Source organism: Afifella sp. JA880 (assembly GCF_025379905.1).
Taxonomy (GTDB): Bacteria; Pseudomonadota; Alphaproteobacteria; order Rhizobiales; family Afifellaceae; genus Afifella; species Afifella aestuarii.
This window is the reverse complement of record NZ_JAOANH010000003.1, coordinates 338182-450520: the sequence shown is the minus strand read 5'-3', so window position 1 is coordinate 450520 and position 112339 is coordinate 338182. Positions and strand designations below refer to the sequence as shown.

The 112339-nt window shown below is 64.5% G+C and carries 100 protein-coding genes, 3 tRNA genes and 1 pseudogene (2 of these 104 running past the window's edge); 46 read left to right on the top strand and 58 right to left on the bottom strand.

Annotated elements, in window-relative coordinates; genetic code table 11:
• The 3 genes in view from cobI to cobM are tightly spaced (each overlapping or abutting the next) and all read left to right on the top strand, a layout consistent with a single transcriptional unit that may run on beyond the window.
• Positions 1–283, top strand: the 3' end of a protein-coding gene (gene cobI, locus NYQ83_RS15145; RefSeq protein ID WP_261215659.1) for a precorrin-2 C(20)-methyltransferase. The gene continues 410 nt to the left of window position 1, outside the view; 283 of the gene's 693 nt are visible here — the last part of the coding sequence; its start codon lies off the left edge, out of view; the stop codon is at positions 281–283.
• On the top strand, positions 280–2103 hold the full coding sequence (gene cobJ / locus NYQ83_RS15140) for a precorrin-3B C(17)-methyltransferase (RefSeq protein WP_261215658.1): 1824 nt from the start codon (positions 280–282) through the stop codon (positions 2101–2103). The genes cobI and cobJ overlap by 4 nt, the downstream gene beginning before the upstream one ends.
• Entirely contained in the window at positions 2100–2894 is a 795-nt protein-coding gene (gene cobM, locus NYQ83_RS15135; protein WP_261215657.1) for a precorrin-4 C(11)-methyltransferase, read from the top strand. Before cobJ ends, cobM begins: the two co-directional genes overlap by 4 nt.
• 11 nt (positions 2895–2905) lie before the next feature.
• Here cobM and NYQ83_RS15130 read toward each other — a convergent pair whose 3' ends face one another.
• The gene (locus NYQ83_RS15130; protein ID WP_261215656.1) at positions 2906–4210 is read right to left on the bottom strand and encodes a cobyrinate a,c-diamide synthase; all 1305 of its coding nucleotides are present in this window, start codon (positions 4208–4210) and stop codon (positions 2906–2908) included.
• The gene (gene cobA, locus NYQ83_RS15125; protein ID WP_092813011.1) at positions 4207–5079 is read right to left on the bottom strand and encodes a uroporphyrinogen-III C-methyltransferase; all 873 of its coding nucleotides are present in this window, start codon (positions 5077–5079) and stop codon (positions 4207–4209) included. The genes NYQ83_RS15130 and cobA overlap by 4 nt, the downstream gene beginning before the upstream one ends.
• Positions 5080–5220: 141 nt before the next feature.
• On the opposite strand from cobA, the gene NYQ83_RS15120 reads away from it, so the two are divergent.
• Positions 5221–5988 (top strand): cobalt-precorrin-6A reductase, encoded by a 768-nt coding sequence (locus NYQ83_RS15120; protein ID WP_261215655.1) that lies wholly within the window; start codon positions 5221–5223, stop codon positions 5986–5988.
• On the opposite strand, the gene NYQ83_RS15115 is transcribed toward NYQ83_RS15120, so the two are convergent.
• The 4 genes from NYQ83_RS15115 to NYQ83_RS15100 form a co-directional block, all read right to left on the bottom strand.
• Entirely contained in the window at positions 5913–6743 is an 831-nt protein-coding gene (locus NYQ83_RS15115; RefSeq protein ID WP_261215654.1) for a glutamine amidotransferase, read from the bottom strand. The two genes, NYQ83_RS15120 and NYQ83_RS15115, sit on opposite strands and share 76 nt — an antisense overlap.
• Before the next feature lie 4 nt (positions 6744–6747).
• The gene (locus NYQ83_RS15110) at positions 6748–7215 is read right to left on the bottom strand and encodes a TerB family tellurite resistance protein (RefSeq protein WP_128290552.1); all 468 of its coding nucleotides are present in this window, start codon (positions 7213–7215) and stop codon (positions 6748–6750) included.
• A 95-nt stretch (positions 7216–7310) separates the two neighbouring features.
• Positions 7311–10781, bottom strand: coding sequence for an ATP-binding protein (locus tag NYQ83_RS15105; protein WP_261215653.1), 3471 nt, complete (start codon positions 10779–10781; stop codon positions 7311–7313).
• Entirely contained in the window at positions 10771–12030 is a 1260-nt protein-coding gene (locus NYQ83_RS15100) for an exonuclease SbcCD subunit D (RefSeq protein ID WP_261215651.1), read from the bottom strand. The genes NYQ83_RS15105 and NYQ83_RS15100 overlap by 11 nt, the downstream gene beginning before the upstream one ends.
• 194 nt (positions 12031–12224) lie before the next feature.
• On the opposite strand from NYQ83_RS15100, the gene NYQ83_RS15095 reads away from it, so the two are divergent.
• Positions 12225–12785, top strand: coding sequence for a DUF3320 domain-containing protein (locus NYQ83_RS15095; RefSeq protein ID WP_261215649.1), 561 nt, complete (start codon positions 12225–12227; stop codon positions 12783–12785).
• A 32-nt stretch (positions 12786–12817) separates the two neighbouring features.
• Here the strand turns inward: NYQ83_RS15095 and NYQ83_RS15090 are convergent, their stop codons facing one another.
• From NYQ83_RS15090 to hemC, 6 genes are all read right to left on the bottom strand, one after another.
• The gene (locus NYQ83_RS15090) at positions 12818–13921 is read right to left on the bottom strand and encodes a PGN_0703 family putative restriction endonuclease (RefSeq protein WP_261215648.1); all 1104 of its coding nucleotides are present in this window, start codon (positions 13919–13921) and stop codon (positions 12818–12820) included.
• Positions 13911–13986 (bottom strand) — tRNA-Thr (locus NYQ83_RS15085). Before NYQ83_RS15085 ends, NYQ83_RS15090 begins: the two co-directional genes overlap by 11 nt.
• A 155-nt stretch (positions 13987–14141) precedes the next feature.
• A complete protein-coding gene (locus tag NYQ83_RS15080) occupies positions 14142–16445 on the bottom strand; it encodes a heme biosynthesis HemY N-terminal domain-containing protein (RefSeq protein WP_261215647.1) in 2304 nt (767 codons plus the stop codon).
• Between the two features lie 9 nt (positions 16446–16454).
• Positions 16455–18461: a hypothetical protein gene (locus tag NYQ83_RS15075; RefSeq protein WP_261215645.1), complete on the bottom strand. Its 2007-nt coding sequence runs from the start codon at positions 18459–18461 to the stop codon at positions 16455–16457.
• Positions 18462–18560: 99 nt separating this feature from the next.
• Positions 18561–19295: a uroporphyrinogen-III synthase gene (locus NYQ83_RS15070; protein WP_261215644.1), complete on the bottom strand. Its 735-nt coding sequence runs from the start codon at positions 19293–19295 to the stop codon at positions 18561–18563.
• Positions 19295–20221, bottom strand: a complete 927-nt coding sequence (gene hemC / locus NYQ83_RS15065; protein ID WP_205649796.1) for a hydroxymethylbilane synthase — start codon at positions 20219–20221, stop codon at positions 19295–19297. The genes NYQ83_RS15070 and hemC overlap by 1 nt, the downstream gene beginning before the upstream one ends.
• Positions 20222–20284: 63 nt before the next feature.
• Here hemC and tsaD point away from each other — a divergent pair, with 63 nt between their 5' ends.
• From tsaD to NYQ83_RS15025, 8 genes are all read left to right on the top strand, one after another.
• Positions 20285–21379 carry a tRNA (adenosine(37)-N6)-threonylcarbamoyltransferase complex transferase subunit TsaD gene (gene tsaD, locus NYQ83_RS15060; RefSeq protein WP_261215641.1) on the top strand — a complete coding sequence of 365 codons (1095 nt, stop codon included), beginning with the start codon at positions 20285–20287 and terminating at the stop codon, positions 21377–21379.
• Complete coding sequence (locus tag NYQ83_RS15055) at positions 21379–22383, top strand: NAD(P)H-dependent glycerol-3-phosphate dehydrogenase (RefSeq protein ID WP_261215639.1); 1005 nt, start codon at positions 21379–21381, stop codon at positions 22381–22383. The genes tsaD and NYQ83_RS15055 overlap by 1 nt, the downstream gene beginning before the upstream one ends.
• A gap of 42 nt (positions 22384–22425) precedes the next feature.
• Positions 22426–22863, top strand: a complete 438-nt coding sequence (locus NYQ83_RS15050) for an EVE domain-containing protein (RefSeq protein ID WP_261215637.1) — start codon at positions 22426–22428, stop codon at positions 22861–22863.
• A gap of 66 nt (positions 22864–22929) precedes the next feature.
• Entirely contained in the window at positions 22930–23346 is a 417-nt protein-coding gene (locus NYQ83_RS15045) for a DUF1761 domain-containing protein (protein ID WP_128290564.1), read from the top strand.
• Positions 23347–23382: 36 nt separating this feature from the next.
• Positions 23383–23796, top strand: coding sequence for a DUF1761 domain-containing protein (locus tag NYQ83_RS15040; RefSeq protein ID WP_261215636.1), 414 nt, complete (start codon positions 23383–23385; stop codon positions 23794–23796).
• A 147-nt stretch (positions 23797–23943) separates the two neighbouring features.
• Complete coding sequence (acs, locus tag NYQ83_RS15035; RefSeq protein ID WP_261215635.1) at positions 23944–25902, top strand: acetate--CoA ligase; 1959 nt, start codon at positions 23944–23946, stop codon at positions 25900–25902.
• 160 nt (positions 25903–26062) lie between these two features.
• Positions 26063–26569, top strand: coding sequence for a L,D-transpeptidase (locus NYQ83_RS15030; RefSeq protein ID WP_261215634.1), 507 nt, complete (start codon positions 26063–26065; stop codon positions 26567–26569).
• Between the two features lie 204 nt (positions 26570–26773).
• Complete coding sequence (locus tag NYQ83_RS15025; protein ID WP_261215633.1) at positions 26774–31684, top strand: NAD-glutamate dehydrogenase; 4911 nt, start codon at positions 26774–26776, stop codon at positions 31682–31684.
• On the opposite strand, the gene purH is transcribed toward NYQ83_RS15025, so the two are convergent.
• The 4 genes from purH to htpX form a co-directional block, all read right to left on the bottom strand.
• A complete protein-coding gene (gene purH / locus NYQ83_RS15020; protein WP_261215632.1) occupies positions 31656–33260 on the bottom strand; it encodes a bifunctional phosphoribosylaminoimidazolecarboxamide formyltransferase/IMP cyclohydrolase in 1605 nt (534 codons plus the stop codon). The genes NYQ83_RS15025 and purH overlap by 29 nt on opposite strands.
• Positions 33261–33312: 52 nt before the next feature.
• Positions 33313–34737 (bottom strand): heparinase II/III family protein, encoded by a 1425-nt coding sequence (locus NYQ83_RS15015; RefSeq protein ID WP_261215631.1) that lies wholly within the window; start codon positions 34735–34737, stop codon positions 33313–33315.
• A 330-nt stretch (positions 34738–35067) separates the two neighbouring features.
• Complete coding sequence (locus NYQ83_RS15010) at positions 35068–36540, bottom strand: RsmB/NOP family class I SAM-dependent RNA methyltransferase (RefSeq protein WP_261215630.1); 1473 nt, start codon at positions 36538–36540, stop codon at positions 35068–35070.
• Between the two features lie 270 nt (positions 36541–36810).
• The gene (gene htpX, locus NYQ83_RS15005) at positions 36811–37812 is read right to left on the bottom strand and encodes a zinc metalloprotease HtpX (protein WP_261215629.1); all 1002 of its coding nucleotides are present in this window, start codon (positions 37810–37812) and stop codon (positions 36811–36813) included.
• A gap of 422 nt (positions 37813–38234) precedes the next feature.
• Between htpX and NYQ83_RS15000 the strand changes: the two genes are divergently transcribed.
• Together NYQ83_RS15000 and NYQ83_RS14995 are read left to right on the top strand one after the other, a co-directional pair.
• Positions 38235–40298, top strand: coding sequence for a methyl-accepting chemotaxis protein (locus tag NYQ83_RS15000; protein WP_261215627.1), 2064 nt, complete (start codon positions 38235–38237; stop codon positions 40296–40298).
• 100 nt (positions 40299–40398) lie between these two features.
• Entirely contained in the window at positions 40399–40659 is a 261-nt protein-coding gene (locus NYQ83_RS14995; RefSeq protein ID WP_409977010.1) for a DUF1674 domain-containing protein, read from the top strand.
• A gap of 293 nt (positions 40660–40952) precedes the next feature.
• Here the strand turns inward: NYQ83_RS14995 and NYQ83_RS14990 are convergent, their stop codons facing one another.
• The gene (locus NYQ83_RS14990; RefSeq protein ID WP_261215625.1) at positions 40953–41570 is read right to left on the bottom strand and encodes a DUF3800 domain-containing protein; all 618 of its coding nucleotides are present in this window, start codon (positions 41568–41570) and stop codon (positions 40953–40955) included.
• 250 nt (positions 41571–41820) lie between these two features.
• Here NYQ83_RS14990 and NYQ83_RS14985 point away from each other — a divergent pair, with 250 nt between their 5' ends.
• A complete protein-coding gene (locus NYQ83_RS14985) occupies positions 41821–42279 on the top strand; it encodes a thermonuclease family protein (RefSeq protein ID WP_261215624.1) in 459 nt (152 codons plus the stop codon).
• Positions 42280–42348: 69 nt separating this feature from the next.
• On the opposite strand, the gene NYQ83_RS14980 is transcribed toward NYQ83_RS14985, so the two are convergent.
• The 7 genes and pseudogenes from NYQ83_RS14980 to NYQ83_RS14950 form a co-directional block, all read right to left on the bottom strand.
• A complete protein-coding gene (locus NYQ83_RS14980) occupies positions 42349–43041 on the bottom strand; it encodes a TPM domain-containing protein (RefSeq protein WP_261215622.1) in 693 nt (230 codons plus the stop codon).
• Between the two features lie 9 nt (positions 43042–43050).
• Positions 43051–43794 carry a TPM domain-containing protein gene (locus NYQ83_RS14975; RefSeq protein WP_261215621.1) on the bottom strand — a complete coding sequence of 248 codons (744 nt, stop codon included), beginning with the start codon at positions 43792–43794 and terminating at the stop codon, positions 43051–43053.
• 126 nt (positions 43795–43920) lie between these two features.
• A pseudogene (locus NYQ83_RS14970) lies at positions 43921–44508 on the bottom strand (LemA family protein); the annotation flags it as partial.
• 124 nt (positions 44509–44632) lie between these two features.
• On the bottom strand, positions 44633–45040 hold the full coding sequence (locus NYQ83_RS14965) for a hypothetical protein (protein ID WP_234630163.1): 408 nt from the start codon (positions 45038–45040) through the stop codon (positions 44633–44635).
• Between the two features lie 11 nt (positions 45041–45051).
• The gene (gene rlmN, locus NYQ83_RS14960) at positions 45052–46299 is read right to left on the bottom strand and encodes a 23S rRNA (adenine(2503)-C(2))-methyltransferase RlmN (RefSeq protein ID WP_261216201.1); all 1248 of its coding nucleotides are present in this window, start codon (positions 46297–46299) and stop codon (positions 45052–45054) included.
• Positions 46300–46402: 103 nt separating this feature from the next.
• The gene (locus NYQ83_RS14955) at positions 46403–46900 is read right to left on the bottom strand and encodes an invasion associated locus B family protein (protein WP_261215618.1); all 498 of its coding nucleotides are present in this window, start codon (positions 46898–46900) and stop codon (positions 46403–46405) included.
• A 212-nt stretch (positions 46901–47112) separates the two neighbouring features.
• Positions 47113–47490 (bottom strand): YkvA family protein, encoded by a 378-nt coding sequence (locus tag NYQ83_RS14950; RefSeq protein ID WP_261215617.1) that lies wholly within the window; start codon positions 47488–47490, stop codon positions 47113–47115.
• Positions 47491–47617: 127 nt separating this feature from the next.
• On the opposite strand from NYQ83_RS14950, the gene NYQ83_RS14945 reads away from it, so the two are divergent.
• Positions 47618–48403 carry an SDR family NAD(P)-dependent oxidoreductase gene (locus NYQ83_RS14945; RefSeq protein ID WP_092813117.1) on the top strand — a complete coding sequence of 262 codons (786 nt, stop codon included), beginning with the start codon at positions 47618–47620 and terminating at the stop codon, positions 48401–48403.
• 24 nt (positions 48404–48427) lie between these two features.
• Here the strand turns inward: NYQ83_RS14945 and NYQ83_RS14940 are convergent, their stop codons facing one another.
• The 9 genes from NYQ83_RS14940 to NYQ83_RS14900 form a co-directional block, all read right to left on the bottom strand.
• On the bottom strand, positions 48428–48730 hold the full coding sequence (locus tag NYQ83_RS14940) for a hypothetical protein (RefSeq protein WP_261215615.1): 303 nt from the start codon (positions 48728–48730) through the stop codon (positions 48428–48430).
• A 340-nt stretch (positions 48731–49070) separates the two neighbouring features.
• The gene (sdhA, locus tag NYQ83_RS14935) at positions 49071–50918 is read right to left on the bottom strand and encodes a succinate dehydrogenase flavoprotein subunit (RefSeq protein ID WP_409977009.1); all 1848 of its coding nucleotides are present in this window, start codon (positions 50916–50918) and stop codon (positions 49071–49073) included.
• A gap of 1 nt (position 50919) precedes the next feature.
• A complete protein-coding gene (gene sdhD / locus NYQ83_RS14930) occupies positions 50920–51294 on the bottom strand; it encodes a succinate dehydrogenase, hydrophobic membrane anchor protein (RefSeq protein WP_261215613.1) in 375 nt (124 codons plus the stop codon).
• A 12-nt stretch (positions 51295–51306) separates the two neighbouring features.
• The gene (gene sdhC, locus NYQ83_RS14925; RefSeq protein WP_128290586.1) at positions 51307–51702 is read right to left on the bottom strand and encodes a succinate dehydrogenase, cytochrome b556 subunit; all 396 of its coding nucleotides are present in this window, start codon (positions 51700–51702) and stop codon (positions 51307–51309) included.
• A 163-nt stretch (positions 51703–51865) separates the two neighbouring features.
• Complete coding sequence (locus NYQ83_RS14920) at positions 51866–52084, bottom strand: DUF1737 domain-containing protein (RefSeq protein ID WP_128290587.1); 219 nt, start codon at positions 52082–52084, stop codon at positions 51866–51868.
• On the bottom strand, positions 52081–52950 hold the full coding sequence (locus NYQ83_RS14915; RefSeq protein WP_261215608.1) for an HpcH/HpaI aldolase/citrate lyase family protein: 870 nt from the start codon (positions 52948–52950) through the stop codon (positions 52081–52083). Before NYQ83_RS14915 ends, NYQ83_RS14920 begins: the two co-directional genes overlap by 4 nt.
• A gap of 101 nt (positions 52951–53051) precedes the next feature.
• Positions 53052–53933: a 3-hydroxybutyryl-CoA dehydrogenase gene (locus NYQ83_RS14910; protein WP_261215607.1), complete on the bottom strand. Its 882-nt coding sequence runs from the start codon at positions 53931–53933 to the stop codon at positions 53052–53054.
• A 150-nt stretch (positions 53934–54083) separates the two neighbouring features.
• Positions 54084–55028 (bottom strand): electron transfer flavoprotein subunit alpha/FixB family protein, encoded by a 945-nt coding sequence (locus NYQ83_RS14905; RefSeq protein WP_261215606.1) that lies wholly within the window; start codon positions 55026–55028, stop codon positions 54084–54086.
• Between the two features lie 11 nt (positions 55029–55039).
• Complete coding sequence (locus tag NYQ83_RS14900) at positions 55040–55789, bottom strand: electron transfer flavoprotein subunit beta/FixA family protein (protein WP_261215605.1); 750 nt, start codon at positions 55787–55789, stop codon at positions 55040–55042.
• 177 nt (positions 55790–55966) lie between these two features.
• On the opposite strand from NYQ83_RS14900, the gene msrA reads away from it, so the two are divergent.
• On the top strand, positions 55967–56638 hold the full coding sequence (msrA, locus tag NYQ83_RS14895) for a peptide-methionine (S)-S-oxide reductase MsrA (RefSeq protein ID WP_128290592.1): 672 nt from the start codon (positions 55967–55969) through the stop codon (positions 56636–56638).
• A gap of 62 nt (positions 56639–56700) precedes the next feature.
• On the opposite strand, the gene NYQ83_RS14890 is transcribed toward msrA, so the two are convergent.
• Entirely contained in the window at positions 56701–57039 is a 339-nt protein-coding gene (locus NYQ83_RS14890; protein ID WP_261215604.1) for a YnfA family protein, read from the bottom strand.
• A gap of 262 nt (positions 57040–57301) precedes the next feature.
• On the opposite strand from NYQ83_RS14890, the gene NYQ83_RS14885 reads away from it, so the two are divergent.
• Both NYQ83_RS14885 and NYQ83_RS14880 read left to right on the top strand, forming a co-directional pair.
• Positions 57302–57496 (top strand): antitoxin VbhA family protein, encoded by a 195-nt coding sequence (locus NYQ83_RS14885; RefSeq protein WP_128290594.1) that lies wholly within the window; start codon positions 57302–57304, stop codon positions 57494–57496.
• A gap of 75 nt (positions 57497–57571) precedes the next feature.
• Entirely contained in the window at positions 57572–58492 is a 921-nt protein-coding gene (locus tag NYQ83_RS14880; protein ID WP_261215603.1) for a Fic/DOC family protein, read from the top strand.
• A 34-nt stretch (positions 58493–58526) separates the two neighbouring features.
• Here the strand turns inward: NYQ83_RS14880 and NYQ83_RS14875 are convergent, their stop codons facing one another.
• The 5 genes from NYQ83_RS14875 to NYQ83_RS14855 form a co-directional block, all read right to left on the bottom strand.
• Entirely contained in the window at positions 58527–59225 is a 699-nt protein-coding gene (locus tag NYQ83_RS14875; RefSeq protein WP_261215602.1) for a rhomboid family intramembrane serine protease, read from the bottom strand.
• 70 nt (positions 59226–59295) lie between these two features.
• The gene (locus NYQ83_RS14870) at positions 59296–59889 is read right to left on the bottom strand and encodes a cob(I)yrinic acid a,c-diamide adenosyltransferase (RefSeq protein ID WP_261215601.1); all 594 of its coding nucleotides are present in this window, start codon (positions 59887–59889) and stop codon (positions 59296–59298) included.
• Positions 59890–60086: 197 nt separating this feature from the next.
• Positions 60087–60695 (bottom strand): acyloxyacyl hydrolase, encoded by a 609-nt coding sequence (locus NYQ83_RS14865; protein ID WP_261215600.1) that lies wholly within the window; start codon positions 60693–60695, stop codon positions 60087–60089.
• A gap of 146 nt (positions 60696–60841) precedes the next feature.
• Positions 60842–61021, bottom strand: coding sequence for a twin transmembrane helix small protein (locus NYQ83_RS14860; protein WP_092813172.1), 180 nt, complete (start codon positions 61019–61021; stop codon positions 60842–60844).
• A 97-nt stretch (positions 61022–61118) separates the two neighbouring features.
• Positions 61119–61958 (bottom strand): SDR family NAD(P)-dependent oxidoreductase, encoded by an 840-nt coding sequence (locus tag NYQ83_RS14855; RefSeq protein WP_261215599.1) that lies wholly within the window; start codon positions 61956–61958, stop codon positions 61119–61121.
• Positions 61959–62174: 216 nt separating this feature from the next.
• Between NYQ83_RS14855 and NYQ83_RS14850 the strand changes: the two genes are divergently transcribed.
• Complete coding sequence (locus NYQ83_RS14850; RefSeq protein WP_261215598.1) at positions 62175–63131, top strand: AEC family transporter; 957 nt, start codon at positions 62175–62177, stop codon at positions 63129–63131.
• Between the two features lie 18 nt (positions 63132–63149).
• Here NYQ83_RS14850 and gluQRS read toward each other — a convergent pair whose 3' ends face one another.
• Together gluQRS and NYQ83_RS14840 are read right to left on the bottom strand one after the other, a co-directional pair.
• Entirely contained in the window at positions 63150–64058 is a 909-nt protein-coding gene (gene gluQRS, locus NYQ83_RS14845) for a tRNA glutamyl-Q(34) synthetase GluQRS (protein WP_261215597.1), read from the bottom strand.
• Positions 64042–64962, bottom strand: a complete 921-nt coding sequence (locus tag NYQ83_RS14840; protein WP_261215596.1) for a DMT family transporter — start codon at positions 64960–64962, stop codon at positions 64042–64044. Before NYQ83_RS14840 ends, gluQRS begins: the two co-directional genes overlap by 17 nt.
• A 172-nt stretch (positions 64963–65134) precedes the next feature.
• Between NYQ83_RS14840 and NYQ83_RS14835 the strand changes: the two genes are divergently transcribed.
• Both NYQ83_RS14835 and NYQ83_RS14830 read left to right on the top strand, forming a co-directional pair.
• Positions 65135–65929 (top strand): creatininase family protein, encoded by a 795-nt coding sequence (locus NYQ83_RS14835; protein ID WP_261215595.1) that lies wholly within the window; start codon positions 65135–65137, stop codon positions 65927–65929.
• 117 nt (positions 65930–66046) lie between these two features.
• Positions 66047–67000: an NAD(P)/FAD-dependent oxidoreductase gene (locus tag NYQ83_RS14830; RefSeq protein ID WP_164879513.1), complete on the top strand. Its 954-nt coding sequence runs from the start codon at positions 66047–66049 to the stop codon at positions 66998–67000.
• Positions 67001–67075: 75 nt separating this feature from the next.
• Here NYQ83_RS14830 and NYQ83_RS14825 read toward each other — a convergent pair whose 3' ends face one another.
• Entirely contained in the window at positions 67076–68155 is a 1080-nt protein-coding gene (locus tag NYQ83_RS14825) for a Leu/Phe/Val dehydrogenase (RefSeq protein WP_261215594.1), read from the bottom strand.
• 230 nt (positions 68156–68385) lie between these two features.
• Here NYQ83_RS14825 and NYQ83_RS14820 point away from each other — a divergent pair, with 230 nt between their 5' ends.
• Both NYQ83_RS14820 and NYQ83_RS14815 read left to right on the top strand, forming a co-directional pair.
• A complete protein-coding gene (locus tag NYQ83_RS14820; RefSeq protein ID WP_261215593.1) occupies positions 68386–69036 on the top strand; it encodes a DUF1007 family protein in 651 nt (216 codons plus the stop codon).
• Positions 69027–70133 (top strand): nickel/cobalt transporter, encoded by a 1107-nt coding sequence (locus NYQ83_RS14815; RefSeq protein WP_261215592.1) that lies wholly within the window; start codon positions 69027–69029, stop codon positions 70131–70133. The genes NYQ83_RS14820 and NYQ83_RS14815 overlap by 10 nt, the downstream gene beginning before the upstream one ends.
• Before the next feature lie 18 nt (positions 70134–70151).
• Here the strand turns inward: NYQ83_RS14815 and NYQ83_RS14810 are convergent, their stop codons facing one another.
• Positions 70152–70931: a gamma-glutamyl-gamma-aminobutyrate hydrolase family protein gene (locus NYQ83_RS14810; protein WP_261215591.1), complete on the bottom strand. Its 780-nt coding sequence runs from the start codon at positions 70929–70931 to the stop codon at positions 70152–70154.
• A gap of 180 nt (positions 70932–71111) precedes the next feature.
• On the opposite strand from NYQ83_RS14810, the gene NYQ83_RS14805 reads away from it, so the two are divergent.
• The 6 genes from NYQ83_RS14805 to NYQ83_RS14780 all read left to right on the top strand — a co-directional run bounded on the left by NYQ83_RS14805 (position 71112) and on the right by NYQ83_RS14780 (position 77421).
• Complete coding sequence (locus NYQ83_RS14805) at positions 71112–72203, top strand: TRAP transporter substrate-binding protein (protein ID WP_128290610.1); 1092 nt, start codon at positions 71112–71114, stop codon at positions 72201–72203.
• A 160-nt stretch (positions 72204–72363) separates the two neighbouring features.
• Complete coding sequence (locus NYQ83_RS14800) at positions 72364–72906, top strand: TRAP transporter small permease subunit (RefSeq protein WP_205649797.1); 543 nt, start codon at positions 72364–72366, stop codon at positions 72904–72906.
• 51 nt (positions 72907–72957) lie between these two features.
• Complete coding sequence (locus NYQ83_RS14795) at positions 72958–74574, top strand: TRAP transporter large permease subunit (RefSeq protein WP_261215590.1); 1617 nt, start codon at positions 72958–72960, stop codon at positions 74572–74574.
• 26 nt (positions 74575–74600) lie between these two features.
• Complete coding sequence (locus NYQ83_RS14790) at positions 74601–75377, top strand: SDR family NAD(P)-dependent oxidoreductase (protein WP_261215589.1); 777 nt, start codon at positions 74601–74603, stop codon at positions 75375–75377.
• A gap of 71 nt (positions 75378–75448) precedes the next feature.
• Positions 75449–75637 carry a DUF3008 family protein gene (locus NYQ83_RS14785; RefSeq protein WP_261215588.1) on the top strand — a complete coding sequence of 63 codons (189 nt, stop codon included), beginning with the start codon at positions 75449–75451 and terminating at the stop codon, positions 75635–75637.
• A gap of 248 nt (positions 75638–75885) precedes the next feature.
• A complete protein-coding gene (locus tag NYQ83_RS14780) occupies positions 75886–77421 on the top strand; it encodes a putative bifunctional diguanylate cyclase/phosphodiesterase (protein WP_261215587.1) in 1536 nt (511 codons plus the stop codon).
• Between the two features lie 75 nt (positions 77422–77496).
• Here NYQ83_RS14780 and NYQ83_RS14775 read toward each other — a convergent pair whose 3' ends face one another.
• Complete coding sequence (locus tag NYQ83_RS14775) at positions 77497–77724, bottom strand: hypothetical protein (RefSeq protein ID WP_128290615.1); 228 nt, start codon at positions 77722–77724, stop codon at positions 77497–77499.
• A 468-nt stretch (positions 77725–78192) separates the two neighbouring features.
• Here NYQ83_RS14775 and NYQ83_RS14770 point away from each other — a divergent pair, with 468 nt between their 5' ends.
• Positions 78193–79491, top strand: a complete 1299-nt coding sequence (locus NYQ83_RS14770; RefSeq protein ID WP_261215586.1) for a glycosyltransferase family 87 protein — start codon at positions 78193–78195, stop codon at positions 79489–79491.
• 16 nt (positions 79492–79507) lie between these two features.
• Here NYQ83_RS14770 and NYQ83_RS14765 read toward each other — a convergent pair.
• Together NYQ83_RS14765 and cpdR are read right to left on the bottom strand one after the other, a co-directional pair.
• A tRNA-Val gene (locus NYQ83_RS14765) sits at positions 79508–79582 on the bottom strand.
• Between the two features lie 135 nt (positions 79583–79717).
• Positions 79718–80080 (bottom strand): cell cycle two-component system response regulator CpdR, encoded by a 363-nt coding sequence (cpdR, locus tag NYQ83_RS14760; RefSeq protein ID WP_092813218.1) that lies wholly within the window; start codon positions 80078–80080, stop codon positions 79718–79720.
• A 152-nt stretch (positions 80081–80232) separates the two neighbouring features.
• Between cpdR and NYQ83_RS14755 the strand changes: the two genes are divergently transcribed.
• A complete protein-coding gene (locus NYQ83_RS14755) occupies positions 80233–81129 on the top strand; it encodes an N-formylglutamate amidohydrolase (protein ID WP_261215585.1) in 897 nt (298 codons plus the stop codon).
• A gap of 330 nt (positions 81130–81459) precedes the next feature.
• Positions 81460–82245, top strand: a complete 786-nt coding sequence (hisN, locus tag NYQ83_RS14750; RefSeq protein ID WP_261215584.1) for a histidinol-phosphatase — start codon at positions 81460–81462, stop codon at positions 82243–82245.
• On the opposite strand, the gene NYQ83_RS14745 is transcribed toward hisN, so the two are convergent.
• Entirely contained in the window at positions 82211–83203 is a 993-nt protein-coding gene (locus NYQ83_RS14745; protein WP_261215583.1) for an alpha/beta fold hydrolase, read from the bottom strand. The two genes, hisN and NYQ83_RS14745, sit on opposite strands and share 35 nt — an antisense overlap.
• Positions 83204–83397: 194 nt before the next feature.
• A complete protein-coding gene (locus tag NYQ83_RS14740; protein ID WP_261215581.1) occupies positions 83398–83817 on the bottom strand; it encodes a hypothetical protein in 420 nt (139 codons plus the stop codon).
• A 283-nt stretch (positions 83818–84100) separates the two neighbouring features.
• Between NYQ83_RS14740 and NYQ83_RS14735 the strand changes: the two genes are divergently transcribed.
• Positions 84101–84583, top strand: coding sequence for an Hsp20 family protein (locus NYQ83_RS14735; RefSeq protein WP_128290620.1), 483 nt, complete (start codon positions 84101–84103; stop codon positions 84581–84583).
• A gap of 115 nt (positions 84584–84698) precedes the next feature.
• On the opposite strand, the gene NYQ83_RS14730 is transcribed toward NYQ83_RS14735, so the two are convergent.
• Positions 84699–85763, bottom strand: a complete 1065-nt coding sequence (locus tag NYQ83_RS14730; RefSeq protein ID WP_261215579.1) for a threonine aldolase family protein — start codon at positions 85761–85763, stop codon at positions 84699–84701.
• Positions 85764–86582: 819 nt separating this feature from the next.
• Between NYQ83_RS14730 and gltB the strand changes: the two genes are divergently transcribed.
• Both gltB and NYQ83_RS14720 read left to right on the top strand, forming a co-directional pair.
• Positions 86583–91310, top strand: a complete 4728-nt coding sequence (gene gltB / locus NYQ83_RS14725; RefSeq protein ID WP_261216199.1) for a glutamate synthase large subunit — start codon at positions 86583–86585, stop codon at positions 91308–91310.
• Between the two features lie 247 nt (positions 91311–91557).
• Positions 91558–92997 (top strand): glutamate synthase subunit beta, encoded by a 1440-nt coding sequence (locus tag NYQ83_RS14720; protein ID WP_261215578.1) that lies wholly within the window; start codon positions 91558–91560, stop codon positions 92995–92997.
• A gap of 74 nt (positions 92998–93071) precedes the next feature.
• Here NYQ83_RS14720 and NYQ83_RS14715 read toward each other — a convergent pair whose 3' ends face one another.
• Entirely contained in the window at positions 93072–94526 is a 1455-nt protein-coding gene (locus NYQ83_RS14715) for a DUF459 domain-containing protein (RefSeq protein ID WP_261215577.1), read from the bottom strand.
• A gap of 255 nt (positions 94527–94781) precedes the next feature.
• Positions 94782–95768: a UDP-glucose 4-epimerase GalE gene (galE, locus tag NYQ83_RS14710; protein WP_261215575.1), complete on the bottom strand. Its 987-nt coding sequence runs from the start codon at positions 95766–95768 to the stop codon at positions 94782–94784.
• Between the two features lie 148 nt (positions 95769–95916).
• Between galE and galU the strand changes: the two genes are divergently transcribed.
• Together galU and NYQ83_RS14700 are read left to right on the top strand one after the other, a co-directional pair.
• Entirely contained in the window at positions 95917–96813 is an 897-nt protein-coding gene (gene galU / locus NYQ83_RS14705) for a UTP--glucose-1-phosphate uridylyltransferase GalU (protein WP_261215574.1), read from the top strand.
• 220 nt (positions 96814–97033) lie between these two features.
• Positions 97034–97930, top strand: coding sequence for a LysR family transcriptional regulator (locus NYQ83_RS14700; RefSeq protein WP_261215573.1), 897 nt, complete (start codon positions 97034–97036; stop codon positions 97928–97930).
• Here the strand turns inward: NYQ83_RS14700 and NYQ83_RS14695 are convergent.
• The 4 genes from NYQ83_RS14695 to NYQ83_RS14680 all read right to left on the bottom strand — a co-directional run bounded on the left by NYQ83_RS14695 (position 97912) and on the right by NYQ83_RS14680 (position 101953).
• A complete protein-coding gene (locus NYQ83_RS14695; RefSeq protein WP_128290628.1) occupies positions 97912–98427 on the bottom strand; it encodes a phenolic acid decarboxylase in 516 nt (171 codons plus the stop codon). The genes NYQ83_RS14700 and NYQ83_RS14695 overlap by 19 nt on opposite strands.
• 334 nt (positions 98428–98761) lie before the next feature.
• A complete protein-coding gene (locus NYQ83_RS14690) occupies positions 98762–100333 on the bottom strand; it encodes an outer membrane beta-barrel protein (RefSeq protein ID WP_261215572.1) in 1572 nt (523 codons plus the stop codon).
• Between the two features lie 124 nt (positions 100334–100457).
• A complete protein-coding gene (locus NYQ83_RS14685) occupies positions 100458–100922 on the bottom strand; it encodes an NfeD family protein (RefSeq protein WP_261215570.1) in 465 nt (154 codons plus the stop codon).
• Positions 100919–101953 carry an SPFH domain-containing protein gene (locus tag NYQ83_RS14680; protein WP_128290631.1) on the bottom strand — a complete coding sequence of 345 codons (1035 nt, stop codon included), beginning with the start codon at positions 101951–101953 and terminating at the stop codon, positions 100919–100921. The genes NYQ83_RS14685 and NYQ83_RS14680 overlap by 4 nt, the downstream gene beginning before the upstream one ends.
• Positions 101954–102291: 338 nt before the next feature.
• Between NYQ83_RS14680 and NYQ83_RS14675 the strand changes: the two genes are divergently transcribed.
• The gene (locus tag NYQ83_RS14675) at positions 102292–102726 is read left to right on the top strand and encodes an antitoxin Xre/MbcA/ParS toxin-binding domain-containing protein (protein WP_261215567.1); all 435 of its coding nucleotides are present in this window, start codon (positions 102292–102294) and stop codon (positions 102724–102726) included.
• Positions 102726–103187 carry an RES family NAD+ phosphorylase gene (locus NYQ83_RS14670; protein WP_261215566.1) on the top strand — a complete coding sequence of 154 codons (462 nt, stop codon included), beginning with the start codon at positions 102726–102728 and terminating at the stop codon, positions 103185–103187. Before NYQ83_RS14675 ends, NYQ83_RS14670 begins: the two co-directional genes overlap by 1 nt.
• Positions 103188–103310: 123 nt before the next feature.
• Here NYQ83_RS14670 and hemH read toward each other — a convergent pair whose 3' ends face one another.
• Positions 103311–104339 carry a ferrochelatase gene (hemH, locus tag NYQ83_RS14665; RefSeq protein WP_261216198.1) on the bottom strand — a complete coding sequence of 343 codons (1029 nt, stop codon included), beginning with the start codon at positions 104337–104339 and terminating at the stop codon, positions 103311–103313.
• A gap of 241 nt (positions 104340–104580) precedes the next feature.
• On the opposite strand from hemH, the gene NYQ83_RS14660 reads away from it, so the two are divergent.
• The 3 genes from NYQ83_RS14660 to NYQ83_RS14650 all read left to right on the top strand — a co-directional run bounded on the left by NYQ83_RS14660 (position 104581) and on the right by NYQ83_RS14650 (position 107057).
• Positions 104581–106134 (top strand): bifunctional metallophosphatase/5'-nucleotidase, encoded by a 1554-nt coding sequence (locus NYQ83_RS14660; RefSeq protein WP_261215565.1) that lies wholly within the window; start codon positions 104581–104583, stop codon positions 106132–106134.
• 108 nt (positions 106135–106242) lie between these two features.
• Positions 106243–106318 (top strand) — tRNA-Ala (locus tag NYQ83_RS14655).
• A gap of 124 nt (positions 106319–106442) precedes the next feature.
• The gene (locus NYQ83_RS14650) at positions 106443–107057 is read left to right on the top strand and encodes a hypothetical protein (RefSeq protein ID WP_261216197.1); all 615 of its coding nucleotides are present in this window, start codon (positions 106443–106445) and stop codon (positions 107055–107057) included.
• A 137-nt stretch (positions 107058–107194) separates the two neighbouring features.
• Here NYQ83_RS14650 and NYQ83_RS17845 read toward each other — a convergent pair whose 3' ends face one another.
• The gene (locus NYQ83_RS17845; protein WP_409977008.1) at positions 107195–107566 is read right to left on the bottom strand and encodes a Rap1a/Tai family immunity protein; all 372 of its coding nucleotides are present in this window, start codon (positions 107564–107566) and stop codon (positions 107195–107197) included.
• Between the two features lie 150 nt (positions 107567–107716).
• Entirely contained in the window at positions 107717–110134 is a 2418-nt protein-coding gene (locus tag NYQ83_RS14645) for a membrane-bound PQQ-dependent dehydrogenase, glucose/quinate/shikimate family (RefSeq protein WP_261215564.1), read from the bottom strand.
• 162 nt (positions 110135–110296) lie between these two features.
• Here NYQ83_RS14645 and NYQ83_RS14640 point away from each other — a divergent pair, with 162 nt between their 5' ends.
• Positions 110297–111388 carry a glycosyltransferase gene (locus NYQ83_RS14640; protein WP_261215563.1) on the top strand — a complete coding sequence of 364 codons (1092 nt, stop codon included), beginning with the start codon at positions 110297–110299 and terminating at the stop codon, positions 111386–111388.
• 489 nt (positions 111389–111877) lie between these two features.
• A protein-coding gene (locus tag NYQ83_RS14635) for a GntR family transcriptional regulator (protein WP_261215561.1) crosses the window boundary here: on the top strand, positions 111878–112339 show its 5' end (the start). Its footprint extends 564 nt past the window's final position; only the first 462 of its 1026 coding nucleotides appear in the window; its start codon is at positions 111878–111880; the stop codon falls past the right edge of the window.

The window sequence follows — 112339 nt, the reverse complement described above, 5'->3', positions numbered from 1 at the left end:
GCCCCTGACACGGCGCACGGGTACGCTCAATGTCTTTCCGGCGACGCTCGACCCGGCGACGCTCAAGGCGCGCCTCGGTGAAAGCGAAGCGGCGGCGATCCTGAAAGTCGGCCGTCATCTGCCGCAGCTCAAGGAGCTCATCGCCGATCTCGGGCGGCTCGACGAAGCCGTCTACGTCTCGCATGCGAGCCTGCCGCAACAAAAAGTGGTGCCGCTTGCCGAGCTCGAAGCCGACGAGGCGCCTTATTTCTCGATGATCCTGATTGCGAAGGTTGAACGATGACGCCCGTCTTTCTCGCTTTGACTGAACGGGGCCTTGTGACCGCGAACAGGTTGCGGGAAGCGATTGGGGGCGACGTCCACGCCCTGAAGAAGGCCGTGGAAAGCGGTGCTGCTCCTGCCAATTGTGTCTTCGAGGATACGGGGGCGCATTGCCGGATGCTGTTCCAGGCCGGTCGGCCGATCGTCGGTATCTGTGCGGCCGGTATCCTGGTGCGCGTCCTTTCCCCGCTTCTCTCCGATAAGCGCAGCGAGCCGGCCGTCCTCGCTCTTTCCGAGGATGGTCGCACCGTGGTGCCGCTTCTCGGCGGTCATCACGGCGCCAACGGTCTGGCGCGGCAGATTGCGGCCAAGCTCTCGGGCTTCGCCGCCATCACCACGGCGGGCGATACCCGCTTCGGCATCGCGCTCGACGAGCCCCCGCACGGCTTTGCCCTCGCCAATCCGGAAGACGCCAAAGATGTGATGTCGGCGTTTCTCGCTGGTGCGACGGTGGAGCTTGAAGGCGATCTGCCTTGGATCGAGGAAAGTGCGCTGCCGCGCGGAGCCGACAGCTCCGTGAAGCTCGTCGCCACGACCGAAGACCGCAAGGGCGATGCGCAGACGCTCGTCTATCACCCGAAGGCGCTCGCGATCGGGGTCGGCTGCGAACGAGGCGCCGACACGGAAGAGGTGATGACCCTCGTCCAGGAAACGCTCTCAGAAGCCGGGCTCTCTCTGCATTCGGTCGCCTGCCTCGTCTCGCTCGATCTGAAGGCCGACGAGACGGCGATCCTGGAAACGGCCAAGATGCTCGGCGTGCCGGCGCGCTTCTTCCCCGCTGCGCGCCTCGAGGACGAAACACCGCGCCTCGACAATCCTTCCGAGGCGGTCTTCCGCGAAGTCGGCACGCATGGGGTCGCCGAAGCGGCAGCCCTCGCCGCCGTCGGACCCGAAGGGCTTCTCGTCGTCGCCAAGAAGAAGAGCGCGCGTGCCACCTGTGCCATCGCCGAGGCGCCAGCGCCGATCGAGACGGCGTCCGTCGGGCGTGCCCGCGGCAAGCTCGCGGTCGTCGGCATCGGGCCGGGTGACGCGGAATGGCGGACGCCACAGGCGGATGCGCTCATCGCCGGTGCCGATACGGTCATCGGCTATTCCTACTATCTGGACCTCATCGGCCCTCATATCACCGATAAGGTCCGCATCGATTCGCCGCTCGGCGAAGAGCGGGACCGTTGCCAGAAGGCGCTCGAACTCGCGGCCGAAGGCCGCTCGGTCGCTCTCATCTGCTCCGGCGATCCGGGCATCTATGCGATGGCCACGCTCGTTTGCGAGGTCTTGGAAGGTGCTGCTCCCGCTTCCGCAGTGAAGCGTGTCGAGCTCGTCTTGGCGCCAGGCATTTCAGCCTTCCAGGCTGCGGCCTCGCGCCTCGGTGCGCCGATGGGCCACGATTTCTGCCTCATCTCGCTGTCCGATCTTCTGACGCCGTGGGAGACCATCCGCTCGCGTGTCGAGGCAGCGGCTCAGGGCGATTTCGTCGTCGCCTTCTACAATCCGGTGTCGCAGCGCCGGCGGCATCAGCTTGCCGATTCCCGCGAGATCTTTCTCGCCCATCGTCCGGCGGAGACGCCGGTGGTGATTGCCCGGCTTCTCGGGCGGGAGGGTGAGCGATTGCATTTCACCACTCTTGGCGAATTGTCCGTCGACGACGTCGACATGATGAGCCTCGTCGTCGTCGGATCGTCGACGAGCCGAACCTTCACAGCAGGCGGACGCGAATTCCTTTTCACGCCGCGCGACTACCACCGCAAAGTTCAGGCCCCCGAAAAGGAGACGACAGCGTGACCAGTCTCGACAACAAACCCACTGGCAAGGTGCATTTCATCGGTGCGGGGCCAGGCGCGCCGGACCTCATCACCGTGCGCGGACTGAAGCTCATCGAAAGCTGCCCGGTCTGTCTTTATGCCGGCTCTCTCGTTCCGGAAGCGATCGTCGCCGCCGCGCCGAAGGATGCCCTCGTGCGCGATACGGCGCCGATGGCGCTCGACGAGATCCTCGCCGTGATGGAAGAGGCTTGCCGCAAGGGACAGGACGTCGCCCGCGTTCATTCCGGCGACCCCTCGCTTTACGGGGCCATCGCCGAACAGATCCGGCGGCTGAAAGAGCTCGGCATCGCCTATGACGTGACGCCGGGGGTTCCCGCCTTTGCTGCCGCCGCGGCAGCTCTCGGACAGGAGCTCACGATTCCCGAGGTGAGCCAGTCGGTCGTCATCACGCGGACCGCCATGCAATCGTCGAAGATGCCGCAGGGCGAAAATCTTGTTGCCTTCGCCAAGACCGGTGCGACTTTGGCGGTGCATCTTTCGGTGCGCAATCTTCTCGCGATCGAGCGTGATCTGACGCCGGTCGTCGGTGCCGATTGCCCCGTCATCGTCGCTTATCGCGTCGGCTGGCCGGATGAGGATTTCATCTGCACCGATCTCGCCAATGTGCGTGAGAAGGTGCGCGAGAAGAAGCTTACTCGCACCGCGCTCATCTTCATCGGCCGGGCGCTCGATGCGGATGAATTCCGCGACAGTGCGCTTTACGACGCGTCGCATTCCCACATCCTTCGTGCCGCCACGCGCGACGCTTGAGGCCCCGCGCCTTACGCGGCGCGGTCGATCACATGCAGGAAGGAGCCCGATACGCTGCCGCGGCTGAGGCCAACCTCGCCAAGCGGCGTATCGGCAGCATCCCGGCTGTCGAAGAGGCGCTCCGCCGGGCCTTCGCTTACGATGCTGGCGTAGTGGAACTCATGTCCGCCGAGGGGGCCTGCGAAGGGCCTGCCGGCAAGCGGCGTCAGCCGGCGGTAGCCGAGATGGAGACGCCGCGCGGCGAAACTCGTCACGAGCGGCAGAAGCCCAAGCATTTCGTGCCGTTCGCCTTCGGCGTCGATCAAAGCGTCGCCGAGCGTCATGAATCCCCCGCACTCGCCATAGACGAGCTGGCCTTTCGACGCCGCGTTGCGCATGGCACGATTGAAGGTCGTGGCCGCGGCGAGCTTTCCTGCATAAAGCTCCGGATATCCGCCAGGCAAAAAGATCGCACCCGCATCGTCTGCCGGCGCCTCGTCGGCGAGCGGCGAAAAAGTGGTGATCTCCGCACCAGCGGCGCGCCAGTCCTCAAGCCAATGGGGATAGGCGAAGCGGAAGGCGACGTCGTCCGCGAGGGCGATTTTTTGGGCGAGAGGGGGAAGGGTCGCGGCGTTCTCGTGGGTTTCGCCGAGCGGTTCGGCCGCCTGGACAAGGGCGTCGACGTCGACATGTTTCTCGATCAGCTCCGCCGATGCCTCAATGACGGCATCGAGCGTCTGATGCTCCTCCGCCTGGACAAGCCCCAGATGCCGTGACGGCAATGCCAGTCGCTCATCGCGCTGCACGATTCCGATCAGCGGCACGGATGCACGCGCAAAGCCTTCCTGGATCAGACCCTGGTGGCGCTCGGAACCGGCGCGGTTGACGATCGCGCCTGCAAGCGAAAAACCGTCGGCCAGTCGCGCGAAGCCCTCCGCCACGGCCGCCGTCGATTGCGACATGCCGTTGGCTGCGACGACGAGGAAGGTCGGAAGCGCAAGGTGAGCGGCGAGGCTCGCGGTCGAACCGAGACCGTTCGCACCGCCGTCGTAGAGCCCCATCACGCCTTCGACGACGAGAAGGTCCGCACCTTCCGCCTGACGGGCGGCAAGTGCGCGAAGCCGCTCCGGCCGCATGGCGAAGGGATCGAGATTGATCGCCGGCGCGCCCGAGGCCGCTTCCAAAAAGCGCGGGTCGATGTAATCGGGCCCGCATTTGGCGGCCTTCACTTTCAGACCGCGTCGGATCAGGGCGCGGATGAGGCCTGCCGTCAGAACCGTCTTGCCGGAGTGGCTGGAGCCTCCGGCGATAAGAAATGCCTTCGGCCCGCTCTTCATGCGGCGCCACCGGCCTCCTTGGCGTAGAGATCGAGGCCGGTGCCGAGAGGGTCCGGATCGAGCTTACGGCCTTGCAGCGCCCCGAGCCAATCGAGGCCTTTGCGTAGTTTCACCACTTCGCCGAGAACGACGAGTGCCGGCGGCTCCATCTTGGCCGCAGCGCAATCCTCCGCCGCGCGGCCAAGCACGGTTTCCAGAACGCGCTGGCGTGATGTCGTGGCTTCGGAGACGATCGCGACAGCCTCGTCGGGACCGCGACCCGCCGCCATCAGCGCGTCGGCGATGCCGGCCAGGTGCTTGATCGCCATATACATGACGATCACCGGCGAGGCCTTGGCGAGGGCTTGCCAGTCGATCGAGGAGGGGGTGAGGCCCGTCTGATCATGGCCGGTGAGGAAGGTCACGACATGGTTGATGTCGCGGTGCGTGGAGGGAAAGCCCGCATAGGCGAGCCCACCGACGCCGGCCGTCACGCCCGGCACGATGCGGAAGGGGATGTTGTGGGCAACGAGCGTCAGAGCTTCCTCGCCGCCGCGCCCGAAGATCAAGGGGTCGCCGCCTTTCAGACGACAGACGCGCTTGCCGGCACGGGCGAGCTCGACGAGATGCAGCGAGATATCGCGCTGCTTGGCCGAGGGCTTGCCGCCGCGTTTGCCGGCATATTCGATGACGGCGCCCTGGCGCGCATATTTCAGCACGGAGGAATCGACGAGCGCGTCGTAGATGACATGATCGGTCTGGGCGAGGGCGTTGGCAGCGTGCAACGTCATCAGACCGGGGTCGCCCGGACCGGCGCCGACGAGCCAGACATGGCCGGGTTCGAACTGGGGCAGGTCCGCAAAGAGGGGGGAGGGGGGCAGAGCGTCCATGTCGCTCTTTTTGCAGGAGGAAAACGGCAAGACAAGTGCCTTCGCGGGCTTGCCTGTGCTGCATTCAAGGCGTTTTGATCACAGCACAATCTGGCGGCGCGTTTCGGTCTATCGGTACACGCGGGAAGCAATGGAGAGCTCATGGCCAAGGTGATGATCCTCGGCGGTACGGCGGAGGCCGGAGAACTGGCGGCGCGGCTTGCGGGAGACACCCGTCTCGACACCGTCACCTCGCTTGCCGGGCTGACGCGTCTGCCTCAGGCGGTGGCCGGCAATGTCCGCCGCGGTGGCTTTGGCGGGCCTGATGGGCTCGCCCAGGCTCTGCGAGAGGGCGGTTATGACGCACTCGTCGATGCGACGCATCCTTTTGCCGCACGCATCGCGCAGCACGCCAAAGAGGCAGCCGAAATGGCGCAGGTGCCGCGCATCAAACTCGTGCGCCCTGGTTTCGAACGCCGGCCGGAGGACCATTTCATCGAGGTTGTCGATATGGCGGGGGCCGCGGCCTCGATTCCGCAGGGCGCGCGTGTCTTTCTCGCCGCGGGTCGCCGTGAAATCCGGGCTTTTGCGGCGCGCCAGGATCTGTGGTGCCTGATGCGCATGATCGAACCGCCGGTGGCCGGGGAGGAGTTTCCGCGCGGCGAGGTCATTTTGGGTCGCCCGCCCAACGATCCGCAGGCCGAGATTGCGCTCTTCAAGGAACACGGGATCGAATGGATCGTGTCGAAAGATTCAGGTGGCCGTGCAAGCGCCAAGATCGAGGCGGCGCGCCTTTTGGGCCTGCCCGTGGTGCTGGTCCGCCGACCGAAACCGCCGGAGGGGCCAATGGCGACTCAGCTTGAAGCGATCCTCGACTGGCTGGAGACGACGCTCTTTGCTGCGGTCGATGCGCCGGCCTCTCCAGCCTGAGCGCTCCGCGCACGTCCGTCGCGCGCGATCCAGCTATCCAAAAAGCCGTCGAGCCACCGGCGCACGGGCGGATCGTAGCGGAACCATTTTGCCATATGGTCGGGCCTCGGCCGCGCGCCCGGCAGATTCATGCGCTCGGCGCCGCGCACGGTCCAGCGGCAGGCCATTGCATAGGTGAGTTCGGAGTGGAATTGCACGCCGAAAGCGGCTGGACCGAGTGAGAACGCCTGGTTTTGAAACAGTTCTCCACGCGCCAGCAGCGTCGCGCCTGTCGGCAGGTCGAAGCCTTCCCGGTGCCATTGATAGACATGGCTCGGCCAGTCCATCATCGCGGCCCCTTCAGGCGTCGCGTCGAGCCGGTAGAAGCCGATCTCCGCGCAACCTTCGCAATGGCTTTTGACCTCGCCGCCCAATGTCTTCACCAGCATCTGGGCGCCAAGGCAGATGCCGAGGAAGGGGGCTTTTTCCTTGAGAGGGACATTGATCCAGTCGATCTCGCGCTTGACGAAATCGTCGGTGTCGTTGGCGCTCATCGGACCGCCGAAGATGACAGCGCCGCTGTGATCGGCCATCGTCTCAGGCAGCGGATCGCCGAAGCGCGGCCGACGGATATCGAGGGGGTAGCCCTTCTCCTGCAGCATCTGGCCGAGCTTTCCGGGGCTCGATGTTTCCTGGTGCAGGATGACAAGCACAGGCCGTCTGGCGGCGTCTTCCGAGAGCTGACGCCTCAGATAATGGATTTTTGCATCACTCATCGTGTCATTCGCGCTCGCTCTGGGCGTGACGCTCGGCCACGGCGTGCTTCAGACCGATGCGCGCATTGCGATCGACGCCCAGAAGCTCGGCGACGCGCCAGACGAGATTGTCTTCGAATTCATGCACTTCGCCGTCAACATAGATGACTTCCCAGAGCCTTTCCACCGCGCGGATGCGCTCTTCGATGGTCATCTGCCGTTTCAACACGCTGGTGAAGCGGTAAAGGTCGATCGCTTCGGCGTCGACGCGCTCGGCCTCGGCGATCAGACGCTCCAGATCGTCCCCGCTCAAACCGTAATCCGCCTTGAGAATTTCGCGCATACGTGCGCGCTCATCTTCGCCGGCAGCGCCATCGACGGCGACGCAATGGACGAGCAATGCGGCAAAGGCCAGTCGCTGATCGTCGTCGGTGAACGGGCGTTGTTGTTCTTCGCCCTTGAAAGTCAGGAAGTTGCGCAGTGCATCGAGCATTGTTGGATCCCTTTGGCACTGAAGCTAGTGCAAGAGGCGTGCCGTTGCCAGTGACGGCTTGGTAAGGCAGCGCGAACGTTCGGGTGTGCCCCGCTCTAAATCTCGATCAGATCGAGGTCTTGGCCCAGAGCCTGCTCGGCTGTTGCAACCACGCTTCTGTGATGCGTGAAGAGGATCGGCTGGAAGTGTGTGCTCGAAGCTGCAAGCGTTTTGATGCCGGCTGCGGTGCGCTCATCGTCGAAGGTCTGGAAGAGATCGTCGCCGATGAAGGGCGCGGCCTCGTTGTGGCGGCAGTAATCCTCCAGAAAGGCGAGGCGAAGGGCGAGATAGAGCTGGTCGCGCGTCCCGTCGCTCAGACCCGCAATAGCGATCTGCTCGCCGCCCTTCCGCACCGCTTTGAGTTCCGGCTCGTCCGCCTCGTTGAGCTCCTGCGCAAGTGTTGCAAATGCGCCGTCAGTCAGCATGGAGAAGAGGGTCCCGGCGCGCTCCATCATCGGATCGCTCTCTTTTGCCCGGTGGTGCTCCATCGCGGCCGTGAGAAGCGCCGCTGAGAGTTTCAAGACCGCCCATTGGCGCGCGGCCTCGACGATTTCGACCTCCGCAGCCTGTTTTGCGAAGGCCGCGGCCTCCGAGCCGGGCGCGCGCTCCAGGCGTTCGCGCTCGCCACGCTTTTCTGCGAGACGGGCATAGAGCTCAGCCATCTCCTGGTCGAGTTGCTCTTCGTCCCGCCTCAGCGTTTCCATGTCGATCTCGGCGCGACTGCGATCGAAGGCGGCGAGTTCGGTGCGCACGGCGTCTTCGCCTGCGCCGTCCGATATCTCTCTAAGGCGCTCCCGGCAGCGGGCAAGATCTGCCGCCAGCCGATCGCGTTCCCGCAGCCGCGCGATCAGCTCGCTCGGATCGGCCTCCGGGGTGGCGGTGAGCGCTTCTTCGAGCGCCTTGCGGGCGCGCTCGCAACTCTCTTCACTCGCGATACGGGCCGCCTTTGCGTCGGCGAGCGCCGTCTGGGCCGCGCGCCGTTGCGCCGCGTCGGTGCGGGCTTCCTGGACCCGTTCCTCGAGAAGCTTGATGGCATGGCCGGCTGGAAGTCCTGCGAGCTCTGTCTTAACCTCCGCGACGACGGCTCCCACCCTCGTCTCGAAATCAGCAATGTCGCGGCGCATCCCGGCAACCCGACGCTCGCGGGCATCGCGCTCGCGCCGCAAATCGGGCAGGCGCTCCCACAGACGGATATTGGCGGCGGCCTCTGCGATCGTTGTCTTCGGCGACAGGCCGACCGCGTTGGCCGCTGCGCGAAAGCGTTCCTGCCAGAGGCGCTCTTGCTCATTCAGCTTTGCTCCCTCCTCCTCAAGGCGCTTGATGCGCAACTCGGCGTCTTCGCGGCGTCCGGCGAGCGCGCGACTCTCGGCCCAGGTGGTCGCAAGCGCCCGCAGCCGCTCCTCGATGGCGCGCAGCAAGGCCGGCTGCGGCAGGGCTTTTGCCTCTTCAAGGCCGATACCCTCGGCGATCGCGGCAAGCGCCGGCGCAAGCTCGTCGGCCAGGCGCTGAAGAGCGGAAAGTTCGCTCTCTCGCTCAAGCAGGACGCGCCGGTCGTCGAGGAGACGGGAAATCTCACCGCGCCATGCCATCATGTCGTCGGCGCCGACAGGCGTTACGCCGCAATAGGCGAAGAGCTCGCGATAGGCCCGTTCGGCTTCCTGGAGGGTTTCTCGCGCCTTTGTCTTCTGCCGTTCAAGCGCTTCTGCCTCGCGGAGCTGCGTCTCTCGTTCCGCCTCGTCGATCGCCAACCGGGCGAGCGTTTCGGCACCCGCCAATGCGTGATCTGCCAGCCGGTCCGCCTCCTTGGTCAAGACTTCGAAGGTGGCGACGGCATGTCGAGCGGCCTCTCCGGAAAGGGGAGCCGCCTCACCGAGGAGGGGACCACGAAGTCCGGCAAAAGCCTGATCACGCAATCCGCGTGCCTCATCGATCTCCGCGGTGCTGGGTGGTGCGCTCTTGCCTGCCTCCGCGCGTTCGACGCGGAGTGCTTCCTGCTCCTGATGGTTGCGCATGAGGGCGGCTTCGACTTGACGCAACTCTTCCGAAGCTGCCTTCAGCCGGTTGCGGTGACCGGTAAGCGTTTCGCTGGAGGGAAGTGCGGCCGCAGCGATGTGACCGAGATCGTCGACCGGCGGCACGAGGGCTGCCGCGCTTTCCGCGAGTCTTTGCCGCTGCAACAGGCAGCCGCGGTCAAGCTCGTCGCGCTTTTCCAGTCGGTTCAGATCCGGGCGGAGCGCCAGGAGTTGGTCTTCCCAGCGCCTTGGATCGACCAATGGCACTGCCGGCGCTTCGCGAGCGAGTTCGTTGAGAGCATTGCGCTCTTCCGCAAGACGTCTTTCGGTCGTCTCTCGCGCGCTTTTGAGGCTCTGTCCCTCGTTGACGGTGCTTTCAAGGGCGGCGAGCGCGGCATCCGTCGGCTGCAGGCGTTCAAGATCGGTGGCGGCGATCCCGAGCCGGCCGCCGAGGTCTGCCATCTGCGCCGTGTAATCGTCGCGCTCGGCGATGACGCGGGGAAGGTCGCGCTGGCTCTTGGCATAGTCGCCCGAATTTCCGTAGAGCGCGCTGATTGCCTCGGCCTTATCGATGAGCGCCTGATCGACAGCGATGGCTGCGAGCTTTGCTTCTGCCGCCTGCACGCGGTCGTGGACCACGCCCAGCGCCTCTTCTGCGCGGGCGGCCTCGTGCAGCCGGACTTCCAGACGTTCGGCAGTGCCGGACGGGTAGGCTGCGAGATCTGAGAAATCGGCGAGCCGTGCCGTTTCGCGATCGATCTCCGCGACCGTCGGTTCGATCTGGCGCAGCCGCTGCAGCGTATGCAGTTTCTGACGTATTTTCGCGCGCGCAGAGGCCATAGCCTCGTGTTCTTCCTGAAGCTCGTCGATTGCGCGGTTGAGGTCGCGCCAGTCGCCGGCGCGCAGCTGGCTCGCGCGTTCCTCCTTGCGTGCATCTTCATGGCGCTCGCGGATCTGGTAGAAGAGGCGGTCTTTGGAGGCGCGTGGCGCGAAGATGCGCGTGGCGTCTTCCTCCAGCCTCGTTTTGGTGGCCCGCAGATGCAAAAGCCCCGACGCGGCAGCAAACAAAAGACTGCCGAGTTCACCTTCGGCGGCGAGCATGGCATCGGCTCCGGCACGCAGCCGCGTTGAATCAAGACCGAATGCCCGCTCGAAGACATCGCGAGACAGACCGCCGGTGAAGGGCAGAAGCGCGTCGTCACGCAATGGCGTTTCGCTGTCGTCGTCGGAGAGCAGCGTGAGCTTGCGTCCGCGCTTTCGCCGAAATGGGAGGCTCGTTCCGTCCCCCGCCCGGAGGCTTGCGGCCACACGAAGTGCTTTCGTCCCGTGCAGGAATTCAAAGCCGTTGGTTCGTTCTGGAAAGCCGAAAAGGAGGTCGGAGATCGCGGCAAGCGCGGAGGATTTGCCGGCTTCGTTGCGCCCATAGACGAGATGCAGCTTCGCCCCGTCGCGGAAGCTGATCTGCCGCTCGGAAAATGCGCCGTAGCGTAGCAGCGTGAGGCGCTCAAAGCGCATCGGCATCCTCCCCGGCAGCGAGACGGACGCGCAGAAGATCTGCGGCTTCGGCGAGAAGAGCGGTGGTATCTGCACCGAGCGGTGTCTTCTCCGCGCCAAGCCCGCCCGGCAGCTTGGCGGTGATTTCGGCGATGATCGCCTCGGCCTGCTCGGCGATCTCCGGATCGTGCACGAGCGTTTGAAGCAACGGTTCGATATCGAGCTTCTGATCAGGGCTGACCGCTTGTGCCGGCGTTGCCGGCTCGCTCACGCGCAGATCGAGCTTTTCCAGCCAGATGTCGGGATGGCAGCGATGGCAGGCGGCCTGCACGTCATCGACGAAATTGGCGCGATCGGCGACCAATCGCCGCCGCAGCGGCGAGGCGCCGGTGAGGCGGAGACGCAGGGCCAGGAGCCGATCTTTTGCGGCCTCGGCATGGGTGGCGATGCGTTCTTCCACCGCTGTCAGAAGCTGCGGCATGGTCTCGATGCCGGCAATATCGAGCGTCGCCTCGGCAAAACGGGCCTCGTCGACCAGAAGTCGCTCTTTGTTTTTGACATGCCCGTCCTCGACGGTGACGAGGACGGCGCCTTTCTCGCCGATCTCGCGGATGGAGCGGGCCTGAAGATTGCCGGGGAAGACGATCGGCGGATCCTCGGCCACGATCTCGAAATCGTGGACATGGCCGAGTGCCCAGTAATCATAGCCGCGCGCGGCGAGCTCCTCGGCCGAACAGGGGGCATAGCTCGCATGTGGCGGGCGTCCCGTCAGCGCCGTGTGCAGGACGCCAACGTTGAAATAACCGGGGACGGGCGGTGGGTAGGCGAGCGCGAGATTGTTGCGCTCCGCACGTTCACGGAACCCCTGGCCGTGCAGAGCCACTTTGAGAGTGTCGATGCGGAAGCTCTCCGGCTTCGCGGTGTCGAAGGCATGCACCGAGCCTGGAAGCGCGATGCTCTTCGTCACCACACTGTCAGCGTCGTGATTGCCTTTGAGGAGAAAGACCGGGATGCCGGCGCGGTCGAGACGCGCGACCTCGCGGTTGAAGAAGAGGCCGACATTGTTGTCCGGCCATTCACCGTCATAGATATCGCCGGCAATGACGAGGAAGGCGACTTTGCGTTCGATCGCCTGGGCCACAAGGTTTTGGAATGCGCGTCGGATCGCCTGTGCAAAGCGTGCGGCGATGTCTGGATCCTTGACGCTCAAGCCTTGCAGCGGGCTACCCAGATGCAGATCGGCGGCGTGCAGGAAAGTGAAGGATGCCAAGGAATCCTCGTCGCAGGCAAAGAGCGGATAGGTTCAGCTATGGGATGCGTGGGCGATGATCGCAAGCCGGCCTTTGTCGAGACGGGTCGTCGCGCGACATCGTCGGTCGCGCTCCTGCCTCTTGAGGACCTTATCCCCTCTATGCAGATTGCGCCCAGGCGGGGCGCAGATCGATCACAACGGAGAGGTTCCCCATGGCTCAAACACAACCGGATCCAGACGCGGTCGACAAGCAACCCTCGGAATCCGCGCAGAACGGTGACGGCCGCTTCCTTATCGCCGACCTTTCGCGCTTTCATGCGGATCCGGACAAATTCTTCGACTTTTCCTACCGGCAGACGCTGCACGATATGGTTCAGGCGGTGATCGAGGCCGAAGCGCCGGTGCGGGAAGATATCCTGGCGCAGCGCATCGCCCGCGCTCATGGCTGGCAGCGGACTGGCCGGCGCATTCGCGACCAGATCGCCAAACATCTGCGCGAGGTCGATCGTACGGAAGAATCGTCCGGCGACTTCCTGTGGAAGAAGGGAACGGTTGCGAGCCGCGTCGCCTACCGGCCGCCGGCAGGGCCTGCGCATCGCCGCGCCGTCGGCGAGATCGCCATCGCAGAATTGAGCGACGTGGTGGAGGCCAATCTGGCGCTGCTCGACGAGGATGATCCGCCGCTCGTGCTCGCCCGTCTTATCGATGTGGAGCGTCTGTCGGCGAGCGCCCGCGCGCGGCTCGAAGAGGCGATCGAACGCACGCGGCCGTAGCCTGGGAGTGTTGGTCCTCTAGAAGGGCCGATCTAGGCAGAGGTGGCTTCGCTGTCGGCAGTCAGAAAGCGATAGCGCTGATCGAGATAGGACGCCCACGGATCGTCCAGGCCGAGCTCGTCGATCAGAGGCCGAAAGAGCGCTTCGGTCGAACAGCTGACGAAGTCGCCCGGCGTTTGGAGAAGGCCGCTGAAGACGGCAAAGGCGTCCTTGCCGAATGGTCTTAGCGCCGGCGAGGTCACTCTGCGAAGCGCCAGGTTGGCGGACGGTGCGATATGCAGAACGCGAACCCGCTCCGCGCCGTCTTCGTGAGCTTTCTGCATTTGAAAGGCGAGCATCTGCTGGCGCAGGAGCTGATAAAACGGCTCGTAAAAGAAATCGGCCAGCGAGAGCCCGAGATCTGAGCGGATCGGACCATCTGGAGCGAAGGCAAGATTCCCATAACGTGAGATGCGGACCTCATGGCCTGCCGGAGCGAGCGGTGCGCCGTATCTTTCAGTGTATTTCCACTCGATCAGCAACGTTTCGCGTCGGCCCTGATGCTGGAAGGCGAGGCAGGCATCGGCACTGGTGCAATTCGCGCCGCGGGTGCGTCCCCCGTTGCCAGTTCCTTTCGCCACTGAGCGGCTTTCGTTGAGATAGTCGCCGCCGATCCATTCGAAAGCCACATACCAGGGACGTCCTTCCGGCCCGGCTTCGATCGGCAGCATGCGAGGTGGGGGAATGTCGAGCGCCAGCGAGACGAGCCGTGACAGGACTTCGGGTCGCTCGGCGAGAGGCATCAGAAAGTTGAGACAGCACGCCTGCGATGAAAGCGCATGGTCTGCGGCGAGATGCCAGGTGATGCGGCGCTCAGAGAAATAGGCGGCGGCATCGGTGCGAATCATCGGGGCGAGGTTGAGGCGCTCACCACCCGGCGTCAGCCAGAAATCATAGCCGCGGTGGCCGATCTGCTTCGGGAAATTCTTACGAAAGTAAGCCGACTGGCTCTGTTTTTCGGACGCTGCAAAAGAGGTGGCCCGCGCAGCCTTCGTCGTCTCGTCCGTCACGCGACTGACGGAGCTGTCGACGCTGCACTTAACTGGGTTTTCATGGCTGCCTCCCGGGTTGGAGAAAGGGAGGCGATGGTGCCGCATGCCGGACTCGAACCAGCGACCCCCTCATTACGAATGAGGTGCTCTACCAACTGAGCTAATGCGGCCCGGCCGAGCCATGGCTCGGCGACAGGATGTCGTCGATCGACACCGGGCTGTGAGGGGCGGTGCCCCTTAGCGCGCCACCTCTTAGCGAAATGTGGGCGCGCCGGCAAGCGGGGAAGACACCCGTTTGCCATGGGCGTTTGCCATGGCGAAAGTCTCAGAAAAGCCTGAAGCGGCTGCGTCCGGCCTCTTCGTCGGGTTTCTTTTCCTCTGGCCCCGGATCGTCCGGGAGGCGCGGCCGATTGCCCTGACCGCCATTGGCACGGGCAGAAGCATCCTCTTCGTCGGAATGTGCGTCCTTTGGCGCATCGACCGGTACGGGCGGTGCCTTAGGTGGCTCGCCCTTGCCCTCGGCCAATGGGTCAGGCCGCTTGGGCGCTGTATTTGCCGATGCAGGACTCCCTGTCGTTGCTGCGGAAGGCGCGACACTTGCGGGCGTAGGGCTGGCCGCAGGCGAGGTGGTCGACGGCTTTTCATCCATCCGCTTCGTGTCCGCCGCCTGGCTGGCTGTGCTCTCTGCCGCTTTGTCTTGTGGGTCGACGGGAGCTGCGAAAGATGTTGCGGACTGCGAGCCCGCGCCGCTCTCTTTCGGCTTTGCGGCATCCGTTGCTGTGGCGCTTTTTGCGCTCTCTGGCGCGGCCGATGCTGTCGGCGTGTCGGTTGCGGCAGGTGCAGGCTCCCGCGGTTTCGGCGGCTGGATCGCCCCAACTCCGGCTGCCGCGCCGGCCCCGCTAAGAATGGCAGTCGTTTTGGAAGGTTGCGGTTGCGCCGCCGCAGAGGACGCGCCTGCGTCCGGACCGGCCTTAGGCTTATCGGCAGATGCTGCCGTCTGCGTTTCGGGCTTTGTCGCAGCGGCTGCGTGCGAAGGAGAATCGGTCGGCTTCGCCGCCGCCGGCTTTTCGCCGTCGGCGGGTTTCGTGGCTGCGGAGGCGGCTGCCGGTGCGATGGTGGAGTTCGTTGCTGTCGCTGTCTGTGCCTTCGCTGAACCCGCCGCCGGTATGGTGGTGGTGTCGGGCTTGCCACCGGCCGGCTTGGTGGGGGGCGTCGAGGCTCCGCTTGCCGCAGATGCCGCAGAGACCGGGGTTGCAGTCAACGTCGGGGCCGAGCTCTCGTCGCGCAGGGGGCTGATCTCGCGTGGACGGAAGCTCGCCTCATCAATGTCGATGGTGCGGCGGCTCTCCGGTTCCTCGATCGGCACCTTCCATTCCACCGTGTCGATGCGGCCGGTCACCGGCGAAACCGGCGCCCATTCGTCGAGGATCACGCCATCGGCGGTCCAGGCCGGATCGCGTGGCGCGTGCACTGCGCGTGACAGCCATTCGCGAGCGCGGCCGCGATCGCCATGCTCGCCTTCTTCGATTTCGGCCATCATCAGAAGCGCGTTTTGCGTCGGACGCGTGCGGATCATCGGCAGGAGCGTCTCGCGGGCGCGCTCCCAGTCACGCGAGCCGATTGCTGCGCGTGCCATCACCATCCGCGCGGCATCTTCCTGCGGGCGCAGCTTCATCAGGGTTTCGAGACGCTGGAAGCGGTCGCGGGCGGAATCGCCGGGGCGCACATTGGCGTAGGCGTCGGCAATGTCGGGATGCGGATTGGCCTTCCACGTGGTCTCCAGAACGCGCGTCGCGCGACGGATGTCGCCGAGACGGGAGGAGAGGCGGCCGGCGAGAACCGCCGCCGGAACGAGGTCCGGCTGCAGGCCATGGGCCTCAAGCGCCGCTTCCTTGGCCTTGTCTGGCTGGCCGTCTTCCCAGTCGATTGCCTGGGCCGTCAGGATGACGGCGCGCAGACGGCGCGCTTCCTTGCGATCGATATCGCCGGTCTCGGCATAACGCGAAAGCGTCTTCAGAGCCTCTTCCCAGGAGCCTTCCGCCGTCTGATAGCGCATCAGGGCGCGCGAGGCCCAGGCAGCCGAAGGTGAGGTCTCGCGGGCCTGCTCGGCGAATGCGCGAGCGGTGTCGTGGTCGCCCTCGCGCGCTGCCTCGATGAACAGGCCTCTCAGGCCGACGATGCGGGTGCGGTCATGTCCGAGCATGCCCTTGAAGGCTTCGCGCGCCTTGGCGTGGTCGCCGCGCAGCTGCGCCGTCTGCGCCCGAAGCAGCAATGCCAGAGGCTCGTCGTCGCGGCGCGCCAGGTCGTGAGATGCACGCTCGGCGGTGCGCAGATCTCCGGCGGCGACGGCGAGAAGGCCCGTCGACAGCGCCTCGCGCTGGCGGCGTTCGCGGCGGCGGCGCCAGGATTGGCGGGCTTTCCACGGGAAACGCAGGATGAGCACGATCAGCCCGACGATGATGAAGCCGGCAGCGAGCGCCAAGAGAGCTGCGAGGGCGGCGCGGGCAAGCCCGATCGTATAAGCCGTGTCGGCAAAGGTGAGGGTCACTTCGCCGGGAGCCTCCTTCAGCCAGGAGAAACCCAGCACGAAGGCGAAGACGACGGCGATGAGAATGAGGAAGCGAATCATGTCAGGTCCTCAGCCGGCGGCGTTGAGGCGGGAGAGAGATTTCGCCCGCAGATCTTCCGCGAGCGCTTCCGCGTCGGCTCGAGCCTTGAGTTTTTCGGCCCAATCGGCGGAGGGTTGGCGAACGTCTTCAGGCAGGCTCTGCCATTCGGTGTAAGCCTCTTTGAGGCGACCGGCAGCGAGATCGCCTTCGATACGGGAGACAATGGCATCCGGTTCGTCGCCCTGGCGCGGCCCGGCGGGACGCACCTCCACGAGGCCGCGCGCACTCGCGATGAGCCGGTCCATCACGCCGACATCCTTTTCAGGGGCGTCCGCGGCGCGCAGGATTTTTGGAACGTAGGTGTGAAACTCCGCTGCGAGGGCTTCGCGCGTCGGCAGACCCTCCGCTGCGTGCGCCGACAACGTCTCGCTTACCGCGCCTTCCCCGGCAAAGCCTGAGACTGCCTTGAGCTCGGTTTCGTAAGGTTCGCCGCTTGCCACCGCGTCGGCGAAGGCTTCGGCGGCAACGGCCGGCGCAATTGCCTTCGCGTTTTCCATGCTTCCTTCAAGCTTCGTCATGCGCTGAGAAAGCTCTTCGAGCTGGGCTCGCGTCTCCTCGTCCGAGCTCTGCGTCTGCTGAAGCGCATTTTGCAGATCCGCAACGGAATCGCGGACGTTCGACAGGTCGCTGCTGTTGGCCGCGCCGGAGACGCTCTGCTGCAGCGTGGTGAGCATCTGCTGGTTGGTCGTCACCGCCTGTTGCAGCGGTCCGAGATCGACGGGTGCTGCGTTTTCCAGATTCCCGAGGCGCCCGGAAAGTTCGTCGAGACGGCTGGAGAGGGCTTGAAGCTCTTCTTCGCTGGCGCCGGTGCTGGCACTCGTGGTGGCTCCGGCAGGCGCGTCCTCACCGCTGTTCGCTGTGGCGCTCATCTGCTCTTCGAGCGAGGCGACACGGCTGCGCAGATCATCGAGTGCGCCCGGTTCTCCCGCTGCGCTGCCGCTTTGCTCTGAGAGGTTTGCCACGGAACGCTGCAATTCTGAGACTTCCGCGCGGAGATCGTCCGATCCGCCGCCCTCTGCCACAGCGGGCCGGTTCTGCAGAGCTTCGAGTTGTTCCTGAAGCTGCGCTTGCTCGTCCTGCAGGCGGGCGATTGCCGCATCGTAGCTGCCTGTTCCCGCCGTCGCGCCCGTTCCTCCGCCGCCATTGGTGCCCGGAAGCGTCACGCCGTATTGGGGACCATAGGTCTGCAGTGCCCAGGCGCCGCCAAGCGCAACACCGCCGCCGACGATGCCGGCGAGGAGGAGCCCGCCAAATCCCACTCCGCGCTTCGGCGGCTTGGGCGGGGGTGGCGTCTTGCCGGAAGCGGATTTTTCGGATCCCGGCTTCGGAGCGCCTTTGTCGGCGCTGCCGGCGGCACCCGCTTTCGTGCCCGTGCTCGGGACTGCACCCGGCTCGCCCGTCGCCGTACCAGTTGCGGCAGTGCCAGTTGCGTTCGCGCCAGCCGTTCCGGCAGCGCTCCCGCTGGAAGCGTTTTTGCCTACAGCGCCGGGGGCGGTGGTCTTGCTCTCCGGCCTGGCCGGTTCCTTATCGGATGTCTTGTTCGAGGTCGCAGAAGCTTTGTCTGGGGTGGCCTTCTCCGCCGCGGTGGCCGATGTCGAGGGTTTCTCGCCTGCCTTCGCGGTTGCTGCACTTGATGCTGTCGCGGCATTGCCTTTCGCCGCTGCGTCCGTGCCGCTTGCGTTTCTTGCACTCGCGCTGTCGGCGCCCCGGCTCGCGGCGCCGGTCTTAACGGCATCCTCGCGCTGTGCGTTCTTGTCTTCCGATGGCTTGACGGGTCCGGCCGGTGCGCCGGTCTTGCCGGGCTCTTCCTGGCGTCCCTCGCGGTCAACCGCCATCTTCGGCGCTTCGTTCTTTTTGGGATCGGCGGGGCCGCCCGCGGAGCTCTGCTTCACTTCTTCGGCCTTCAGATCGATTGTCACGGGTTTACGCTTGTCGCCCGAGGCGGACATACGCTTGTCCTCAGGTTGCCTGGCCACCTGCCCCTCCTGCAGCTGAAAGCCGATCGCGGCGATCGGTTCCTCAATTGTTATGCCCTAATGCGGGCGTTGGTGGAACGCCTCGCCCATTCTGCCACCCTATCCGTCGCAAGAAGGCCCTCGGTAGCGCGCAATCATATCAAAGAGCGAAGCCTGATCGGGGCGATCTGACACAAGGACCGGGCCGCGGACAATGGGTCTGAGCGGCGCGGCGGCCTGGTCGGACAGGCAGAAGCAGACGATGTTTTTCCCGAGCGGTGTCAGCCCGGCGGTCTCCAGAGTGCGCGCGAAGGTGGCGGCACTTTGCTGTGAATAGATGAGGATACCGGCTTCTTCACCTGAGGCCAGCATGTCGCGCGCGCGGCTCTTCAGCTCGTTGACCGGCTCTGAACGGTAGATCTCTCGCAAGACCACTTCGAAGCCAGCGGCCGCCAGCTTGTCCTCGAGTGCCCCGGCGCGGCTATTGGCGGCGAGGTAGAGAACCGGGCCGTCTTCGGGCTTCAGTGTTTCGCGAGCCAATACGGCAAGCGCGTTCACATCGCCGCCTGCGCTGCGCACGTCCGGGAAGCCGAGATGATGTCCCTCGGCGGCCGTGCGGTCGCCTACCGCAAGCAATGGCAGATGCTGCAGGCGGGCGAGTTCCGCATGGGCGGCAAGCGCCCGCACTGCATTGGCGCTCGTCACCAGCACCGCCTGAAAATCGTCCTCCGGCAGGGGCGCCTGAAGCGGCACCACGGCAAGGGCCGGCGAACGCACCACCTCATGGCCGAGAGCAATCAGCGTATGGGCCGTGCGGCTGCCGTCAGGTTCGGGGCGGGTGACGACGAGACGCATCAGGCGATCCCGATCTTGGCCAACAGTTCGGCAGAGGCGCGACCGCGCACCTCGGCGCCCGTCTCGCGACCGATCTTCTCTGCATCTGCGGCCAAACCTTCGGCGGAGCCTTCCAGAACTTCTGTGCCGTCGGGCGAAAGCAGAAGGCCTCGGAAGGAAAGCCTATCGCCCTCCACCTGTGCCCAGCCGGCGATCGGCGTGCGGCAGGATCCGTCCAGCGTATCGAGGAAAGCGCGTTCGCAGGTGACGGCAGATGCGGTTTCGGGATGACCGATCTTGGTGAGAAGATCGCGCATCTTCGCATCGTCCTCGCGGCACTCGATGACCACTGCGCCCTGACCGCAAGCCGGCGGGAATTCTAACGGATCGAGAAGCGCCGTTGCATGGCTGTCGACACCGAGACGGCACATGCCGGCATAGGCAAGCAGCGTCGCGTCGAGTTCGCCGTCCTCGACCTTCTGGATGCGGGTCGGCAAATTGCCGCGCAGAAGCGTGATCTCGAGGTCGGGTCTGGCTCGCCGCAAAAGCGCCTCACGGCGCAAGGAGGCGGTGCCGAAGCGCGCGCCCTCGGGCAGATTTTCAAGGCCGCCGCCGTGATGCGAAATAACCGCATCGCGAATGTCAGCGCGCGGCAGATAGGCAGCAAGCGTCAGCCCTTCCGGCAGGCGCGTCGGCATATCCTTGGCGGAATGCACGGCAATATCGATGGATTTGTCGATCAGCGCCTCTTCGATCTCTTTGGTGAAGAGGCCTTTGCCACCTGCTTCCAGTAATGCACGATTTTGAATACGGTCGCCCGAGGTCTTGATGACGACGATCTCGATGTCGGCTTCGTCGATCCCAGTCGCGACCAGCGCGTCACGCGTCGCATGCGCCTGCCATAGTGCCAGGCCGCTGCCGCGTGTCCCAATTCTGAGCCGTTCCATTTGCCCCTTCAGCTTAGCCGGTGCTACACGCCTAGGGTCTAATCAGCCAAGGGGATAAGTGCAATGGACCCGGTCCTCCCCGGCGTTCCCCCAGGCGCCGCATCGAGTGTCCTCGGCATCGAAACGAGCTGCGACGAAACCGCCGCATCCGTCGTGACTCGGGGCCCGGACGGGAAGGGAAAAATCCTTTCAAATGCGGTGTTCAGCCAGATCGCGGAGCATTCCGCCTTTGGCGGGGTCGTGCCGGAAATTGCTGCACGCGCGCATGTGGAAGCCCTCGACGGCATCATTGCCGCAGCCCTTGCGGATGCGGACAAACGTCTTTGCGATGTCGATGCGATTGCTGTGACCTCCGGGCCGGGCCTCATCGGCTGTCTCCTCGTCGGCGTGACCACGGCGCGGGCGCTTGCGGCCGCTGCCGGGCTTCCGCTTCTCGGTATCAATCATCTGGAAGGCCATGCGCTCACCCCGGTTCTCACCGATGATGTTGCCTTTCCCTATCTCCTTCTCCTCGTTTCCGGCGGACATACGCAACTCGTCGCCGTCGAAGGCTATGGTCGCTACCGACGCCTCGGTTCCACCATCGACGACGCGCTTGGCGAAGCTTTCGACAAGACGGCAAAGCTCCTTGGTCTTGGCTATCCGGGCGGTCCGGAAGTGGAGAAACGTGCTCTCAGAGGAAATCCGGGCCGCTTCAACTTGCCGCGGCCGCTTCTCGGCACAAAAGGCTGCGACTTTTCCTTCTCGGGTCTGAAGACGGCGTTGCGCATCAAGGCGGAGACACTCGTTCCGCTGTCTGAGACGGATATCGACGATCTTTGTGCCGGCTTCCAGGCGGCCGTGGCTGCGATTGTCGCCGAGCGCACAGCTCATGCGCTTGCCCTGCAGCCGTGGAATGCCCTCGTTGTCGCCGGCGGGGTCGCCGCCAATCAGGCCGTCCGTTCCGCCCTGTCCGATCTTGCCGACAAAGCCGGCATCGCCTTCGTGGCGCCGAGGTCTGACCTTTGTACCGACAATGCGGCGATGATCGCCTGGGCCGGGCTCATGCGCCTTAGCGCAGGTGAGGCGGTCGAGGAGATCGTTGCCCGTCCGCGTTGGCCCCTCGATCAGGCCGCCAAACCACTTCTCGGTTCGGGCCGTCATGGAGCTCGCGTTTAATGGGTACGTCTTTTCGCAAAGTCGCTGTCGCGGGAGCCGGTGCTTTCGGCACTGCGCTTGCTCTTGTTGCAGAGCGCGCCGGGGCTTCGGTGACCCTCTGGACAATCGATGAAGCCGCCGCCGCACGACTGGCAGCGAGCCATGAAAACAGTGATTTTCTGCCCGGTTCGCGCTTGCCGGAGACGATCGACGTTACCAGCGATACGTCGCGTCTCGGCGACGCCGATTGTGTGCTTCTCGTCGTCCCGTCGCAGGCGACACGGTCCCTGCTGGCCGGAATCGGCGCAACGCTTTCGGACGACGCCGTGGTTGTCGCCTGTGCCAAGGGCATCGAGCAGGAAACCGGTGCGTTGCAGGGTGAGATCGTGCGGGCGGCGCTGCCGAACCATCGGATCGGGGCATTGTCGGGTCCGGGCTATGCCGCGGAGATCGCCAGGGGGCTGCCGACCGCCGTTACGGTGGCAGCGAGTGAGATTTCCGTCGCGGAGCAGGTGGCCGCCACCCTCTCCTCGGACAGTTTCAGGGCTTATGCGAGCGACGACATCATCGGCGCGGAGCTTGGCGGCTCGCTCAAGAACGTCATCGCTATCGCCGCCGGCATCGTCGAAGGCCGCCGGCTCGGCGAGAGTGCGCGTGCCGCGCTCGTCACCCGCGGTCTTGCCGAGATGAGTCGTCTCGGCGCGAGAATGGGGGCTCGGCCTGAGACTTTCATGGGGCTCTCTGGTCTCGGAGATCTCATGCTGACGGCGATGAGCCGGCAATCGCGCAATACGAGTTTTGGTATTGCACTGGCCGAGGGTCGATCAGTTGCAGAGCTGACCGCTCCAGGCAAGCCGCTCGCGGAGGGGGCTTTCACCGCCGCCATCGCCGCGCGTCTTGCCCGCGAGCACGACATCGACATGCCGATCACGAATGCCGTCGCGGCGGTGCTCTCGGGCAGGCTCACCCTCGACGAGGCGATCGCAGCCCTGGTCTCCCGGCCCTTGAAGCAAGAAATCGCCTGAGGCACGAAGACGGACCGCTGCAAGTCCTTGAAAGGGGTGGGTATGGCCTATTGGCTGTTTAAGTCGGAGCCGCACAAATGGTCGTGGGACGACCAGGTCAAAAAGGGTGCGAGCGGACAGGAATGGGATGGCGTGCGCAATTATCAAGCGCGCAATTTCATGCGCCAGATGAAAGCTGGTGAGCGTGGATTCTTCTACCACTCCAATGAAGGCAAGGCGGTCGTCGGGATTGTCGAGATCGTCGCCGAGGCGCATCCCGATTCCACGGACGAGAGCGGGAAATGGGAGTGCGTCGACATCAAGGCCGTGGCGCCGTTGCAGGAGCCCGTCTCGTTGGAGGCCATCAAGGCGGACGAACGCCTCTCCGAGATGGTGCTCGTCAAAAATTCGCGCCTGTCGGTGCAGCCTGTCAGCGATAACGAATTCGCAATGATCTGCCGACTGGGAGGGTTGGTAGCCGACGACGTCAAAGCCGGTTAAGAGCTGGCGCGAGGCTTTTTTGAGGTTGCGGGGCGGTATCGATCCGCCTTGCGAGGGGGAGACGGAATGGCTTTTGCCGGAATCAATTATTTTGCCGTCATTGTGGCCGGGTTTGCCGCATTCGGCTTCGGCGCCATTTATTACGCGGTGCTGGCAAAGCCGTTTACTGCCGCGACCGGCCTCATCCAGGTGAAGGTCGATGATGGCGATGAAAACGTCGATCGCACGCCGCTTCTCGTCTCTCTCACCGGCGAGATATTCATGGCCTGGATGCTTGCGGGCCTCATCGGTCATATCGGCGAGGTGTCGATCATCACCGGCCTCGCCTCCGGCTTCTTCGTGTGGTCGGGATTCATCCTGGTGCCGCTTGTCGTCAACCACCGCTACCAGATCATGCCGTGGACGCTCACCTTCATCGATTCCGGCCACTGGCTCGGTGTCGTCATGCTGCAGGGCCTCATCATCGGCGCGTTCGGGACGTAAGGTCGGGGCGACCGAAGACGGCGACGGAGCACGCTCTTGCAATTCGGCAGCATGAATTATTGGGCGATCCCGCTCGCCGGGGTTTTTGGCTTCCACGCCCATCTCCTGTGGCTGCGTATATTGCCTGCCCCTAAGGACGTTAGCGACGATGTCCGGCGCTCGCTTGCAGTGGGCGCCCACGCGGTTATGCGGCAGATCTTGGTCTTCATCCTTATCTTGGTCATGGCCTATGTGCTCGCCGGCGCGATCGGCCATCTCGGCCCCGGTCAGGCGACCACCCGCAACGGCGTCATTTCCGCGGCAATTCTCTGGGCGGGCTTTGTCGCCACAACGTCCGGCGTCAATGGCATTCTCGCCGGGCAACCCGCACGACAGGTTTTCATGACGATCGGCCGCTGGTTTTTCGTCCTCGTCGTCGAAAGCTTTTGTCTCGGCGTTTTGGGGGCATGAAGGCCCGCCCTGGTCACCACTTCGAAGTGCTCGATATTATGTACGAAAGTGCGAGGGTCGCGGCATGGACAGCCGCGACCGCCTCGGCATAATGCCGCGGTATAATCCGGGCTGTAAGGTCCGACACAACCTTGGGGAGGCTCATCCATGTCTGACGCGAAAGTACATTCCGTGACGCCCGAATGGGCCGAGCGTGCCTTCATCGATTGGGACAAGTACCAAGACATGTACGCCCGGTCCGTTGAAGACCCGAACGGTTTCTGGGGTGAGCAGGCGCAGCGGATCGACTGGATCAAGCCCTTCACCAAGGTGAAGAACACCTCCTACGACTACCACAACGTGTCGATCAAATGGTTCGAGGACGGCACGCTCAACGCCTCGGTCAATTGCATCGACCGCCATCTTGCCGACCGCGCCGATCAGGTCGCCATCATCTGGGAGGGCGACGAGCCTTCCGATGACAAGCACATCACCTATCGCCAGCTTCACGAATATGTCTGCCGCCTCGCCAATGTGATGAAGGCGCACGGCGTGAAGAAGGGCGATCGTGTCACGATCTATATGCCGATGATCCCGGAAGCGGCCTATGCGATGCTCGCCTGCGCCCGCATCGGCGCCATCCATTCTGTCGTGTTCGGGGGCTTTTCGCCAGATTCCTTGGCGAACCGCATCGAGGACTGCCGTTCCGATTTCATCATCACCGCGGATGAGGGCGTGCGCGGGGGTCGTAAAATCCCGCTGAAGGCGAACACCGACAAGGCTATCGAGCGCGCTGAGAAGGATGGTGCTTCAGTCCGCAACGTCCTTGTCGTGAAGCGCACCGGCGGCAACGTCACCATGAAAGAAGGCCGCGATCTCTGGTATCATGAGGAGATCGAAAAGGTTGACGCCGATTGTCCCGCCGAGGAGATGGGCGCCGAAGATCCGCTCTTCATCCTCTATACGTCGGGGTCGACCGGAAAGCCGAAGGGCGTGATGCACACGACCGGCGGCTATATGGTCTATACTTCCATCACCCACCAATATGTCTTCGACTATCACGACGGCGATATCTACTGGTGCACGGCTGATGTCGGCTGGGTGACGGGCCATTCCTATATCGTCTACGGGCCGCTCGCGAACGGCGCTACGACGCTCATGTTCGAGGGCGTGCCGAACTACCCTTCGGGCTCCCGCTTCTGGGAAGTCTGCGACAAGCACGGCGTCAATATCTTCTACACGGCGCCGACCGCCATCCGTGCCCTGATGGGTGCCGGAGACGAGGCGGTGACGAAGACCTCGCGCAAATCCCTGCGGCTTCTCGGCTCCGTTGGCGAGCCGATCAATCCGGAAGCCTGGGAATGGTATTATCGTGTCGTCGGCGAAGAACGATGCCCGGTGGTCGATACCTGGTGGCAGACGGAGACAGGCGGCATTTTGATCACGCCGCTGCCGGGCGCCATCGCGCAGAAGCCGGGTTCGGCGACGAAGCCTTTCTTCGGGGTGCAGCCGGCGGTCGTCGACAACGAGGGAAACATTCTCGAAGGCGCCACGGAAGGCAATCTCGTCATCCTCGATTCCTGGCCCGGCCAGATGCGCACGGTCTATGGCGATCACGACCGTTTCGTGCAGACTTATTTTGCCACCTACAAGGGCACTTACTTCACCGGTGACGGCTGCCGGCGCGATGCGGACGGCGATTACTGGATCACCGGCCGCGTCGACGACGTGCTCAACGTCTCCGGTCACCGCATGGGCACAGCGGAGGTGGAATCCGCGCTCGTCGCCCATCCGAAAGTGTCGGAGGCTGCCGTCGTTGGTTACCCGCACAACATCAAGGGCCAGGGCATCTATTGCTACGTCACCTTGATGGCGGGCGAAGAGCCGACCGAGGAGCTGAAGAAGGAGCTCAGGAACTGGGTGCGTTCGGAGATCGGACCGATCGCCTCGCCGGACCTCATCCAGTTCGCGCCCGGCCTGCCGAAGACGCGGTCCGGTAAGATCATGCGCCGCATCCTCAGAAAAATCGCCGAGGACGATTTCTCCAATCTTGGAGACACGTCCACCCTCGCCGAACCTGCCGTGGTCGACGATCTCGTCGAACATCGGCAGAATCGCGCCAACTGAGGCAAATGGCTTTTGGTCTGGCAACCTGGGGTGCTAGTGGCTTGCGCCGGCCCCCAGGTGCCGAATTTTCTTAAATTCTCAACCAAACCAGAACTTTTTTCGTCTGGTCTCCGATGACGGCCGCATAATCTGAGAAAAATCAGGGCTCTGGGGGCTTTGGATGCGGATTGTGCAGAAGTGGGCGACGGCCCTTGTTGTCGTCGCAGGCGTTGCGCTTGCCGGCGTGGCCGAGGCGCGGGAGCCGGTGCCGTTCAAGGACACTTATCGTCCTGGCACGATCGTCGTCAAAACTAAGGAGCGCCGGCTTTACCTCGTCATGCGCGGTGGCCAGGCTTTGCGCTACACTGTTGGCGTTGGACGGCGTGGCAAGCAATGGGAGGGGCGCACGCGCATTTCGCGGAAGGTGGTCGATCCCACCTTCTCGCCGCCCAAGGAAGTCAAACACGACATTCCCTCACTGCCGGATCTGATTCCGCCAGGACCGCGCAATCCGCTTGGGCCGCGCGCCATGACACTTGCGGGCGGTGAATATGCCATCCACGGTACCAACCGGCCGAAATCGGTTGGCGGTTTTGTTTCCTATGGCTGCATCCGCATGTACAACCAGGACGTGGTCGATCTCTTCGAACGCGTGCGCGTCGGAACGCCGGTTGTTGTTTTGCCCTAACACCAATCGGTTTGTTTTCATCGCTTTTTCGGGACCTATGCGGGCCGTCGGTCAATAACGATTGCGGCACGCAGCATTTGGCTCTTGCCGGATGCCGGTCGGGGTGCATGTCTTGCCTCAGAGATAGGCGGCCGCGGCAAGAAAGGGCGCTATTTGCGTCCGTTTCGTGCGTCAGGCGGCTGAAAGAAGAGGCGAGGAGACCCAATGCCCGACCGCTACGAGCCGGAAAAGAAAAAACGCATCGAAGATGCCACAGCGAGGCTTGAGGCAGAGGCCGAAGAGACGGGAATCGACGCCGCGCCACTCAAACGCTTTGCTGAGATCTTTTTTGCACATGCGGCGGGCGAGGATATTACCGTTTATCCTGCCGAAAGCCTGGCGGGTATTGCCAAGGCTGCTTTCGCATTCATCGCTCAGCGCGACGCCAATGTGCCGAAGGTCAGCCTGAGAGACATCGATGCGGCCGACGAGCGCGGTCGTCCGGTCACCGCGATCGATATCGTCGGCAAGAACCGGCCGTTCATTTTCGATTCCGTTCTCGGGGAGATCCAGGCCGCCGGGCAACCGATCCATCTTGTCCTGCATCCGATCTTTGAGGTTTCGCGCGATGAAGCCGGACGCCTGACCGAATTTGCTGCCGCGGGTGCGGAATCGAAGGGCCGCCCGAACCGGGAGAGCTTTCTGCATATCGAGATTGCGCGCCTGCCCGACGCGGCGGCGAAAAGCGAGCTCGAAGCGTCCTTGAAGAGCCTTCTGCAAGAGGTGCGGGTTGCGACCGAAGACTGGCGCGCCATGCGCGACCGCTTGCGCATGGCGATCCGCGACTACCGTATCGATCCGCCCGAGCTCGACGAGGACGAGCTGGAAGAAGCGATCGCCCTGCTGGAATGGCTTGAGGATGACAATTTCACTTTCCTGGGCACGCGTGAGTTCACCTACGAGCAGGATTCGGGTGGCGCACTCGACCACGCTCATGGCGAGGGGCTCGGCCTGCTGCGTGACCCCGAGGTGAAAGTGCTGCGCCGTGGCGCCGAACTTGTCACCATGACGCCGGAGATCCAGGAATTTTTGATGAGCCCGGAACCGCTCATCATCATGAAGGCCAATGTCCGCTCGCGCGTGCATCGCCGCGACCATATGGACTATATCGGCGTCAAGATTTTCGACGACCACAACCGCGTGACGGGGGAATTGCGCGTCGTCGGTCTGTTCACGTCGAGCGCGTTCACCCGTTCCGTCCAGTCGATTCCCTATATCCGCCGCAAGGTCGACCAGATCCTGAAGCGCGCCGGCTTCGATCCCTTCAGCCATTCCGGCCGCACGCTCCTCAACATCCTGGAGAGTTTTCCGCGCACCGAGCTTTTCCAGGCCGATCTCTCCACGCTCTATGACCAAGCCATGGCCGTCCTGCATCTGCAGGAGCGTCCGCGCGTGCGTGCACTCAGCCGGGCCGACAAGTTCGGCCGCTTCGTCTCCGTCCTCGTCTATGTGCCGCGCGACCATTATTCCTCCGACATCCGCGCCAAGATCGGTGAGGCGTTGGCGGAGATGTATGACGGGCGGATCTCCGCCGCCTATCCAGCTTTCCCCGAGGGACATCTCGCCCGCGTGCATTTCATCGTGGCGCGGGAGGCCCGCGATCCCGAAACGGCTCCCGTAGATCCGGATCAGGGTGAGGTCGAGGCACGCATTCGAGCCATCACCCGCACCTTCGAAGACGGGTTACGCGAGGCGCTCGCCAATGCCTTCCCGCAGCAAACAGAGCTCTTCGGAGAGTATCGGGACGCCTTCGGACGCGAATATCAGGCCGCCTTCAGCCCGCAAGATGCCGTTGAAGACATCCGCATCGGTCGTGAGCTTTCCGACCGGTCGGTGATTGCCGCGCATTTTCACCGGCGCATCGCCGGCGGATTGAGGCGCACGGCTTTGCGCTTCCATCATCTCGAGGCGCCGATCCCGTTGTCGCGGCGCGTGCCACTTCTGGAAAATCTCGGTTTCGCGGTCGTCAACGAGCGCACCTATCTGGTTCGCCCGGCGACCGGCTCGGCCGTTTATATCCATGACATGACGCTTGCCGCCAAGGATGAAGCGGGTTCCGGCGAGGTCGATCCTGTCGGCGATGCCGCTTCTCGTCTCCAGGAGGCGATCAGTGCCGTATGGGGTGGGCGCGCCGACAATGACGGCTTCAACGCGCTTGTCCTTTCCGCCGGCATCACCTGGCGCGAGGCTGCGCTCTTGCGCACGATCGGGCGGTATCTGCGGCAGACCCAGCTGCCTTATTCGCTCGACTACATCTGGCACACGCTCGGCCGCAACGCGCTTTTGGCACGCCTTCTCGTAGACCGCTTCCGGGCGCGCTTCGATCCGGCGATCGAGGACCGTGAGGCCGCAGAGGCTGATGCGGAAAAGGCTCTAGATGGCCCGCTCGATCGGGTAGACAGTCTCGACGAGGACACGATTCTGCGCGCCTACCGGGCTGTCATTCTCGCGACCAAGCGGACCGATTATTTCCAGAGGGATGCCGAAGGTGCCCCGCCGCTCGCCATCACCATCAAGCTCAAGCCGCGTGACCTCGCTTTCCTCACGCCGCCTCGGCCGTTCCGGGAGATCTTTGTGCACTCGCCACAGGTCGAAGGAGTGCATATGCGGTTCGGGCCCGTCGCCCGTGGCGGTCTCAGATGGTCGGATCGGCCGCAAGATTTTCGCGTCGAGGTTCTCGGTCTCGTCAAGGCACAGCAGGTGAAGAACGCCGTTATCGTGCCGGTCGGAGCGAAGGGTGGATTCTTTCCACGGCTCCTGCCAGCGGAGGGCAGCCGCGAGGAAATCTTCGAAGCGGGACGCGATGCTTATGTCGCCTTCGTTGATCGGTTGCTTGCGCTTACCGACGACCTTGAGGGTGACGAGGTCATTCCGCCCAATGACGTCGTGCGCCATGATGAGGACGATCCGTATCTTGTCGTTGCAGCAGACAAGGGTACGGCGACCTTCTCCGACACTGCCAATGCCGTCTCCGAGACTCATGGGTTCTGGCTTGGCGATGCGTTCGCCTCGGGGGGCTCGGCCGGCTACGACCACAAGGAAATGGGCATTACTGCCCGCGGCGCGTGGGAAGCGGTGAAACGGCATTTCCGCGAGGTCGACCACGATATCCAGAGCGAGCCGTTCACGGTTGCCGGCGTCGGCGATATGTCGGGCGATGTCTTTGGTAACGGTATGCTTCTGTCGCGTGCGATCCGTCTTGTCGCCGCCTTCGACCACCGCGACATCTTCATCGATCCCGATCCGGACCTTGAGGCGAGCTTCAAAGAGCGCCAGCGGCTATTCGGCCTCCCGCGTTCGTCGTGGAAGGATTACGACACGAGCCTTGTCTCGAAGGGCGGTGGTGTTTTCTCTCGCCATGACAAGACGGTGCCGCTTTCGCCCGAAATCTGTACGCTGCTTGGACTTTCCGGGACATCCGCGCGCCCCAATGAGGTCATCCGCGCCATTTTGAAGGCGCAGGTTGATCTTCTGTGGTTTGGCGGCATCGGCACCTATGTGCGGGCGCCGCACGAAAGCGATGCCGAAGTGGGCGACAAGGCAAACGATCAGATCCGCATCACCTCTGCAGAAGTCGGTGCAAGGGTGGTCGGGGAAGGCGCCAATCTCGGTATGACGCCCCAGGCGCGTGTCGATTACGGCCTGCGCGGCGGGCGCTGCAATTCCGACGCGATCGACAATTCCGGTGGTGTCAACTCCTCCGACCTTGAGGTCAATATCAAGATCGCCCTGGCGCCCTCGCTGAGGTCGGGCAAGCTGGAGCTGGAGGAGCGCAACCGCTGCCTGGCCGCGATGACCGACCAGGTAGCCGACCTCGTCTTGCGCAACAACATCCAGCAGACGCTGGCCATCAGTCTGGAGCAGATGCGCGGCCTCGACGCGCTCGCCAATCAGGCGCGTTTCATGAACGAACTTGAAGCCGCGGGCCGGCTCGATCGGGCGGTGGAAGTCTTGCCGGACAATTCCACCCTGTCGGAGCGCCAGGCCCAGCGTCAACCGCTGACGCGGGCGGAGATTGGCGTTCTTCTCTCCTACGCCAAGATCGTTCTCTTCGATGATCTCGTGGCAAGCGACATCCCCGACGATGAATATCTCGCGCGCGAACTCTTCCGCTATTTCCCGGAGAACATGCAGGAGCGGTTTGGTGATGAGATTTCAGGCCATCGTCTGAGGCGGGAGATCATCGCGACGCAGCTCGCCAATTCGCTCATCAACCGCGGCGGGCCCACCGCGATTGTTCGGCTGCGTGATCGCACCGGCGCGACGCCGGCGGACATCACCCGCGCTTACACGGCCGTTCGCGATGCCTTCTCCATGCAGCGTCTGCATGCGGAGCTCGAAGCCCTCGACAATAAGATCGGCGGCCAGCTGCAGCTTGAGCTCTATCTGCGGGTGCAGGATGTTCTTCTCGACCGCATCGGCTGGTTCCTGCGCAATGTCGATCTCCGGTCCGGCATCGGTGCAGTGGTCGATCGTTTTCAGGAGACGCTGGAGGCTCTGCGGCAATTGCTGCCCGACCTCCTGCCCGAATTCGCCGCAAATGCGGTCAAATCGCGAAAAGCCTGGCTCGTCGAGGCACAAGTCCCCGACGAGCTTGCCGAGGAGCTCGCCATCCTTCCCGAACTTGCCAATGCGATCGATGTGGCACTTATCGCGGAACGCTGCGGACGGCCGATCGAGGCGGCCGCGGCGGCTTATTTCGAGGTCGCCGATCGCTTCTGCTTCTCCAGGCTCGAGGCAATGATCCTCGCTGTCGAAAGCCCTGACTATTACGAGAATCTGGCGACGGAGAAGGCGCGCGATCAGCTCGCTTCAGCGCATCGGGCGCTCGCCCTCGACGTTCTCTCTTATGCCGATGGAGGGTTCCCGGACGTCTCCGCCTGGGAAGAGGAATACGGCCGCAATGTCAGCGCGACCGCGAGCCGGGTTGCCGCGATCCTCGCCGATGGCCGCGCGACGACGGCCAAGGCCACCGTCGCAGCGAGCCTTCTCGCCGAGCTTGCGGAACAGCAGGCGGACCTTGGTAGCCGCCTGCCCCACTCGAAAGTTAATGCCGGAAGTGGCGAAGCCCCGTGAACACCATCGCAAGGCCTGCCTCGTCGGCGGCGTCGATCACTTCCTGGTCGCGCAGTGATCCGCCTGGCTGAATAACGGCGGTGGCGCCAGCTTCCGCGGCGGCCAGGAGACCGTCCGCAAAGGGGAAGAAGGCATCCGAGGCAACGACGGAGCCACGCGTCAGAGCATCTTCGAGCCCGGCGGCACGCGTTGCCTCCTGCGCCTTCCAGGCGGCGATGCGGGCGGAATCGACACGGCTCATCTGACCCGCGCCGATGCCGACAGCGGCTCCGTCCTTCGCATAGACGATTGCGTTCGACTTCACATGCTTGCAGATGCGGAAGGCGAAGATCAGATCAGCAAGTTCCTGTTCGGTCGGCTCGCGCTTCGTGACCACCTTGAGATCGGCCATCTTGACTTGCGCGGCATCGATCTCCTGAACCAGAAGGCCGCCGGCAATCGACTTGACCATCATGCCTGTCGCCGGCATGGCGGAGCCCGTCAGGAGCACACGGAGATTGGCCTTTGCCTTGAGGATCTTGAGCGCCGCTTCGTCTGCGTCGGGCGCGATGACGACCTCGGTGAAGAGAGCCGTGATGGCCTTGGCCGCCGCCTCATCCAACTGCCGGTTTGCGGCCACGACCCCGCCATAGGCCGAGACGGGGTCACATATCAGCGCTTTGGCATGTGCTTCGGCCAGCGTGTCAGCCACGGCGACGCCGCAGGGATTGGCGTGCTTGATGATGGCGATCGCCGGCCTTTCCGGATCGAGATCGGCTGCAAGCTGGAAGGCTGCGTCGGCGTCGCTCAGATTGTTGTAGGACAGCGGCTTGCCGTTGACGAGGCAGGCATTCGCGGCACCTGGCTTGCCCTTGTCGGTCGAATAAAGTGCCGCCTTCTGATGCGGATTTTCGCCATAGCGAAGTTCCGATGCGCGGGTCGCGGCGAACACCATACGTTCCGGGAACTGCGTCTCCGACTGCTCAGCGAACCAGCTGGAGATGGCGGCGTCGTAGGCGCCCGTGCGCGCAAAGGCTTTTGCGGCAAGCTCACGGCGCAGCGCCTTGTCGACGCCGCCGGAGGCAACAGCTTCTGCGACACGTCCATAATCGGCGGGATCGGTCACCACGGCGACGAAGGCGGCGTTCTTGGCCGCGGCGCGGATCATGGCGGGCCCGCCGATGTCGATATTTTCGATGATCTCGAGCGGGTCGCTGCTTTTGGCAGCCGTCTCTTCGAACGGATAAAGGTTGATCGCGACGAGATCGATCGGCTCGATCTCGTGTTCCTGCATGGCGGCCTGGTGCTCGGAATCGTCACGGATTGCAAGAATGCCGCCATGAACCGCCGGGTGCAGCGTCTTCACGCGCCCGTCCATGATCTCGGGGAAACCGGTTACCTCGCTCACGTCCTTCACGGGCAGTCCGGCTTCTTTGAGCGCCCGCGCGGTGCCGCCGGTCGATAGAATTTCGGCACCGGCTGCAACGAGCGCCTGGGCGAACTCGACCGCTCCGGTCTTATCGGACAGGGAAATGAGGGCGCGTTTGACGACAACGCGTTCAGGACCGGAAGAGCCCTTTTTGGAAGAAACCGACATTGTGAGCCTCGGGGACGTCGCGAAGAAAGGAAGAACGTCCGGTCTTAATCCCTCAGGCGAGGCGCGCAAGTCTCCAGGCGACAGCGTGTGCATCGCCGAGCTCGCCGCTCACCACAATCTGCAGGCTGCGGCCGGATCCTCTGGAAAGAGAAAAAATCGTGCTTTCTTCAAGAGCCAGAGGTTGGTCGGCCGTGAAGCGCCAGACTGCCCCATCGGAGAGAACAAGATCGATATGCGGCGGCATGTCAGTGTCTTCGGGCACTTCGACCCCGACGCTCGGCTCCAGATGAAAGCGGATGTCGAAGGGGGTTCGCTCCGAACCGTTGCCTTCGAAGAGGTCACGTCCTTCCAACGCGAGACCGTTGCCGGAGAGGACGAGCTGGCGCCTGTGCACGAAACCCAGCGTCTTTGCGTAGCCGTCATGGGATAGTTCGAGCAAAATCGTGCCGTCTTTCTCCTGGCGGCGGTTTCTCTCGACACGCTTCGGTCCACTGACGAGGAGGACGCGTTCGCCTTCGGCTTCCAATCGGCTCGAGGACGTATCGGCGAGCGTTGCGGTGGAATGCGCCGCGGTCAGCCGAGCGGCGCGCCTCAGGGCTTCATAGCGGGCGCGGGGTGCTCCGCAATTGATGATAAGGCGCTGGCCGTTATGGGAGAATTCGAAGGCGAGAGTGCCGGCATGCGCTTCGGCGCTGAAGGCGAGCGGTGGCGGCGGGCCGGCATCGACGATCAAGGCTGCCTCTCCGGCTTCCAGACGTTCGAAGGCCGAATAGGGGGCGGAGGCGACCGGTTTGCCGAGCGCCTCGTCATAAGCGAGCACAGTGGAGAGTTGATCGCGGCCGCCTGCGGAGGCACCGTTGAACTGGGCGAAGGCGCCGTCGGCATGGCGGAAGAAGCGCAGCATCGGCATGGCGCGGTCGATCGCGCCCAGGATCGCTTCCGGCGGGTGCTGGCCGCGCGCGACCACCGTCTGACGCAGGGGCAGAAGGTCGAGAAGCGCTTCCAGAATCGCCGCAGGCGAGCGGGAGATATGGCCGCCATCGGGCAGGAATTGCACGCCAATCTCGTGACTTACACGCTCCAGCCCACGCTTGGCGAGACGCTCCTGGCGCGACAGGCACAGCCCGGCCATGGCAAGCGCAATCGCCACTTGCAGGCGCGGCAGGCCAGGCTCGGCGGCATAGAAGGATCTGCGCAGGAAATGCGCGTGGCGCAGCATGGAACGCACGTAAAGGCGGTAGAAATCGTGGTCGGCACCTTCGAGCACCAACGCCGATTGCGACAACAGCGACATGGTGCGCCGTGCTGCCACCGGCGGTTCCCATGCGACGGCATGGTGACGCCTTTCGGCGCTCATCCAATCGTGCACGATGACCTGCGCATTGGAGCGGGCAACGGGCGTCGCGGCCGCCTTCAGATGACGCAGCCAGCCGAAGCCATGCAGCTCTTCGGCCCAGTCGGAGCTTGGCGGGATCATTTCGAAGGGTGATTTTCCCTTCGTTTCAACCCATTGTCCTGCAAAGGAAAATCGACCCGAATAGACCTCTTCCGCGATCGTCGGATCGGCGGTTCGGAGGTCGGGTGGGGCAATCAAAAGCTGTGATCTGCCGCCGCCACCAATGAAAGCGGGTGTTCCGATGAGCGTGCCCAAGCGGAGACGGCGGCTCACGCGTTCGGCGCGTGAGAGCGTCAGCCTCCATCGGTCGCTCGAGGCCAGGGGTGCCATATTATTGGCGCGTAACGGGGTTTGCGATTCTTGGCAAGCGAGGCGGGAGGCCCGGAAACCGCGCGCCCACTGCTTTTTCGCTCAATTGAGCCGCCGCCAGCGGGCGGCGAAGAAGCCGTCGACGCCGCGAAGATCGCCACCAAATGCCATTCCAGGCAGCGAGCGGAAGAAACCCTCAGGCGTGGAAAAGTCCTGAAGCTCGGGGAATTCCGCGGTCTTGAGCGGCATCGGCTCGAACATGTCGTGGCTCTTGGTGAAGATGTGGGCCTGCTCCTCGCCCTCCTCGGGCTCGAGCGAGCAGGTGGCGTAAACGAGAATCCCGCCTGGTTTCAGCCAGTTAGCGGCCTGCGCCAGCATCTTTTGCTGCAGTTCGCGCAGCGTCACGATGTCGTCTTCGCGCTTCGTCCAGGGTAGATCCGGATGCCTGCGAATGGTGCCGGTCGCCGAGCAAGGTGCGTCGAGAAGGATAAAATCGAAGGATTCCGCGGGCTGGAAGGAAAGAACGTCGGCCTCGGCGAATTCCGCCGAGAGACGCAATCTTTCGAGGTTGCCCTTGAGCCGGCGCATGCGCGAGGCGGATTTCTCGACGGCCGTCACGAGCGCGCCGGCGGCTGCAAGCTGCGCTGTCTTGCCGCCGGGTGCGGCACAGAGGTCGGCGACGCGCTTGCCCGAGATATCCCCGAGGAGACGGGCGGGGATAGAGGCGGCGGCATCCTGCACCCACCAATCCCCGCTGTCGTAGCCGGGAAGTTTGGAGACGGTGTGAAGACGATCGAGACGGATGCTGCCATTCGGCAGAAGATCGCCCGACAAACGTTCCGCAAGGGCGGCGGGATCTGATTTCGCCGTCAGATCGAGCGGTGGCGCGTCGGCATGGGCGGCGAGGATCGCGGCGGTGCGCTCCGGACCCCAGTTTTTCTCCCAGCGCGCGATCATCCAGTCGGGCGCGCCGTTCCCTGAAGCCGCAGAGGCCAGGATCTCGCCCCGCTCGCGGGCGATGCGCCGCAGCACGGAATTGACGAGCCCCTTGGTCTTGGCGGTGCGCCGGTCGCGGCCGGCCGCCGTCACGGCGAGATTGATCGCCGCATGGTCGGGAACGTCGAGATAAAGGATTTGCGTGGCACCAAGATGCAGGAGGGCGGAGAGGCGGTGGGCCTTCTCGTCGAGAGGGCGTTCCAGGCGCTTTCGGATGGCATCCTCGATGGCGCCGCGGTGGCGCAGCGCCGCATCGAGGATCGCGCGCACCAGCCCCTTGTCCTGCGCCGACAAGGCACGAAAGCCCGGTGCGCCGCCGGCCTCCAGAAGAGGACCGAGCGGAGAGCCGTCGCGCACCACTTTGAGGAGGATGGCGGTCGCGGCATCGCGCGCGGCAAGGCCTGGCGGGCCCGGCTGCGCCGTGCCCCTTCCACTTGCCTTGGCGCCCGTCTTGCCGCTGCTCTTGCTTGCGCCTTTGCCAGCGCCAGAGCGATGCGGCCGTGCTCCGGATGCGGCGCGGCTTTCCTGCGTGTCGTGCGGTTCGCGGATATCGCGACGCGCGCCCTCGTCAGCGCTCATGAGCGGCTCGCCGATTCTTTGTCGTCATTCTGTCTTCCTAACCGCGCGACCAGCACTTGGCCATCGCCGCATCGCAGCTCTGCGGCAGGGACGCCGCAAAGCGACGGCGCCACCCCCGGGTGGCGCCGTTGAAATCTTCCCTCTGCCTGTCGCATGCAGGAATGGTCAAAAGATGGTGGTGAAGGCGAGCCCAGCTATCTGTTCTCGCGTTTGTCTCCGCGCCGCGTCAGCACGCACGCGGCTTCAGCGCGCAGCTGAGTTCCAGAAACCTCAGCCCCAGGGGCCACGGCGTCTGCGACCGGTCTGCGGCACCGTGCCGGAGCTCGGGCGGCTCGTGCCGGCGGAACCCCAGGGGCCGGAAGGGCCACGCGCGGCTGGCCCCGGCTCCATTGCGGGGCGGGAAGATTGGCGCGGAATGGCCGGCCCGCCGTCGCCTGATGCCATCTCCTGCAACGCGGCGATGCGGTTTTCCGTGGACGGGTGCGTGGAGAAGAGGTTGTCCATGCGCGCACCCGACAGGGGGTTGATGATGAAGAGATGCGCGGAGGCGGGATTTTGCTCCGCGCTCATCATCGGGCGGCGTTTGGCCGAGCCGGCGATCTTGCCGAGTGCGGAGGCGAGCCAGAGCGGATTGCCGGCGATCGCCGCCCCATCGCGGTCGGCGGAATATTCGCGCGTGCGCGAAATCGCCATCTGCACGAGCATTGCGGCGAAGGGCGCCGTCAGCGCGGCGAGGAGCACGCCGGCAAAGCCGAAAGGCGAATTGTTGTCGCGCGAGCCGCCGAAGAAGAGCGCGAAATTGCCAAGCATGGAAATGGCACCGGCGAGCGTCGCCGTGATCGTCATCGTCAAGGTGTCGCGGTTCTTCACATGCGCGAGTTCATGCGCCATGACGCCTGCCACCTCTTCATGGCTGAGCTGCTGCAACAGGCCGGTCGTCGCGGCGACCGCCGCATTTTCCGGATTGCGTCCGGTGGCGAAGGCGTTCGGCTGGTCGCTGTCGATGAGATAGACTTTCGGCATGGGCAGATCGGCGCGCTCGGCAAGCTGACGGATCATGCCGACGAAATCGGGCGCCGAACGTTCGTCGACCTCATGCGCATTGTGCATTTTGAGGACCAGCTTGTCGGCGTTCCAATAGGAAAAGAGGTTCATGCCGGCGGCGAAGAGAAAGGCGATGAAGGCACCTCCGGAACCGCCGACGAGATAGCCGACGCCCATGAAAAGGGCAGTCAGGGCGGCCAGCAACATGGCCGTCTTCATCATGTTCATCGTCTTTTTTGCTCCAACCCACAAATGGCGTGTCTGCATATTTTGGGTGTCGATGAGCCGGCTTCAATCCGCAACTCCATTAAGGCGGAGAAACCCGCGTCGACTCAGCTTCTTAAGCCGTCATCGTACAGTCATCCCTGGTCTCCAGAGGGCCGGTTTGTTGGTGCTTCTGCGCAATTTTGCAGCATTCGAGGCACGCCTGAAAAGGCTCGGTGATGCTTCGGATTCCCTTCCGGAAGAACTCTGATGCAACGTTACGCAAGCCCGGCACCAGATAGCTTTTCCAAAGGTGATCCGCCGAAAGGCTGGGTTTGGGGGAATTGGCAGGGTGGAGCAGGTCTCCGGCGAGGAGCTGGAAGCGGGTCTGTTCGAAGTTCCGCTTAGTATCTCAGTAGATCCCTGCCGCGTTTTGAGAGGGCTATATGTCCAAAGTTCGTTCTGTCGGATTACGTCTCGCGTTGGCCAGCGTAGGCCTCATCGCATTTCTTTTGATCGTCGCCATCGCTACGATCTCTACTTTCGTCACGAATTCGGTCAACGACCTGGCGACACAGCGGCTGGAAGAGACCGGGCAGGCGCAAGCGCAGAATGTGCGCAGCCGGCTCGGCGGAATGATGCAGACCGCCAAGACCCTCGACAGTTCGGTCGAGGCGTTGATGAAGACGGGGTATCGTGAACGCTCCGGCGCAACGCGGCTCCTGGAGCAGTTGATGGAGCGGGATGCTGCTCTCGCGGGAGCCTGGCTCGTGTTTGAGCCGAACCTCTTCGACGGACGCGACGCAGAGCTGGCCGGCCAGGCCGACGTCAAGACGCAGACCGAAACCGGCCGCTTTGCACCCTATTACTACAATTACGGTTCCGGCTTGCAGGCAACGAGCGCGGGAAACACCGATCTGCCGTGGTATCAGGAGCCTTTCCAGAGCGGCCGCGCCTTCATGACGGACCCGACGATCTACACGATCGACGGCAAGGACATCATGCTGGCTTCGGCCGCGTTTCCGCTCGACGTCGCCGGGAAGACGGTCGGCGTGGCGGGTGTCGACATCGAACTTTCGGGCCTGTCGAAGGAATTTGCCGCGATCCATCCTTATGATGTCGGCCATGTGCGCCTCGTGTCGCATGGCGGGTTGTGGACGGCGACGGACGAAGCGGAAAATCTCGGCAAGCCCGTCAGCGACACGGCGCCGGAGCTGGCGGCCGGGATCGACAAAGCGCTGAGTGAGGGAACCCGTCAGCTCGTGCGTGACGAGGCCGGTATCCTTCACGTCATCGTGCCGACCCCGATCCAGGATTTCGGGCGCAATTGGGCGGTCATCGTCTCCGTGCCGGAGGCCGTGATCATGCGCCCGGCGCACCAGCTGTCGCAATGGCTCGTGATCGGAGGATTGGCGCTGGTGGTGCTGCTTGGGGCGGTGCTTGCGCTTCTGACGCATCGCATGATCCGCCGGCCGCTGGCGCGCAGCGTCGGCACGATCCGCGCGCTTCAGGACGGGCATCTCGATACGCCGATCGTCGATACCGACCGTGGCGACGAGATCGGTGACATCAACCGTGCCCTTTCCGATTTCAAGGCGAGCATGATCAAGGCGGAAGAACTTGCCGCCGCGCAGGCCCGCGAGCGGGAATTGCGCGAAAAGCGGGCGAGCCGGATCGAGGGGCTCAATGCCCGCTTCGACGAGGCGGTTTCGGGAATTCTCGAAACGGTCGGGGCCTCCGCCACGACACTCAAGCTCACCGCGCAGAACATGTCGGCGATCGCCGAGGAAACGAGCAGCCAGGCGACCACCGTTGCTGCTGCTTCCGAACAGGCCTCGACGAATGTGCAGACCGTCTCGGCCGCGGCCGAGGAATTGTCGTCATCCGTCCAGGAAATTGCCCGTCAGGTGCAGCAATCGACGGATATGGCGAAGACGGTGAGCGACAGTGCCGAGCAGAGCCGCGGCGTGGTGCAGGGGCTTGCCGCCTCGGTGAAGAAGATCGACGAGGTCGTGCACCTGATCGCCGATATCGCCAACCAGACCAACCTGCTGGCGCTCAATGCGACGATCGAGGCGGCGAGAGCCGGCGAATCCGGCAAGGGCTTTGCGGTCGTCGCCGCCGAGGTGAAAAGCCTTGCCACCCAGACGGCGAAAGCCACGGAGGATATCAGCCGGCAGATCGGCGACGTGCAGGCCGGGACCGGCAGCGCCGTGGAGGCGATCGAGAATATCGTCGCCGCCATTCAGGAGGTGAGCGAGGTTACCGTCGCGATCGCCGGATCGGTGGAAGAGCAGAATGTCGCCACCCAGGAGATCGCCCGCAACGTTCACGAGGCGGCATCCGGCACCCAGGAGGTGTCGAGCACCATCGTCGGCGTGACGCAGGCGGCGGGCGAGACGGGCTCCGCCTCGGGCCAGGTGCTGTCGGCGGCCGAGGAGCTCAACCTGCATGCCGGCTCGCTGCGGGCCATGGTGCGCGAATTCCTTGAGGATGTGCGCGCCGCATAAGGGACGGCACGTCGCCTCACCGAAAAGATCTCCGAAGCCCTCCCGGTCGGTCGAAATGACCGGCCGGGATTGCTAGATATCGCTCAGTAACGAGGCGATGATGACGGAGACGACGATGAACGAGGCGTCGAAGAAATCCTCCGAGGAGGACATTCAGGCCGAAACGGCGGCAACGCCGCGGCGCGAGCTCCCGGAGGCCGCCAAACGGGCGCTCGCCGAAGCGGAAGAGCGCCGCAGACAAGAGGCCGAGGCGCGCGCGGCCGCGGAGGCGGCGCGGGCAAAAGAGTTCAATGGCGGGGAGGGCCCAGAGCCGGTGCGCTTCGGCGATTGGGAACGCAAAGGCCGCGCGATCGATTTTTGACGGGCTGATCGATTTTTGACGGCTGATCAAGGCGAATTGATCAGGGGGAAGGCGGGCCGGCGCGTTTGCTGGCTTCAAAGCCGCGACAGGCGAGCAGGCATAATGAGGTTGATAGGGGAGGCATCTCTACGTCGCTCCCCCGGGTTTCATGCATCATCTCGATCAAGAATTTCTGGACTATCCAGATCGACTGTATATCTTAGATGGTGCCAAGTCGCTCCTGCGATCCGAACTGTCGCCGGATGGTGTGCGTGCCAGTCTCAAGGGATTGGATAGGACGCAGGAGCGCGATTTCACCTGAATTCCCATACGTTCTGCAGCTGACCATTGTCGTGGAGCATGTCGCGCCACCGGCTGGCTTCTTTGCGATCTTGTCGGTAGGAGCGCGCGATCGCGCCGGCTGTCATATCGGCAAGTTGTATCAAGGGGTCCCGGGTCGAGTCCTTCAGGTCCCATTTTCGGACAGAACCTGTTTCGATGTGTTGTCTCAGGTAAGCCCGCAATTGTTTCTTGAACAGCCGGTCGCCGGATCCATCGATCACGACTTTGGCGTCTCTCAGGACGCCGCCGTCGTTTTGCATCATCATTCTAACGAAGAACTTGTAAAAGCTCTCTTTGACAGTCCGAAGGGCCTCAGAGTGTATGAGATGCTTCTGTACAACCACTGCCCGGACCGAAAATTCATGCTTAGCAAGACCGTCAAAGAATGCGTCTCGTACCGACCCGCTGCACTTGTTGAACTTGAATTCAGGCTGGATCCTCAGCTGACTTCGTAGTGCTGCAATATGAAGGGCCGTCTCTTGCGCGTCAGAAGAGTCCTGAAACACAACCATTGATGTGACGAATATCGGTGTCGAGCCCCGTTCAAGCTTAAACCCTGGGTCGCCCGATTCGTCTATAAATACATACATGCCCGAATTTATAAAATTTTGCCGCTCCTAAGAAGAGGTGACGGCCTGTCGCTTATTCTGAAAAAGGACTGTGACGGCGAAAGTCTGCCTTGTCACTTCCAATGCTTGAATAACTGCGTCCGTGCACTGAGACCCCTCGAGGCTTTGCCGTGCCTGCAATGATCCGATCGAAATCGATCGTCTGACCGAAAGGCGACCGAGCCGGCTGTTTTCACATTGTCAATTAACCGGCATCCACTATTATAGGAACATGTTCCTATATCGATTCGCTCTGTCTCTTCTCGCCTTCGCTGTGCCGGCCCTGCCGGCTGCGGCGGGTTCCGAGCTGCCGGGGCTCTACCGGGCGGTGGTGGAGCGGGTCGTCGACGGCGATACGCTGGCGGTGCGGGCGACGATCTGGCTCGACCAGGAGGTGCGGGTGCTGGTGCGGCTGCGTGGCATCGACGCGCCGGAGCTGCGTGCGCGTTGCCTGGCGGAAAAGCTGCAGGCGCTGGCGGCGACGGATGCGCTCGCCGCGCTCGTCGCCGATCCCGCCGTCACCTTGAGCGAGGTGGAGGGCGACAAATATGGCGGGCGTGTCGTCGCCGATGTGCGCGATGCGAAGGGCCGCGATCTCGGCGCCCTGCTGCTGCAGGAGGGGCTGGTGCGGGCCTATGCCGGCGGCCACCGGGACGGATGGTGCGGAAAGCTGTCGCTCAAGGCGGATTGAAGACGTTTCAGCGCGGGTGTGCGATGGGGCGGCGGCGTGGGCCGGCCGCCCCGATCTCTGGCGTCGTGCTTAGACTTCGACGAGCTTGTCGGGCAATTCGTTCGGGTTTTCCTGGCCCGCCGGAATATGCTCCTCGAGGATTTTTCCGCAGGCGGTGACTGCCTTCACCAGACCGTCGGCCAGGGCACCCTTGCGGCTGTCCTCGATGAGCTCGGCCACGATCTCGTCCCAGACGCTCTGGTCGACATGGGCGTCGATGCCCTGATCGGCGATGATCGCCGCATAGCGCTCCGCCAGCGACACGAAGATCAGGATGCCGGTGCGGCCGACGGTTCCGTGGAGATTGTGGGCCATGAATTGCTGCATGGCATGACGCTCGGCGCGCTGGCGGCGGACGAATTCCGGCACCAGGAGGGGCCGGAGCGACGGCAGCGAGGCGAGGAGCCCGAGAAGGATCAGGAGCACGATCTCGCCGGCTGCCACGACGCGGGCATCGAGGCCGTCGCCCCAGAGGTCGTGCGATTGCGCGAGCCATTCATTGCCGGGCGCAGGCGCCGTGAGCCAGGCTTCGGCGAGCGGGTAGAGGAAGGCGACGGCAATGCCCGCAAAGAGCGTGGCAAGTGCGGCCCACAGAAGCGGGATGAAGCGATAGCTGTCGCTGGTTTCTGCTGCGACGGCGAAAATCTCGCCGGAGGTGCCGCTTTCGGCCGACCGGATCGCTTCGGCGATGCGGGCGTGTTCGGTGGGGTCGAGAATGGCCATGTCCGTCTCCTACCAGCTGCCCGACGAGCCGCCGCCGCCGAAGGAGCCGCCGCCACCGGAAAATCCACCGCCGCCGCCGCCACCGAAGCCGCCGCCATAATTGTTGAGGCCCCCGACAAAGCCGCCGGTGCGGCGGCGGCCCTTTCCGCGCGGGCCGAAGAGGCCGGAGAACATGATGATGAAGAAGACGGCCAGGAAGATCATCGTGAAGATGGTGGGGCCGATGTCGCCCTCCGGCACGCGTTCCTTGGCGCGCTTGACCCAGGCTTCGCGGTCGCCGCCGAGGACGGCGACGATGTCTTCGACGCCGCGCTTGATGCCGCCTGGGAAATCGCCCGCCTTGAAGCGGGGGATGATCGAGCCTTCGATGATGAGTTTGGAGATCGCGTCGGTGAGGGTGGGCTCAAGCCCGTAGCCGACCTCGATCCTCACCTGGCGCTCGTTGGGGGCGACGAGGAGAAGGACGCCGTTGTCCTTGTCCTTCTGCCCGATCTGCCAGGCGCGGCCGAGATCGACGCCATATTGCTCGATGGAGCGCCCGTCGAGAGAGGGGACGGTGGCGATGACGAGCTGGTCGGAGGTTTTCTTTTCCAGATCGTCGGAAAGGGCGACGAGCTCCGCCTCTTCGGTGGGCGAGAGGAGATCGGCCGCATCGACGACGCGGCCGGTAAGTTTCGGGAAATCCTGGGCGGCGGCCGGCGCGATGAAGGCCGGCGCGACGAGGATCAGAACAGCAGCAAAAAGGGCGCGCAAAACGTCTCTCGTCTCAGATCAATTGCCGGTGCCGGTGGCGGGTTCGTTGGCCGGCTGGTTCTCGTTGGCCGGGGCGGTCTCGTTGGCGGGGGCATTGAAATTCACCCCCGGCGCATTGCTGCCGCCGAAATCGACCTGCGGGGCGTTGGCGTTTTCAGGTGCGGTCTCGAAATTCGCCATCGGCTCATAGCCGGAATAAAGCGTCATCGCCCAGAGCCGGCCCGGAAACGTCTTGAGCTCGGTGTTGTATTTGCGGACGGCCTCGATGTAGTCGCGACGCGCCACCGCGATGCGGTTTTCCGTGCCTTCGAGCTGCGATTGCAGCGCCAGAAAATTCTGGTTGGATTTGAGATCGGGATAATTCTCGGTGATGGCGAGAAGCCGGCCGAGGGCGGCGCCGAGCTCGCCCTGCGCTTCCTGATAGCGGCGCATGGCTTCCGGATCCGTCGGATCGACGTTGAGATTGGTCTGCGTCGCCTTGGAGCGGGCCTCCACGACGGAGGTCAGGACGTCTTTTTCCTGACGGGCAAAGCCCTTCACGGTCTCCACGAGGTTCGGGACGAGATCGGCACGGCGCTGATACTGGTTCTCGACCTGGCTCCAGGCGGCCTTCGCCTGTTCTTCGTAGGTCGGGATGGTGTTGACGCCGCATGAGGCGAGAAAGATGGCCACGAAGCCGATGAGAGCGACGCGAAGGCCGGTGAGCGGGCGCATGAAAACCTCCGGTGAATGCGGGCGAAAGGTAGTGCCGTGCGCCCGAGGCGCAAGCGATAATCGCGGGCAATTTGGCGGAAAAGCGAGGATTTGCCGCGGATCGTCCCCGGCCTAGCCCCCCAGCCTAGCCCCCGGCGTGGCGCCCGGCGAGAAGCCAATAGACGAAGGCGCCGACCGTGCCCGCGGCGGCGAAGATCGCGATGTCGGAGAATTCGGACGCCGGCGGGCCGGCAATGCCGAGGATGGTCGCGGCCGAGCCGACCACCGCGCCGAAGACGAGATGCAGGATGAGCGAGCGCCAGCCGAAGCTTTCGGCAAACAGGATCATCAGGAAGGCCGGGATGCCGGCGACGGCGCCGACGACGAAGGCGGCGAAGAAGGAAATGAGTGCCGCCTTGAAGGCGTAATCCTGAAGCGCCTCACCGGGATGAAGCTCCGGCGGGACGGAGAAATAGAGGACCGCCGCCGCCGCCCAGCAGGCGGCGATGAAAGCGAGCGGTATGAGGAGGATGATCCGCCAGACCCGGGCCATGCCGGTGGCGCTCAGCCTTCCGCTGCGAGCGCCGGCGCTGTTTCGCGCTCACGCTTCTTCAGACGCTCGCTGGCGCTCTTCAGCTGGCCGCAGGCGGCGAAGATGTCACGTCCGCGCGGCGTGCGGATCGGCGAGGCGTAGCCGGCGCGGTTCACCACCTCTGCGAAACGCTCGATCTGGTCCCAGTCGGAGCATTGATAGGGGCTGCCGGGCCAGGGATTGAACGGGATGAGATTGATTTTCGCCGGGATGCCTTTGAGGAGCCGCACGAGCTCCTTCGCCTCGGCGAGCGAATCGTTGATGCCCTCGAGCATCACGTATTCGAAGGTGATGCGGCGGGCGTTCGACAGGCCCGGATAGGCGCGGCACGCATCGAGAAGCTCGGCGATCGGCCATTTGCGGTTGATCGGCACGATCTCGTCGCGAAGATCGTCGCGCACGGCGTGGAGCGAAATCGCCAGCATGCAGCCGATTTCCTCGCCGGTGCGGAAAATGCCCGGAACGACGCCCGAGGTCGACAGCGTGATGCGCCGCTTCGACAGGGAGAGGCCCTCGCCGTCGGAGGCGATCAGAAGCGCGTCGCGGACATTCTCGAAATTGTAGAGCGGCTCGCCCATGCCCATCATGACGATGTTGGAGACGAGGCGGCCTTCCGTCGGCACGATCGCGCCCTGCGGCGTCGCAAGATCGGGAAAATCGCCGATGCGCTCGCGCGCCACCAGGATCTGCGAGACGATTTCGCCGGGGGTCAGGTTGCGCACGAGCTTCTGCGTGCCGGTGTGGCAGAAGGTGCAGTTCAAGGTGCAGCCGACCTGGCTCGACACGCAGAGCGTGCCGCGGCCTTCTTCGGGGATATAGACGGTTTCCACATCGACCGGGCGGCCCGCCGTCGGGCCGGGACGATCGGCGCCTTGCGCGGGAAAGCGCATCAGCCATTTGCGCGTGCCGTCGACGGAAATCTGCTCGGAGACGATTTCCGGGCGGGCAATGGCGAATTTGTCGTCGAGTGCGGCGCGCAGCTCCTTGCCCATATTGGTCATGGCATCGAAGGAGGTGGCGCCGCGCAAATAGAGCCAGTGCCAGAGCTGGTTGACGCGCATGCGGCGCTGACGTTCCGGCACGCCAATCTCGCCCAGCGCATCGGCGAGCTCCTCGCGGCTCAGGCCGACGAGGGAGCGGCGGACGGCGGAAACATCCGTGGAAAGCGGCTGTGCAGACGCGTCGAAGCGCGGCGCAGCCGCGGGTGTGGCAAGGCTCATATCGTTCATGGCGGTGTCGAAGGTGGGTCTTAGCACAGGCTCATGCAAACGAAAACGGACCGCCCGCAGGACGGTCCGCTTCGAAAATCTCGGCTTGTGGCCGTTATTTACATTCGGAAGCGACCTTGTTGCTCGCCGCCGTCACCCCGGAAAGGGAGAATTGATAGCTCGTCTCGTTGCCGCGGCGCGATGTCCCGGTCACCGTCATCTGGCGCCCGCTCTTCATCGCCGCATAGAGCTGCGGCTCCTCGGCCTCGTTCAGAAGCCAGGCGCTGTCGCCCTTGGTGAACATCGTGAACTTCTTGCCGTCGATGTCGACGGTCACCGTCGACTTGTCCTCAAAGGCGTAGCCGACAACGAAATTCGCCTCATGGCCGATGTTTTCAGCCGGACTTGTGCGCACGAAGAAGGCGACTTTGCCGTGATTGAGATTCGACGGCATCTCCTTCTTCGGAGTTGAGTGGATGAAGCAGACGGTGCCCTTGTCGCCCGGATAGCTCCAGGCCGTCCAATCGTTGAACTGACCCAGCGAATTCGGCGTCTGAGCGAAGGCTGCGGTCGCGACGATCAAAAAGAGGCTCGTCAGAAATATCCTTAGCATGCCTGTCCCGCAATCGATGGTTTCTACGAAGCCGCGCCGCATCGGCGAGGCGTCGGTCGTGATGGTCGCTCTAGAGATGCGTCATCGTGGTTACTAAATCATGAACCGAGCGTAGGCCACAGGCGAAGCCTGCCGGCATCCGTTCGACCGGCTCGATGCCGGGAGTGTTGTTTGGGAAAAAACGGCCAGATTTTGACGGAGGGGGCGTTTCCTCAGGCTCCGGCGCCCACTTCTTCCTCAAGTGCCGTCGTTGCGGCCGTGCGATGTTCCTCGCGAATGGAGGAGGAGACGGCGGCGAGTGCGGCAGCCAGAACCGAGGCGTCGTCGAGAAAACCAAGGCCGACGATGAAATCCGGCACGAGGTCGAAGGGGGAGACGAAATAAGCGAGGGCTGCGACCACCGTCAGCTTGGCGCGTGTCGGCGTGCGCGGATCGAGCATGGCGTAATAGGCCGACACCACTTCGTGCATGAAGGGAATCGTGCGCAGCGCCTTCCTGACCGTCGGCCAGAACCGGCGCTTGATTTCCGCTTCCTTGTCGGCCGCATCCTCCGGGCCGAGAATCTCGATATCAGGTACCGTACGTGCCATCTGGCGCTCCCATCTGATCGTGTTCAATTGGGGCGCGAGTGGTCCTTTCGCAAGACGCGGGGCTTGGCTAAGAGGAGGCTGAGCGAGGGAGAAGAGCCCGCCCGGCGGGTTTAAAGGGGAGGACAGAATGCAGCTCAATTCCGATATCGCAGCGATCGTGACCGGTGGGGCTTCAGGTCTCGGCGAGGCGACGGCGCGCATGCTCGCCCATCAGGGCGTGCGGGTGACGATCTTCGACATGAACGAGGAGCGCGGCCGGATGACGGCGGGCGACATCGCCGGAACGTTCGTGCCGGTCGACGTGACCGATGCCGCAAGCGTCGCGGCGGGCTTCGAGGCAGCGCGCAAGGCGCATGGCGTGGAGCGCATCCTGGTGAATTGCGCCGGCATCGCGCTCGGGCGCAAGACGCTTGGCACCGACCGCAAGACGGGCGAGCTCAAGGCGCACGACATGGCCTCGTTCCGCAAGGTGGTGGAGGTCAACCTCATCGGCACCTACCAGATGATCGCGCAATCGGTTCCGGAGATGTCGCAGTTGCAGCCGATCACGGCGGACGGCTGCCGGGGCGTCATCGTCATGACCTCTTCGGTGGCGGCGACGGACGGGCAGATCGGCCAGGCGGCCTATGCCGCCTCCAAGGGCGGCGTTCTCGGCATGACGCTGCCGGTCGCGCGCGATCTCACCGAATACGGCATTCGCGTCTGCGCCATTCAGCCCGGCGTGTTCGAGACGCCGATGGTCTCCGGCATGCCGGAGAAAGTGCGCGAGAGCCTCGCCGCCGGCGTGCCGTTTCCGAAGCGTCTCGGCCAGGCGCACGAATATGCGCATGTCGTGAAGTTCATCTGCGAGAACGATTATATGAACGGCGAATCGATCCGCCTCGATGGGGCGATCCGGCTCGCGCCTCGGTGAGCGGCTGAGCGGCGGCCGCGGGAATCACGCGGCGTCGCCCATCAAGCCCGTCGCCTCGTTGAGCGCGATGAACGAAAACAGCGGAAAGCCCGTTTCGTCGAGCGCGCGCAGCCTGGGAAGGATGTGGCGTGTGAGGCCTACCAGCTTACGTGCGTCGACGTCCTCGGCATGTCCGTCGAAGATCACATCGATGCGGATGAGGTCGTCGCCGTCGCAACTGCTCGCCGCCCGCACATTGATTTGGGCGACCCTGAGATCGGCGACTTCGCTTGCGAGGATATCCTGGACGAGATCGTGCACGTCGCTCTTTTTGAACTCATGCCGCATGGTCGGAAGATCCTGCTGACTAAAGAGCGAAATATCAAGTTACGCTGCCCATCAAGGAGATGACGGTTCAGGCGTACAAGAGTATACAGAGAATTTACCGCTTCGCGGATTGCAAGACCACCGAGAGGCGGCAGGCCTTGGCGAGGACGACTTCAAGTCTGCCAAGGTCTCAGATAAAAAGCCCCGCTTCGGCGGGGCTTTTTTGTTGCGCTCAAAAAGGTGTGCTGCTGCGAATTGCACGCCGGCGTGCGATCGCAGTTCTGCCGGTCCAGTTTGGAACCCGGTTACAAAAAAAGGGGCGCCGGAGCGCCCCTTTCGCGAACTTTGATGTCGGGCGGCGTCAGTAGACGCGCTTCTTCGGCTCGATATAGGGCACGTCGTTCGACATGGTGTAGGTGTGCACCGGCCGATCTTCGAGGCGCACCGTGTGGGCGGCCTCGTCGATGAAGGCGAGGCTGTGCTTCATCCAGTTCTGGTCGTCGCGCTCCGGGAAATCCTCGCGCGCATGGGCGCCGCGGCTTTCGTGCCGGTTGGCGGCCGCTTCCATCGTCACCACCGCCTGGGTGATGAGGTTCTGGAATTCCATCGTCTCGACGAGATCGCTGTTCCAGATGAGGGAGCGGTCGGTGACGCCGATGTCTTCGGCGCCGCGCCAGACTTCGTCGATCAGCTTGCGGCCTTCCTCGAGTACCGGGCCGTCGCGGAAGACGGCGCAGTTCGACTGCATCACCTTCTGCATGCGGTCGCGCAGCGCCGCCGTCGGCGTGCCGCCCTTGGCGTAGCGGGCGCGGTCGAGACGGGAGAGCGCGAAATCGTCGGAGCCCGCCGGAAGATCCGGATGGCGCTCGCCGGGGGTCACCGTTTCGGCGCAGCGATCGCCGACGGCGCGGCCGAAGACGACGAGGTCGATGAGCGAGTTGGAGCCGAGGCGGTTGGCGCCGTGAACGGAGACGCAGGCGGCCTCGCCGACGGCCATCAGGCCCGGAACGACGGTATCGGGATCGCCGCCGACCTTGGTCAGCACTTCACCGTGATAGTTCGTCGGCACGCCGCCCATATTGTAATGGACGGTCGGCAGGACCGGGATCGGCTCCTTGGTGACGTCGACGCCGGCGAAGATTTTTGCGGTTTCCGAGATGCCCGGCAGGCGCTCGTGCAGGACGGCCGGATCGAGATGCTCAAGATGCAGCTCGATATGGTCCTTTTCCTTGCCGACGCCGCGGCCTTCGCGGATCTCGATGGTCATGGCGCGCGAAACGACGTCGCGGGAGGCGAGATCCTTCGCGGACGGGGCATAACGCTCCATGAAGCGCTCGCCTTCGGAGTTCGTCAGATAGCCGCCCTCGCCGCGCGAGCCCTCGGTGATGAGGCAGCCGGCGCCGTAGATGCCGGTCGGGTGGAACTGCACGAATTCCATGTCCTGGAGCGGCAGGCCGGCGCGCAGCACCATGCCGTTGCCGTCGCCGGTGCAGATATGCGCCGAGGTGCAGGAGAAATAGGCGCGGCCGTAACCGCCGGTCGCCAGAATCGTCTTATGGGCGCGGAAGCGGTGAATGGAGCCGTCTTCCAGGCAGAGCGCGATGACGCCGCGGCACTGGCCCTCGTCCATGATCAGGTCGATGGCGAAATATTCGATGTAGAATTCCGCCGAATGCTTCAGCGCCTGGCCGTACATGGTGTGCAGCATGGCGTGGCCGGTGCGGTCCGCGGCGGCGCAGGTGCGCTGCGCGGTGCCTTCGCCGAAGCGGGTGGTCATGCCGCCGAAGGGACGCTGATAGATCTTGCCCTCTTCGGTGCGCGAGAAGGGCACGCCCCAATGTTCGAGCTCGTAGACGGCTTTCGGCGCGTTGCGGCAGAGATATTCGATGGCGTCCTGGTCGCCGAGCCAGTCCGACCCCTTGACGGTGTCGTACATGTGCCAGCGCCAGTCGTCCTCGCCCATATTGCCGAGGGCGGCCGAGATGCCGCCCTGGGCGGCCACCGTGTGCGAGCGGGTCGGGAAGACCTTGCTGATGCAGGCGGTCTTGAGGCCGGCCTGGGAGGCGCCGAGTGCGGCTCTGAGACCCGCGCCGCCCGCACCGATGACGACCACGTCGAAGGCATGGTCGATGATCGGATAGGCTTTGCCGTTTTGTTTGGGGGCGCCTGTCGCGCCGTTCGATTGTCCGTTCTGGCCGTTGGTCGCCAAGTCAGCCTCCAAGGGCGATGATCAGGATGGAAAGGATGCCGAGGATGGCCATCGCGTAGGTGAAGAGGGTGTTGGCGAGATAGCTCAGCACCTTCAGACCTTCGTGGTGGATGTAATCCTCGATCACCGATTCCATGCCGATGCGCATGTGCAGGGAAAGATTGAAGGTGAGGCCGATGAGGATCGCCGCGATGAAGGGGTTGGCGACGCGGTCATGGGCCGTCTGGTAATCCGCCCCGATTAGCGAGGCGAGGATCAAGAGGAAGGCGAGAACCAGCGGGATGTTGGCGAAAGCCGTGATCCGCTGCTGCATGAAATGGCCGGTGCCCTCCTTGGCGGAGCCGCGGCCGCGGGCTTTTGCAAGCGGTGTGCGCATGACGGGGCCTTTCTAGAGGGCGAGGAGGATGACGATCCACAAGAGCGCGGTGAGACCGACGGAGCCTGCGAGCGAAGCCCAGGCGAGCTTCTGCGTCACCGGCTTCTCGTAGCCCGCGCCCGTGTCCCAGATGAAATGGCGGATGGCGCCCATCAGATGCTGCATGAGCACCCAGGTGTAGCCGAAGAGGACGAGCCAGCCGAAAGGCGAGCCGAAGAACCAGGTCGCCCAGCCATAGGCTTCCGGCCCCAAAGCGAGGGCGACGATCCAGCCAATGAAGAAAAGCGAGCCGATATAAAGGCCGATGCCGGTGATGCGGTGCAAGATCGAGGTGACCATGGTGATCGGCCAGCGGTAGATCTGCGTGAAGGGCGACAGCGGTCGCTGTCGTTCAGTCAAATCTTTCATCGAACGCTCCTTGGCCCCTTCATAACGTGCCGATCCTGCGTTGCAAACGCGTCGGTCGGATAATGCTTATGCATGCCATGCATGCGACGAATGGCTTTGCACCGGCGCGGGAAAGCAAACTCCGCCGCGCCAAGACATGCTGTGCTCTTTGCGCGGCCGTTCATCAATAGTCGCTCAAGCGAAAATTCTCAGCGGTACTTTCGGCCTGCCAGTCGCCGTCGGCCTCCTTGACGATCGCCTGGGCGCAGATCGTGCGCTTCGCCTCCGTGTCGAAGGTGAGGGCGGGCGAGCCGTGCAATTGCCAGCCGGCGTTGAGGGCGGCGGAGACGCGCTTGCAGAAGGCGGCGTCGTCGGGGCCGGTGAGAAGACGGTAGAGCTTCATGCTGGATCTCTGTCGGCGATTGCACGCGCTCTGGCAAGCAGGCTTTCGGCGACATGTAAATGCAGCCTTTCGACCATGCGCCCTTCGAGGCCGATGGCGCCCTTGCCGGCATGTTCCGGGCGGGCGAAGGCGGCAACGATCGTCTCGGCTTCGGCGATCTCTTCAGCGCTCGGCGCAAAGACGCGGTTCGCCGTGCCGATCTGGCGGGGATGGATGAGGCTCTTGCCGTCGAAGCCGAGGGCGCGCGCCTGTTCGCATTCGGCTTCAAGGCGGGCATCGTCGCCGAAATCGTTCAAGACGCCGTCGATGGCGACGAGCCCATAGGCGCGGGCGGCGGCGATGACGCTCATCATCCAGGGCAGGAAGGCGCCGCGGTCCTGGGCCGGGCGCACGCCCGTCTCCTTGGCGAGATCGTTGAGGCCGAGGACGACGCCTTTGAGCGGCAGTCTTTCGGACGAGGCGGCGATGTCCGCGAGGTTGAGGAGCGCCTTCGGCGTCTCGATCATCGCCCAGAGCGAGATGCGGTCGAGCGCATCGGCCTGGTCGAGGGCGTCGGCGACGCGCTCCAGATCCGCCGCGCTTTCGACTTTCGGGATGAGGAGACCCTCAGGGCGCGCGGCAAGCGCGGCGAGAAGATCCTCCGTCGCCCATTCGCTCGCAAGACCGTTGATGCGCACGATGACGGGGGCAGAAAAAGGCTCGGCGAGAGCCTCCCGCAGCGCCTCGCGGGCGTCTTCCTTGCTGTCGGGGGAAACGGCGTCTTCGAGATCGACGATGATGGCGTCAGCGGCAAGGTCGCGCGCCTTGGCGAGCGCCCGGGGCTTGTCGGCCGGAACGTAAATGAGCGAGCGGAAGACAGGCGGCATGGGTCGTCTCCGGGAATTTTGTCCGGTTGGATGAGGGGCAGCAGTCCGGCCGGCGGGTGCGGCCCGCGATCAGTCCTGAGGCGCGCGCGCGATGGCGGGCCTCAGCGGGTCGGCACCGGCTCGTCGCTGCGGTAATCGTAGAAGCCGCGACCCGCCTTGCGGCCGAGCCAGCCGGCCTCGACATATTTCACCAGAAGCGGGCAGGGGCGGTATTTGGAATCGGCGAGGCCCTCGTAGAGCATCTGCATGATCGACAGGCAGGTATCGAGACCGATGAAATCGGCAAGCTGCAAGGGGCCCATCGGATGGTGTGCGCCGAGCCGCATCGCCGTGTCGATCGCCTCCACATTGCCGACGCCTTCATAGAGCGTGTAGATCGCTTCGTTGATCATCGGCATCAGGATGCGGTTGACCATGAAGGCGGGAAAATCTTCCGCCACCGCGATCTTCTTGCCGAGCGAGGTGACGAAGCGCTTCGCCTCTTCAAAGGTGGAATCTTCCGTCGCGATGCCGCGTACGAGCTCGGCGAGCTCCATCACCGGCACCGGATTCATGAAATGCATGCCGATGAAGCGTTCGGCGCGGTCGGTGGCGGCGGCGAGCCGGGTGATCGAAATCGACGAGGTGTTGGTGGCGATCATCGCCTCGGGATCGAGGATCGGACAGACTTCGGCGAAGACCTTGCGCTTCACCGCCTCGTCTTCCGTCGCCGCCTCGATGAGAAGATCGGCCGGGGCCAATCCTTCGACGCCCTTGGCGGGACGCACGCGGGCGAGCGCCGCCTGACGCTCTTCTTCGCTGATGCGGCCGGAGGCGCGCTGGCGGGCAAGTGTGCCTTCGAGCGTGGCAAGCCCCGCCTGCAGCCGATCCGGCGAATTGTCGTGCAGAATCACATCGTAACCGGCCAAAGCGCAGACATGGGCAATGCCTGCGCCCATCTGGCCTGCACCGACTATGGCGACCGTTTTGATCTCATCCGCCATGGATCATCTCTGTTGCTGGCGCTTGCGTTGAATATTGAACAAGCTTCGGGAAAGGGGAAGTGGTGCGTCGCAACATTTTCCGTGTTGAAACGGGCCCTTCTCGACGCAGGGAAGGGCCCGTCACTGAAGGTTACGGGGCCACGATCTAGATCACGCGCCGGCCTTGTCGAGTTCGGCGGTGAGTTCCGGCAGGGCCGTGAACAGATCTGCGACGAGGCCGTAATCGGCGACCTGGAAGATCGGTGCCTCCTCGTCCTTGTTGATCGCCACGATGACTTTGGAATCCTTCATTCCGGCCAGGTGCTGGATGGCGCCGGAGATGCCGCAGGCGATGTAGAGATCCGGAGCCACGATCTTGCCCGTCTGGCCGACCTGCCAGTCGTTGGGGGCATAGCCCGCATCGACCGCGGCCCGGCTTGCGCCGACCGCCGCGCCGAGCTTGTCGGCGAAGGGAAGCATCACCTCGTCGAACTTTTCCTTGGAGCCGAGAGCCCGTCCGCCGGAGACGATGATCTTGGCGGAGGCGAGCTCCGGGCGTTCGCTTTCCTGGATCTTGGCGCTGACATAGCGCGATTTGCCGGAATCGGCCGGGGCCGACACCGTCTCGATCGGCGCTTCGCCGCCTGCTTCGGCCGCCTGGAAGGCGGAGGTGCGCACCGTGACGACTTTCCTGGCGTCTTTCGCCTTCACCGTCTGGATGGCGTTGCCGGCATAGATCGGGCGCTTGAAGGTGTCGGGCGCCACGACCTCGATGATGTCGGAAACCTGCATCACGTCGAGGAGAGCGGCGACGCGCGGCATGACGTTCTTGCCGCTCGTCGTGGCGGGGGCGAGGACGGCGTCGTAATCGCCGGCAAGGCCCGTGATCAGATCCGCCATCGGCTCGGCGAGATGATGGGCGAGCGGCTCGTCTTCGGCGAGAAGCACCTTGGCGACGCCCGCAAGCTTCGCCGCCTCTTCGGCCGCCGGGCGCGCATCCTTGCCGGCCACGAGAATGTGAACGTCGCCGCCCATTTCCCTGGCGGCGGTGAGTGCCTTGGCGGTCGCCTCGTTGAGGCTCTGATTGTCGTGTTCTGCGACGAGTAGAATGGTCATTTCGCGATCCCTCAGAGTACGCCCGCTTCGTTCTTGAGCTTTTCGACGAGTTCGGCCGGGGAACCCACCATGACACCGGCCTGGCGCTTGGCCGGCTCGCGGGTCTCCACGACTTCGAGGCGTGGCGTCAGGTCGACGCCGTAATCGTCGGCCGTCTTCGTGTCGATCGGCTTCTTCTTCGCCTTCATGATGTTGGGAAGCGAGGCGTAGCGCGGCTGGTTGAGGCGCAGATCGGCCGTCACCACCGCCGGCAGAGCGATCGAGAGGGTCTCAAGACCGCCATCGATCTCGCGGGTGACTTCCGCTTCCTCGCCCTTGATCTGAAGCTCTTTCAGGAAGGTGCCCTGCGACCAGCCGAGAAGCGCCGAAAGCATCTGGCCCGTCTGATTGCAATCGTCGTCGATCGCCTGCTTGCCCATGATGACGAGGCCGGGCGCCTCGGCCTCGACGATGGCCTTCAGGATCTTGGCGACGGCGAGCGGCTCCGCCGTGCCTTCCGCCTGGACGAGGATGCCGCGATCGGCCCCCATGGCGAGCGCCGTGCGGATCGTCTCCTGCGCCTGCGAGGGGCCGACGGAGACGATGACGATCTCCTCCGCGCTGCCCGCCTCTTTGAGGCGAATGGCTTCTTCGACCGCGATCTCGTCGAAGGGGTTCATCGACATCTTCACATTGGCGAGGTCGACACCGGAGCCATCGGCCTTGACGCGCGCCTTCACATTGTAATCGAGCACCCGCTTGACCGGGACGAGAACTTTCATCAGGCAACCTCCGTTGTTTGCCCCCGGTTAGCGTTGCTCACCGACGGTGGCAAGAGAGCGCACCCCAAAGTTTCCGTTAACGTCAGCCTCCGTTCGTGCGTCAAAGCCGCGTGAGGCGCCTCGTCGCAGGCGGCGGGCTGCACCATATCGGTGCCAGGATGCTCGTGAGGTTTTGTCATGAAAGCCATTTTTGCTGTCGCCGCAGCTTTCGCCATGCTTGCCCTCGCACCCGCCGCCGGGGCGCAGGAGAAGGCGGGCCAAGCAAAAGGGGGCCAAGACACCGCCATCTTCGCCGGCGGCTGTTTCTGGTGCGTGGAGGCCGATTTCGACAAGGTGCCGGGGGTGAAGGAGACGATTTCCGGCTTCACCGGCGGGGATCTTCGCAATCCGACCTATCATCAGGTCTCTGCCGGCGGCACCGGCCACAAAGAGGCGGTGAAGATCACCTACGATCCGAATGTCGTCAGCTATGAAAAGCTCCTCGACGTCTTCTGGCATTCCGTCGACCCGACCGATGCGGGCGGGCAGTTCTGCGACCGCGGCGACAGCTACACGACGGCGATTTTTGCGCTCAACGACAAGCAGCTTGCCGCGGCAAAGGCGTCCAAGACGGCGACCGAAAAAGAGCTCGGCCAGAAAATCGTCACGGAGATCGAGAAGGCCGGGGAATTCTGGCCGGCCGAGGCCTATCACCAGAACTATTACAAGAGCGACGAGCGCATCCTGTCGCGCTTCGGCTACGTCACCAAGGCCTATGCCTATAAGGGCTACCGGGAAGGCTGCGGCCGCGACCAGCGGCTGAAGCAATTGTGGGGCGCCGACTATCACCGCGGCATTCCGCAGAGTTGATGGAAAGCTGATGGGAAGCTGATGGGGAGCTGAGCGGCGCAGGCGGGTTTTGAAGGCCGGGTTCAGGGCGCCCGGGGGCCGAGAAGGATGACGGCCGTGCCGAGAAGGCAGATCGTGGCGCCCGTCACATCCCAGCGGTCGGGCCTGAGCCCTTCGACGCTCCACAGCCAGAGGAGCGAGGCGGCGATATAAACGCCGCCATAGGCGGCATAAGCGCGCCCGGCCGCATCCGTCTCAACGAAGGTCAGCGCCGAGGCGAAGACGAGCAAAGCGACGAGACCCGGCGCCAGCCACCAGACCGATCGGTCGAGCCGAAGCCAGGCCCAGAAGGCGAAGCAGCCGGCTATCTCGGCAATCGCCGCGACGGCATAGGCGAGAGCGGTTTGAAAACGGGGCTCCATTTCAGATGACGGTGCGGTGGCATAGCCGATCGGCAAAGGAGGGCCAAACCGCGGAAAGTCAGAGGGGCGATCGGCGCGCCTCGTCAGATCTTCCGGACCAAGAGAGCCACAAATATATCTGCGGCTCTCATTCCTCTTTTTAGTGGGTTATCGGGCCTCTCTTGGCGGGTTATCGGGACGCCAATTCCGGCCTTGGAAGGCTTATCGCCTTTCCCTTTTTCGGCTGCATTGTGCTATTCTCTCGACGCGAGGAGTTTCAACTATGAACGTCGAGCAGAAGCGCCCGGACCGATCGCCCGAAGCCGTCGAACGCCGTCGGCGTGCCGTCGAAGAGGCGGCGGCCGCAAACTATCGTCAGGGTCTGTCGCCGAGCCCCGCTTACGCCGCCGCCATGGAGCAATTCGTGTCTGGCGAGATCACCATGGAAGAGCTGCACGCCATCGGCAGGCAGGTTTAGAGCGACGCAAGCCAAGCTCCGCCGCCTCAGAGATGGGGCGCGGTCACTCCCCGCTCTCCCGCCCGAAGTATCGTCATGGCCGCCGCCAAGGGTTCCTACACCTATCCGACCGAGATCGACGATGACGACCATCGTGACGTTCTCAAAAACAAGTTCGGGGTCCGCACGCATTCCGAACTTCGCGAAAGAGAATATCCAGCGACTTTCGAACGCCAGGTGCGGATGCGGCTTGGGGAAGGGCCGACAGGCAATTTCGACGAGGCGCATCTGAAAGCCGTCCATCGCTTCCTCTTCGAAGAGGTCTTCGAATGGGCCGGCCACTTCCGCAACGAACGGGTGAGGGTCGAGGGGCAACAGGTCGAGCCGGTCGGTGCCATGTCGAAGGGCGGCGATCATTTTCTCCACGGCTCGCGCATCGAGATGGGCCTCAACGAGGCGCTGAGACCGATACGAAATCGGGACGTTTTGCGGGGCTCGACGCCACGCGGGTTCGCTGAGGTCGCCGGCGCCGTGATGGGGGAGCTGAACTACGTCCACCCGTTCCGGGAAGGAAACGGACGCACGACCGAAGCGTTCATCGCCGCGCTCGGGCGCGAGTACGGGCACGAGGTCCGCTTTTCGCTCATCTCGGAGCCGCGCATGATCGCGGTGTCGAAGGAGACCTCGGCCAACCCGTCAAGTCAGGCGATGATCCAGTTGATTTGCGATGCCACCGATCCCGGCCGCCAGACGGCGCTTCAGGCCGTCTTCGACGATCTTCGGCGGCTGGGAGAGGATCCGCTGGCGCACGATGTTCGCACCGCCCAGCCGGGAGAGGTCGTGTCCGGGCAGATCCTCGGCAGTGACGCGCGGGATGTCTGGCTGGTGACGGACACCGGTGTCGTCGTTGGCGGCCGTGCCGACCTTCCGGCAGATTTGCCGAGCGATGATCGTGACATCACCTTCGAGGCAAGATCCGACTTTGCCCGGGCTTCCGGCGGCGAACGTCCCGATTGAGCTCGATGCCGAAGCTTCGGCGCCGTGATCTGGCTCAGCGCGGCAAAGCGCGGTCGAAGAGGGGGACGCCGCGGCGGCGGAGCGGCACGACGAGCGCGGCGCCGAGCGCGAAGCCGCCGATATGCGCCCACCAGCCGATATTGCTCGATTCCGGCGTCGACATTACGAGATTGGCGATCTGAAAGACGAGCCAGGCGCCGAGCACCATGAAAGCGGGAAGGCGAAGCGGGATGCGGCCGAAGGCCAGGACCCAGAGTTTGACCTTCGGATGCAGGATCAGATAGCCGCCGACGATGGCCGCGACCGCGCCCGAAGCGCCGATGAGGGGTGCTTCGGAGGCGGGATTGGCGAGCGTGTAGATGTAGCCCGACCCCGCCGCGCCGAGGAGATAGAAGGCGAGATAGCGCAGATGGCCGAGCGCATCTTCGATGTTGTCGCCGAAGATCCACAAGAACAGCATGTTGCCGCCGAGGTGGATGATGTTGCCGTGCAGGAAGGCATAGGTGAGGAAGTTCAGCTCTTCCGGGATCAGCACGAAGCCCGGCGGCAATTCGGCGATGTCGTTGACGACGGAGGGGATGAGGCCGAGCGAGATCGCCGCCATCTGCACGCGCGCCGCATCCAAGCCGCCCGTCAGGACAAAGCATGCCGCCGTGATCGCGATGATCGACCAGTTGACATAGGGCCGGCGGATATAGCCGAGCGGATTGGCGTCGTGGAGCGGCAGGAACATCGTCTACGTCACGCCTTCCAGGTCACGCCTTCTGCGCCGGGGCTTCTATGTGGGGCCGGCGGCGGTGCCGTCAGCGGTTCTTTCCCGGCACCCAGAGGATGTCGCTCTCGCCCTTGCCGTTCACCCAGCGGCTCGCGACGAACATGAAATCGGACAGCCGGTTCAGATATTCGATCACCGGGGCGCCGACTTTTTGCGGCTCGTGGCTTGCCAGGGAGACGGCGAGGCGTTCGGCGCGTCTGACGACGGTGCGGGCGAGGTGCAGATAGGCGCCTGCCGTGGTGCCGCCCGGCAGGATGAAGGAACGCAGCGGCGACAGCTCCTTGTTGAGCCGGTCGATATCGTGTTCCAGGCGCTCCACCTGCGAGTGGAGGATGCGCAGCGGCTCGTAATCGAGCGGCGTGCCGTCATCCGGGCAGGCGAGATCGGCGCCGAGATCGAAGAGATCGTTCTGGATGCGCGCGAGCATGGTGTCGACTTCGGCGATCGGCTCGCCGAGCGCGAGATCGAGGCTGGAGCGCACGATGCCCAGAATGGCGTTCGCCTCGTCGACAGTGCCGTAGGCTTCGACGCGCAGATCGTATTTCGGCCGCCGCTCGCCGGTGCCGAGCGCGGTCGTGCCGTCATCGCCCTGGCGCGTGTAGATCTTGTTCAGGACGACCATCGGCTTCTCCGTTCTCAAGGCGGAGGCAACACTAGGGCAATTCGGGGAAGATTGAAGCACGTCCCGCGAGAGAGTGTCGCAGCGTTGCGTGCGGCGAAATTTCTTTCCGCTCGGTTGCCTTCGGCAGCGGCGCCCGGCGGCCGGCAAGGAAGCGACGCCGCCGGGGAGGCTGAGGCCCAAATGGGCCTCAAGAGAGCTTAGAACTTGTAGCCCACCATCACGCCGGCATGGGTGAGGCCGTCATTGTCGTCGCAAAGGCCGGCATTCGAGGAATGGTCGATGCGGGCCATGACGCGCAGATGCTGCGTGACGTTGACGCCGAGACCGGCGCTCTCACGAAACAGCGCCGAGCAGCCGAGACGGGCGCCGGTTTCCGCGTGATCGGTGTTGCCGTCGTGGATGGTGCCGCCGAAGGTGCCTTCCACGAAAATCCGGTTGGTCAGATTGTAGTCCCAGGTGAGGCCGGCATAGACCTGATTGGTGCCGCCCGAGGTGGTGACGGTGCCGCCGATATGCGGGCGCGGGCGCAAGAGGAAATCGACGAAGCGGTTGTCGAAAGGCGTCATCGGATTGCCGAAGAGCACTTCGCCGTTGAGGAAGACGCCGTCTTCCTCGTCGGTGAGACGCTCGCGATCGTCGAGAAAACCTGTCGCGCCGACGCGCACTTCGTCAAAGAAATGATAGGTGCTGACCGGCTCGGCCGCATAATAGACAGGGTCGACAGGATCGGCCGGCAGATCCGCTGCCAGCGCCGCAGACGTCCCGAAAAGCGCAACCAAACCTGCGCCAAAGCTCAATAACCGCATCACAGCCCCGTGAAATTGTTCCTTCGGCTTTAGCTTTGCCGGCCGGGCGCGGCAACGGTGTTTGCCGGAAAGGTGGCCAAAGGCAGCCAAAGCTTCAGCGATTGTTGCCACAAAGGCACGCGTCTCAGATGCTGCCCGGCGAGATTTCAGCGGGTGCTGAGCCAGAGGCCCGCCATCAAAACGACGACGGCGAGGAACTGCAGACCGACGCGCCAGCGCATCAGACTTTGCGAGCGATTGGGGCTGCCGCCGCGCAGCATGTTCCACAATCCGAGTACAAGCACGACGAGAACGGCAAGGACGGCGACCGGACCAAGATATTCCATGGTTTTCCTGCCTTGGCTGAGGACAAGTAATCCGCATTAAGCCAGGCACAGACGAGACGCAAATCTGAGAGACGGCGGAAGCGGGCTCTGGTTTTTCCTAATTGGTGGCGCGCGTCGCGGCTTTGTGCAGCAACCGGCGCGGCAGAAGCCTCCGGCCGAAGGCGGCGATCCTGGTCTGGCGGGTGACCGGATAATGGGTCGCGGGACTGGGTGCCTCGCAGGCCTCGATGAGAACGTCGAGAACGGCTTCGGGCCCGAGCTGCCCAAAGGTGTTGCCGCCTTTTTCCATGGAGGCGAGGCGTCGGCGGTAATAGGCGGCGTGGACGGAGGCGTCGATGTCGACGTTGTGATGGAAGGCGGCGACGGCGTTTTCCGTCATGCGGCTTGCGATCGGGCCGGGCTCGATCGCCACGACCTCGATGCCGGTGTCGGCAAGCTCGATGCGCAAGGTGTCGGTGTAGCCTTCGAGCGCGAATTTCGAGGAATTGTAGGCGCCGCGGAAGCCGAGCGCGACGAGACCGAGAACGGAGGAATTCATGACGATGCGGCCTGCATTCTGGCGGCGCATCACCGGGATCACCCTTCGAGTGAGCTCGTGCCAGCCGAAGAAATTGGCATCGAACTGGGCGCGCAGGACGGCAGAGGAGAGGTCTTCAAGGGCGCCGGGCTGCGAATAGGCGCCGTTGTTGAAGAGGGCGTCGAGGCGGCCCTCCGTGGCGGCGAGCACGGAGTTCAAGGCAGCTTCAATCGAGGCCTCGTCGGCATAGTCGAGATAGAGCGCTTCGAGACCGTAGCGGGCGCCGGCTTCGCGCAGGGCCGCGAGATCCGCCTCATTGCGCGCCGTGGCAAAGACGCGCCAGCCGCGCTTTGCCATGCCGAGGGCGCAATGGCGGCCGATGCCGGACGAGCAGCCGGTGATCAAGATGCTGCGGGCCATGCGCGCCTTTCTTCTGGTCCCCCAGTCTGGGGAGCGTGAAATCGAGCTTTTCTTCAGCCCTTGTCCCCGCTTCCTTCTAGGCAATCAAGTGGCGGCGGCTTAAGGCGGAAGGAGATCCGAATTTTGCCGCCACAGCCGCCCGCTTTCGCCCACAGTGACCCATAGCGGCCCAAGCCGCTGCAACCGCCGCCAACGCCGCCAACGCCGCCAACGCCGATGTCCGACACCGCCAGCATCGTCCTCACCATTTTCGGCCTCATCGGGATCGGCTATCTCGCGGCGCGCTTCAAGCTCCTGAAGATGGAGACCGGCGGGGCGCTCGCCGATTTCGTCTTCACCATCGCCATTCCGCTCCTTCTCTTTCGCACGCTGGCGCATGCCGATTTCCACGGCCTGTCGCCGTGGCGGATCTGGATTGCGTATTTTTCGGGCGTGCTCGTCACCTGGACGGTGGCGCATGTGCTGGTGCGGCGGCTGTTCAAGCGCGACACGCGCTCAGGCGTCGTCGCGGGCGTGTCGGCGGCCTTCGCCAATACGGTTCTGATCGGCATTCCGCTGGCGCGCGCCACCTATGGCGATCCCGGCACGGTGGTCGTCCTCATTCTCGTCTCGGTGCATCTGCCGGTGATGATGGCGGCAAGCCTCGCCCTCAACACCTGGGCGCGGCGGCGCGACGGGCTCGTGGCGGAGGTGGAGAGCAGCCGTGCCATGTGGGGGGCGTTTGCACTCGAACTCATCCGCCATCCGCTCATCATCGGCATCATCCTGGGCGGTATCTGGCACGTTTTCCATCTGCCGATCCCGGGGCTTGCCGAAAAGCTGATCGACAGCCTCGCCGACGTGGCGGGACCGGTGGCGCTTTTCGCCTGCGGCATGGGTCTCGCCCGCTACGGCATCGCCCGCAACATCCCGGCGGGTGCGGTTCTTGCCGGCATGAAGCTCTTCTTCATGCCGCTCGTCGTTTTGCCGGTGGCGCTCCTCGTCGGGCTCGGCCCGGTGCCGACGGCCGCGCTGGTGCTGGTGGCGGCCTGTCCGACCGGCGTCAACGCCTTCCTCATTGCCACCCGCTTCGGCACCGGCGAGGCGCTCGCCTCCAACACGACCTTGATCTCGACGGCCTTCGGCGTCGGCGGCGTTGCTTTCTGGCTGATGGTGTTGCGCGCTTTTACCTGAACTTCAGCTACGGGAACCTCAGGCGACGGATGCGGCCGCCCGCGGCGCAAAGCCCAGGCTGCAGCGAATCTCCTCGGGCGTGGCGCCAGCTTCGCGCAGATCGGCCAAAGCGGTCGAGCCGGCGGATTTCGCAAGCTTGCGGCCCTCCTTGTCGAGGATCAGCCGGTGATGGTGGTAGAAGGGCGCGGGCAGGCCGAGCAGCACCTGCAGGAGGCGGTGGACCGAGGTCGCCGCTTCGAGATCGGCGCCGCGCACGACATGGGTGACGCCCTGATAGGCATCGTCGAGGGTGACGGCGAGATGATAGCTCGCGGGCACGTCCTTGCGTGCCAGAATGACGTCGCCCCAGCCGCTCGGATGGGCGCTCACCCGTGTGGTTTCGCCAGATTCAAGGTCGAGTTCCTGCCAGGCGAGGGGCTCAAGGCCCGCGAGCGCCCGGCGCATGTCGAGGCGCAGCGCATAGGGGGCGCCGGTCGCGATCCTGTCGGCGCGCATCTGCCGCGACCAGTCGCGTTCAAGGCCTGGATAATGCGGGGCGCCGTCGGGATCGCGCGGCCAGGCATGGCCGGTCTTTTCCTTTTCAGAGATGGCGCCACGGATTTCCGAGCGGCTCAAGAACGCTGGGTAGAGAAGGCCGAGGCGATCCAAGGCGGCCAGCGCGCCGGCATAGGCCGGAAAGCGGTGGCTCTGGCACAGAACCGGCTGTTCGAAGGCGATGCCGAGCCAGGCGAGATCATCGAAGATCGCGTCGGTGAATTCCGGGCGGGCGCGGGTGTAGTCGATGTCCTCCATGCGCAGGAGGAGACGTCCGCCCACGGCCTTGGCGGCATGCTCGTTGAGGAGCGCGCTATAGGCATGGCCGAGATGCAGATAGCCGTTCGGGCTCGGCGCGAACCGGAAGACGGGTTTTTCAGGCGCGCGGTTCAATCGAGGGAGGCGTCCTGGTGCGCCGTTCGCGATAGAGAATGAAAAGGCCGCTCAAGATGATAATCGCACCTCCCAGAACCGTCGAACGCGGCGGAACATCGCCGAATATGACGAAGCCGAGGGCGGTGATCCAGAGAATCTCGCTGTAGACGAAAGGCGCAAGCAGGGTCGCGGGCGCGAGCTCGTGCGCCTTGATCAAAAGCCAATGGCCGAGGCCGCCGAAAAAGCCGGTGGCGATGAGGAGACCCCAGAGAAAGGTGCTGGGAACGGTCTCCCATTGGGCGATGCCGAGCGGCGCGATGGCGAAGCTTGCGAGGACCGCCGGCATGACGATCATGCTCTGCGCGGTTTCGCGCCCGGCCATCTGGCGCGTCAGGATGACGTAGAGCGCGTTCGAGGTCGCAGCCCCGACCGAGAGAAGCATCGCCGGCTCGAAGGCCCCCGGCACCGGCTGGATGATGATGAGCGCGCCGATGAAACCGACGACGACCGCCGCCCAACGCTGCGGCCCCGCCCATTCGCCGAGCATCGGCCCGGCAAGGGCTGTGACGATGAAGGGGCCGATGAAGAAGATGCTGACCGTCTGGGCGAGCTGAAGATGGCGCACGGCCAGGAAGTTGAACAAGGTCGAGCCGACGAGGCAGCAGGCGCGCGCCACCTGGAGCTTCTTGTTGCGCGGCAGACAGAGCGCCATGTCGCGCCACGGCCGGAAGATGACGAGCGTCAGGACAAAATGCGTGAGAAAGCGCACCCAGACGATCTGCATCGCCGGCAGCCATTGGCCGAGATATTTCGCCGTCGTGTCGAGACAGGCGAAGCAGAGAAAGGCGAGCATGATGAGAAGAAGCGCACGCAGGCGCGCCGCGGCGGCGCCAGCGCCTGCGTCTTCGGAAAGGGAGACCATTTCACATGCAAAGGGCCTTCCAGGCCGGAAAGCAAGCTCTCATCGTTCTCTCATCTCTCGCCCTCATCTCTAGACCTCATCGGCGGCGGCACGGCTCCCTTGCGCAAAAGGCGTTGCAGAGCCGGCGTATTTGCTTTTCACATGGATGTGAGACGCGTTGGAGAGGCTTCCCATGTTGCGCCTTTGGCAGGATCTGACGAGCCCCGAACTTGCCCGATGCGATCCCGCGCGCACCGTGGCGATCCTGCCGATCGCGGCCACCGAGCAGCACGGGCCGCATCTGCCTCTCGGCACCGATTGCCACATCGCCGAAGGGCTTGCGGGGGAGCTCGCGAAAACGCTCGATCCCGATGTCGAAGCGCTGCTTCTTCCGACGGTCAGCGTCGGCGCCTCGCTCGAACACATGTCCTTTGCCGGCACGCTGTCGCTTTCGGCGGCGCAGATGACGCAGACGATCGTCACCATGGGTGAAGGGGTGGCGGCGGCGGGCCTCCGGAAACTCATTCTGATCAGCTCGCATGGCGGCAACACGCCCTCGGCCGGGGCGGCCGTGCTCGAACTTCGGGCGCGCCACGGGCTTCTGGCGGTGACGACGAGCTGGCGGCGCTTCGGTCTGCCGTCGGAGCTTGCCGACGATTTCGAGCGCGCCGTCGGCATTCACGGCGGCTTTGTCGAAACCGCCCTGATGCTGCATTTCAAGCCCGATCTCGTCCGGCATCTTTCTCTGGAGAATTTTCCCTCGCGGCAAAGCGGGCTTACCGAGCGCTATCGCCATCTTCGCGCCTATGGCGATGTCGGCTATGGCTGGCTTGCCGAGGATCTGAATGCCGAAGGGGTCGTCGGCAACGCCGCCGCGGCGAGCGCCGAAGCGGGGGCGGCGATCGCCCGGCACCAGGCGCGGGGCATGGCGGAACTCGTGCGTGAGGTGGCGGTTGCCGACCTGCGCGAGTGTCTTGCCGAACAATGAGGCGCGACAGGGCTTTACGGCGGCCCGCAGCTTTGCTTGAACCAGCGCCGGGCGCGCCGGAACCCGGCATCGGCACCGCGCCCTGAGGCGCTTTGGGAAAGGCGACGAGGAGGACATTTGAAGGACGCATCGATCGCCATCATCGGGGCCGGTCTCGCCGGTCTCGCCGCCGCCAGGCGCCTGCGTGCGGCGGGGCTCGACCCCATCCTTTTTGAAGCGGCCGGAAAATCCGGAGGGCGGCTCTCCTCGGAAGAGGTCGCCGGCGTGCCGGTCGATGCGGGCGCAGTCTATGTCACGGCCCGCGAAGAGCCCTTCAAATCCTTCATGCAAGAGGCGGTCTTCGCCGGCAAGGCGACCGGCTGGGCGCCCTCGGGGCGCGAGAGCGACGAGCCCTGGCTCATCGGCCTTCCGAGCATGGACGGCCTCACCGATTTCGCCGGAAAGGGGCTCGATATCCGCACGCATACGGCGGTCGAACGGATCGGCCGGGCGAGCGAGGGCTATCTCCTGCAAAGCAATTCAGCGCCGATCGGGCCGTTCGATGCGGTGATCGTGGCGCTTCCCGCGTCTGCCGCCGAACCGCTGCTGCATGCCCATGGCAAGCCCTTCGATCGCCTGTCGGAGGTGGTGATGCGGCCGGCGATCGCGGGGCTCTTCGTCTTTGACGGCGCCGTGCCGATCACGGCCGACTGGATTTCAAGGCGCGGCGATTTGAGCGTCGCCATCCGCAACAGTTCAAAGGCCGGCCGGGGCGATACGGAGAGTTTCGTCGTGCACGCATCGGCGGGTTTTTCCGAAGCGCATTTCGGCGCACGCGAAGACGAGCTGTCGGAGCGGCTCCTTGACCTTCTCGCCGCCGAGGCGGACGGGCCTCTGCCGCCCTTGATGGCCCGCAAAATCCGGCGCTGGCGTCAGGCGCTCGTCGCGGAACCCGCGGGCGAGCCCTGCCTCGTCGGGGCGAAAGGACGGCTCGTCGCCTGCGGCGACTGGTGCATCGCCGCGCGTTCGGAGGCGGCGTTCATTTCCGGCACCGCGGCGGCCGACGCGGCGCTTGCCTCGTTTGCGGATTAGAGGTCCGCGGACTAGGAGCGCGGTCCTTCCCGCTTCCCGCTTCCCAGCGGCCCGATGCCTTGGTGTGTCGGCGCCTCAGGCGGCCTGCGAGCGCCGCTTGACGGCGGTCAGCCGCTCTTCGGCGAGCTGGTCGGCGATCGCGGCCGTCGTCGTTCTCTCTTCCGCGGCGCGCGCAAAGATCGACGCAAGCGTTGAACCGATCGCCTCCACCTTGTCGCGCATTTCCATCTGCGAGCGACCGGCGCCGGCCAAAGCGAGCGCCACGACGCCGCCGGCATTGATGGCGTAATCGGGTGCATAGAGAATGCCGCGTTCGCGCAGCCGCGCGGCGTCGTCCGCCTCGGCGAGCTGGTTGTTGGCGGCGCCCGCCACGATGGCGGCGCGGATCTGTGGAATGGTGGTGCGGTTGAGCCCAGCGCCGAGGGCGCAGGGGGCGAAGAGATCGACCGGCGCGGCATGGATTTCCGCCACGGGCACGGCGAGCGCGTCCCAGGCCTCTTCGGCGCGCGCCAGGGCTTTCGCGTCAATGTCGGCGACGAGAAGATCGGCACCGGCCTCGTGCAGCTTTTCCGCAAGGCGCCAGCCGACATGGCCGAGCCCCTGGACCGCGACGCGGATGCCTTCCAGCGAGCTCGAGCCGAAACGGTATTCGACAGCGGCGAGAATGCCGTGAAAGACGCCGAGCGCCGTATAGGGCGAGGGATCGGCGACGCCCGAAGCCGGCGTGCCGCGCACAAGCTTCGTCGCGCGGGCGACATCGGCCATGTCGGCGGGGCTGGTGCCGACATCTTCCGCGGTGATGTAGCGGCCGTCGAGTTCTTCGATCGCGGCGCCGAAGGCCTCAAAAAGCGCCGGGGTCTTGGGCACGCCGGGGGCGAGAATGATGACGGCCTTGCCGCCGCCGAGATTGAGGCCGGCGAGCGCGTTCTTGTAGGTCATGCCGCGCGACAGGCGCAGAACATCCTCAAGGGCGGCGCCTTCATCGGCGTAACGCCAGACGCGGCAGCCGCCGAGGGAGGGGCCGAGCGTGGTGTCGTGGATGGCGATGTAGCCGGCGAGGCCTGCCGCTTCGTCTTCGATGCGCACCACCTCTTCGTGTCCTTCGAAGGCGGGATGGCTTGCAAGCTCGGCTTCCGACAAGGCGATGACGGGCATGGCTCAGGTCCTTTTTGTTTTTTTAGGCGTTTCCTCTTGGCGCAGAGATAAGCGCCCGGCGCGAAAGCTTCTGGCTGGAGGAGCGCCAAAAAGCCGCGGGCGGAGGGGCAAATGACTTTCTGCCGCGACGTCGGGCGAAAGATTATTCCGCCGCGCTGTCGCCGCACTTGTGCGAGAAAGCGCCTGTGTGTCCGCCGATTGGGTCGGATGCGATGACCGGAGACTGCCCGATGGCGCGCCGATTGCTCTCGCTTCTCGTTCTGGCCTTCGCGCTCTTGCCGGGGGCGGCGCTGGCGCATCCGCATGTGTGGGTGGATGTCGCCTCGGAGGTTTCCTTCGACAAAAGCGGGCGCATCGTCGGCATCCGCCATCATTGGCGCTTCGACGAGGCGTTTTCCGCCTATGCGACGCAGGGGCTCGACGCCGACGGCGACGGCAAATTGTCGGCCGAGGAGCTGAAGCCCTTGGCGGAGGTCAACGTTACCTCGCTTGCCGATTATGGCTTCTTCACCGAGCTCACCGCCGGCGGCGAGCCGGTGAAGCTCGGCGATCCGGTCGATTACTGGCTGCAGCCGAGCGGCAAGCAACTGATTTTGCATTTCACCCTGCCGCTGAAAGAGCCGATCGCGGCGAACGCGCCGGTCGAGCTCGTCGTCTCCGATCCGGAATATTTCGTCGCCTTTTCGCTGCCGTCGAAGGAGGCGGTGCGGCTTGCCGATGCGCCGGCCTCCTGCAAGCTCGAGGTGACGCTCGGCGAGGAGCCGGATGCGACGGCGGCGGCGATGCTCGCAACGATCGGCGCGGACCAGCGCGAGCTTCCCGCGGAATTCAAGAGCCTGACGGCCGGCACGGAGAATGCCGCGATGATCACATGTCCCTGATGCGGCGAGAGGGGAGTGTGCGGCCGGATACGCCTGTCGCGCTTGTCGCGCTCGTGCCGCTGATCGTCCTGGCGGCCTTCGTCTGCCTCGTCTCCAATGCCGAGGCGGCGACCTCGCCGTTTGGCGTGGGCCTGCCGGGCGAGGGCGGCGGCGCCGGGCTCGTGCCGATGATCGCCGCCTTGCAGAAGGGGTTCTACCGCGAGCTGACGGCGACCCTGTCGCGGCTCGCTTCCGACGGGTCGGCCTTCTGGTGGCTCGGCAGCGTCTCCTTCATCTACGGCATCGTGCATGCGGCCGGACCCGGCCACGGCAAGGTGGTGATCTCGTCCTATATCCTCGCCAACGAGAAGACGGCGCGGCGCGGGGTTCTGATCGCCTTCCTGGCGGCGTTCCTGCAGGCGGTGGTGGCGGTGGCGCTGATCGGCGCGCTTGCGGCGGTTCTGGGGCTGACGAGCTTTGCCATCACCGATACGGCGCGGGCCTTCGAGATCGGCAGCTACGGGCTCGTTCTGGCGCTCGGCCTGTTCCTGCTGTTGCGCAAATCGCGGCGGCTTTTCGCGCGGCTTTCCGTCGGCATGCGTCCTGCGACTGCCGGCCTCGCGCCGGCTGCGGCCGGGGCGCATGGGCATGACGTGCATCTCCGCGCGGCGCATCTTCAGGACGGGCATACGCATGACCACCACCCTGATGATCACGGGCACGGGCATACTCATGATCACCATCATGATCATGGCGCGTGTTGCGGGCATGTGCCGGATGCGGCGCTGGTGGAGAAGAGCCGCGGACTGGCCGGGGCGGCCGCGGCCGTCGTCTCCGTCGGTCTGAGGCCGTGTTCGGGCGCCCTCATCGTCCTCGTCTTCGCGCTGTCGCAGAAGATCTTCTGGGCCGGGGTCGCGGCGACGTTTTTGATGGCGCTCGGGACCGGGCTCACGGTCGCGGTTCTTGCCGCGCTCGCCGTCGGCGCCAAGGGCGTGGCGGCCAAGCTTCTTCAGACGCGGCCCGGCGCCGGCGCGGCCTTCGTCTCGGTGCTCGAATGGGGCGGGGCGCTCGCGATCACCGCGCTTGGCGGGCTTCTGCTGGCGGGGGCTCTCGCCTAGGCTTCTGCCGCCACCCGGTCAGGTATCCTGTTCGGCGGCGATTTTCGCCTTGGCGTCCTGATGCTGGCGGATCGCCTCCGAGAAGGCGGCAAAGATCGCCCGCGAGGGCGGATCGCTCTCCGCCCAGTATTCCGGATGCCATTGCACGCCGAAAGCGAAGCTTGCGGCATCGGAGACGCGCACGGCCTCGATGGTGCCGTCATCGGCGGTCGCCTCCACGACGAGGCCGCGGCCGAGCCGGTCGACGCCCTGGCGGTGGACGGAATTCACGCGGATGCGCTGGTTTCCGACGATCTTCGCAAGACGGCTGTCCGGCTGGAATGTGACGTCGTGGGCGAGCGCAAAACGCTGATCGGGTTCGTCGGCCTGCGAGCGATGGTCGAAGCGGCCCTCGATCTCCTGGATTTCCGACAAGAGCGCGCCGCCGAGCGCGACATTCAGCTCCTGAAAGCCGCGGCAGACGGCGAGGAGCGGCAGGCCGCGCTGCAGGACGAGGCGGATGAGGGGAAGGGTCGTCGCATCGCGCGAGGGATCGAACGGCCCGTGCTTGTCCTCCGGCGCCACGCCGTAGCGGTCCGGATGCACGTTGGAGCGCGAACCGGTGACGAGGACGCCGTCGGCCATCTCCACTGCGGCATCGAGATCGATGCGGTCGGCCATGGAGGGGAGGATGAGCGGCACCGCACCGATGCTGGTGATGGCCCTCAGATAGGTTTCGGCCACGGAATGCCAGACATAGCCGTCGGCGGGACGGACATCGGCGGTGACGAGAATGATGGGGGTGTTTCTGCTGCGCATCGTGGCAGGCATCCTAATGCGGTCGGCAGGCAAAAGTCAGCCCGTCTTCTCGCGTCACGTGCGGCCTTTCTCAATCTCTTGTCTGCCGCTTCGCCGCAGAGAGCCGCGCTGGACAGAGTTTGGCGAAAATGCAAGTTTTCCCGCCCGCTAAAGAAGACGACCCAAGGGAGGAAACAGAGCATGGATCGTCGCTCGTTTTTGAAGACAGCCGGGCTTGGCACCGGTGCGGCCGCGGCCACGACCCTTGCCACGCCGGCGCTGTCGCAAAACCGCATCCAGATCACGTGCGTCACCTCCTGGCCGAAGAACTTTCCGGGCATCGGCGAGGCGCCGGAACGGTTCGCCACCCTGATCGACGGGGCGACGGACGGGCGCATCACCATGAAGGTCTATGGCGGCGGCGAGCTCGTCCCGCCCTTGAAGTGCAATGACGCCGTGCAGGAAGGCACGGCGCAGATGTACCATTCGGCCGATTATTATTATCAGGGCAAGCTCACCGGCTATTCCTTCTTCTGCGCCGTGCCGTTCGGCTTCATGCCGGCGGAGATCGACGCCTGGATCCAGAAGGGCGGCGGCCAGGAATTGTGGGACGAGGTCGGCGGCCAGTTCGGCATCAAGCATCTGCCCGGCGGCAATTCCGGCTCCCAGATGGGCGGCTGGTTCAACAAAAAGATGCAGACCGTCGACGATTTCAAAGGCCTGAAGATGCGCATTCCAGGCTTCGGCGGCGACGTCATTACGGCGCTCGGCGGCACCTCGGTGACGCTTGCCGGTTCGGAAATCCTGCCGGCGCTGCAATCGGGCACGATCGATGCGACGGAATGGGTGGGGCCGTGGAACGACCTCGCCTTCGGTCTCTACAAGGTCGCCAAGAACTACCATTACCCTGGCTTCCACGAGCCGGGCTCGCTTCTGAGCTTCGGGATTTCGCGTCCGTTCTGGGACGGGCTTTCGGAAAGCGACCAGACCCTGATGACGGCGATCGCCTATGCCGTCAACAACGAGACGCTGTCGTCCTACAACACCCATAACGGCCAGGCGCTGAAGACACTCGTCAACGATCACGGCGTGGAACTCGTGGAGTTCTCCGACGATATCTACCGCGAATTCGGCAAGGCGGCGAAAGACGTTCTCGACAAGGCGGGCAATTCCGATCCGCTGACCAAGAAGGTCTACGAGGCGTTCCTGGATTTCCGTGCCAAGGCAATCGACTGGACGAAGATTTCCGACCAGAGTTACGCCAACAAACGGGCGCTGACGCCTTTCGCGTGAGGCTTCGGTCGCGGGTGATGCGACCTGACGCCGAAGCGCGTTCGATAGGCGCGTTCGAAGGAAGGGTGTTCGGGGCGGGTTCTCCCGCCCCTTTTCAGTTTTCTGCGCAGGGTTTAGGCGCATGTGGCGGGCCGCCTGCTGCGCCTGAAGGGGAGAGAGCGTGAAAGCCATCATCGCCGTGATCGACGGTCTCAACTACCGCATCGGCCGCGCCGTCATGTGGCTCGCCGTCCTGACGGCGCTCGTGCAGTTTGCGACCGTCATCCTGCGCTACGTCTTCTCCATCGGCTTCATCCCGATGCAGGAATCGATCTGGTACATGCATGCGATCCTGTTCATGACCGGAGCCGGCTTCACGCTCCTGCAGGACGGGCATGTGCGCGTCGACGTCCTCTACCGCGAGGCCTCGCCGCGCAAGAAGGCGCTCGTCGATCTCTTCGGCGCGCTGTTTCTGCTCCTGCCGGTGTGCGTGGCGGCCTTCTGGCTGTCGCTCGGCTATGTCAGCAATTCCTGGCGCATCCTGGAGCGTTCGACGGAAGTGAGCGGCCTGCCGCTCATCTTCGCGCTGAAGACCTTCATCTGGGTCTTCGCCATTCTCGTCGGGCTGCAGGGGGTGGCGATGGCGCTGCGTGCCATCGTGGCGCTCAAGGAGCATGACGACAGCTATACGGCGGCTGGAATTGCGCGCGACAGCGTTCACTAGTTCACGCAACCAAACGGGCCTCGTCCGCAGAACCGGCGATCGGCAAAGTTCATGATCGACCCGCTCCTTCTTTGTCTCTTGATGTTCGTGGCGGCCTGCGGGCTGTTGACGGCCGGCTTTCCCGTCGCCTTCACGCTCGCCGGAACCGCGCTCGGCTTTGCCCTCATCGGCTCCGCCTTCGACGTCTTCTCGCTGTCGCTTCTGACCGCCTTCCCGCAGTCGATCTTCGGCACGATGACCAACGAGACGCTCGTGGCCGTGCCGCTCTTCGTCTTCATGGGGGTGATGCTGGAGCGATCGCGGATCGCGGAAGAACTCCTCGACAATATGGGGCGGCTCTTCGGGTCGGTGCCGGGCGGTCTGGCGTTTTCGGTGTGCATCGTCGGCGCGCTTCTCGCCGCCTCCACCGGCATCGTCGGTGCGACCGTCGTCACGATGGGGCTGATGTCGCTGCCGACGATGGTGAAGCGCGGCTACAACAAGCGCCTCGCCTGCGGCACGATCGCGGCCTCCGGCACGCTCGGGCAGATCATCCCGCCCTCGATCGTGCTCGTGCTTCTGGGCGACCAGCTCTCCGTCGCCTATCAGAACGCACAGTTTTCCATGGGGATTTTCGCGCCCGACACGGTGTCGGTGAACGATCTCTTCGCCGGGGCGCTGCTGCCGGGGTTCATGCTCGTCGGCCTCTATATCGTCTATCAGATCATCTACGTCTTTCTCCATCCGGCCGAAGCGCCGGCGATCCCGCAAGAGGAACTCGGCGAGCTTTCGGGCTTCGCTTTCTGGGGTCAGGTGATCCATGCGCTCGCCCCGCCGGTTCTGTTGATCGTCGCCGTGCTCGGCTCGATTTTGATCGGGCTCGCCTCTCCAACGGAGGCTGCGGGCGTCGGTGCGATCGGCGCGACGATGCTCGCCGGCTACAAGCGCGACGAGCGCCGCGCCGGGCCGATCCTGATCGGCGTTGTGTGCATGGCCGGCCTTCTCCTCCTCACCTCGTTCTACGATCTGCGCTCGCAAAGGAGCGTCGTTTCGGTCGAGGAATGGGTGGCGATCGGGGCGGCGGTGGTGCTCACTCTCGGTCTTGCCTGGGGCGTGGTGATGGCGCTCTGGCGCACCTTCACGTGGCGCGATGAAAACCGCGAGCGGGTGCTTGGGGCCGTCTGTCAGTCGACGATGGCGATTTCGGCGATGGTCTTCACCATCATCATCGGCGCGCGCATGTTCTCGATCGTCTTCATCGGTCTCGGCGGGGCCGATTTCATCGAGGAGTTTCTGACCGCGCTGCCGGGCGGCACGCTCGCGGCGATCCTTCTCGTCATGCTCGTCATGTTCGTGATGGGCTTCTTTCTGGATTTCCTGGAAATCGTCTTCATCGTCGTGCCGATCGTGGCGCCGATCCTGTTGCAGATGGAGATGCCGGGCGGCGGCACGATGAGCCCGGTCTGGCTCGGCATCATGATGGCGGTGAACCTGCAGACCTCATTCCTGACGCCGCCCTTCGGCTTCGCTCTCTTCTATCTCCGGGGCGTGGCGCCGCCCGATATCCGCACCACCGACATCTATCGCGGGATCGTTCCGTTCGTTTGCATCCAGGTCTTCGCGCTCGTCCTGTTGTGGTTCCTGCCGGATGTGGCAACCTGGCTGCCGCTCAAGCTCTACGGGCATTAGAGCGGCCATAGCTCCAGGGGGATCACATGCGCGCGGACGAGCTCTTCGATCTGAAAGGACAGGTGGCGCTCGTCACCGGCGCTTCATCGGGGCTCGGGCGGCGCTTTGCGCGGGTGCTGGCTGAAAACGGCGCCAAGGTGGTGCTGACGGCGCGGCGCCAGGACAAGCTCGAAGAGCTTGCAGATGAGATCGTGGGGGCAGGCGGCGCGGCGCTCGCGGTCGCTTGCGACGTCACCGATGAGGCGAGCCTCACGGCCGCCTTCGAGGCCGCCGAGGCGCGTTTCGGGACCGTCACGGTCCTCGTCAACAATGCCGGCATCGCGCCGGCGGGTCCCGCCATCTCGCTTCAACGCGAGCATTGGCGGCAGGTGATGGCGACCAATCTCGACGCGGCGTTCTTCGTGGCGCAGGCGGCCGCAGAGCGCATGGCGAAGGCGGAGACCGGCGGCGCCATCGTCAACATCGCCTCGGTCCTCGGCTTTGCTGTCTCGAAAGGGACGGCGCCTTATGCGACCTCGAAAGCCGCACTCATCCACCTCACCAAGGCGCTGGCGCTCGAATGGGCGCGGTATCGGATTCGCGTCAATGCGATCGCGCCGGGCTGGTTTCTGACGGAGATCAACCGCGATTTCCTGCAAAGCCCGGCGGGCGAGGCGATCGTCAAACAAAATCCGATGCGCCGCTTCGGCGAGGAGGGCGATCTCGACGGGGCGCTCTTGTTTCTCGCCTCAAAGGCCAGCGCCTATGTGAGCGGCACGACGGTGACGGTCGATGGCGGGCAAGTGCTTGCAGGCGGGGGATAATTCGGTTTCAGCCGAATGAACCATCGAGCCCGATGAACGTTTCCTGGGAAACCTCGTCAGGAGATGTCGCAATGCCAGCCAAGTCGAAAGCCCAGCAAAAGGCCGCCGGGGCGGCGCTTTCCGCCAAGCGCGGCGAGACCAGGACATCCGATCTCAAAGGCGCCTCGAAGTCGATGTACGAATCGATGGATGAAAAGGAGCTCGAGGATTTCGCCAAAGGCGGCCGCAAGGGCAAGCCGGACCACGCATCCAAGAGCTGAGCGCCCGCGCCGGCCTGGCGCGGCGCCGATCAGCGCCCTGCGGGTGCCGCCGGGTGGCCTGTGGCGATCGCACGATTCAGAAGCGGCAAACCTTTTTCTGCGATATACACGTCTAGATTGAGAATTGGCGGTGGGGCTTGACTGTTGTTAGAATTGTGCAACCTTGAGGTCTTATGCAGCGTAACAGTTTTCGCTCCGAGCCCCGGCCATCCCCCGCCGACGTTCAGGAGCCAGACCGGAGCAGGGTCGTGATCCGAACCCTTCTGATCATCGCTGCGGCTGCCGCTGTCGGCTACGCCTTCAGCCTCAGCTACGATTTCTTCGAGGCGCTGTACGATTTCAGCCGCCACCACGAATCCTGGCAGCTCGACGAGATTTTCGGGACGGCCGTCATCATGACGCTGATCCTGCTCGGCGTCGCCATCTGGCGGGTGGTGCAGCTGCGCCAGGAGATGGCGGCCAAGGATACCGCCCAACGCGAGGCGCAGCGCCTTGCTCGGCACGACGTTTTGACCGGGCTCCCCAACCGCCGACGGCTGTTCGAGATCTTCGAAAGCCATGTGATCGCCGCGCAAGATAGCGGACGGCGGCTTGCCGTCTTGATCATCGATCTCGACCGCTTCAAGCCGGTCAACGACCTGCACGGGCACCAGATGGGCGACGAGGTTCTGTGCATCGTTGCCGAGCGGCTGACGCGGCTTGCGTCCGGCCGCGGCGTGGTGGCGCGCTTCGGCGGCGACGAATTCGCCGCGCTTCTCGAATATGAGGACGAAAGCGACGAGCTCCTGCGGCTCGTCCACAAGATCGTCCACGACATGGCGCTGCCCATCCGCGTGCGCGGCATCAGCATGCGCATCGGCGCGAGTGTCGGCGTGGCGCTTTATCCCGACGACGGAGAAGCCGCTGACGTGCTTTTGCGCAACGCCGACATCGCCATGTACCATGTGAAGGCGGAAGAGCGCGGCAGCTTCCATTTCTTCAAAGCGGGGATGGATTCCGCTCTCCTGGAGCGCATCGAGCTCGAGCAGCAGATGGACGAGGCGCTGGCGAGGCGGGAGATCGTCCCTTATCTGCAGCCGGTCGTCGACCTCAAGACGGGCGGGATCGTCGGCTTCGAGATGCTGGCGCGGTGGCTGCATCCGCAAAGGGGCGTGCTGTTGCCGGACCGGTTCATCGCCATGGCGGAGGACAGCGGCAAGCTGACCCGCATGACGCTCGCGCTTCTGGAGCAGGCGATGGAAGCCTCGGTCGCATGGCCGTCGAGCTTCACGCTATCGATCAATCTCGCGCCCGTGCAGCTTCTCGATCCGGCCCTGCCGAGCCAGCTCCTCGACATCCTGGCGCGCGCCCGCTTTGCACCGCACCGGCTGGAGGTGGAGCTCACGGAAACGGCGCTGGTGGAGCGCATGGACGAGGTGAAGGCCGTGCTTGCGGCGCTTCGCAAGGCCGGCATACGCGTCGCGCTCGACGATTTCGGCACCGGCTATTCCGGGCTCTATCATCTGCGCGAACTGCATCTCGACACGCTCAAGATCGACCGCTCCTTCATCGCCGGCATGCTAGAGAGCGAAGACCGGCAGGCGATCGTGGAGGCGGTCCTGCATCTCAGCCAGGCGCTCGGCATCGACACCACGGCGGAGGGCATAGAGGAGCTGGCGCTCGGCGAGAAGCTCGCCGAGCTCGGATGCCAACTCGGTCAGGGATTCTATTACAGCGAGCCGCTGCCGTTGGAGGCTGTCGACGACCTCATCGGCCGCAACTGGCCGGTGCGCGCGAGCGCCTGAGGGCTGTTGCCCGGCAGGCAGATGCTCACTGGGGCGATCTCAGGGTGCAGATGCTCGAAGCCGCGCACGTTCGGCTCAGCTGTAGAAGATGCCCAGGATCTGGAGGAAGGCGCCGAGGATAAGGATCACGATGCCGAACTGGCCGGCCCGGCGAATGTTCTCGAGGATCGCCTGCTCTTCGTCGTTTTGCGGCGGGCGAGGCTCCGGCATGCCGGGCTTCTGCGCCTGAAAGCCGATGCCGTAGCGCATTACGAGAAGAATACCGACTAGGTTGAAGATCACCCCGAATAAGGTGAGGACCATCTCAATCTCCCATGTTCCAGGCGACCCGCGGTGTCGCTGGATTGCCAACCGAGGCTCCGGGCCGCAAGCAGGCTCGCGACCGGCAGCAGAAAGGGGGCGCATCCGTTAGGCATCGGTTGCTGCAGAGACGATCTCTCGCTCTGCAAGCGCAGCGACGCCGGATCGGCGAGCCCCCTCATGGCCATGCGACAGCCCCATGGCCGGAGTGTCAACCTAGCCTGACTCGTCATACGGTGGCAGCGGACAGTTTGTCTCTGCCTTTCGCGGCTGTTTTCTCTCCTGTTCCTGGCGGTGTTCCTGGCGGCGTTCTTGGTCAGGCCCGCGCGTTCGTCCTTGGGCCTGGCGCCGATAGGCCGGTGTTAACGGCGGGGTCCGCATAAAAGCCGGCGGTGAGAGGCGTGCCGGGGATTCAGGGGGCGGAGATGCAGGCGCGGAAATGCAGCGGATGCAGTGGCCGGGAGGCCGACGATGAGCGGCGGTGAGATGCCGGCAGGCCAGGAGATCGGCGCCCGCTTCCGGCGCTATCAGCCTCTCATTCTGGCGCTTCTCGCGGTGGCGACGCTCGGCCGCGCCTATCGGTTTTCGGTAGCTGCGGAGGCGGACGGGCCGGCGCGGCTCGTCGATTTCGACATGTTCCACTTGGTCGCACGCCTCGTCTGGGCGGGGCGGCTCGAAGAGGCTTACCGCTTCGACAGCCTCTGGCCGCTCCTTCAGGCGCGCGGCGGCCTCGATTTCATGACCTGGGCCTATCCGCCGCCCTTCGACCTCGTCGTGGCGCCGCTCGGGCTTCTGCCGGCCGGTGCCGCCTATCTCGTCTTCGTCGGCGGCTCGCTCGCGCTCTATCTTTTCGCGCTCAAGCGGCTCGCCGGCGAAAATTTCGCTCTGGTGGCGATCTTGATCTTTCCCGCCCTTGGGATCGGCATCAGCGGCGGGCAGAACGGCTTTCTGACGGGCGCGCTGATCGCGCTTTCCTGCCTCGGTTTCGAGAAGCGGCGATGGCAGGCGGGCGTGCCGCTCGGGCTGATGATCATCAAGCCACACCTTGCCGCCGGCCTTGCGGTCAGGACGCTGCTTGCCCGGCGGGTCGCGGCGGCGGTGGCTGCCGCACTCACCGTGGCGGCCGCCTGTCTCGCCGCGACGCTTTGCTTCGGCGTCGGCATCTGGGCCGCCTTTCTGGAGGCGACGCGCGAGACCGGGATTTTTCTCAAAGAGGGGTTCTTTCCGCTCCACCGCATGGTGTCGATCTATGCGACGGCGCGCAGTTTCGGGCTCGGTGTGGCGCCGGCCTTCGTGGCGCAGGGGCTGGTGGCGCTTCTGGCGCTGGCCGCGATCGCCCGGGTGACGTTCGGGGCCTTCACCTTGCGTCAGAGCCTCGGTGTGACGGTGGTCGCCTCGCTCCTCATCACCCCATACGCCTATGATTATGATCTGAGCCTCCTCGGGGTCGGCCTGGCGCTGCTTCTGCCCGATCTCCTCGGCACGGCGGGGAAGGGCGCCATCGGGGCGCTGTTTGCGCTCTGCTTCATCACCTGCGGCTATTGGCTCGTCGAGGCGGTGCCGCAATTGCTGGCGACGGATGGGGCGGGGGACGTGGCGAAAGCCGATGCGCTTCCGGCGCTGGCGGGCCTGACGCTGGTGGCACTCTTTGCGCTGATCTGGTGGCTGACGGAGCGCTCTGCCGCCATGGCTGCAAGGGGGGCAGCAAGGGGAGCAGCAAGCCGGGCCGAGGCCGCCGCGGACATGTCGGCGGCGGGAACAAAGACTTGAGTTTTTTTCGATGGAATGGTGGGCGCGACAGGGATTGAACCTGTGACCCCTACGATGTCAACGTAGTGCTCTCCCGCTGAGCTACGCGCCCTTCCAAAGGGGTGCCGCCCGAAGGCGACTCGCGGGGATATATCCTCTGCGTTTCGGCCGTGCAAGGCCCTGCGGGCAGAGTTCTTGACCCCGCTTCAAGATATTGTTTGCGGCCCCAGCGCCGCCGGCCCGTCTGTCAGGCCGCGATCAGGCGATCGACCTCGTTGACGAGGTCGCGCAGATGGAACGGTTTCGACAGGATTTTCGCATCCTGGGGCGCGGCCATGTCCGGGTTGAGAGCGACCGCGGCAAAGCCGGTGATGAACATGATTCGCAGATCGGGATCGAGCGCGGACGCCTTGCGCGCCAACTCGATGCCATCCATCTCCGGCATGACGATGTCGGTCAAAAGCAGATTGAAAGGCTCGTCGAGCAATCGATTGTAAGCCGAGAGACCATTGTCGAACGCGAGAACGTCATAACCCGCATGTTCGAGAGCTTTGGTCAAAAAACGACGCATGTCTTCGTCGTCTTCGGCGAGCAGGATTCGACCTCGCATGCTTCTCCAGCGCCTTCCGTCTTGAACCCGTCCGTTGTGAGCCCGCTCGGTAAATATCGGGTAAGCGGCCCGGAGACAATGACGGGGCCGGTTCGTTATGGACAGGGGCGCGGCAGATCGGCAACATATCCGCATATGACAAGAGGATTTTGATGGACGAGCGCGTGGGAGACGAGCTGCCGCCCCTGCGGCCTTTCAGCCTGTTGGGTCGCTCCGACCCGGTCTCGCCCTTCCTGTTCAATTCCCCGCATAGCGGACGCTTCTATCCGAAGAGCTTTCTCGCCCAGTCGCAGCTCGATGCGACGGAGATCCGGCGTTCGGAAGATTTCATGATCGACATGCTGTTTGCGGGCGTCGCGGAACGCGGGGCGCCGCTTCTCTCCGCCGTCTATCCGCGCGCCTATGTGGACGTGAACCGCGAGCCCTACGAGCTCGAGGCGAAAATGTTTCGCGAGCCGCTTCCGGGCTACGCCAACAGCCGATCGATCAGGGCGGTGGGCGGGCTCGGCACGGTGCCGCGCATCGTCTCCGAAGGCCGGCCGATCTATGCCGGGCCGATCGCGCTCGCCGAAGCGCTTCAGCGCATCGACAGGGTCTATGTGCCCTATCACGAGGCGCTCCGGCAGCGGCTTGCGACCATTCACGCGCAGTTCGGCTACGCCGTTCTCGTCGATTGCCATTCGATGCCGTCGTCGGCGCGCAACGCCGCGCCGGGCATCCGGCCGGATTTCGTCATCGGCGATCGTTTCGGCTCAAGCTGCGCCCCGGAACTCACCGATCGGGCGGTGGAGATGCTGCGGCGGCGCGGCTATTGCGTGACCCGCAACAAGCCTTATGCCGGGGGCTTCATCACCGAGCATTACGGGCGTCCGCAGGCCGGACTGCATGTGATGCAGGTGGAAGTGAACCGGGGGCTCTACATGAACGAAGAGGCGATCCGCCTTCACGACGGGTTCGAGAGCGTGCAGGCTCTCGTGGAGGATCTGGCCGAGGCCCTGATGGGCGTCTCGATCACCCCGCCGATCGCCTTCGACGAGGCGGCCGAATAAATCGTGACAGGTTCTCGTGCGGATGCGGCTTCGAAACGGTCTGCCTCCCGGCGCGCCATGCCTTCGAAAACGGCATGGGCAGAAAGAAAAATGGCCGCACCGAGGTGCGGCCAAGTCTAGGGAGGAAACGCCCAATGAGGGCTGCGATACAACGTATCGCAACGCACAATCTATGCTGCTTTGCACAAGATGCAAGAGGCTTACGGCACCGATTGCCCGTCGGGTTCCGATATAGTCACCCTGAGCGGCAATGCAAACGTTTTGGGTAATTCATCAACCCTCTGATTCGAAACAACTTTTCCCATACAGTGGCAAAACGGCAACCCTGCTATGCATTCCATGGAAAGCTTTTTTCCCTTCCTGCACCGTCTCGCCGACGTGGCGGCCGATGCGATCCTGCCGCGATTTCGCTCCGCGATCGCCGTCGACAACAAGCTTGCGGCTGGCTTCGACCCGGTGACGGAGGCCGATCGCGGCGCCGAGCGCGCCATGCGCGACCTCATCCGCAAGACCTATCCCGAGCACGGCATCATCGGCGAGGAATACGGCGCCGAAGGCGCGGACCGCTCGCATGTGTGGATCCTCGATCCCGTCGACGGCACACGCGCCTTCATCTGCGGCCTGCCGCTCTGGGGCTGCCTCACGGGGCTTCTGATCGACGGCAAGCCCGCGGCCGGGATGATGTCGCAGCCTTATATCGGCGAGCGTTTTTTCGGCTCGGCCGAGACCGGCAGCTTTCTGGCGCGCGGCGGTGAGACGCGGCCGATCAAGGTGCGCGCCTGCGCGGCGCTCGACCACGCGCATATCTCCACGACCGACCCCAACATCTTCACCGCAGCGGAGAGACCCGCCTTCGAGAGGCTCTCGGCCCGGGCGCGGCTGACGCGCTACGGCTATGATTGCTACGCCTATGCGATGGTGGCGATGGGCGGCATGGATTGCGTCGTCGAATCCGGGCTGAAGCCCTACGACATCGCCCCGCTCATCCCGATCATCGAAGGTGCGGGCGGCGCGGTGACGAGCTGGACCGGCGGGCCGGCGGCAGGCGGCGGGCGGATCCTGGCGCTCGGCGACACACGTCTCACGCCTGAGGTGGAGGCGCTCCTGGCGACGTGAACACGGCGCGCCAGGCCTCGTCGGGCTCGCCGATGAAGGCATCGAAGGCGGCCCAGAAGATCTCGCGGTAGCGGTCGTCCTCCTGAAGGATCTCATGCATGGCGCCGGCGATGCGGACATTGCCGACGGTCTTGATGCGCATGGTGAACTCTTCGATCGCCCGGTTGGAGACGATGCTCTCCTGGCCGGCCATAGCGATGAGGACGGGAAGCGGCACGCGTTCGGCAAATTCCGGCAGAGCGAGAAATTCCGCCGCGCGCAGGGCCGAATGCACCCAGGCCAAGGTCGGGCCGGAAAGGCCGAGCTCGGGATGCGCCTCGATCAATTCGCGGACGCGCTCATAGCGTCTTTTGTCGGAGGTGACGCGGTTGCCCTCGAAGGGGCGGAGCTGAACGAGATTGCCGCGGAAGGGGCCGGCATACATCTCGCCGAGGCCGAGATAATTCAGGATGCCCGTGACGACGCGCAGAAAATGTGTGCGCCCGCCTGAAAGCGCCAGAAGCGGCGCGGTCAGCACCATGCGCTCCACCTGCGTGCGGGCGCGCGCGGCGTAAAGGAGCGCGATGGCGGCGCCGGTCGAATGGGCGAGGATGTTGTAGGGCGGATGGCAGCGGGCGAGCGCCACCTCGCGCATCACCGTTTCGAGATCGACGAGATATTCGGAGAAATCGTCGACATGGCCCTTTCTCGGATCGCGCAGGCTGCGCGAGGAACCGCCCTGGCCGCGCCAGTCGAAGGTGACGACGGAATAGCCGCGGCGGCGCAATTCGGTGACGGTCTCGAAATATTTTTCAATGCATTCCGCCCGGCCGTGGAGGACGAGGACCGTGCCCCGCTTCGCCGAAGCCGCCGGATGCCACCAGGCGGTGCGCAGCTTGCGGCCATCGGGCGTCAGCACGAATTCGGCGTTCGTGCCGTCCGGGATCGGATTTTGCTCGGTTTCAAACAGAATGGCCAAGGCTGCGCCTCCCGCAGCGCTGATACTGGGAAGTGGGTCGGGCGGCAAGCAGTGGCGTTGGTCCCCGATGGGGTGCCCCAAAAAGGGGAGCCGACGACCCGAAGGCCGCCGGCTCCGTCACCGGACGCTGGAGGGGGCAGTTGCAGCGCCCGATCTCTGAAGCTCCGTCGAGGGTTGCCGGAGCCGTCATGGGCTTAGCGGTGACGCCAGCCGCCGTGGTGGCGACCGTCGTGACGGCGGTGCTTGGGGCCGATGCGGTTCACGCTGATGACATGGCCGTTATAGGCGTTGACCCGGAGCATGACCGGGGCGCCGCGCCGGCCGCGGGCGGCGAGCGAATAGACGCGACCACGGGTGTCGAAATAGCGGACCGGGGTGAAGCCCTGGCGGCGCAGCTTGCGCGAGATGCGGTGCGTGCTGAGCTTATGGTTCCAGCGCCGCTCGTGATGGCGCCAGCCGCGGCCGCGATAATCGACCTTGGTGACGGCGTCGCTGCGCTCGACTGTAATGCCGGCCTGGCCGGTGGCGGCGATCGGCGCGGCACTGGCACCCGCTGCGAGCGGCAGGAACGAGAGCGTCGCAAGACCGGCGGCGGCGAGAATGTTGAGTTTCATGGCTTCGTCTCCTCAGTGATGCGGAGGGGCTGCCCTCCATCGATGTTTGGAGACTAGGCGGAGCTCACTGAACTCGTTCAGAACCGGCCGTTCATCTGGCGTTCAGCGGCAAAAGCCCGGGAAACTGCGATTTTCAAGAGCTGCACGAAAAGGCTTGAAAGGGATTTTGGGAGTTCCCATTTCTCAATCGGGACGCCGAAAGGGTCCCGCGGAAAGGGCGGATCGGCTTTTGAAAGAGGCCGTCTTTTCCCTCTCAGAATGTCGCTTCAATGGAGGACTTCAGATGCGTCAGTATGATTTGAGCCCGCTTTACCGTTCGACCGTCGGCTTCGACCGGTTGTTCAACATGCTCGATTCCATGGCAGGCTCGGAAAACGGCGGCCAGAGCTACCCGCCCTACAACATCGAGCGGACCGGCGAGACCGCCTACCGTATCACGATGGCCGTGGCCGGCTTTGGCGAGCGCGATATCGACATCGAATCGAAAGAGAACATTCTCACGATCAAGGCGCAGCGCAACGAGGACGAAAACGAGCGCGACCGCGAAATTCTCTATCGCGGGATCGCGGCACGTTCCTTCGAGCGCCGCTTCCAGCTCGCCGACCATGTCGAGGTGACCGGCGCGACCCTTGAGAACGGCCTTCTCCACATCGATCTCGTGCGCGAGATCCCGGAGGCCATGAAGCCGCGCAAGATCGCGATCAGCGGTTCGGACAAATCCGAAAAGCAGATCGATGCGTCGATCGCGACCAGCAAGGCCGCCTGACACCCCCCGACCCGACCTCCAGTCATCGGTCGAAGGCGCCCCGCGAGGGGCGCCTTTTTTGTTGGCAGGATTTTTTGTGGTCCGATTGCGCGAGCCGCGAGCGGCGGATCTGCGGCTACGCCCGCAGATCGGCGCCGAGGAGTTCGACGAAACGGTCGACCTCGTCTTCGCTCGTTTGGAAATTGGTGATGAGGCGCACGAGGATTTCGTCTTCGCCTTTCTCCATCTTCAGACCGTGCGGGCGCGGCCATTCCAGGAAGACGGCGCCGGCCTTGCGCAGGAAGTTCGCCCGCTCGCGTCCCAGAAAGGCGAAGCTCTCATTGGTCTCGCTCGGCCAGGCGAGGCGCGCCTCGTCGGAGCTTTCGATGCCGGCGCGCAGGCGCTCGGCCATAGAATTGGCGTGGGCGGCCAGCCGCAGCCACAGATCGTCGGCGAGATAGGCCTGGAACTGGGCGGCGATGAAGCGGGTCTTGGAGAAGAGATGGCCGGCGCGCTTTCTGAGATAGGGAAGCTCGGCCGCCATCTTCGGATCGAAGAAGACGAGCGCTTCGGCGGAGACGCAGCCGTTCTTGGTGCCACCGAAGGAAAGAATGTCGACGCCCTGGCGCCAGGTGATGTCGGCCGGGTTTTCGCCGAGATTGACGAGCGCATTGGCAAAGCGCGCCCCGTCCATGTGAACGGGAAGGCCGCGCTCATGGGCGATGGCCGTCAGCGCCTCGACCTCCTGGCGCGTATAGATGGTGCCGACCTCGCTCGCCTGCGTCAGCGACAGCGCCATCGGCTGGCCGGCATGCACGAAATCGGGTGAAAAGCGCGACACGGCATCCTTGAACTCGCCCGGATCGATTTTTCCGAGCGGGCCGTCGAGCTGCATCAGGCGGGCGCCGCCCGTCTGGAATTCCACCGCACCGCATTCGTCGACGACGATATGGCTTTCGCGGTGGCAGAAGACGGCGCCGCCGGGCTTGTTGACGGCGGCGAGCGCGAGCGCGTTCGACGAGGTGCCGGTGCCGACGAAGAAGACGGCCACTTCCCGCTCGAAAAGCGCGTTGAAGCGGTCTTCGACGGCGCGGTCGAGGGCGCTCACCCCATAGGCATCGGCATGGCCGGCCGCCTGATGGGCGATCGCTTCTACGATTTCCGGCGCTGCGCCGGACCAATTGTCGCTGGCAAACTGCATATTGGCGGCTTAGGGCCGGCGCGCGTCTGGCGCAAGGGGGTGCGGTAGCCTGCGACGCCGGGACGGGCGCTCGGGGGCCAGCCGTTTCGAGGTTTTCGCGGCAGGAACGGGGGCGTGGAGAGTTATGTCGATCGCGGGCGGTTTTTCTCGATGTTTCTTGGTTGTTTCGGGGCTGTTTCTCTGTTGCTTCGGGCGGCGTTGCCGGCGCCTTCCTCAAGGTGATGTGCGAAAGCCCGACCACGGCCGCAGGCTCCCGCGCGGCCGGCCAAGTCTCCGCCTCGGCCTTTGACAGACGAGCCCGCGAGGAACGCGGCAGGAGAAGTCATTCAGGATCGGGGAATTTTGGCGAAGTCCCATCTCTCCTTTGACGAGGCGCGAAAGTCTGGCATAGACGGTTGGCGAAAGCTGCCCAGCCGCGGCCGTGAAGCTTCTCTCAGCGACGGCGAAGCTTGCTACGGATTTCACCCAGCGGCACCGGCGACGACGCAACAGCTCCGTTCGGCCTTTGAACGGTGCGGAGAGTCGACTTGTCGTCTCTTGCAAAATTTGAGATGGTGAATGAATAGGACAGGTCTTCTGTCCTAGTTGGTGGAGGGCGCCGGTCCCGAGATCGCCGACGACGAAGACGGGGCATTAAAGGGCCGAGCGAAGGGCATTCCGCTCAACCCGAATGTGCCCAACCAGTATAAGTGTGAGCTTAGGCGTTAAGCCGATTGCTCGAGCCGCATGTCCTGAACGAGGCGTGCGACCCGAACGGAAGAGGTGCCCCGAGACGAAGGGTTTCGGTGCGGGGCGAGATGGCGGAGGCAGGCCGTGACGATGGAACCTCACCTCAAGAGCGAGCGGATGCGCGCAGCGGCGCAGGCGTTTGAGCGCGCGGAGCGCGTGCGCGGAACGCGAAAAACGCCGGCTGCCGGCCAAGGTCTTCTCGATCCGCGCGGCGAGCGCGATGCCTGCGGCGTCGGCTTCATCGCCGATCTGAAGGCGCGGCCTTCGCACACGATCGTCGAGCACGGGCTCAAGATCCTCCACAATCTGACGCATCGCGGCGCTGTCGGCGCCGACCCCGAGGTCGGCGACGGGGCGGGCATGCTCATCCAGCTGCCGGACGCGTTCTTCCGCGGCGAGGCAGAGGCCCACGGCTTTTCGCTGCCGCCGCTCGGCCGCTATGCCGTCGGCGTCATCTTCATGCCGCAGGACGCGGAGCTGCGCCGGCATCTGGAAGGCGTCGTGGAACAGGTGGTGGCCGAGGAAGGCCAGACGGTGCTCGGCTGGCGCGACGTGCCGGTCGACAATTCCTGCCTGTCGAAGGCGCAGAAGATCCGCGCGGCGGAACCGGTGCACCGGCAGGTGTTCATCGGCGCGGCGGACGGGCTCGAGGGCGATGATTTCGAGCGCCGCCTCTACATTCTGCGCAAGGTGATCTCCAACCGCATCTTCCACGAGAGCGACGGACGCGACAAAGGCTTCTACATCGTCTCGATGTCGAGCCGCACCGCGGTCTACAAGGGCATGTTCCTCGCCCATCAGCTCGGCGAATATTACAAGGATCTTTCGGATCCGCGCTTCGCCTCGGCGCTCGCCCTCGTGCATCAGCGCTTCTCGACGAACACGTTCCCGTCCTGGAAGCTCGCCCATCCCTACCGGATGGTCGCCCATAACGGCGAGATCAACACGCTCAGAGGCAACGTCAACTGGATGGCGGCCCGCCAGGCGTCGATCTCCTCGCCGCTTCTCGGCTCCGACATCGATAAATTGTGGCCGATCTCCTATGAGGGGCAGTCGGACACGGCCTGCTTCGACAATGCGCTCGAATTCCTGACCATCGGCGGCTACGAACTCGCCCATGCGGCGATGATGCTGGTGCCGGAGGCCTGGGCCGGCAATCCGCTGATGGACGAGAAGCGGCGGGCTTTCTACCAGTACCATGCGGCGCTGATGGAGCCGTGGGACGGGCCGGCGGCGATCGCCTTCACCGACGGGCGCCAGATCGGTGCCACGCTCGACCGCAACGGGCTTCGGCCGGCGCGCTATGTCGTGACCGACGACGGCTTCGTCATCATGGCGTCCGAGGCCGGCGTCCTGCCGGTCGACGAAAGCTCGATCGTGCGCAAATGGCGGCTGCAGCCGGGTCGGATGCTGCTCATCGACCTTCAGGAAGGCCGCATCATCGACGACGGCGAACTGAAGGCGCGGCTTTCGGAGGGCAATCCCTATCGCCAGTGGCTCGCCCGCACGCAGATCGTTCTGGAAGACATGCCGGAGGTTGCCTCGCGCGCGCCGACGACGGCTGCCTCGCTGCTCGATCGCCAGCAGGCGTTCGGCTATACGCAGGAAGACCTGAAGATCCTGATGGCACCGATGGCGGTGACCGGTCAGGAGGCCATCGGATCGATGGGATCGGATACGCCGGTCTCCGTGCTCTCCGACAAGCCGAAGCTGCTCTACACCTATTTCAAGCAGAACTTCGCCCAGGTGACGAACCCGCCGATCGATCCGATCCGCGAGGAAATCGTCATGAGCCTCGTCTCCTTCATCGGGCCGCGGCCGAACCTCTTCGATCTCGAAGGCCTGTCGGAGAGGAAGCGGCTCGAAGTGCGTCAGCCGATCCTCACCAATGCCGATCTCGAAAAGATCCGCGGCATCGGTGACATCGCCGACAACCATTTCCAGACGAAGACGCTCGACATCACCTACAATGCGAGCCTCGGCGCCGACGGCATGGAAGACGCCCTCGACCGGCTGTGCCAGCGCGCCGAGCGGGCGGTGCTCGACGGTTACAACATCATCATCCTGTCGGACCGCCTGGTCGGCCCGCAGCGCATCGCCATGCCGGCGCTTCTGGCGACGGCGGCCGTGCACCATCACCTGATCCGTAAGGGGCTCCGCACCTCGGTCGGCCTCGTGGTGGAGACGGGCGAGGCGCGCGAAGTGCATCATTTCGCGGTGCTCGCCGGCTACGGCGCCGAGGCGATCAACCCCTATCTCGCCTTCGAGACTTTGGCGCAGATGCATGAGCGCGGCGACTTCCCAGACGTCGTCGATGCGCGCGAAGTGGTGGAACGCTTCATCAAATCCGTCGGCAAGGGAATTTTGAAGGTGATGTCCAAGATGGGCATCTCCACCTACCAATCCTATTGCGGCGCGCAGATCTTCGATGCTGTGGGCCTGTCTTCGGCCTTCGTCGACCGCTTCTTCTTCGGCACGGCGACGATGATCGAAGGCGTCGGTCTTGCAGAGATCGCCGAGGAGACGGCACGGCGCCACCGCCTTGCCTTCGGCGACGACCCGGTTCTGAGGCGCACGCTCGAAGTCGGCGGCGAATACGGCTTCCGCATGCGCGGCGAAGACCATGTGTGGACGCCGGACGCCGTGGCGCATCTGCAGCATGCGGTGCGCGGCGAAGGTTTCGACCGCTTCCGCACCTTCTCCGAGATGGTGAACGGCGAGGCGGCGAAGCGGCTGACGATCCGCTCGCTCTTCCGCATCCGCGAGGCGGAGTCCATGGATGTCGAGCCGGTGCCTCTGGAAGAGGTGGAGCCGGCGGCGGAGATCGTGAAGCGTTTCGCGACCGGCGCGATGAGCTTCGGCTCCATCTCGCGCGAGGCGCATACGACGCTTGCGGTCGCCATGAACCGGATCGGCGGCAAGTCGAACACCGGCGAGGGCGGCGAGGAGCCGGAGCGCTTCGTGCCGAAGCCGAACGGGGATTCGGAGCGTTCCGCGATCAAGCAGGTCGCCTCCGGCCGCTTCGGCGTGACGACGGAATATCTCGTCAATTCCGACATGATGCAGATCAAGGTGGCGCAGGGCGCAAAGCCCGGCGAGGGCGGCCAGCTGCCCGGCCACAAGGTCGACGCGGTGATCGCGAAAGTCCGCCATTCGACGCCGGGCGTCGGCCTCATTTCGCCGCCGCCGCATCACGACATCTATTCGATCGAGGATCTGGCGCAGCTCATCTTCGATTTGAAGAACGTCAATCCGGCGGCCGACGTGTCGGTGAAGCTCGTTGCGGAAGTGGGCGTCGGCACGGTTGCGGCCGGTGTCGCCAAGGCGCGCGCCGACCACATCACCATTTCCGGCTATGACGGCGGCACGGGCGCCTCGCCGCTCACCTCGATCAAGCATGCGGGTCTGCCCTGGGAGATCGGCCTTGCCGAGACCCATCAGACGCTGGTGCATGAGGGCTTGCGTTCGCGCGTGGCGCTGCAGGTCGACGGAGGGCTGAGGACCGGACGCGACGTGATCGTGGGGGCGCTCTTGGGCGCCGACGAATTCGGCTTCTCGACCGCTCCTTTGATTGCGGCCGGCTGCATCATGATGCGCAAATGCCATCTCAACACCTGCCCGGTCGGCGTCGCCACCCAGGATCCGGTGTTGCGCAAGCGCTTCCGCGGTGCGCCGGAGCATGTGATCAACTACTTCTTCTTCGTGGCCGAAGAGGTGCGCGAGATCATGGCGGCGATGGGTGTGCGCAAGCTCGAAGAGCTCGTCGGACGCTCCGACCGTCTCGACACGATGCCGCTCATCAAGCACTGGAAGGCGAAGGGGCTCGATTTCTCCAAGCTCTTCCATCGCCAGGACGCGCCTGACGACGAGGTCCGCTGGACAAGGCGCCAGGAGCATCCGATCGAGACGGTGCTCGATCGCAAGCTGATCAAGGAAGCAGCGCCCGCGCTCGAACGCGGCGAACCGGTACAGATCGATGTGAAGGTCGCCAATCTCGACCGTTCCGTCGGCGCCATGCTGTCGGGCGAGATCGCCAAGCGCTACGGCCATGAGGGCCTGCCCGACGACACGATCGTGGTGAAGATGAAGGGAACGGCCGGCCAGTCCTTCGGGGCGTTCCTGGCCCGCGGCGTGACCTTCGACCTCGAAGGCGACGCCAACGATTATGTCGGCAAGGGGCTGTGCGGCGGGCGCATCGTGGTGCGGCCGGCGGAGGGTTTCCAGCTTCCGGCGGAGCAGGCGATCATCGTCGGCAACACGCTGCTTTACGGCGCCATCGAGGGCGAGTGCTATTTCTCCGGCGTTGCCGGCGAGCGCTTCGCCGTCAGAAATTCCGGGGCGATCGCGGTCGTGGAAGGCTGCGGCGACCATGGCTGCGAGTACATGACGGGTGGCATCGTCGTCGTCATCGGCGAGACGGGCCGCAACTTTGCGGCCGGCATGTCGGGCGGCATCGCCTATGTGCTCGACGAGGACGGCTCGTTTGAACGGCGCTGCAACCTCGCCATGGTCGAGCTCGAACCGGTGCCGGAGGAAGAGGCGCTGTTGGAAGAGCTGCACCACCATGGCGGCGACATGGAATGGCACGGCCGCGTCAACGTCTCCTCCAACATGAACACGCATGACGAGGAGCGGCTTTTGACGCTCATCACCAACCATCACCATTACACGGGCTCCAAGCGTGCCAAGCACATCCTGGAGAACTGGGCGGACTTCCGGCCGAAATTCGTGAAGGTGATGCCGGTCGAATATCGTCGTGCCCTCGTCGAGATGGAAGAACGCCGCATGGGCGGCGGGCGACGCATCGCGGCGGAGTGAGGCAAAGGTCGGGGCCGGCGCCAGGCCGGCCCATCACGACAGGTGCGGAGCGCGCCACGAGAGACACGCGAGCAAGGGCGGCGCGAGTAGGGGCATGGGGCCGATCTGCGGGCATTTGCCCGCCAGGCGGAACTGGAAATCCAAAAAAGGCTGCGGCATGAAGCCTGACCGGATCGGGATCTCCGGCGGCGGGCTTTCGGCACGACGAGTGCGGGGCGGCAGCGGGAATGACGGGTGAAGCGTAGTTATGGCTAAAGTCACGGGCTTTCTGGAGATCGATCGGCAGGAACAGCGCTACCAGCCGGCGTCCGACCGCATCCGGCATTTCAAGGAATTCGTCCTGCCCTTGCCGGAGCCGGAGGTGCGCCGGCAGGCCTCGCGCTGCATGGATTGCGGCATTCCCTATTGCCACGGGCCGACGGGCTGCCCGGTGCACAACCAGATCCCCGACTGGAACGATCTCGTCTGGCAGGGCGATTGGGAGGAGGCCGCGCGCAACCTCCATTCCACCAACAATTTCCCCGAATGGACGGGCCGCATCTGTCCCGCGCCCTGCGAAGAGGCGTGCACGCTCAACATCGAAGACGTGCCGGTCACCATCAAGACGGTGGAGCAGGCGATCTCCGACAAGGCGTTTCAGGAAGGCTGGATCCGTCCGCAGCCGGCGGAGCGAAAGACCGGCAAGCGCATCGCCATCATCGGCTCGGGACCGGCCGGCATGGCGGCCGCCCAGCAGCTCGCGCGCGTCGGCCACGACGTGCATGTCTATGAGCGCGAGCCGAAGGCCGGCGGGCTCTGCCGCTACGGCATCCCCGACTTCAAGATGGAAAAATACCATATCGACCGGCGCGTGACGCAGATGGAAGGCGAAGGCGTCATCTTCCATTACGGCGTCAATATCGGTGTGACGAAGCGGATGAAGGAGCTCGTCGACGAGCATGATGCCGTGTTGATCGCCACCGGTTCGGAGCGGCCGCGCGATCCGGGCATCGGCGGCATGGAATTGACCGGCGTGCATTACGCCATGCCCTATCTCATCCAGTCGAACCGGCGCGTGAACGGCGAGCCGGTGCCGGAGATCGATCATCCCGACGACATCTGGGCCGGACGCCGGCATGTCGTGGTGGTCGGCGGCGGCGACACGGCCTCGGACTGCGTCGGCACGGCTTTCCGCCAGGGCGCGATCTCCGTCACGCAGCTCGATATCCGCGCCTGCCCGCCGGAGAAGGAGAACAAGGCGCTGGTGTGGCCGTATTGGCCGACGAAGCTTCGCACCTCCTCCAGCCAGGCGGAGGGGGCGGAGCGCGAATTCCAGGCGGCGACGCTCGAATTCGTCGGCAAGAACGGCGTTCTGACCGGGGTGAAATGCGCCCGCGTCGATGAAAAGCGCCAGCCGCTCGAAGGCACGGAATTCATCCTGAAGGCCGATCTCGCCTTCATCGCCATCGGCTTTTCCGGACCGCTGGAAGACACCTTCGTCAAGGAATTCGGCGGCGCGCTGAAGCAGGACCGGCGCACCAACATTCTCGCCGACGAGAAGAGCTATCGCACCTCCGTCGACAAGGTGTTCGCGGCCGGCGATGTGCGGCGCGGCCAGTCGCTGGTGGTGTGGGCGATCCGCGAAGGCCGGCAGGCGGCGCGCTCGATCGACCAGTTTCTGATGGGCGAGACCTCGCTGCCGCTGTGACGGCGGATCTAAGCGGCGATGTGACTTCAGATATAGCGAGGGCCGGGGCCTCGGCGCGTTTCGACGCGTGAGGTCTATTCGGCGGGTGCTGCCGCTGCGCGTTCGGCCGGGTCCGGTTCTGGATTGTCGGCCTCAGCTTCGGGCGAGGTGGCGGCCGAAGCACTTTCATCGCTTTCGGCCGGCTTTTCGGATGACGTCTCGGCCGCCTGGTCGGCGGCTTTGACCGGCGGCGTGCGCCGCTCCGGCGGCCAGCGGTAATCGTCGATGCGGCCGGCCGGCGGCGGCGTGCCGGCGATCATTTTGGCGAGCAGGGCTTCCGCCTCGGGCTCGGCGTCCCCGTCTTCGACCTTTTGCGGCGCGGCCTCGGCGGGCGAGGAGGGCGGCACCGATTTGTCCGCCGCCGTTTCGTCCTCGGGTGCAGACGCTTTCTCGTCGACGCCTGTCGGCTCTTCCTTGTCGGCGCCTGTCGGCGCTTCGGCACGGATCCGGGGGGTGTAGGTGGACAGGCCGCCGGCGTTGCCCAAGATCAATTTGTCGATCGGGATCATGGCGCTGATCGCAGGACGGGCTTCCTTCTCGGCCGGGGCCTCGCCCTCTTCGAGGGCGGCCAGGAACGGCGAGCCGGTCTTCAGGATTTCCTGCAAATCGCGCTCGATGAAGAAGGCGAGCTTGCGCTGGCCGGCGCGGGTGAAATTGAGCCCGTCGCCGACGCGCAGCTGCCGGTTCTGGCCGTTCATGTCCGGGCCGGAGGCGACGTATTTGCCTTCGTCGTCGGCGAAGCCGTTCCACACATCGACGAATTTGACCGGCGAATCTTCCAGGGTCTCGCGGTAGATGGAATTGAAGGCGCTGTAATCGCGCGACATGACGGAGGAGGCGACCGGCACGAGGCCGACCCAGATGCCGGGCTCGCCGCTTTCGGCGATGACATTGGCGAGTTTTGCGACGCGGTCGCCATAGGCCTCGTTCCATTCGTCGCCGCGCACCGCGAGCTTGCCGATCTCCTGGCGGTCGTTGCCGCCGAGCATGACGACGACGGCATCCGGCTTGTGCTCTTCGATGAGCTCGGGAAGCCGCGCCGGCCAGTCGTAGAAATCATCGCGCACCAGGCCCGAGGAGCCGTTGGCGGCCTGGATGATCATGACTTTCGGGTTTTCGGCGAAGGCTTCGTCGAGACCCTTGGCGATGCTGCGGGCGAAGAAATCGCCGACGACGAGGACGCGCTTTGCGTCTTCCGCCTTCTCCACGATGTCGACCTGCGGCTCCACGGGTGCGCGGGGCGTGCTGCGGCGCGTGGACCGGCGCGGGGTGGAGCTCTGCGGGGCGCGCTGGCGCGTCTGCGGCTCCTGGCGCTGCGGCTGGGCGTTGCGCCGCGGGCCGAACAGGAAGCGGAAGAGGGACGGCTGGCGGTCGTTCTGGGCGACGACGATCGTCTCGGCCGCTGCGGCACGCGAAGTGACATCCATCTCCGCGCCGAGAAAGGCGAGAGCGGCGAGCGCCACCATGAAGCCTGCAAAGAAACTGCGCATCTCACGCTCCCGCGCCTGGCCGGTTCGTCCGGTCGATCACCGGGATCGACGGTGGCGGCGCCTTTCGGCTCCGCGCCGAGGGTTCATCGTGTCGCAGCACATGACGCGAACCGGCGCGGCATTCAAGCCGCTCGTTTGAGGGCCCATGTTAGCGTGGCTTCCGGCGCGGCAAAAGCCGCCGTGGCACGCCGGGGCGAGAAACCGCCATGACACCCGGCCGTAAGAAAGGCAATTTGAGAAAAACGGCGATCCGCCTCAGGCGGCGCGCATGGCGGCGCGGGCCTCCCAGGCGAGCGCGTGTTCCAGGATCGTTTCGAGATTGGAGAAGCGCGGCTGCCAGGCGAGCGCCTTCAGGATGCGGTGCGGATCGGCGACGAGGCTGACGATATCGTCGGCCCGGCGGGCGCGGGCGCGCACATCGAGCACTTTGCCGGCGATCCTTTGCACCGCGTCGATCACTTCAAGCACGCTGTGGCCCTGGCCATAACCGCAATTGACGGTGAGGCTGTCGCCGCCGGCTCGGAGATAAGCGAGGGCGGCCAGATGCGCATCGGCGGCGTCGGCGACATGCACGTAATCGCGAATGCCGGTGCCGTCGGGCGTGTCGTAATCGGTGCCGAAGACGGGCACGTATTCGCGCCGGCCGAGGGCCGCTTCGAGCACGATCTTGACGAGATCGGTGGCGCCGACGATCGCATGGCCGACGCGGCCCGACGGATCGGCGCCGGCGATATGGCCGGTGCGCAGGCTGACGCTCTTGAGGCCGTAGGAGGCGCCGGCCTCAGCGAGCATGCGCTCCGCCGAGGCCTTGAAGACGGCGTAGGGCGTCAGCGGCTCGAGCGGCGCGGTCTCGGGGACCGGATTTTCGGCAGGGTGGCCGTAGACGGCGGTCGACGAGGACAGGACGATGTGGTCGACGCCGTTCGCGACCGCGGCGGCGATCAATTCGCGCGTCTTGATCGAGTGGTTCAGATAATAGCCGAGCGGGTCGGCGACGGAATCGACGACGACGAGGGCGCCTGCGAGATGCAGGACGGCATCGACGCGGCGGGTGCGCATGATGTGGTTGAGGAGAAGCCGGTCGCCGACATCGCCGATGACGAGTTCGGCGCCGCGCGGCACGGCCCATTCATAGCCTGTGGAAAGGTTGTCGAGGACGACGACGTTCTCGCCCTCGTCGCGAAGCGCGAGCACGAGCTGGCTGCCCAGATAACCGGCGCCCCCCGTTACCAGAACGCTCATGCGCGCCCGTCCCCTTTCTTCTGGCCTTCACTTTTTGCGGGCGTCGCCTAGGTTTTGAGCCTGCGTGCGCCACCCCGACCCGCCTGGACTCGTGCGGGACGCTTATTCTAAACGGGTGTCGCGCTTGTCCGTACCCCAAGAGGTTCCCGTGGTTAACCGGATCAGAAAAGCCGTCCTGCCTGTCGCAGGCCTCGGCACACGATTTCTTCCCGCTACCAAAGCCGTGCCGAAGGAGATGCTGACGATCGTCGACCGGCCCGTGCTGCAATATGTGGTCGACGAGGCGAAGGCCGCCGGCATCGAGCATTTCGTCTTCGTCACCGGGCGCGGCAAGGGCGTCATCGAAGACCATTTCGATATCCAGCCGGAGCTCGAAGACACGCTGAAGGCGCGCGGCAAGACCGCCGAGCTCGACGTGTTGAAGGCCGAATTGCCGCCGGCGGGCGGCACGAGCTTTACCCGCCAGCAGGCCCCGCTCGGGCTCGGCCATGCGATCTGGTGCGCGCGCGAGATCGTCGGCGACGAGCCGTTCGCCGTGCTTCTGCCCGACATGCTGATGCGTTCAGAACCCGGCTGTCTGGCACAGATGATGACCGCCTACGAAAAGCACGGCGGCAACGTCATCGCGCTCGAAGAGACGGTGCCGGAACAGGTGCACAAATACGGCATCGTGGCGCTCGGCGAGGACGACGATGTCGGCGTCGAAATCACCGGCATGGTTGAGAAGCCGAAGAAGGAAGAGGCGCCTTCGACCTTCTATATTTCCGGCCGCTACATCCTGCAGCCGGAGATCTTCAAGCTTCTGGAGACGACGAAGCCCGGCGCCGGCGGCGAGATCCAGTTGACCGACGGCATGAAGGCTCTCTCTGAGAAGCAGCGCTTTACCGGCGTGCGCTTCCGCGGCGTGACCTTCGATTGCGGCGCGAAATCCGGCTTCCTTGCCGCCAATGTCGCCTATGCGCTCGACCGCGAGGATATCTCGGACGATTTCAAGGCGGAGCTGAAGAAGCTCGGCAAGGATTGGCTGAAGGGCCTCGTCGGCTAGTTTGGCCGATCACGTCGGCGCCGTCCTATGGCGCCGACGTATAAGGGGGCTCCCTCCAAGGGATGCGGAAAGGTCGGAGGCGATCGCGTCTCCGATCCGACCTCGCGCCCGTCGCGCCACGCTTCATCAGCGCGGGATCAGCGCGAGGGACCTCTCGCCCCGGGAGAGGACGGGCGCTTCAAGCCGGGGATCAACGAGGGGCGGGGACCGGACGGGCGCGATGCGGATTCCCAGAACCACGATGGAGCAATGGGCCGTCCTGCAGGCCGTCGTCGAGAGCGGCGGCTTCGCCCAGGCCGCGGAACGGCTCAACCGCAGCCAGTCCTCGGTCAGCTATGCCATCAGCCGCCTGCAGGAGCGCCTCGGCGTCGCGCTCTTTGAGATCGAAGGCCGCAAGGCCCGGCTGACACCGGCCGGGCGAAGCCTGTTGGCGGAGGCCAATCCGCTCATCGACGATCTCACCCGGCTGGAGGATCGCGCCCGGTCGCTCGGCACCGAGGAGAGCCAGTTGCGGCTTCGGGTGGACAGCATCTTTCCACGGCCGGTTTTGTTCAGTGCGTTGCAGGTGTTTGCCGAGCGCCATCCGCATGTGGAGGTGGCGCTGCGCGAGAGTGTGCGCGTGCCCGAGCCGGATCGGGCCTCCGACGATTTCGATCTCGCAATTTCGCTCTGGCAGCCGGGACGAGCCGATCAGCATCCGCTCATCGACATCCCGATGCTGGCCGTGGCCGATCCCGGGCATCCGCTGGTGCAAAGGTCGGGCGGCGCCATCACGCCGGCGACGCTGGCGCGCCATCTGCGTGTGGCGATCAGCGGCGACGGGGCGGTGATGGCGAGCGAGGGGCTGTCGCCCTCCGATGGCCGCACCTGGGACGTGAACAGCCTGGAAGCCGGCGTGGAGGCAGTTCTCAGCGGATTGTGCTGGGGCTGGCTGCCCGAACATCTCGTTGCCGCGCATCTGGCGGCGCGGCGCCTGGTGGAGCTCGATCTCGTCAGCGGCAGCCGGAGGGTCATCCCGCTCGCGCTGAGCTGGGCCGACGAGACGCGGGCCGGCAAGGCGGCCCTGGCACTGGGCCGCCTGTTGCTCGACGGACCGGGTCAGGTCCGGCTGGCATAGCCTTCGGGCAATTCCTCAGGCGCCACCGCGACGACGGTTTCGTCGTCGACCGCGCAGGTCTCCAGGAACGTCACTTTGGCGAATTCGTCGATGACGAGCTTCGGATAGGTCGGGCCGGCATCGCGGAAGGCGCGCATCTCGTCGAGATGCTCGTTCTGGAAGCACACCGTCTTCTTCGGGTCCTGGGCGATCCATTGGGGGAAGAAGATGACGCCATGGAGCTGACGCTCGGCGAAGTTCACCGAGACGCTGACGGAGGTGCCGGTCGGCTCGTCCCAGGACACCTTGAGCACGTCGTCGGAGAGGCGGGCCAGATGCACCTTCTGATCACGCACCCAGCGACCGCCGACCATGCCGCTGTGGATGCGGTAGTCGATGGTGTCGGCGTTCTTGATGTACATCTCGTACTGCCAGCCATTGTCATAGGTGTAGATGAAATGGCGGCCGAGGAACGGCTTCAGTTCCTCGGGTCTGGTGGAGGAGTAATCTTCGCTCATAGCTGAAATCCCGTTGCTGTTATGGGAGGGAGGTAGGTCCGTGAAATCCGAATAAAAAGTTCGAAATTCGCGGAGATATGATCGGAAAATCCGATGGGTCGGGTTTTGCTCGGACGTTCGGGGATAAGAGCTCTGGCGCCGGGGCATGAAGGGGTAGTGAGTTTCAAGGTCAGAGCCGCTGACCGCCCGGCAAACGGAGACACCCCTCCCCTGGCCCCTCCCCGCAAGGGGGAGGGGAAGAGGCCGAGCCATAGGCTTCTTCCGTCAATCCTTGGAGTCTGACGCTAAATTCTGGCCCCGGAGTCGGGTGCGAGATTCCGGGGCGCCTTGGACCCTAGCGCTTCAGGCGGAGGCGGACGGAGACGGTGTTGGTTTCGACCGTCTCGCCCGGATCGAGAATCTTGCGCTCGTAGGTGTAGCGGCCGACGAGGGCGGCGTAGCGGTTGAGGTCGTAGACGAGGCCGCCGAAAGCGGTCCAGGTCGTCTCCGTCAGATCGACGCCGTGGTAATCGCGGTAATCGAGGCCGAGGCCTGCCTCTGCGAAGAGATTGTGGCGCATGCGCCGCTCAAGCGTCAGATCGGCGGAATGGATGACGGAGCCCGAGGCGCCCTCGATCGTCGTTCCCTCCGTCGTCGTGGCGAGGTCGAGGCGGACATTGGTGAGGCGGCGGGGTGACCACAAGAGCGCAGCCGTCGCGAGCGGCGCGTTGAGATCCTCAAAACGCGGATCGTCGTAGTTTTCGTGGCGATAGCCGACGCCGATCTCGCCGGCGAGTTTCGGCGACAGATTGACGATGACGCCGCCGGTCAGTTCGCCCCAGCGGCTGTCGCGGCGATAGCCGGCGGCATCCGTGCTCTCGTCATAGCGGGTGGTGCCGAGACGCGCCTCCACGAAAGGCTCGAGCGCTGGCGAGATGAGATAGCTCGCGCGTCCGGTCAGCGCATAATCGTTGTTGTTGCGGTCTTCCTGGCTGATCGTGGCGCCGGAGGCCGTGGTGACATCCTCATAGGTTTCGCGCTCGAAGGAGCCGCGCAACGACATGCCGAGACGGTTGAAGCGCTGGGTGACGCCGAGAGCGGCGTTGTAATTCTGTTCGGCCGGACGTTCGACGGCGGCTGACGGCGTGTCGGGATCGGTGAAGGATTCCAGCGTGTAGAGATAGCCCGCCTCGACACTCACTTCCGTGTCGGAGCTGATGTCGTAGCGGCCGGTGAATCTCGCCTCCGCCTCGCGGTCGTCGTTGGCATGGTCGTCGTAGAAGCTCGCCGTGCCGCGGAGGTCGAGTTCGACGGCGTGACGGTCCCAGTCGGATTGCAGATTGATGGTGGGGGCGACGAGGCCGCCCGCCTTCCAGGATTGCTGTTCGTCGCCGTCCGGATTGTCGGAGGCGATGGCGCCCAGATCGAGCGTCGGGCGCAGGACGAAGGTGCCGAGGCGCACGCCGACCTGCGCATAGGGATCTTCCGCCTCTTCCTCCTCCACGACGCGGCGGATGAGACGGCGGCCGTCGAGCTGCGGTTCGGGCGTGGCGCGGCGCTGGCGCGGTTCCGGCTGAGGCGGGGACGGGGGACCGGCAAGCGGCGGACCGATCGGTTCGTCCGGCCTCGGCCCGAAAGGTGGCGGGCCGATGGGCGCGTCGGGGCTCGGATAGGGCTCGCCCGGCGGCGGCGGGGGTGCGGCTCTCGCTCTCCGCCTGGTCGCTGCGTCCGCGTCGCCGTTATTTGCTTCGCCGCTATCCTGAAACAGCGTGTCCTCGTCGGCCGCATCGCTGCCGCGCAAGGTGAAGTCGGTGGGCGCTGAGGTTTCCTGGGCGCGAGCGGAGTTCGCCTGCACGACGAGAAGTGCGGGACCAAGGACGCCGATCAGTGCGGCGGAAGCAATGATGGCCGGCAGGCGCACGCGCATAGGCTTTCCCGTCCCGCGACGCGCGAGACATGCCTGCCAAGCGGTAAACGCTTATAGTTAACGCAAGGTTTGCGCGGGCCAGCCCCGGGTCAGTCGGGAGGCAAGCCGGAGGTCGCGGCGGGGGCTAGTCGTGGTTGAGCGGGGCTTCCGGTTCGACCAGCAGAAGCGCGCCGTCGGCGCCGACGATGCGGATGCGCGCGCCCGCCGGCGTATCGGGGCCGCTCACCCGCCAGATGCTGTCGTCGATGCGGATGCGGCCGGAGCCTTCCGCGATCGGTTCCGTGAGCGTGAAGGTGCGGCCGTGGAGACGGGCGGTGCGCAGGTTGAGATGCGGATCGCTCGACGGCGCGTCGCGATAGCCGAAGAAGCGGCGGCCGGCGAGCGCGGCGACCACCGACAGAACGGCGAAGCCCAGGATCTGCATCTGCCACGGCCAGGAGATGGTGACCGCGCTCACCCCGATGAGGAGCGCGGCGACGCCGAACCACAGGAAGAAGAAGCCGGGGGCGAGAACCTCCACGCCGAGAAGGACGAGCCCGAGGATCCACCAGGTCCAGCCGCCGAGGCTTTCGATCGCGGCTTGGATCATGAGATGTCACCGGACGGCTCCGGCCGCTGGCCGGTGAAGGGCACGCTGCCACTGCTGCTGCTGGGGCTGCTGCTGGTGCTGCTGGCGCGGCCGCCCCGCACGGGATGCTCGTCCTTGTCGGCAAAGGCTTCGCGGGCGATTTCGGTGATGCCGCCGAGCGCCCCGATGACGGCGGAGGCTTCCATCGGCATCAAGAACGTCTTCTGGTTGGGCGAGGTGGCGAAGGCCTTGAGCGCGCCGACATATTCCTGCGCGACGAAATAATTGATCGCCTGCACGTCGCCCTTGGAGATGGCTTCCGAGACATAGGCGGTCGCTTTCGCCTCGGCTTCGGCCTCGCGCTCGCGCGCTTCGGAATCGCGGAAGGCGGCCTCGCGCCGGCCCTCGGCCTGGAGAATGAGCGACTGCTTTTCACCTTCCGCCTTCAGAATGGCGGCTTCACGCAGGCCCTGTGCCGTCAGGATCGAGGCGCGCTTTTCGCGCTCCGCCATCATCTGGCGGTTCATGGAATCGATGAGGTTGCGCGGCGGATCGATGTCCTTGATCTCGATGCGGGTGATTTTCACGCCCCAGGGGCCGGCGGCCGCATCGACCACTTTTAGAAGCTTGTCGTTGATCTCGTCGCGCATGGAGAGGAGCTGATCGAGATCCATCGAACCCATGACGGAGCGGATGTTGGTCATCGTCAGATTGACGATGGCGTTTTCCAGGAAATTCACCTCATAGGCGGCGCGCGGCGCATCCATGACCTGGAAGAAGGTGATGCCGTTCACCGTCACCGTGGCGTTGTCGCGGGTGATGACCTCCTGGCTCGGCACGTCGAGCACCGTCTCCATCATGTTCATCTTGGCGCCGACGCGATCGATGAAGGGGACGATGACGTTGAGGCCGGGCGACAATGTCTTGGTGTAACGGCCGAAGCGCTCGATCGTGTAATTGTGGCCCTGCGGCACCGTCTTGACGCTCGCGAAGAGGACGAGCGCGATCAAGACGACCAGGACGATGACGACGATATCGAATCCACCGAGCATGGGTGTTACTTCTCCTTGGGCCTGCTGCGAGGCCGTCTTCCTCTACATGGGAATGGCGTGCCTGCAGCGCCAATCTTCGTGGGCGATCTTGCCGGCCAAGGGCGGTAGCAGATTTCCGTTAATCGAACACGTCGGGGATGATCACATCGCCGAGATGCGGCCGAACAGGCAAGGTCGCGCTCTTCCGGTGCGCTCTTCGATGGGGGTGGGCAAGAAGATGGCTGCGATCGGCTCGGAGATCGGGGCCGGGGCGCGGTGGCTCAGCCGATCGAGGACTTGAGTTCGGCAATATGCCAACATATATACGGCACATTGCCGCTCGCTGAAAGAGGTGCCGCATGTCGATCGTCGTGGAGGAAGTCGCGCGCAAGCTTGGCGGCTCGTCCGTTCTCGGCAGTGCCGTGCGCACGCAAGCGGAATTGGCGGTGGCGGTGCGAAACCGGCTCCCCCTGGCGGCCTTGAAGGGCCTGGCAGAGGCGGGCCTGAGCGAGCAGGAAATCGAGCGATTCGTTCTTCCGCAGCGCACGAGACGCCATCGCAGCGAGAAGCGGCAGCCTTTGACCGTGGAGGAATCCGACCGCGCCGTGCGGCTTCTCCGCATTCAGACCGTCGCCGAAGACACGTTTGGGGACAAGGAAAAGGCCAATTTTTGGCTCCGGCGTCCCCTGGCCGAGCTCCATGGCGACATGCCGCTCCTCGTCGCGCAGACGGAGGCCGGCGCGCGGGTGATCGAAACGATCCTTGGCAAGATCGCATGGGGTGCGGCCGCGTAATGCTGCTGTGGCGCCTGTCGGGCGAGCGGTACGCACAAACCTTCGACGGCGGATACGGTCTCTTCTTCGACGGCCGCTGGAACACGGTCGGGCACGCGGTGACCTATTGCGCCACGTCTCCGTCGCTCTGCGTCCTGGAAAAGCTCGTCCATGTCGAAGATCCGGCGCTCCTGCCGAACCTGGTGATGGTTCGTTACGAGGCGCCCGCTGACATGGCGGTGGAGACGGTAGAGCTCACCGAGATGCCGCCCGACTGGCGCCGGCAGGAGAGCTGGACGCAGCAACGCGGCAATGCCTGGCACAATTCCGCCTCGGCCGCGCTCCTGAAAGTGCCCTCAGCGATCGTGCCGATCGAGGGCTCGCCGGACGTGAACATTCTCGTCAACCATCGGCATCCCGAGGCCGCGGAGATCAGGGTGATCGGCTTTGAGCCGTTTGTGCTCGACGTGCGGCTGTTCTGAAGCTGCGATGGTCGCTGCGTCGGAGTGGCCGCGCTTGCGCAAACGCCGCTTGTTCGCGCGTCCCCGAACGCGTGACGTGATCGTGCTGCCCACTCTCTGGCCGCCCGAGCGGTGCGGGGCTTTCTAAAGCCAGCCCTGCAATTCGCGCATCACGACGGTCTTGATGACGTGCATGCCGTGCTTGGAATCGTTGAGGCAGGGGATGTGGCTGAAGTTTTCGCCGCCATGTTCCTCGAACGTCTCACCGACGCCGATGGCGATCTCTTCGAGCGTCTCCAGGCAGTCGGAGACGAAGCCCGGATTCATGATGGCGAGCGATTTCACGCCTTCGCTCGCAAGCCTGGCCGTCGTCTCGTCGGTGTAGGGCTGGAGCCATTCCTCCGGGCCGAAGCGCGACTGGAAGGTGGTCAGAAGCCGGTCTTTCGGCCAGCCGAGACGCTCCGCCAGGAGCCGCGTCGTCTTGTGGCAATGGCAGTGATAGGGATCGCCCTTCTCGAAATAGGATTTCGGCAGGCCGTGATAGGAGGCGATGACGACCTCCGGCGTGAAGTCGAGCCCGGCGATGTGCTCTTCGACCGACTGGGCAAGCGCGTCGATATAGGCCGGCTCATCGTGCCAGGGCGGCGCCGTGCGGATCGCCGGCTGCCAGCGCATTTCCTTCAAGGCATCGAAGGTCTTGTCGTTCACCGTCGCCGTCGTGGTGGCGCTGTATTGCGGATAGAGCGGAACGATCAGAACCTTCTCGCAGCCCTTTTCCTGCAGCCCGGTCAGCTTTTCGGCGATCGACGGATTGCCGTAGCGCATCGCCCAATCGACCTCGACGCGGTCTTCGGCGGCGAAATCGGCGGCGAGCTTTTCGCCCTGGCTGCGGGTGAAGGTGCGCAGGGGCGATTCATTGCGCTCCTTGTTCCAGATCGTGGCATAGGCCTCGCCGCTCTTTTGCGGGCGGGTCGACAGAACCATGCCGTTGAGGATCGGCCACCACAAAAGACGCGGCGTCTCGATGACGCGGCGGTCCGACAGGAATTCCTTCAGATAGCGCCGCATCGGCCAGTAATCTGTGCCGTCGGGCGTGCCGAGATTGACGAGCAGGACACCGATGCGCCCGGCGCGCACGGGCGGATGATCCGACGGAAGGACCATCTCCTTCATGTCGTTGCGTCTGGAATCGGAAAAACTGGAAAAAACGGGCCGGTCCAGCACTACGGCTTCCCTCGTTCTGGCATCAGGGCCAAGATAAGATTCTACGGCGCACCTTCCACCTGTCTGCGCATGGCGTCACCGAGTTGTGCAAGATAGGTCGTAGCACAGGCGGATCCAATGGAGCAGCGGGTCGAAGCACGCATAATCCTGAAATTCTGTATAATGATTGTCCGAACAGGGGAATGAAGCCATGGCTTCAACGCTGCGGTGGTTTGCCGCGTTCGTCATTGCCGTCTCGCTTGCGCCCTCTTTTGCTGCGGCCGAGGACGTCTCCGTCACCTTTCTTCTCGTCAACGATGCCGACCAGATGGCAGGCTCGGACGATGTGCGCGGCGGCTATGCCCGCATCGGCGCCGTGGTGGCGCGCGAACGTGCCGAGCGCGATCACGTCATCTTCGCGCATGCGGGCGATGCGATTTCGCCGTCGCTGATGGCCGGTTTCGACGAGGGGGCGCATGTCATCACGCTCCTCAACATCATCAAGCCGGACGTCTTCGTGCCGGGAAACCACGAATACGATTTCGGCCCCGAGGTCTTTGCCAGGCGCATGGGTGAGGCGGAGTTTCCCGTGCTCGCCGCCAATCTGCGCGATGAGGACGGCAACAGGATCGGCGCGATCGCCGATACGCGCATGATCGAGGCGGAGGGCGTGAAGATCGGCATCGTCGGCCTCACGGCGGAGGATTCCTATCAAAAGTCGAGCCCTGGCTCGCTGAAGATCGCGCCAGCACTTGCGACCGGCGAGGACGCGGCCGAGGCTTTGCGTGCCAAGGGTGCCGATTTCGTCGTCGCCGTCGCGCATGCCGGCCGCGAGGTCGACCGGGCGCTTTTCCAAAGCCGCGCCTTCGATCTCATCCTCTCCGGCGACGATCATGATTTAATGATCTTCTTCGACGGCAAGACGGCGATGGCGGAATCGAAGGAGCAGGGCGAGTACGTCACTGCCGTCGATGTGCGCATGGGGATCGAGGAGAAGGACGGCACACGCAGGTTTTCGTGGTGGCCGGAATTTCGCCCGATCGATACGGCGGGCGTCATCGGCGACAGCGCTGTGCAGGCGAAGATCGACGAGTTTCAGGCCGATCTTTCCAAGGAGCTCGATGTCGCGGTCGGCACGACGAAGACGGCGCTCGACAGCCGCCGCGCCACCGTGCGCACCGGAGAGGCGGCGATCGGCAATCTCGTCGCCGATGCGATGCGGGCCGGCACTGCGGCCGATGTCGCGATCACCAATGGCGGCGGCATCCGCGGCAACCGAACCTATGAGCCGGGCGCCACGATCACACGGCGCGATATCCTGACGGAGCTGCCTTTCGGCAATGTCACGGTGAAGCTCGAGATCTCCGGCGCGGCGATCCTGGAAGCACTCGAGCACGGATTTGGCGATGTGGAGAATGCCAGCGGCCGTTTCCCGCAGATTTCCGGCATGCGCGTGACGGCCGATCTCAAAAAGCCCGCGGGGGAACGCGTCGAGGCCGTGGAGATCGACGGCAAGCCGCTCGATCCGGGCGCGGTCTATACGCTCGCCACAAACGATTTCATGGCGGATGGCGGCGACGGCTATGTGGCGCTGACGAAGGGGCACGCCCTCATCAACGGGCGCGACGGCCGGCTGATCGCCAACGACGTCATGGCCTTCGTGCGTTCCGCCCATGAGGTGGCGCCGGAGCCGGAGGGGCGGATCACGTTTCTGGACGATGAAGCGGCCCTGGAAGACGATGCGGGGCGTGCCGCCAAAGATTAGGGCGCCGATTAGCGCGTGCCGAACGGACCGACATGCGGAAGTCCGCTTGACACCCTCCGGGGGCACACCCTAAATGCGCGTCGCTTGCGACCGTTTTCGGTTCGCGGCGGGGCCGTAGCTCAGATGGGAGAGCGCTGCAATCGCACTGCAGAGGTCAGGGGTTCGATTCCCCTCGGCTCCACCAATTTCCTTCCCATGTTTTCGTCGTTTTTCGCTTCCTGGCGCAGGTCTTTCGCAGGACCTTTTGCGTGCGCTTTCGCGCAGTTGGTGCCGGCCATGAGGGCGCGGTGAGGAAGAAGCCCGCGAGCATGCGGGCGCTTGAAGAGCTCGGGCGGGTGCGGCTGTCGCAGAATTTCTTCCTGCGCGATTTTCTCTATTCGGAAATCTCCAGCTTTTGCGGCCTGCCGAACGTGCCGGACGATCCCGATCTGATGATCGCGGCGGGGCGGCGGCTTTGCGAGGAGCTTCTGGAACCGATCGAGGCGACGTTCGGACGGATCGCCATCCGCTCTGCCTATCGGGCGCCGGAGCTCAACGCCTTCGGCAACGAGAACAAGCTCAATTGCGCGCGCAACGAGACGAGTTATGCCGGGCATATCTGGGATCGGCGCGGGCCTGAGGGCGAGATGGGGGCGACGGCCTGCATCGTCATCCCGTGGTTTGCCGACCTTTATGCCGATGGGGCCGACTGGCGCGCCATGGCGTGGTGGGTGCACGACCATCTGCCCTATTCGGCGATGGAGTTCTTTCCCAAACTCGCGGCCTTCAACCTGACCTGGTCGGAGCGGCCGGCGCGCACGATCTCGAGCTACATTCCGCCGAGGGGCTATCTGACGCGGCCCGGCATGGACAATCACGAGGGCCGTCATGGGGAATGGTACGAGGGCTTTCCACCGCTGAAGTCATGCGGATCAATAGGCTAGGCAGGGCTTATCGTTTCTTGTTGAAGAATGTCTCTAACATCTCAAATGGTTAGTATTGTGATGCTCTTAAAGAAAATATCAATATGACAATGTTATTGTCGCATATTCGAGTCATATTATATAATATAGATATATTACTAAGGGCAGGGATAGTATGTTACTAATGCGTCGGATGCGATATTATGTACCGTGAAGTGTCTTTTCTCAGGGTAGTTTATGATATATTTTACTACGACATCATTTAACTGAAAATAATCTACCCCACTTGGAATGCATATTATCGAGATATGTCCCTTTGTGTTGCGTCCCATATCCCGGAGAACGGATTGTATGACCGCCGTGAGATACCCCTTGCAGAAATACTCTGCATGTTGGCTGTCAATTTTGCATAGCTCTACGAATTTGTTCCCTGTGATGAAGTCGGCATTGAGCTGTTGCGCCGCCACAAAGTTTGATGGCGTAGAGATAGACAGTGCGACTGCCAGGGCAAGCGTGCGGAGTATGTGCATCGGCTGTACCTTGCCGCGCTCCGTTCTCTTTGGCTAGTCATCCTCCAGGCACTTGAGAGCTATATTGAGAATAAACGGTGGGAGTAACCACAAAGGTTTCCGAATTTGCTCTGTGGCTCCCCAGTTTTCCCTTCGGCGAATGCAAGTGCCTTATTGCTGCTGCGGCAGGGCGTAGGCGACGAGCGCGTCGCCGATCGGCGTTTCCATGAAGTGGTGGCCGCCCGCCATGATGACGAGATATTGCCGGCCGTTCGCCTCATAGGTCATCGGCGTCGCCTGGCCGCCTGCCGGCAGCACGTCGCTCCACAAGGTCTCGCCCGTCTCCATATCGATGGCGCGGATGAGATTGTCGGTCGCCGCGGCGACGAAGATGACGCCGCCGGCGGTCACCACCGCGCCGCCATTGTTGGGCGTGCCGATGGTGATCGGCAGCATGGAGGGGATGCCGAAAGGCCCGTTGGTGCGCGCCTCGCCGAACGGGCGATCCCAGAGGGTCTTGCCCGTCTCCATGTCGATGGCGCGGATGCCGCCATAGGGCGGCTCCTTGCACAGCAGGCCGGTGAAGGGCAGGCGCCAGCCGGCATTGACGTTGATGGCGTAGGGCGTGCCGGCCTGCGGATCGCCGGCGCCTTCCGCCCCGCCGATGGCACCACGCTCCTGGCTGCGCGGCGCCCAGCCTTTGCGCTCGGCCTCGGCACGCGGCACGAGACGGTTGTAGTTCGGCATGTCGTTGTAATTGGCGACGATGACGCCGCGCGAGGGATCGACGGCGATGCCGCCCCAATCCGTGCCGCCATTGTAGCCCGGATATTCGATCCAGTGCTGGTCGGAGGTCGGCGCCGTATAAAAGCCCTCATAGGAGGAGCGGCGGAACTCGATCCGGCAGACCATCTGATCAATCGGCGACATGCCCCACATGGAGGCTTCGGTCAGGTCCGGCTTGCGGAGCGTGTGATAGAGCGAGAAGGGCTGGGTCGGCGAGCGCTCTTCCGGCTCGACGCCACCTGTCGGCACCGGGCGTTCCTCGACGCCGGTGATCGGCTCGCCGGTCTCGCGGTTGAGGACGTACATGTCGCCCTGTTTGGAGGGGAGAATGAGCGCCGGCACGGTGCCGTCGCCGACCGGGAAATCGACGAGCGTCGCCTGGGCGCCGAGATCGTAATCCCAGACATCCTTGTGCACCGTCTGGAAGTGCCAGGCGGGCTTGCCGGTCTCCACATCGATGGCGACGAGCGAGGTCGAATATTCGCTCTCCGCGTCGGTGCGGGAGCCCGACCAGTAATCGACGGCGGAATTGCCCATCGGCAGGTAGACGAGGCCGAGCTCTTCATCGCCGCTCGCCGTCGTCCACATATTCGGCGTGCCGCGGGTGTAGGTCTTGCCTTCCGGCGGCTGGCCGGTGATCTCCGGCTGCGTCATGTCCCAGGCCCAGCGCTGCTCGCCGGTGACGGCATCGAAGCCCTGGATGACGCCCGAGGGGGCTGAACGTTTCTGGCCGTCGAGCACCTGATGGCCGGTGACGATGACACCGTGCACGATGGTGGGCGCGGAGGTCATCGAGACCATGCCGGGGACGACTTCGCCCATGCCGCGCTTGAAGTCGACGGAGCCGTTGTCGCCGAAATCGGAGCAGGGCTCGCCGGTCTCGGCATCGACGGCGATGAGACGACCGTCGAGCGTGCCTTCGATGACGCGCGTCGGGCAGACCTGATCGGGGGCTGCGTCAGGCACCTCGAAATAGGTCACGCCGCGGCAGGCGGCCGTGTAGGGGATCCAATCGTCGGACACCTTCGGATCGTAGCGCCAGCGCTCCTTGCCGGTTTCCGGATCGACAGCGATCATGATGTTCATGGCCGAGCACAGATAGAGCGTGTCGCCGACCTTGAGCGGCGTCGTTTCCGCGCCGTATTTGCCCTTGGCGAGCTCGCTGTCGGGCAGATCGCCGGTATGGTAGACCCAGGCGCGCTTCAGTTTGCCGACATTGTCGCGATTGATTTCGGCAAGCGGGGAATAGCGCCGCGCCGAATAGGTGCCACCATAGGCCGGCCAGTCGCTGCCGACCTCCTTGAGTGACGGGTCGGCCATGGCGAGACGCCCGGCCGCCGGCAACGGGCCCTGGACCTCCGGGGCGTTGACGATGGCGATGTAGACCCCGCCGCCGACCATCAGAACGAGGACGGCCGCGATGCCGGCAAAGGCCGAGCGCCAGGAATAATCCCAGGGCGCGAGCGGCGGCATCGCGGCAATGACGAGGACGAGAAGCACGGTCGGCGCCACCACGCGAGGCACGAGCGCCCAGCCGTGGAGGCCGACTTCCCAATAGGCCCACAGAAGCGTGGCGAAGAACACGAAGATGTAGAGCCAGGCGCCGCTGGCGCGGCCAGCCATGATCAAGATGCCGGACGCCAGAAGGCCGAGGCCGGCGAGAACGTAATAGAAGGAGCCGCCGAGGCTTGCGAGCCAGCCGCCGCCGCCGACCAGAACGAGCCCGATGAGAGCCAGAACGAGGCCGAGTAGCCGGGCGAGCCAAAGGCCCACCGTGTTTCTGTTTTCGGATTGTGTGTTCAACGCACGCCCCCTTTTTGTCTTGCTGCCGGCCGGGTGCCGGTCCGTTCGGCCGGTTGCCGAGCTTTGCGCTTCTGGTGCCGGCCGTGCGAGCGATGTGGCGCATGGTAGCGCGAAACTGGCTCTTCGCCAGGGCCGAGTGTGCATCATCAATGTGAAAGGCCAATGATCTCTGACCCCTCGACAATGGGCGGGCGGTCGGGCAAGGCCCGCGGCATCGGATTTCAGGAGCGCGGCGTGACGAACGAGGGGATGGAGCGGGTGGACGGCGGTGCCGATGGCCGCGTCGAGACAGGCAGCGCCGAGAGAGGCAGAGCGCCGAGCCGCGCAGATTTGGCCCGACACGTCACGCTCGTCACCGTCGCCTACAATTCGGCCGAGGCGCTGCGCTGGCAGGACGCGCATTCGGCACGGCTGCCGGGCCTCGTCGTCGACAATGGCAGCTCGGACGCCACACAGGCGGCGGCCAGGGAACGGGGCCTCGGCATTCTGGCGTTCGACGTGAATTGCGGTTTCGGCCGCGGCGTGATGGCCGGGCTGGCCGCTGTCACGACGGAATTCGCGCTCGTCATCAATCCCGATGCGGCGATGTCGGAGGATGGCGTCGCGGCACTTCTTGCCGCGGCGGAGCGCTATCCGGATTGCGCGCTCTTCGTGCCGCGCATCGTCAACGAGACCGGGAAGGTGTTCTTTCGGGTCGATTCAGCGCTGGAGCCGCGCCAGAAGCACCGTCGCCCGCCCGAAGGCGATGCCTGTATCGCGATGCTGTCGGGGGCGGTGATGCTCGTCCGCGTGGCGCCCTTCCTCGCCTTCGGGGGCTTCGATCCGGCGATCTTTCTTTATTTCGAAGACGACGAGCTTGCGTTTCGCTACCGGGCGGCGCGGCGCCCGATCATCTATGTGCCGGAGGCGGAGGCGGTGCATCTCGGCAACCGGTCGTCCGGGCCTTCCGCCCGCCCGGCCGCGAAATCGAACCGCGTCAAAGACATCTCTTTCGGCTGGTCGCACGCCTATGTGATGGACAAGATTGGGCAGGAGAAGGGGCTCGGTGCTGGGCGAGGCAGTCGGGGGCTCGCCGTTCTGCGAATGACTGGCAGCATCGCCGTGTGCCTCGTCAGCGGGCGCTTCGGAAAATTGCGGCGGGAGGCTTACAGGCTCAAAGGTTTCGTGAGACGGCTGCGGGGGCGCCCGGCGCCGTTTCTGCCGCCGGGCGAGCCGGAATGCGTTGCGCTCGACCTTTCTCACGGGAAGGTGTGAGAACAAAATTGGACGGGAAATTGAGTTCCGCTTCACTGTCGCAGAAAATGTGAGATTCGTTCCTGGATCGCTCTGGGGCGGGCGGCATCAGTGTGCGTCTTATTTTGGCTTATTTGTACAGGTTAAAGACAAGCGACGAAGATATATGCTCTTTGCCGGCGTCGGCGTCGCGCCCGCAGCGTCACTGTTTGTCACTCAAGCATCTTCAACCGCCGGTGATTTCTTATTGCTGGAATTCCCCGGCAGGTTTTATAATTGAGTCGATGATGGACGAAATGCACATATTTGTGCAATGTGATGCGGTGTTTCCGGGGTCGGCACAGATCGCGGTGCGCAAGGGCGTGGCTGCGAGAATACTGGGGGTTGGCGACATATCTGTCGCGATTAGGTGAGACTTACGTGCCGGTTACTGCGTCCAACGGTGAATTGCCGTTGAACGCCGAAGCGTTTACCCAAATCTATCGAAGCAGAGGTCACAGGGGGAGACGAATGCGCGCCAGACGAGAGGAAACCAACGGGCAACGCGGTTCCAGGAGCCAATATGCTCTCGCCAACCAAATCCTGGATATCGTGCGAGATCGGCGGCTTGAAGAAGGCGATCGCCTGGCGGAAGTGGCGCTGGCAACCCAGCTCGGCGTGTCGCGCACGCCGGTGCGGGCTGCCCTCTCACTCCTTGCCGAGGAAGAGATCGTGCGGGCGCGTCCGAACCAGGGATATGTCCTCCTCAAGGGCTGGACGGCCCTGAAGAGCACGATTTTGGCGGCGCCGAGCAGCAGCGACGACGAGCTTTATCTCGATCTCATTCGCGAGCGCCTGCAGGGCGACATTCCCAATACCGTCACCCAGACGATGCTGCTCGACCGCTTCAAGACGAGCCGGGCCGTGCTGTTGCGCACGCTGTCGCGCATGGCCGAAGAAGGCATCGTGACCAAGAACAAGGGGCGCGGCTGG

Bases quoted from the DNA above. Each gene is read 5' to 3' on its own strand.
- cobJ (WP_261215658.1), top strand. From the start codon at position 280: ATGACGCCCGTCTTTCTCGCTTTGACTGAACGGGGCCTTGTGACCGCG.
- NYQ83_RS15130 (WP_261215656.1), bottom strand. From the start codon at position 4,210: ATGAAGAGCGGGCCGAAGGCATTTCTTATCGCCGGAGGCTCCAGCCAC.
- cobA (WP_092813011.1), bottom strand. From the start codon at position 5,079: ATGGACGCTCTGCCCCCCTCCCCCCTCTTTGCGGACCTGCCCCAGTTC.
- NYQ83_RS15120 (WP_261215655.1), top strand. From the start codon at position 5,221: ATGGCCAAGGTGATGATCCTCGGCGGTACGGCGGAGGCCGGAGAACTG.
- NYQ83_RS15115 (WP_261215654.1), bottom strand. From the start codon at position 6,743: ATGAGTGATGCAAAAATCCATTATCTGAGGCGTCAGCTCTCGGAAGAC.
- NYQ83_RS15110 (WP_128290552.1), bottom strand. From the start codon at position 7,215: ATGCTCGATGCACTGCGCAACTTCCTGACTTTCAAGGGCGAAGAACAA.
- NYQ83_RS15105 (WP_261215653.1), bottom strand. From the start codon at position 10,781: ATGCGCTTTGAGCGCCTCACGCTGCTACGCTACGGCGCATTTTCCGAG.
- NYQ83_RS15095 (WP_261215649.1), top strand. From the start codon at position 12,225: ATGGCTCAAACACAACCGGATCCAGACGCGGTCGACAAGCAACCCTCG.
- NYQ83_RS15090 (WP_261215648.1), bottom strand. From the start codon at position 13,921: ATGCGGCACCATCGCCTCCCTTTCTCCAACCCGGGAGGCAGCCATGAA.
- NYQ83_RS15080 (WP_261215647.1), bottom strand. From the start codon at position 16,445: ATGATTCGCTTCCTCATTCTCATCGCCGTCGTCTTCGCCTTCGTGCTG.
- NYQ83_RS15070 (WP_261215644.1), bottom strand. From the start codon at position 19,295: ATGCGTCTCGTCGTCACCCGCCCCGAACCTGACGGCAGCCGCACGGCC.
- hemC (WP_205649796.1), bottom strand. From the start codon at position 20,221: ATGGAACGGCTCAGAATTGGGACACGCGGCAGCGGCCTGGCACTATGG.
- tsaD (WP_261215641.1), top strand. From the start codon at position 20,285: ATGGACCCGGTCCTCCCCGGCGTTCCCCCAGGCGCCGCATCGAGTGTC.
- NYQ83_RS15055 (WP_261215639.1), top strand. From the start codon at position 21,379: ATGGGTACGTCTTTTCGCAAAGTCGCTGTCGCGGGAGCCGGTGCTTTC.
- NYQ83_RS15050 (WP_261215637.1), top strand. From the start codon at position 22,426: ATGGCCTATTGGCTGTTTAAGTCGGAGCCGCACAAATGGTCGTGGGAC.
- NYQ83_RS15045 (WP_128290564.1), top strand. From the start codon at position 22,930: ATGGCTTTTGCCGGAATCAATTATTTTGCCGTCATTGTGGCCGGGTTT.
- acs (WP_261215635.1), top strand. From the start codon at position 23,944: ATGTCTGACGCGAAAGTACATTCCGTGACGCCCGAATGGGCCGAGCGT.
- NYQ83_RS15030 (WP_261215634.1), top strand. From the start codon at position 26,063: ATGCGGATTGTGCAGAAGTGGGCGACGGCCCTTGTTGTCGTCGCAGGC.
- NYQ83_RS15025 (WP_261215633.1), top strand. From the start codon at position 26,774: ATGCCCGACCGCTACGAGCCGGAAAAGAAAAAACGCATCGAAGATGCC.
- purH (WP_261215632.1), bottom strand. From the start codon at position 33,260: ATGTCGGTTTCTTCCAAAAAGGGCTCTTCCGGTCCTGAACGCGTTGTC.
- NYQ83_RS15015 (WP_261215631.1), bottom strand. From the start codon at position 34,737: ATGATCCCGCCAAGCTCCGACTGGGCCGAAGAGCTGCATGGCTTCGGC.
- NYQ83_RS15010 (WP_261215630.1), bottom strand. From the start codon at position 36,540: ATGAGCGCTGACGAGGGCGCGCGTCGCGATATCCGCGAACCGCACGAC.
- htpX (WP_261215629.1), bottom strand. From the start codon at position 37,812: ATGAACATGATGAAGACGGCCATGTTGCTGGCCGCCCTGACTGCCCTT.
- NYQ83_RS15000 (WP_261215627.1), top strand. From the start codon at position 38,235: ATGTCCAAAGTTCGTTCTGTCGGATTACGTCTCGCGTTGGCCAGCGTA.
- NYQ83_RS14995 (WP_409977010.1), top strand. From the start codon at position 40,399: ATGACGGAGACGACGATGAACGAGGCGTCGAAGAAATCCTCCGAGGAG.
- NYQ83_RS14990 (WP_261215625.1), bottom strand. From the start codon at position 41,570: ATGTATGTATTTATAGACGAATCGGGCGACCCAGGGTTTAAGCTTGAA.
- NYQ83_RS14985 (WP_261215624.1), top strand. From the start codon at position 41,821: ATGTTCCTATATCGATTCGCTCTGTCTCTTCTCGCCTTCGCTGTGCCG.
- NYQ83_RS14980 (WP_261215622.1), bottom strand. From the start codon at position 43,041: ATGGCCATTCTCGACCCCACCGAACACGCCCGCATCGCCGAAGCGATC.
- NYQ83_RS14965 (WP_234630163.1), bottom strand. From the start codon at position 45,040: ATGGCCCGGGTCTGGCGGATCATCCTCCTCATACCGCTCGCTTTCATC.
- rlmN (WP_261216201.1), bottom strand. From the start codon at position 46,299: ATGAGCCTTGCCACACCCGCGGCTGCGCCGCGCTTCGACGCGTCTGCA.
- NYQ83_RS14955 (WP_261215618.1), bottom strand. From the start codon at position 46,900: ATGCTAAGGATATTTCTGACGAGCCTCTTTTTGATCGTCGCGACCGCA.
- NYQ83_RS14950 (WP_261215617.1), bottom strand. From the start codon at position 47,490: ATGGCACGTACGGTACCTGATATCGAGATTCTCGGCCCGGAGGATGCG.
- NYQ83_RS14945 (WP_092813117.1), top strand. From the start codon at position 47,618: ATGCAGCTCAATTCCGATATCGCAGCGATCGTGACCGGTGGGGCTTCA.
- NYQ83_RS14940 (WP_261215615.1), bottom strand. From the start codon at position 48,730: ATGCGGCATGAGTTCAAAAAGAGCGACGTGCACGATCTCGTCCAGGAT.
- sdhD (WP_261215613.1), bottom strand. From the start codon at position 51,294: ATGCGCACACCGCTTGCAAAAGCCCGCGGCCGCGGCTCCGCCAAGGAG.
- sdhC (WP_128290586.1), bottom strand. From the start codon at position 51,702: ATGAAAGATTTGACTGAACGACAGCGACCGCTGTCGCCCTTCACGCAG.
- NYQ83_RS14920 (WP_128290587.1), bottom strand. From the start codon at position 52,084: ATGAAGCTCTACCGTCTTCTCACCGGCCCCGACGACGCCGCCTTCTGC.
- NYQ83_RS14915 (WP_261215608.1), bottom strand. From the start codon at position 52,950: ATGCCGCCTGTCTTCCGCTCGCTCATTTACGTTCCGGCCGACAAGCCC.
- NYQ83_RS14910 (WP_261215607.1), bottom strand. From the start codon at position 53,933: ATGGCGGATGAGATCAAAACGGTCGCCATAGTCGGTGCAGGCCAGATG.
- NYQ83_RS14905 (WP_261215606.1), bottom strand. From the start codon at position 55,028: ATGACCATTCTACTCGTCGCAGAACACGACAATCAGAGCCTCAACGAG.
- NYQ83_RS14900 (WP_261215605.1), bottom strand. From the start codon at position 55,789: ATGAAAGTTCTCGTCCCGGTCAAGCGGGTGCTCGATTACAATGTGAAG.
- msrA (WP_128290592.1), top strand. From the start codon at position 55,967: ATGAAAGCCATTTTTGCTGTCGCCGCAGCTTTCGCCATGCTTGCCCTC.
- NYQ83_RS14890 (WP_261215604.1), bottom strand. From the start codon at position 57,039: ATGGAGCCCCGTTTTCAAACCGCTCTCGCCTATGCCGTCGCGGCGATT.
- NYQ83_RS14885 (WP_128290594.1), top strand. From the start codon at position 57,302: ATGAACGTCGAGCAGAAGCGCCCGGACCGATCGCCCGAAGCCGTCGAA.
- NYQ83_RS14880 (WP_261215603.1), top strand. From the start codon at position 57,572: ATGGCCGCCGCCAAGGGTTCCTACACCTATCCGACCGAGATCGACGAT.
- NYQ83_RS14875 (WP_261215602.1), bottom strand. From the start codon at position 59,225: ATGTTCCTGCCGCTCCACGACGCCAATCCGCTCGGCTATATCCGCCGG.
- NYQ83_RS14870 (WP_261215601.1), bottom strand. From the start codon at position 59,889: ATGGTCGTCCTGAACAAGATCTACACGCGCCAGGGCGATGACGGCACG.
- NYQ83_RS14865 (WP_261215600.1), bottom strand. From the start codon at position 60,695: ATGCGGTTATTGAGCTTTGGCGCAGGTTTGGTTGCGCTTTTCGGGACG.
- NYQ83_RS14860 (WP_092813172.1), bottom strand. From the start codon at position 61,021: ATGGAATATCTTGGTCCGGTCGCCGTCCTTGCCGTTCTCGTCGTGCTT.
- NYQ83_RS14855 (WP_261215599.1), bottom strand. From the start codon at position 61,958: ATGGCCCGCAGCATCTTGATCACCGGCTGCTCGTCCGGCATCGGCCGC.
- NYQ83_RS14850 (WP_261215598.1), top strand. From the start codon at position 62,175: ATGTCCGACACCGCCAGCATCGTCCTCACCATTTTCGGCCTCATCGGG.
- NYQ83_RS14840 (WP_261215596.1), bottom strand. From the start codon at position 64,962: ATGGTCTCCCTTTCCGAAGACGCAGGCGCTGGCGCCGCCGCGGCGCGC.
- NYQ83_RS14835 (WP_261215595.1), top strand. From the start codon at position 65,135: ATGTTGCGCCTTTGGCAGGATCTGACGAGCCCCGAACTTGCCCGATGC.
- NYQ83_RS14825 (WP_261215594.1), bottom strand. From the start codon at position 68,155: ATGCCCGTCATCGCCTTGTCGGAAGCCGAGCTTGCAAGCCATCCCGCC.
- NYQ83_RS14820 (WP_261215593.1), top strand. From the start codon at position 68,386: ATGGCGCGCCGATTGCTCTCGCTTCTCGTTCTGGCCTTCGCGCTCTTG.
- NYQ83_RS14815 (WP_261215592.1), top strand. From the start codon at position 69,027: ATGTCCCTGATGCGGCGAGAGGGGAGTGTGCGGCCGGATACGCCTGTC.
- NYQ83_RS14810 (WP_261215591.1), bottom strand. From the start codon at position 70,931: ATGCGCAGCAGAAACACCCCCATCATTCTCGTCACCGCCGATGTCCGT.
- NYQ83_RS14805 (WP_128290610.1), top strand. From the start codon at position 71,112: ATGGATCGTCGCTCGTTTTTGAAGACAGCCGGGCTTGGCACCGGTGCG.
- NYQ83_RS14795 (WP_261215590.1), top strand. From the start codon at position 72,958: ATGATCGACCCGCTCCTTCTTTGTCTCTTGATGTTCGTGGCGGCCTGC.
- NYQ83_RS14790 (WP_261215589.1), top strand. From the start codon at position 74,601: ATGCGCGCGGACGAGCTCTTCGATCTGAAAGGACAGGTGGCGCTCGTC.
- NYQ83_RS14785 (WP_261215588.1), top strand. From the start codon at position 75,449: ATGCCAGCCAAGTCGAAAGCCCAGCAAAAGGCCGCCGGGGCGGCGCTT.
- NYQ83_RS14775 (WP_128290615.1), bottom strand. From the start codon at position 77,724: ATGGTCCTCACCTTATTCGGGGTGATCTTCAACCTAGTCGGTATTCTT.
- NYQ83_RS14770 (WP_261215586.1), top strand. From the start codon at position 78,193: ATGAGCGGCGGTGAGATGCCGGCAGGCCAGGAGATCGGCGCCCGCTTC.
- cpdR (WP_092813218.1), bottom strand. From the start codon at position 80,080: ATGCGAGGTCGAATCCTGCTCGCCGAAGACGACGAAGACATGCGTCGT.
- NYQ83_RS14755 (WP_261215585.1), top strand. From the start codon at position 80,233: ATGGACGAGCGCGTGGGAGACGAGCTGCCGCCCCTGCGGCCTTTCAGC.
- hisN (WP_261215584.1), top strand. From the start codon at position 81,460: ATGCATTCCATGGAAAGCTTTTTTCCCTTCCTGCACCGTCTCGCCGAC.
- NYQ83_RS14740 (WP_261215581.1), bottom strand. From the start codon at position 83,817: ATGAAACTCAACATTCTCGCCGCCGCCGGTCTTGCGACGCTCTCGTTC.
- NYQ83_RS14735 (WP_128290620.1), top strand. From the start codon at position 84,101: ATGCGTCAGTATGATTTGAGCCCGCTTTACCGTTCGACCGTCGGCTTC.
- NYQ83_RS14730 (WP_261215579.1), bottom strand. From the start codon at position 85,763: ATGCAGTTTGCCAGCGACAATTGGTCCGGCGCAGCGCCGGAAATCGTA.
- gltB (WP_261216199.1), top strand. From the start codon at position 86,583: ATGGAACCTCACCTCAAGAGCGAGCGGATGCGCGCAGCGGCGCAGGCG.
- NYQ83_RS14720 (WP_261215578.1), top strand. From the start codon at position 91,558: ATGGCTAAAGTCACGGGCTTTCTGGAGATCGATCGGCAGGAACAGCGC.
- NYQ83_RS14715 (WP_261215577.1), bottom strand. From the start codon at position 94,526: ATGCGCAGTTTCTTTGCAGGCTTCATGGTGGCGCTCGCCGCTCTCGCC.
- galE (WP_261215575.1), bottom strand. From the start codon at position 95,768: ATGAGCGTTCTGGTAACGGGGGGCGCCGGTTATCTGGGCAGCCAGCTC.
- NYQ83_RS14700 (WP_261215573.1), top strand. From the start codon at position 97,034: ATGCGGATTCCCAGAACCACGATGGAGCAATGGGCCGTCCTGCAGGCC.
- NYQ83_RS14695 (WP_128290628.1), bottom strand. From the start codon at position 98,427: ATGAGCGAAGATTACTCCTCCACCAGACCCGAGGAACTGAAGCCGTTC.
- NYQ83_RS14690 (WP_261215572.1), bottom strand. From the start codon at position 100,333: ATGCGCGTGCGCCTGCCGGCCATCATTGCTTCCGCCGCACTGATCGGC.
- NYQ83_RS14685 (WP_261215570.1), bottom strand. From the start codon at position 100,922: ATGATCCAAGCCGCGATCGAAAGCCTCGGCGGCTGGACCTGGTGGATC.
- NYQ83_RS14680 (WP_128290631.1), bottom strand. From the start codon at position 101,953: ATGCTCGGTGGATTCGATATCGTCGTCATCGTCCTGGTCGTCTTGATC.
- NYQ83_RS14675 (WP_261215567.1), top strand. From the start codon at position 102,292: ATGTCGATCGTCGTGGAGGAAGTCGCGCGCAAGCTTGGCGGCTCGTCC.
- NYQ83_RS14670 (WP_261215566.1), top strand. From the start codon at position 102,726: ATGCTGCTGTGGCGCCTGTCGGGCGAGCGGTACGCACAAACCTTCGAC.
- hemH (WP_261216198.1), bottom strand. From the start codon at position 104,339: ATGAAGGAGATGGTCCTTCCGTCGGATCATCCGCCCGTGCGCGCCGGG.
- NYQ83_RS14660 (WP_261215565.1), top strand. From the start codon at position 104,581: ATGGCTTCAACGCTGCGGTGGTTTGCCGCGTTCGTCATTGCCGTCTCG.
- NYQ83_RS14650 (WP_261216197.1), top strand. From the start codon at position 106,443: ATGCGGGCGCTTGAAGAGCTCGGGCGGGTGCGGCTGTCGCAGAATTTC.
- NYQ83_RS17845 (WP_409977008.1), bottom strand. From the start codon at position 107,566: ATGCACATACTCCGCACGCTTGCCCTGGCAGTCGCACTGTCTATCTCT.
- NYQ83_RS14640 (WP_261215563.1), top strand. From the start codon at position 110,297: ATGATCTCTGACCCCTCGACAATGGGCGGGCGGTCGGGCAAGGCCCGC.